This is a genomic window from Streptomyces sp. NPDC043854, assembly GCF_056436005.1.
The window spans coordinates 1-105,523 of the sequence record NZ_JBWKDK010000017.1; the positions used below are offsets into that span (position 1 = coordinate 1).

138 protein-coding genes, 1 tRNA gene and 1 pseudogene are annotated in these 105,523 nt (G+C 70.8%); 32 read left to right on the plus strand and 108 right to left on the minus strand.

All coding sequences use genetic code 11. The annotated features are described in order from the left end of the window. Positions 1 to 200 precede the first annotated feature (200 nt). The 4 genes from AC068A_RS17185 to AC068A_RS17200 form a co-directional block, all read right to left on the minus strand. Positions 201 to 377, minus strand: coding sequence for an HGGxSTG domain-containing protein (locus AC068A_RS17185; RefSeq protein WP_478585680.1), 177 nt, complete (start codon positions 375 to 377; stop codon positions 201 to 203). Between the two features lie 316 nt (positions 378 to 693). After that, a complete protein-coding gene (locus AC068A_RS17190) occupies positions 694 to 1,440 on the minus strand; it encodes an HNH endonuclease (RefSeq protein WP_478585682.1) in 747 nt (248 codons plus the stop codon). A gap of 311 nt (positions 1,441 to 1,751) precedes the next feature. Continuing rightward, positions 1,752 to 1,973: an AAA family ATPase gene (locus AC068A_RS17195; RefSeq protein ID WP_478585684.1), complete on the minus strand. Its 222-nt coding sequence runs from the start codon at positions 1,971 to 1,973 to the stop codon at positions 1,752 to 1,754. Beyond that, on the minus strand, positions 1,970 to 2,278 hold the full coding sequence (locus tag AC068A_RS17200) for a transposase (protein WP_351541371.1): 309 nt from the start codon (positions 2,276 to 2,278) through the stop codon (positions 1,970 to 1,972). The genes AC068A_RS17195 and AC068A_RS17200 overlap by 4 nt, the downstream gene beginning before the upstream one ends. 556 nt (positions 2,279 to 2,834) lie before the next feature. Between AC068A_RS17200 and AC068A_RS17205 the strand changes: the two genes are divergently transcribed. Next, complete coding sequence (locus AC068A_RS17205; protein ID WP_478585686.1) at positions 2,835 to 3,752, plus strand: nuclease-related domain-containing protein; 918 nt, start codon at positions 2,835 to 2,837, stop codon at positions 3,750 to 3,752. Here AC068A_RS17205 and AC068A_RS17210 read toward each other — a convergent pair. Continuing rightward, entirely contained in the window at positions 3,710 to 3,994 is a 285-nt protein-coding gene (locus AC068A_RS17210) for an NUDIX hydrolase (protein WP_478585971.1), read from the minus strand. The two genes, AC068A_RS17205 and AC068A_RS17210, sit on opposite strands and share 43 nt — an antisense overlap. 434 nt (positions 3,995 to 4,428) lie before the next feature. Continuing rightward, the gene (locus AC068A_RS17215) at positions 4,429 to 5,724 is read right to left on the minus strand and encodes a tyrosine-type recombinase/integrase (RefSeq protein ID WP_478585688.1); all 1,296 of its coding nucleotides are present in this window, start codon (positions 5,722 to 5,724) and stop codon (positions 4,429 to 4,431) included. 504 nt (positions 5,725 to 6,228) lie between these two features. Here AC068A_RS17215 and AC068A_RS17220 point away from each other — a divergent pair. The 3 genes from AC068A_RS17220 (at position 6,229) to AC068A_RS17230 (ending at position 7,584) form a co-directional block, all read left to right on the plus strand. Beyond that, positions 6,229 to 6,633 carry a helix-turn-helix domain-containing protein gene (locus AC068A_RS17220; RefSeq protein WP_478585690.1) on the plus strand — a complete coding sequence of 135 codons (405 nt, stop codon included), beginning with the start codon at positions 6,229 to 6,231 and terminating at the stop codon, positions 6,631 to 6,633. Positions 6,634 to 6,751: 118 nt separating this feature from the next. Continuing rightward, a complete protein-coding gene (locus AC068A_RS17225) occupies positions 6,752 to 7,240 on the plus strand; it encodes a hypothetical protein (protein WP_478585692.1) in 489 nt (162 codons plus the stop codon). 104 nt (positions 7,241 to 7,344) lie between these two features. Further along, entirely contained in the window at positions 7,345 to 7,584 is a 240-nt protein-coding gene (locus AC068A_RS17230) for a helix-turn-helix domain-containing protein (RefSeq protein WP_478585694.1), read from the plus strand. Between the two features lie 93 nt (positions 7,585 to 7,677). On the opposite strand, the gene AC068A_RS17235 is transcribed toward AC068A_RS17230, so the two are convergent. From AC068A_RS17235 to AC068A_RS17260, 6 genes are all read right to left on the minus strand, one after another. Further along, positions 7,678 to 8,010 carry a MazG-like family protein gene (locus tag AC068A_RS17235; protein WP_478585696.1) on the minus strand — a complete coding sequence of 111 codons (333 nt, stop codon included), beginning with the start codon at positions 8,008 to 8,010 and terminating at the stop codon, positions 7,678 to 7,680. 26 nt (positions 8,011 to 8,036) lie between these two features. Beyond that, positions 8,037 to 8,852, minus strand: coding sequence for an endonuclease/exonuclease/phosphatase (locus AC068A_RS17240; protein ID WP_478585698.1), 816 nt, complete (start codon positions 8,850 to 8,852; stop codon positions 8,037 to 8,039). Continuing rightward, entirely contained in the window at positions 8,849 to 9,463 is a 615-nt protein-coding gene (gene tmk / locus AC068A_RS17245) for a dTMP kinase (RefSeq protein WP_478585699.1), read from the minus strand. Before tmk ends, AC068A_RS17240 begins: the two co-directional genes overlap by 4 nt. After that, positions 9,460 to 10,578, minus strand: a complete 1,119-nt coding sequence (locus AC068A_RS17250) for a radical SAM/SPASM domain-containing protein (RefSeq protein ID WP_478585701.1) — start codon at positions 10,576 to 10,578, stop codon at positions 9,460 to 9,462. The genes tmk and AC068A_RS17250 overlap by 4 nt, the downstream gene beginning before the upstream one ends. A gap of 626 nt (positions 10,579 to 11,204) precedes the next feature. Continuing rightward, on the minus strand, positions 11,205 to 11,414 hold the full coding sequence (locus tag AC068A_RS17255; RefSeq protein WP_478585702.1) for a hypothetical protein: 210 nt from the start codon (positions 11,412 to 11,414) through the stop codon (positions 11,205 to 11,207). After that, positions 11,411 to 11,638 carry a hypothetical protein gene (locus AC068A_RS17260; protein WP_478585703.1) on the minus strand — a complete coding sequence of 76 codons (228 nt, stop codon included), beginning with the start codon at positions 11,636 to 11,638 and terminating at the stop codon, positions 11,411 to 11,413. Before AC068A_RS17260 ends, AC068A_RS17255 begins: the two co-directional genes overlap by 4 nt. A 163-nt stretch (positions 11,639 to 11,801) precedes the next feature. Here AC068A_RS17260 and AC068A_RS17265 point away from each other — a divergent pair, with 163 nt between their 5' ends. Then, positions 11,802 to 13,010, plus strand: a complete 1,209-nt coding sequence (locus AC068A_RS17265; protein WP_478585704.1) for a helix-turn-helix domain-containing protein — start codon at positions 11,802 to 11,804, stop codon at positions 13,008 to 13,010. Beyond that, positions 12,976 to 13,419 carry an N-acetyltransferase family protein gene (locus AC068A_RS17270; protein ID WP_478585706.1) on the plus strand — a complete coding sequence of 148 codons (444 nt, stop codon included), beginning with the start codon at positions 12,976 to 12,978 and terminating at the stop codon, positions 13,417 to 13,419. The genes AC068A_RS17265 and AC068A_RS17270 overlap by 35 nt, the downstream gene beginning before the upstream one ends. Before the next feature lie 61 nt (positions 13,420 to 13,480). On the opposite strand, the gene AC068A_RS17275 is transcribed toward AC068A_RS17270, so the two are convergent. From AC068A_RS17275 to AC068A_RS17460, 38 genes are all read right to left on the minus strand, one after another. Next, on the minus strand, positions 13,481 to 13,678 hold the full coding sequence (locus AC068A_RS17275) for a hypothetical protein (protein WP_478585973.1): 198 nt from the start codon (positions 13,676 to 13,678) through the stop codon (positions 13,481 to 13,483). Between the two features lie 56 nt (positions 13,679 to 13,734). Next, entirely contained in the window at positions 13,735 to 13,956 is a 222-nt protein-coding gene (locus AC068A_RS17280) for a hypothetical protein (RefSeq protein ID WP_478585707.1), read from the minus strand. Positions 13,957 to 13,970: 14 nt separating this feature from the next. Then, positions 13,971 to 14,939: a hypothetical protein gene (locus AC068A_RS17285; RefSeq protein WP_478585709.1), complete on the minus strand. Its 969-nt coding sequence runs from the start codon at positions 14,937 to 14,939 to the stop codon at positions 13,971 to 13,973. Positions 14,940 to 15,001: 62 nt separating this feature from the next. Continuing rightward, entirely contained in the window at positions 15,002 to 15,232 is a 231-nt protein-coding gene (locus AC068A_RS17290; RefSeq protein ID WP_478585711.1) for a hypothetical protein, read from the minus strand. After that, the gene (locus AC068A_RS17295) at positions 15,229 to 15,744 is read right to left on the minus strand and encodes a hypothetical protein (protein ID WP_478585713.1); all 516 of its coding nucleotides are present in this window, start codon (positions 15,742 to 15,744) and stop codon (positions 15,229 to 15,231) included. The genes AC068A_RS17290 and AC068A_RS17295 overlap by 4 nt, the downstream gene beginning before the upstream one ends. Continuing rightward, positions 15,744 to 16,211 carry a hypothetical protein gene (locus AC068A_RS17300; protein ID WP_478585715.1) on the minus strand — a complete coding sequence of 156 codons (468 nt, stop codon included), beginning with the start codon at positions 16,209 to 16,211 and terminating at the stop codon, positions 15,744 to 15,746. The genes AC068A_RS17295 and AC068A_RS17300 overlap by 1 nt, the downstream gene beginning before the upstream one ends. Positions 16,212 to 16,220: 9 nt before the next feature. Further along, complete coding sequence (locus AC068A_RS17305; protein ID WP_478585717.1) at positions 16,221 to 18,512, minus strand: carbohydrate binding domain-containing protein; 2,292 nt, start codon at positions 18,510 to 18,512, stop codon at positions 16,221 to 16,223. A gap of 20 nt (positions 18,513 to 18,532) precedes the next feature. Beyond that, a complete protein-coding gene (locus AC068A_RS17310; protein ID WP_478585718.1) occupies positions 18,533 to 20,962 on the minus strand; it encodes a hypothetical protein in 2,430 nt (809 codons plus the stop codon). 132 nt (positions 20,963 to 21,094) lie between these two features. Continuing rightward, on the minus strand, positions 21,095 to 21,520 hold the full coding sequence (locus tag AC068A_RS17315; protein WP_478585720.1) for a hypothetical protein: 426 nt from the start codon (positions 21,518 to 21,520) through the stop codon (positions 21,095 to 21,097). A 10-nt stretch (positions 21,521 to 21,530) separates the two neighbouring features. Continuing rightward, on the minus strand, positions 21,531 to 22,034 hold the full coding sequence (locus tag AC068A_RS17320) for a hypothetical protein (protein ID WP_478585722.1): 504 nt from the start codon (positions 22,032 to 22,034) through the stop codon (positions 21,531 to 21,533). 2 nt (positions 22,035 to 22,036) lie between these two features. Further along, positions 22,037 to 23,023 (minus strand): phage tail tube protein, encoded by a 987-nt coding sequence (locus AC068A_RS17325; RefSeq protein WP_478585724.1) that lies wholly within the window; start codon positions 23,021 to 23,023, stop codon positions 22,037 to 22,039. Next, positions 23,023 to 23,232 carry a hypothetical protein gene (locus AC068A_RS17330; protein ID WP_478585726.1) on the minus strand — a complete coding sequence of 70 codons (210 nt, stop codon included), beginning with the start codon at positions 23,230 to 23,232 and terminating at the stop codon, positions 23,023 to 23,025. The genes AC068A_RS17325 and AC068A_RS17330 overlap by 1 nt, the downstream gene beginning before the upstream one ends. A 12-nt stretch (positions 23,233 to 23,244) precedes the next feature. Then, positions 23,245 to 23,709, minus strand: a complete 465-nt coding sequence (locus AC068A_RS17335) for a hypothetical protein (RefSeq protein ID WP_478585728.1) — start codon at positions 23,707 to 23,709, stop codon at positions 23,245 to 23,247. Further along, positions 23,709 to 24,548, minus strand: a complete 840-nt coding sequence (locus tag AC068A_RS17340) for a hypothetical protein (RefSeq protein WP_478585730.1) — start codon at positions 24,546 to 24,548, stop codon at positions 23,709 to 23,711. The genes AC068A_RS17335 and AC068A_RS17340 overlap by 1 nt, the downstream gene beginning before the upstream one ends. 10 nt (positions 24,549 to 24,558) lie before the next feature. Then, complete coding sequence (locus AC068A_RS17345; protein ID WP_478585732.1) at positions 24,559 to 24,849, minus strand: hypothetical protein; 291 nt, start codon at positions 24,847 to 24,849, stop codon at positions 24,559 to 24,561. 10 nt (positions 24,850 to 24,859) lie between these two features. Continuing rightward, a complete protein-coding gene (locus AC068A_RS17350; protein ID WP_478585733.1) occupies positions 24,860 to 25,270 on the minus strand; it encodes a hypothetical protein in 411 nt (136 codons plus the stop codon). 57 nt (positions 25,271 to 25,327) lie between these two features. Further along, positions 25,328 to 26,803, minus strand: coding sequence for a phage major capsid protein (locus AC068A_RS17355; RefSeq protein WP_478585735.1), 1,476 nt, complete (start codon positions 26,801 to 26,803; stop codon positions 25,328 to 25,330). Continuing rightward, positions 26,803 to 27,801, minus strand: coding sequence for an HK97 family phage prohead protease (locus AC068A_RS17360; RefSeq protein WP_478585736.1), 999 nt, complete (start codon positions 27,799 to 27,801; stop codon positions 26,803 to 26,805). The genes AC068A_RS17355 and AC068A_RS17360 overlap by 1 nt, the downstream gene beginning before the upstream one ends. Then, complete coding sequence (locus tag AC068A_RS17365) at positions 27,801 to 29,171, minus strand: phage portal protein (protein WP_478585738.1); 1,371 nt, start codon at positions 29,169 to 29,171, stop codon at positions 27,801 to 27,803. The genes AC068A_RS17360 and AC068A_RS17365 overlap by 1 nt, the downstream gene beginning before the upstream one ends. After that, a complete protein-coding gene (locus tag AC068A_RS17370) occupies positions 29,168 to 29,365 on the minus strand; it encodes a hypothetical protein (RefSeq protein WP_478585740.1) in 198 nt (65 codons plus the stop codon). The genes AC068A_RS17365 and AC068A_RS17370 overlap by 4 nt, the downstream gene beginning before the upstream one ends. Next, a complete protein-coding gene (locus tag AC068A_RS17375) occupies positions 29,347 to 30,855 on the minus strand; it encodes a terminase (protein WP_478585742.1) in 1,509 nt (502 codons plus the stop codon). The genes AC068A_RS17370 and AC068A_RS17375 overlap by 19 nt, the downstream gene beginning before the upstream one ends. Next, positions 30,806 to 31,066 (minus strand): hypothetical protein, encoded by a 261-nt coding sequence (locus tag AC068A_RS17380; protein WP_478585744.1) that lies wholly within the window; start codon positions 31,064 to 31,066, stop codon positions 30,806 to 30,808. The genes AC068A_RS17375 and AC068A_RS17380 overlap by 50 nt, the downstream gene beginning before the upstream one ends. A gap of 34 nt (positions 31,067 to 31,100) precedes the next feature. After that, the gene (locus AC068A_RS17385; protein WP_478585746.1) at positions 31,101 to 31,277 is read right to left on the minus strand and encodes a hypothetical protein; all 177 of its coding nucleotides are present in this window, start codon (positions 31,275 to 31,277) and stop codon (positions 31,101 to 31,103) included. A gap of 69 nt (positions 31,278 to 31,346) precedes the next feature. After that, a complete protein-coding gene (locus AC068A_RS17390; protein WP_478585748.1) occupies positions 31,347 to 31,787 on the minus strand; it encodes an ATP-binding protein in 441 nt (146 codons plus the stop codon). 23 nt (positions 31,788 to 31,810) lie between these two features. Beyond that, the gene (locus tag AC068A_RS17395) at positions 31,811 to 31,966 is read right to left on the minus strand and encodes a hypothetical protein (protein ID WP_478585750.1); all 156 of its coding nucleotides are present in this window, start codon (positions 31,964 to 31,966) and stop codon (positions 31,811 to 31,813) included. A 2-nt stretch (positions 31,967 to 31,968) separates the two neighbouring features. Then, positions 31,969 to 32,253 carry an HNH endonuclease gene (locus tag AC068A_RS17400; protein ID WP_478585752.1) on the minus strand — a complete coding sequence of 95 codons (285 nt, stop codon included), beginning with the start codon at positions 32,251 to 32,253 and terminating at the stop codon, positions 31,969 to 31,971. Between the two features lie 15 nt (positions 32,254 to 32,268). Beyond that, entirely contained in the window at positions 32,269 to 32,865 is a 597-nt protein-coding gene (locus AC068A_RS17405; RefSeq protein ID WP_478585754.1) for a DUF4352 domain-containing protein, read from the minus strand. 83 nt (positions 32,866 to 32,948) lie between these two features. Further along, complete coding sequence (locus tag AC068A_RS17410; RefSeq protein ID WP_478585755.1) at positions 32,949 to 33,251, minus strand: hypothetical protein; 303 nt, start codon at positions 33,249 to 33,251, stop codon at positions 32,949 to 32,951. Further along, a complete protein-coding gene (locus AC068A_RS17415; protein WP_478585757.1) occupies positions 33,245 to 34,063 on the minus strand; it encodes a hypothetical protein in 819 nt (272 codons plus the stop codon). Before AC068A_RS17415 ends, AC068A_RS17410 begins: the two co-directional genes overlap by 7 nt. Before the next feature lie 28 nt (positions 34,064 to 34,091). Further along, positions 34,092 to 34,484, minus strand: a complete 393-nt coding sequence (locus AC068A_RS17420) for a DUF6221 family protein (RefSeq protein ID WP_478585759.1) — start codon at positions 34,482 to 34,484, stop codon at positions 34,092 to 34,094. A 25-nt stretch (positions 34,485 to 34,509) separates the two neighbouring features. Further along, a complete protein-coding gene (locus AC068A_RS17425; protein ID WP_478585761.1) occupies positions 34,510 to 34,899 on the minus strand; it encodes a hypothetical protein in 390 nt (129 codons plus the stop codon). A 102-nt stretch (positions 34,900 to 35,001) separates the two neighbouring features. Beyond that, on the minus strand, positions 35,002 to 35,430 hold the full coding sequence (locus AC068A_RS17430; protein WP_478585763.1) for a DUF732 domain-containing protein: 429 nt from the start codon (positions 35,428 to 35,430) through the stop codon (positions 35,002 to 35,004). 297 nt (positions 35,431 to 35,727) lie between these two features. Continuing rightward, positions 35,728 to 35,931 (minus strand): hypothetical protein, encoded by a 204-nt coding sequence (locus tag AC068A_RS17435; RefSeq protein WP_478585765.1) that lies wholly within the window; start codon positions 35,929 to 35,931, stop codon positions 35,728 to 35,730. Positions 35,932 to 35,939: 8 nt separating this feature from the next. After that, a complete protein-coding gene (locus AC068A_RS17440) occupies positions 35,940 to 36,725 on the minus strand; it encodes a hypothetical protein (protein WP_478585767.1) in 786 nt (261 codons plus the stop codon). Further along, positions 36,722 to 37,042 carry a hypothetical protein gene (locus AC068A_RS17445; RefSeq protein ID WP_478585769.1) on the minus strand — a complete coding sequence of 107 codons (321 nt, stop codon included), beginning with the start codon at positions 37,040 to 37,042 and terminating at the stop codon, positions 36,722 to 36,724. The genes AC068A_RS17440 and AC068A_RS17445 overlap by 4 nt, the downstream gene beginning before the upstream one ends. A 9-nt stretch (positions 37,043 to 37,051) precedes the next feature. Continuing rightward, positions 37,052 to 37,204, minus strand: coding sequence for a hypothetical protein (locus tag AC068A_RS17450; RefSeq protein WP_478585771.1), 153 nt, complete (start codon positions 37,202 to 37,204; stop codon positions 37,052 to 37,054). Continuing rightward, the gene (locus tag AC068A_RS17455) at positions 37,204 to 37,575 is read right to left on the minus strand and encodes a hypothetical protein (protein WP_478585773.1); all 372 of its coding nucleotides are present in this window, start codon (positions 37,573 to 37,575) and stop codon (positions 37,204 to 37,206) included. The genes AC068A_RS17450 and AC068A_RS17455 overlap by 1 nt, the downstream gene beginning before the upstream one ends. Continuing rightward, positions 37,575 to 37,898 carry a hypothetical protein gene (locus tag AC068A_RS17460; RefSeq protein ID WP_478585774.1) on the minus strand — a complete coding sequence of 108 codons (324 nt, stop codon included), beginning with the start codon at positions 37,896 to 37,898 and terminating at the stop codon, positions 37,575 to 37,577. The genes AC068A_RS17455 and AC068A_RS17460 overlap by 1 nt, the downstream gene beginning before the upstream one ends. Positions 37,899 to 38,005: 107 nt before the next feature. Here AC068A_RS17460 and AC068A_RS17465 point away from each other — a divergent pair, with 107 nt between their 5' ends. Together AC068A_RS17465 and AC068A_RS17470 are read left to right on the plus strand one after the other, a co-directional pair. Continuing rightward, the gene (locus AC068A_RS17465) at positions 38,006 to 38,368 is read left to right on the plus strand and encodes a helix-turn-helix domain-containing protein (protein ID WP_478585775.1); all 363 of its coding nucleotides are present in this window, start codon (positions 38,006 to 38,008) and stop codon (positions 38,366 to 38,368) included. Between the two features lie 87 nt (positions 38,369 to 38,455). Beyond that, on the plus strand, positions 38,456 to 38,701 hold the full coding sequence (locus AC068A_RS17470; RefSeq protein WP_478585777.1) for a hypothetical protein: 246 nt from the start codon (positions 38,456 to 38,458) through the stop codon (positions 38,699 to 38,701). 1 nt (position 38,702) lies between these two features. Here AC068A_RS17470 and AC068A_RS17475 read toward each other — a convergent pair whose 3' ends face one another. The 29 genes from AC068A_RS17475 to AC068A_RS17615 all read right to left on the minus strand — a co-directional run bounded on the left by AC068A_RS17475 (position 38,703) and on the right by AC068A_RS17615 (position 51,971). Continuing rightward, complete coding sequence (locus AC068A_RS17475; protein WP_478585779.1) at positions 38,703 to 39,407, minus strand: hypothetical protein; 705 nt, start codon at positions 39,405 to 39,407, stop codon at positions 38,703 to 38,705. Positions 39,408 to 39,498: 91 nt separating this feature from the next. Then, complete coding sequence (locus AC068A_RS17480) at positions 39,499 to 39,747, minus strand: hypothetical protein (RefSeq protein ID WP_478585781.1); 249 nt, start codon at positions 39,745 to 39,747, stop codon at positions 39,499 to 39,501. Positions 39,748 to 39,750: 3 nt separating this feature from the next. After that, positions 39,751 to 39,966, minus strand: a complete 216-nt coding sequence (locus AC068A_RS17485) for a hypothetical protein (protein ID WP_478585783.1) — start codon at positions 39,964 to 39,966, stop codon at positions 39,751 to 39,753. Continuing rightward, complete coding sequence (locus tag AC068A_RS17490; RefSeq protein ID WP_478585784.1) at positions 39,963 to 40,238, minus strand: hypothetical protein; 276 nt, start codon at positions 40,236 to 40,238, stop codon at positions 39,963 to 39,965. The genes AC068A_RS17485 and AC068A_RS17490 overlap by 4 nt, the downstream gene beginning before the upstream one ends. 91 nt (positions 40,239 to 40,329) lie before the next feature. Continuing rightward, positions 40,330 to 40,518: a hypothetical protein gene (locus tag AC068A_RS17495; protein ID WP_478585786.1), complete on the minus strand. Its 189-nt coding sequence runs from the start codon at positions 40,516 to 40,518 to the stop codon at positions 40,330 to 40,332. After that, complete coding sequence (locus AC068A_RS17500) at positions 40,515 to 40,694, minus strand: hypothetical protein (RefSeq protein WP_478585788.1); 180 nt, start codon at positions 40,692 to 40,694, stop codon at positions 40,515 to 40,517. Before AC068A_RS17500 ends, AC068A_RS17495 begins: the two co-directional genes overlap by 4 nt. Beyond that, a complete protein-coding gene (locus AC068A_RS17505) occupies positions 40,691 to 41,245 on the minus strand; it encodes a hypothetical protein (RefSeq protein ID WP_478585790.1) in 555 nt (184 codons plus the stop codon). The genes AC068A_RS17500 and AC068A_RS17505 overlap by 4 nt, the downstream gene beginning before the upstream one ends. Before the next feature lie 69 nt (positions 41,246 to 41,314). Next, positions 41,315 to 41,545, minus strand: coding sequence for a response regulator transcription factor (locus AC068A_RS17510; RefSeq protein WP_478585792.1), 231 nt, complete (start codon positions 41,543 to 41,545; stop codon positions 41,315 to 41,317). A gap of 52 nt (positions 41,546 to 41,597) precedes the next feature. Then, the gene (locus tag AC068A_RS17515) at positions 41,598 to 41,912 is read right to left on the minus strand and encodes a hypothetical protein (protein ID WP_478585794.1); all 315 of its coding nucleotides are present in this window, start codon (positions 41,910 to 41,912) and stop codon (positions 41,598 to 41,600) included. Between the two features lie 13 nt (positions 41,913 to 41,925). Further along, positions 41,926 to 42,591 (minus strand): zinc finger domain-containing protein, encoded by a 666-nt coding sequence (locus tag AC068A_RS17520; RefSeq protein WP_478585795.1) that lies wholly within the window; start codon positions 42,589 to 42,591, stop codon positions 41,926 to 41,928. Continuing rightward, entirely contained in the window at positions 42,591 to 43,571 is a 981-nt protein-coding gene (locus AC068A_RS17525) for a mucin-2 (protein ID WP_478585797.1), read from the minus strand. The genes AC068A_RS17520 and AC068A_RS17525 overlap by 1 nt, the downstream gene beginning before the upstream one ends. 96 nt (positions 43,572 to 43,667) lie before the next feature. Further along, positions 43,668 to 43,940, minus strand: a complete 273-nt coding sequence (locus AC068A_RS17530; RefSeq protein ID WP_478585799.1) for a hypothetical protein — start codon at positions 43,938 to 43,940, stop codon at positions 43,668 to 43,670. A 121-nt stretch (positions 43,941 to 44,061) separates the two neighbouring features. Further along, a complete protein-coding gene (locus AC068A_RS17535; protein ID WP_478585801.1) occupies positions 44,062 to 44,658 on the minus strand; it encodes a WhiB family transcriptional regulator in 597 nt (198 codons plus the stop codon). Continuing rightward, positions 44,655 to 45,089 (minus strand): hypothetical protein, encoded by a 435-nt coding sequence (locus tag AC068A_RS17540; protein ID WP_478585802.1) that lies wholly within the window; start codon positions 45,087 to 45,089, stop codon positions 44,655 to 44,657. Before AC068A_RS17540 ends, AC068A_RS17535 begins: the two co-directional genes overlap by 4 nt. Beyond that, positions 45,086 to 45,592, minus strand: a complete 507-nt coding sequence (locus tag AC068A_RS17545) for a RusA family crossover junction endodeoxyribonuclease (protein ID WP_478585804.1) — start codon at positions 45,590 to 45,592, stop codon at positions 45,086 to 45,088. The genes AC068A_RS17540 and AC068A_RS17545 overlap by 4 nt, the downstream gene beginning before the upstream one ends. Next, a complete protein-coding gene (locus AC068A_RS17550; RefSeq protein ID WP_478585806.1) occupies positions 45,589 to 45,804 on the minus strand; it encodes a hypothetical protein in 216 nt (71 codons plus the stop codon). Before AC068A_RS17550 ends, AC068A_RS17545 begins: the two co-directional genes overlap by 4 nt. After that, the gene (locus AC068A_RS17555) at positions 45,801 to 46,121 is read right to left on the minus strand and encodes a hypothetical protein (protein WP_478585808.1); all 321 of its coding nucleotides are present in this window, start codon (positions 46,119 to 46,121) and stop codon (positions 45,801 to 45,803) included. The genes AC068A_RS17550 and AC068A_RS17555 overlap by 4 nt, the downstream gene beginning before the upstream one ends. Then, positions 46,121 to 46,825 (minus strand): exonuclease domain-containing protein, encoded by a 705-nt coding sequence (locus AC068A_RS17560; protein WP_478585810.1) that lies wholly within the window; start codon positions 46,823 to 46,825, stop codon positions 46,121 to 46,123. Before AC068A_RS17560 ends, AC068A_RS17555 begins: the two co-directional genes overlap by 1 nt. Continuing rightward, positions 46,822 to 47,937, minus strand: coding sequence for a recombination directionality factor (locus tag AC068A_RS17565; protein WP_478585812.1), 1,116 nt, complete (start codon positions 47,935 to 47,937; stop codon positions 46,822 to 46,824). The genes AC068A_RS17560 and AC068A_RS17565 overlap by 4 nt, the downstream gene beginning before the upstream one ends. Continuing rightward, positions 47,937 to 48,818, minus strand: coding sequence for a hypothetical protein (locus tag AC068A_RS17570; RefSeq protein WP_478585813.1), 882 nt, complete (start codon positions 48,816 to 48,818; stop codon positions 47,937 to 47,939). Before AC068A_RS17570 ends, AC068A_RS17565 begins: the two co-directional genes overlap by 1 nt. Continuing rightward, a complete protein-coding gene (locus AC068A_RS17575; protein ID WP_478585815.1) occupies positions 48,818 to 49,072 on the minus strand; it encodes a hypothetical protein in 255 nt (84 codons plus the stop codon). The genes AC068A_RS17570 and AC068A_RS17575 overlap by 1 nt, the downstream gene beginning before the upstream one ends. After that, a complete protein-coding gene (locus AC068A_RS17580; RefSeq protein ID WP_478585816.1) occupies positions 49,069 to 49,296 on the minus strand; it encodes a hypothetical protein in 228 nt (75 codons plus the stop codon). Before AC068A_RS17580 ends, AC068A_RS17575 begins: the two co-directional genes overlap by 4 nt. Beyond that, entirely contained in the window at positions 49,293 to 49,706 is a 414-nt protein-coding gene (locus AC068A_RS17585; RefSeq protein WP_478585817.1) for a hypothetical protein, read from the minus strand. Before AC068A_RS17585 ends, AC068A_RS17580 begins: the two co-directional genes overlap by 4 nt. Next, positions 49,703 to 50,059, minus strand: a complete 357-nt coding sequence (locus AC068A_RS17590) for a hypothetical protein (protein ID WP_478585819.1) — start codon at positions 50,057 to 50,059, stop codon at positions 49,703 to 49,705. The genes AC068A_RS17585 and AC068A_RS17590 overlap by 4 nt, the downstream gene beginning before the upstream one ends. Then, a complete protein-coding gene (locus AC068A_RS17595) occupies positions 50,056 to 50,262 on the minus strand; it encodes a hypothetical protein (RefSeq protein ID WP_478585820.1) in 207 nt (68 codons plus the stop codon). Before AC068A_RS17595 ends, AC068A_RS17590 begins: the two co-directional genes overlap by 4 nt. Further along, positions 50,259 to 51,074 carry a hypothetical protein gene (locus AC068A_RS17600; RefSeq protein WP_478585822.1) on the minus strand — a complete coding sequence of 272 codons (816 nt, stop codon included), beginning with the start codon at positions 51,072 to 51,074 and terminating at the stop codon, positions 50,259 to 50,261. The genes AC068A_RS17595 and AC068A_RS17600 overlap by 4 nt, the downstream gene beginning before the upstream one ends. Next, positions 51,071 to 51,379 (minus strand): hypothetical protein, encoded by a 309-nt coding sequence (locus tag AC068A_RS17605; protein WP_478585823.1) that lies wholly within the window; start codon positions 51,377 to 51,379, stop codon positions 51,071 to 51,073. Before AC068A_RS17605 ends, AC068A_RS17600 begins: the two co-directional genes overlap by 4 nt. Positions 51,380 to 51,466: 87 nt before the next feature. Further along, entirely contained in the window at positions 51,467 to 51,685 is a 219-nt protein-coding gene (locus tag AC068A_RS17610; protein WP_478585825.1) for a hypothetical protein, read from the minus strand. Next, positions 51,669 to 51,971: an XRE family transcriptional regulator gene (locus AC068A_RS17615; protein WP_478585826.1), complete on the minus strand. Its 303-nt coding sequence runs from the start codon at positions 51,969 to 51,971 to the stop codon at positions 51,669 to 51,671. Before AC068A_RS17615 ends, AC068A_RS17610 begins: the two co-directional genes overlap by 17 nt. 247 nt (positions 51,972 to 52,218) lie before the next feature. Between AC068A_RS17615 and AC068A_RS17620 the strand changes: the two genes are divergently transcribed. After that, positions 52,219 to 52,584 carry a helix-turn-helix domain-containing protein gene (locus AC068A_RS17620; protein WP_478585828.1) on the plus strand — a complete coding sequence of 122 codons (366 nt, stop codon included), beginning with the start codon at positions 52,219 to 52,221 and terminating at the stop codon, positions 52,582 to 52,584. A gap of 163 nt (positions 52,585 to 52,747) precedes the next feature. On the opposite strand, the gene AC068A_RS17625 is transcribed toward AC068A_RS17620, so the two are convergent. Next, positions 52,748 to 52,819 (minus strand) — tRNA-Val (locus AC068A_RS17625). A 65-nt stretch (positions 52,820 to 52,884) separates the two neighbouring features. Here AC068A_RS17625 and AC068A_RS17630 point away from each other — a divergent pair. After that, positions 52,885 to 54,174 (plus strand): hypothetical protein, encoded by a 1,290-nt coding sequence (locus AC068A_RS17630; protein WP_478585829.1) that lies wholly within the window; start codon positions 52,885 to 52,887, stop codon positions 54,172 to 54,174. Positions 54,175 to 54,519: 345 nt separating this feature from the next. Beyond that, positions 54,520 to 55,077 carry a DUF4383 domain-containing protein gene (locus AC068A_RS17635; protein ID WP_478585975.1) on the plus strand — a complete coding sequence of 186 codons (558 nt, stop codon included), beginning with the start codon at positions 54,520 to 54,522 and terminating at the stop codon, positions 55,075 to 55,077. A 9-nt stretch (positions 55,078 to 55,086) separates the two neighbouring features. Here AC068A_RS17635 and AC068A_RS17640 read toward each other — a convergent pair whose 3' ends face one another. Further along, positions 55,087 to 56,229, minus strand: coding sequence for an ArsR/SmtB family transcription factor (locus AC068A_RS17640; protein WP_478585830.1), 1,143 nt, complete (start codon positions 56,227 to 56,229; stop codon positions 55,087 to 55,089). A 79-nt stretch (positions 56,230 to 56,308) separates the two neighbouring features. On the opposite strand from AC068A_RS17640, the gene AC068A_RS17645 reads away from it, so the two are divergent. Next, positions 56,309 to 57,292, plus strand: coding sequence for an aldo/keto reductase (locus AC068A_RS17645; protein ID WP_478585831.1), 984 nt, complete (start codon positions 56,309 to 56,311; stop codon positions 57,290 to 57,292). Positions 57,293 to 57,360: 68 nt separating this feature from the next. Beyond that, positions 57,361 to 57,564: an FmdB family zinc ribbon protein gene (locus tag AC068A_RS17650; protein WP_179172463.1), complete on the plus strand. Its 204-nt coding sequence runs from the start codon at positions 57,361 to 57,363 to the stop codon at positions 57,562 to 57,564. A gap of 107 nt (positions 57,565 to 57,671) precedes the next feature. On the opposite strand, the gene AC068A_RS17655 is transcribed toward AC068A_RS17650, so the two are convergent. The 4 genes from AC068A_RS17655 to AC068A_RS17670 are packed head-to-tail and all read right to left on the minus strand — an operon-like array spanning position 57,672 to position 63,073. After that, the gene (locus AC068A_RS17655; RefSeq protein WP_478585833.1) at positions 57,672 to 58,334 is read right to left on the minus strand and encodes an O-methyltransferase; all 663 of its coding nucleotides are present in this window, start codon (positions 58,332 to 58,334) and stop codon (positions 57,672 to 57,674) included. Further along, positions 58,331 to 59,161, minus strand: coding sequence for an HAD family hydrolase (locus AC068A_RS17660; RefSeq protein WP_478585834.1), 831 nt, complete (start codon positions 59,159 to 59,161; stop codon positions 58,331 to 58,333). The genes AC068A_RS17655 and AC068A_RS17660 overlap by 4 nt, the downstream gene beginning before the upstream one ends. Next, entirely contained in the window at positions 59,158 to 61,851 is a 2,694-nt protein-coding gene (locus tag AC068A_RS17665) for a phosphoribosyltransferase (RefSeq protein ID WP_478585835.1), read from the minus strand. Before AC068A_RS17665 ends, AC068A_RS17660 begins: the two co-directional genes overlap by 4 nt. A gap of 46 nt (positions 61,852 to 61,897) precedes the next feature. After that, complete coding sequence (locus AC068A_RS17670; RefSeq protein WP_478585837.1) at positions 61,898 to 63,073, minus strand: HpcH/HpaI aldolase/citrate lyase family protein; 1,176 nt, start codon at positions 63,071 to 63,073, stop codon at positions 61,898 to 61,900. A gap of 194 nt (positions 63,074 to 63,267) precedes the next feature. On the opposite strand from AC068A_RS17670, the gene AC068A_RS17675 reads away from it, so the two are divergent. Continuing rightward, entirely contained in the window at positions 63,268 to 64,062 is a 795-nt protein-coding gene (locus tag AC068A_RS17675; RefSeq protein WP_478585839.1) for a TerD family protein, read from the plus strand. Between the two features lie 19 nt (positions 64,063 to 64,081). Here the strand turns inward: AC068A_RS17675 and AC068A_RS17680 are convergent, their stop codons facing one another. The 6 genes from AC068A_RS17680 to AC068A_RS17705 form a co-directional block, all read right to left on the minus strand. Further along, positions 64,082 to 64,819, minus strand: a complete 738-nt coding sequence (locus tag AC068A_RS17680; RefSeq protein ID WP_478585841.1) for a TerD family protein — start codon at positions 64,817 to 64,819, stop codon at positions 64,082 to 64,084. A gap of 187 nt (positions 64,820 to 65,006) precedes the next feature. Further along, positions 65,007 to 66,119, minus strand: coding sequence for a DUF475 domain-containing protein (locus AC068A_RS17685; protein ID WP_478585843.1), 1,113 nt, complete (start codon positions 66,117 to 66,119; stop codon positions 65,007 to 65,009). Between the two features lie 25 nt (positions 66,120 to 66,144). After that, complete coding sequence (locus AC068A_RS17690) at positions 66,145 to 66,720, minus strand: TerD family protein (RefSeq protein WP_478585845.1); 576 nt, start codon at positions 66,718 to 66,720, stop codon at positions 66,145 to 66,147. 154 nt (positions 66,721 to 66,874) lie between these two features. Beyond that, entirely contained in the window at positions 66,875 to 67,450 is a 576-nt protein-coding gene (locus tag AC068A_RS17695) for a TerD family protein (RefSeq protein WP_478585847.1), read from the minus strand. Between the two features lie 167 nt (positions 67,451 to 67,617). Further along, positions 67,618 to 68,076 (minus strand): peroxiredoxin, encoded by a 459-nt coding sequence (locus AC068A_RS17700; protein WP_478585849.1) that lies wholly within the window; start codon positions 68,074 to 68,076, stop codon positions 67,618 to 67,620. Between the two features lie 153 nt (positions 68,077 to 68,229). Next, positions 68,230 to 68,658 carry a DUF3052 domain-containing protein gene (locus tag AC068A_RS17705; protein WP_478585851.1) on the minus strand — a complete coding sequence of 143 codons (429 nt, stop codon included), beginning with the start codon at positions 68,656 to 68,658 and terminating at the stop codon, positions 68,230 to 68,232. Positions 68,659 to 69,090: 432 nt separating this feature from the next. Here AC068A_RS17705 and aceE point away from each other — a divergent pair, with 432 nt between their 5' ends. After that, the gene (gene aceE, locus AC068A_RS17710; protein ID WP_478585853.1) at positions 69,091 to 71,823 is read left to right on the plus strand and encodes a pyruvate dehydrogenase (acetyl-transferring), homodimeric type; all 2,733 of its coding nucleotides are present in this window, start codon (positions 69,091 to 69,093) and stop codon (positions 71,821 to 71,823) included. A 135-nt stretch (positions 71,824 to 71,958) separates the two neighbouring features. Next, positions 71,959 to 72,783: an ion channel gene (locus AC068A_RS17715; RefSeq protein ID WP_478585855.1), complete on the plus strand. Its 825-nt coding sequence runs from the start codon at positions 71,959 to 71,961 to the stop codon at positions 72,781 to 72,783. On the opposite strand, the gene AC068A_RS17720 is transcribed toward AC068A_RS17715, so the two are convergent. Further along, positions 72,764 to 73,273, minus strand: a complete 510-nt coding sequence (locus AC068A_RS17720; protein ID WP_478585856.1) for a peptidase inhibitor family I36 protein — start codon at positions 73,271 to 73,273, stop codon at positions 72,764 to 72,766. The two genes, AC068A_RS17715 and AC068A_RS17720, sit on opposite strands and share 20 nt — an antisense overlap. Positions 73,274 to 73,492: 219 nt before the next feature. Then, complete coding sequence (locus AC068A_RS17725; protein WP_478585858.1) at positions 73,493 to 75,127, minus strand: MFS transporter; 1,635 nt, start codon at positions 75,125 to 75,127, stop codon at positions 73,493 to 73,495. A 197-nt stretch (positions 75,128 to 75,324) separates the two neighbouring features. Between AC068A_RS17725 and AC068A_RS17730 the strand changes: the two genes are divergently transcribed. From AC068A_RS17730 to AC068A_RS17740, 3 genes are all read left to right on the plus strand, one after another. Then, entirely contained in the window at positions 75,325 to 75,969 is a 645-nt protein-coding gene (locus AC068A_RS17730) for a TetR/AcrR family transcriptional regulator (RefSeq protein WP_478585860.1), read from the plus strand. Between the two features lie 272 nt (positions 75,970 to 76,241). Beyond that, positions 76,242 to 77,381 (plus strand): alpha/beta hydrolase, encoded by a 1,140-nt coding sequence (locus tag AC068A_RS17735; protein ID WP_478585977.1) that lies wholly within the window; start codon positions 76,242 to 76,244, stop codon positions 77,379 to 77,381. Positions 77,382 to 77,456: 75 nt separating this feature from the next. Further along, complete coding sequence (locus tag AC068A_RS17740) at positions 77,457 to 78,311, plus strand: DUF4429 domain-containing protein (protein WP_478585861.1); 855 nt, start codon at positions 77,457 to 77,459, stop codon at positions 78,309 to 78,311. Positions 78,312 to 78,345: 34 nt separating this feature from the next. Here AC068A_RS17740 and AC068A_RS17745 read toward each other — a convergent pair whose 3' ends face one another. Both AC068A_RS17745 and AC068A_RS17750 read right to left on the minus strand, forming a co-directional pair. Further along, positions 78,346 to 79,365 (minus strand): aldo/keto reductase, encoded by a 1,020-nt coding sequence (locus tag AC068A_RS17745; RefSeq protein ID WP_478585862.1) that lies wholly within the window; start codon positions 79,363 to 79,365, stop codon positions 78,346 to 78,348. After that, positions 79,362 to 79,748 carry a MerR family transcriptional regulator gene (locus AC068A_RS17750; protein WP_478585863.1) on the minus strand — a complete coding sequence of 129 codons (387 nt, stop codon included), beginning with the start codon at positions 79,746 to 79,748 and terminating at the stop codon, positions 79,362 to 79,364. Before AC068A_RS17750 ends, AC068A_RS17745 begins: the two co-directional genes overlap by 4 nt. 52 nt (positions 79,749 to 79,800) lie before the next feature. Between AC068A_RS17750 and AC068A_RS17755 the strand changes: the two genes are divergently transcribed. After that, entirely contained in the window at positions 79,801 to 80,646 is an 846-nt protein-coding gene (locus tag AC068A_RS17755) for a serine hydrolase domain-containing protein (protein ID WP_478585865.1), read from the plus strand. Between the two features lies 1 nt (position 80,647). On the opposite strand, the gene AC068A_RS17760 is transcribed toward AC068A_RS17755, so the two are convergent. Next, the gene (locus tag AC068A_RS17760; protein ID WP_478585867.1) at positions 80,648 to 81,301 is read right to left on the minus strand and encodes a pirin family protein; all 654 of its coding nucleotides are present in this window, start codon (positions 81,299 to 81,301) and stop codon (positions 80,648 to 80,650) included. Between the two features lie 69 nt (positions 81,302 to 81,370). Here AC068A_RS17760 and AC068A_RS17765 point away from each other — a divergent pair, with 69 nt between their 5' ends. The 5 genes from AC068A_RS17765 (at position 81,371) to fabF (ending at position 86,257) form a co-directional block, all read left to right on the plus strand. Then, a complete protein-coding gene (locus AC068A_RS17765) occupies positions 81,371 to 82,576 on the plus strand; it encodes a PucR family transcriptional regulator (protein ID WP_403560192.1) in 1,206 nt (401 codons plus the stop codon). Between the two features lie 89 nt (positions 82,577 to 82,665). Continuing rightward, a complete protein-coding gene (locus tag AC068A_RS17770; protein WP_478585869.1) occupies positions 82,666 to 83,583 on the plus strand; it encodes an ACP S-malonyltransferase in 918 nt (305 codons plus the stop codon). Between the two features lie 19 nt (positions 83,584 to 83,602). Further along, complete coding sequence (locus AC068A_RS17775; RefSeq protein WP_478585871.1) at positions 83,603 to 84,607, plus strand: beta-ketoacyl-ACP synthase 3; 1,005 nt, start codon at positions 83,603 to 83,605, stop codon at positions 84,605 to 84,607. A 56-nt stretch (positions 84,608 to 84,663) separates the two neighbouring features. Continuing rightward, a complete protein-coding gene (locus tag AC068A_RS17780; protein ID WP_361083696.1) occupies positions 84,664 to 84,912 on the plus strand; it encodes an acyl carrier protein in 249 nt (82 codons plus the stop codon). Between the two features lie 79 nt (positions 84,913 to 84,991). Then, the gene (gene fabF, locus AC068A_RS17785; RefSeq protein WP_478585873.1) at positions 84,992 to 86,257 is read left to right on the plus strand and encodes a beta-ketoacyl-ACP synthase II; all 1,266 of its coding nucleotides are present in this window, start codon (positions 84,992 to 84,994) and stop codon (positions 86,255 to 86,257) included. A gap of 118 nt (positions 86,258 to 86,375) precedes the next feature. On the opposite strand, the gene AC068A_RS17790 is transcribed toward fabF, so the two are convergent. Further along, complete coding sequence (locus AC068A_RS17790) at positions 86,376 to 86,870, minus strand: DUF3145 domain-containing protein (protein WP_478585875.1); 495 nt, start codon at positions 86,868 to 86,870, stop codon at positions 86,376 to 86,378. Between the two features lie 251 nt (positions 86,871 to 87,121). On the opposite strand from AC068A_RS17790, the gene AC068A_RS17795 reads away from it, so the two are divergent. Both AC068A_RS17795 and AC068A_RS17800 read left to right on the plus strand, forming a co-directional pair. After that, entirely contained in the window at positions 87,122 to 88,021 is a 900-nt protein-coding gene (locus AC068A_RS17795) for an SGNH/GDSL hydrolase family protein (RefSeq protein ID WP_478585877.1), read from the plus strand. 77 nt (positions 88,022 to 88,098) lie between these two features. Continuing rightward, positions 88,099 to 88,812: a carbon-nitrogen hydrolase family protein gene (locus AC068A_RS17800; RefSeq protein ID WP_478585879.1), complete on the plus strand. Its 714-nt coding sequence runs from the start codon at positions 88,099 to 88,101 to the stop codon at positions 88,810 to 88,812. 75 nt (positions 88,813 to 88,887) lie between these two features. Here AC068A_RS17800 and AC068A_RS17805 read toward each other — a convergent pair whose 3' ends face one another. From AC068A_RS17805 to AC068A_RS17815, 3 genes are all read right to left on the minus strand, one after another. Beyond that, positions 88,888 to 90,480, minus strand: coding sequence for a DUF2142 domain-containing protein (locus AC068A_RS17805; RefSeq protein ID WP_478585881.1), 1,593 nt, complete (start codon positions 90,478 to 90,480; stop codon positions 88,888 to 88,890). A gap of 13 nt (positions 90,481 to 90,493) precedes the next feature. Beyond that, positions 90,494 to 92,215: a hypothetical protein gene (locus tag AC068A_RS17810; protein ID WP_478585883.1), complete on the minus strand. Its 1,722-nt coding sequence runs from the start codon at positions 92,213 to 92,215 to the stop codon at positions 90,494 to 90,496. Between the two features lie 252 nt (positions 92,216 to 92,467). Next, the gene (locus AC068A_RS17815) at positions 92,468 to 93,106 is read right to left on the minus strand and encodes a DUF1707 and DUF4190 domain-containing protein (RefSeq protein WP_478585885.1); all 639 of its coding nucleotides are present in this window, start codon (positions 93,104 to 93,106) and stop codon (positions 92,468 to 92,470) included. A 124-nt stretch (positions 93,107 to 93,230) separates the two neighbouring features. On the opposite strand from AC068A_RS17815, the gene AC068A_RS17820 reads away from it, so the two are divergent. Continuing rightward, positions 93,231 to 93,956: a hotdog fold domain-containing protein gene (locus AC068A_RS17820; protein WP_478585887.1), complete on the plus strand. Its 726-nt coding sequence runs from the start codon at positions 93,231 to 93,233 to the stop codon at positions 93,954 to 93,956. Here AC068A_RS17820 and AC068A_RS17825 read toward each other — a convergent pair. Continuing rightward, complete coding sequence (locus tag AC068A_RS17825) at positions 93,953 to 94,312, minus strand: winged helix-turn-helix transcriptional regulator (RefSeq protein ID WP_478585889.1); 360 nt, start codon at positions 94,310 to 94,312, stop codon at positions 93,953 to 93,955. The genes AC068A_RS17820 and AC068A_RS17825 overlap by 4 nt on opposite strands. Before the next feature lie 96 nt (positions 94,313 to 94,408). Between AC068A_RS17825 and AC068A_RS17830 the strand changes: the two genes are divergently transcribed. Continuing rightward, positions 94,409 to 95,299, plus strand: a complete 891-nt coding sequence (locus AC068A_RS17830) for an NAD(P)-dependent oxidoreductase (RefSeq protein WP_478585891.1) — start codon at positions 94,409 to 94,411, stop codon at positions 95,297 to 95,299. Between the two features lie 308 nt (positions 95,300 to 95,607). Here the strand turns inward: AC068A_RS17830 and AC068A_RS17835 are convergent. From AC068A_RS17835 to AC068A_RS17845, 3 genes and pseudogenes are all read right to left on the minus strand, one after another. Continuing rightward, a pseudogene (locus tag AC068A_RS17835) lies at positions 95,608 to 96,379 on the minus strand (EI24 domain-containing protein); the annotation flags it as partial. 69 nt (positions 96,380 to 96,448) lie between these two features. Continuing rightward, positions 96,449 to 96,871 (minus strand): organic hydroperoxide resistance protein, encoded by a 423-nt coding sequence (locus AC068A_RS17840; RefSeq protein WP_478585893.1) that lies wholly within the window; start codon positions 96,869 to 96,871, stop codon positions 96,449 to 96,451. Positions 96,872 to 96,936: 65 nt separating this feature from the next. After that, positions 96,937 to 98,010, minus strand: coding sequence for an NADP-dependent oxidoreductase (locus tag AC068A_RS17845; protein ID WP_478585895.1), 1,074 nt, complete (start codon positions 98,008 to 98,010; stop codon positions 96,937 to 96,939). Positions 98,011 to 98,343: 333 nt separating this feature from the next. Here AC068A_RS17845 and AC068A_RS17850 point away from each other — a divergent pair, with 333 nt between their 5' ends. The 3 genes from AC068A_RS17850 to AC068A_RS17860 are packed head-to-tail and all read left to right on the plus strand — an operon-like array spanning position 98,344 to position 99,878. Further along, on the plus strand, positions 98,344 to 98,550 hold the full coding sequence (locus AC068A_RS17850) for a hypothetical protein (protein ID WP_478585897.1): 207 nt from the start codon (positions 98,344 to 98,346) through the stop codon (positions 98,548 to 98,550). Then, complete coding sequence (locus AC068A_RS17855) at positions 98,534 to 99,058, plus strand: DUF6879 family protein (RefSeq protein ID WP_478585899.1); 525 nt, start codon at positions 98,534 to 98,536, stop codon at positions 99,056 to 99,058. Before AC068A_RS17850 ends, AC068A_RS17855 begins: the two co-directional genes overlap by 17 nt. Continuing rightward, a complete protein-coding gene (locus AC068A_RS17860; RefSeq protein ID WP_478585900.1) occupies positions 99,042 to 99,878 on the plus strand; it encodes a helix-turn-helix domain-containing protein in 837 nt (278 codons plus the stop codon). The genes AC068A_RS17855 and AC068A_RS17860 overlap by 17 nt, the downstream gene beginning before the upstream one ends. Before the next feature lie 1,529 nt (positions 99,879 to 101,407). On the opposite strand, the gene AC068A_RS17865 is transcribed toward AC068A_RS17860, so the two are convergent. The 4 genes from AC068A_RS17865 to AC068A_RS17880 all read right to left on the minus strand — a co-directional run bounded on the left by AC068A_RS17865 (position 101,408) and on the right by AC068A_RS17880 (position 105,510). Next, positions 101,408 to 102,760 (minus strand): DUF3987 domain-containing protein, encoded by a 1,353-nt coding sequence (locus AC068A_RS17865; RefSeq protein ID WP_478585902.1) that lies wholly within the window; start codon positions 102,758 to 102,760, stop codon positions 101,408 to 101,410. A gap of 88 nt (positions 102,761 to 102,848) precedes the next feature. Continuing rightward, the gene (locus AC068A_RS17870) at positions 102,849 to 103,583 is read right to left on the minus strand and encodes an Lsr2 family DNA-binding protein (RefSeq protein WP_478585904.1); all 735 of its coding nucleotides are present in this window, start codon (positions 103,581 to 103,583) and stop codon (positions 102,849 to 102,851) included. Between the two features lie 565 nt (positions 103,584 to 104,148). Beyond that, positions 104,149 to 104,487, minus strand: a complete 339-nt coding sequence (locus AC068A_RS17875; protein ID WP_478585906.1) for a hypothetical protein — start codon at positions 104,485 to 104,487, stop codon at positions 104,149 to 104,151. Positions 104,488 to 104,598: 111 nt separating this feature from the next. Next, positions 104,599 to 105,510 carry a phage major capsid protein gene (locus AC068A_RS17880; RefSeq protein ID WP_478585908.1) on the minus strand — a complete coding sequence of 304 codons (912 nt, stop codon included), beginning with the start codon at positions 105,508 to 105,510 and terminating at the stop codon, positions 104,599 to 104,601. Between the last annotated feature and the right edge of the window lie 13 nt (positions 105,511 to 105,523).

Genomic DNA, 105,523 nt, shown 5'->3' on the forward strand with positions numbered 1-105,523 from the left:
ACTCCAGCGGCATGAAGTACGGCCAGCTGGCGCGGTGCGTTCAGCCGTAGGGCATGGCACCAGCCCTCCCATAGCAGTTACGGGACAGCCCTTAGACCTCAGTTGGCAGGCCGGCCAGTGCTCCGACGACTGCCAGCAACCACCACAGTGCACCCCCGTTGATGTCACCTGTGGATGTCAGACGTGGAGAGCTGACCAGCTCACTTCTTCTTCCGCAGCTTCCGCATCTTCGCTTCGGCGTCCTTCTTCTTCCGCTGCGCCACTCCGTAGCTGGACCAGCTCCCCTGATGCAACTGACACCGAGAGCTGTTCATGATCGCGGGCTTGCTACAAGGCCGCCCCTTGGCCGTCTGCGCCCCGCACCTGGGTTGAGTCACCTGTCACCTGCTCCCTACCTCGCTGTCACCAGACCCCGGGATGCTCTCTCACAAGCCAGCCACCAGGAAGGCGCAACCCAAGCGGACGGAAGCACGGCCGGCACACGGCTCCGGAGGCTGTACGTGCTACACGAGTACCAGCAGGCCACGGCCTCACATGTGGTTCCTCCAGCTTCATCCGTCCACGAGTGGGTCGCGATTCTTCACGGGCGAAGAGTGGCAGACCGCTTCGTAGGAACGGCAGGGGAAACCATTCCTGTCGGTCTGGTCACAGCTGCACGTTAGAATTACCTAGCGTAGATAGGGACTCCGCATTTCAGCGCGCCACAGGCAGCTGGGATCTGAAGGACTCGGCAGCAAATTTACGCCATGCCGCTCGATGCGCTGCTCTCATAGAAGAAAAGCGCTCCTCGGCCCTTCCCTCGCGAAATGCAAACCAACCCGATATACCATACTCATCTTCTCGGACCTCACGAATGAGCTTCCCAAGAGACTTAGCATCCGCCTTCGCTTCAAGCAAAGCATCCACCGCCTCGTAATACCGGGCGACTACACGCCGACGCCCTTCGACAACAGCCTCGTGATTGATGCAGGAAAACACATCTACGGTAGCCTCACCTTTCGGGTCGAAATCATCCTCCAGGAATCGAGCCGAAAGGTACCCATTCGCAGTGTCCAGGATTAGATAGGCCCACGGGTCTTCCTGCGTCGGGTCTATGAGCAGCGGGCGCCCTTGCGCATCAACCGGGAACCTCGCCGACTTCCTCCGGTTGCACTCTGGGCAGATCATGATGAAATTCTTCCAGGTGAGAGCTAGGCTGAAGTCCACTGCAATAGGGGTGAAGTGGTCAACATCCGCAGACCTAGAATCACAACAATAAGCGCAGCGTTGACGGAGCCCGTTCATCGCCGTCAGCGCATCGACAACAGTGCGACTCTTGACCGACTTTCGATATCGATCCCATTCCTTGCGGGCAGATTCTTTATCGAGTAGCTTCTTTCGTCGAATCGCAAGTTCACGGCGCGCTTGAATGTCGATCTGTACGCGATGAATCCGCCTCATGCCCAGCCATCACTCCGACTCGGCAAAGAGGGAGAGCTGCTCCAGCTCATTCGACTCTTGCAGGGTAATCTTTCCCGCAATCTGCTTTGCCCGCAGCCTGGAGTGTCTAAGATTGGCGGCTACGGCCTTCGGTGATCGCGTGTGGCTCATCCCAAAAGCCGGAGTGAGAAGGATCTGATCTGGCTTACCTGCAACGATCCGCATGAAATCGGACTCTTCAAGCTGGAACGGCGGGCCGTCCCCCGGCTGAGGCATATGGTAAATGCGGCCGCGATCAGCAGCTTGACATACAAGCGGGCTGTGAGTGGTGACTATGATATGAACTGCACGAGTGGGAAATGCCTCTTGAGCCAGAATCCGATCTCGCGTTGCCATGCAGGATGGAGATGTGAGTCAACTTCGTCGATGATCACAACGCCAGGTCGATCGATGTAAATCGTGCCGTCCTCGGAACGTTTGGTTAGCTCAGCTGTACCGTAGACATCCACCATGTGGCGAAACAGGTGCGGGTGCGCGTCGACGAGCGCGGTCACCTGGGCCGGGTCGGGTCGAGCTGGGCCGCGAAAAAAGCCGAGGCCGTCCGAAGGACCTCGTTCGCCCGCTTGAGCTGGGCATTCTCCTTCCGCAGGGCGGCAAGCTCCTCCCGCTCGGCGGTGGTGAGCATGTCACCGCGTTCGCCGGCGTCTGCCTCGGCCTGACGGATCCAGTTGCGCAGGGCCTCGTGGTGCACACCGAGCTCCTCGGCCATGCGGCGGATCACGGGCTTCGGCTCGGCGGTCCGGTACATCCGCACCGCACGCTCACGCAACTCCAGCGGATACTTTCTCGGCGCAGGCATCGTCTGGGCTCCTCTCATGAAACCCATCTGACCCTCTGTCACCCATCCCCGCATCTCGGGGGAACCTCACCTTCACCATGAACCGGCCCGCACCCGCAGTGCTGGCCCCCGTCATCCCGGAGCCTGAGCGCCCCCGCCGGAGGCATTGCTTTGACGTTCGCCTGGGCTCGTCCGCCAGCCCGCGTGTCGGTGGGGGTCTGGGTGGGTCGGGCGCGGCCTGACTGTTGGGCCTCGGGCTGATGAGTGGCCGTTGGGTGGCTGGGGCTCGCGCTCGGCCTGGCGCTCGGGGCGGAGCGCGGGGGGAACCGAGGAGTTGAGGGGCTCAGTCGCCGTGGGTGAGTTCCCCCCATCGGACCCGCGCCGTCCAGGCGCGCGGCCGGCGGCCGGGGTGGAGCGGGGCGCAGACAGGAGCGCAGGCCCGGGCGACGGGCGCGCTCGCCGCGCCGAGCGCGGCGGGTGCCTTGATGAAGTAGAGAAAGTCTTACCGCAAGGCCCTCTTGCCGCGCCCATGGCTGGCTGGTCCCATGTGGTTGGGGACAGTGCACTCGGGGGGCCCATGAGCGATCTCACTGTGAGCCGGTGGAAGCGGCATGGCAAGGATCGGCTGTACGTGAACCTGCCGGATGGCACCGCGGTCGCGTGGGCGGACATGGCTACGAAGACCATCACGATCAAGGTTCTGCAGTATCGGGATGAAGCGGTGGCCCTGTTGCGAGCCCACCTCGGGGACTCGGCGACTGTTCGGACAGCGTCGTCGGGCTCGGCGCCGTCTCGGAGTGCTGGCTCGGCGGAGCCGCGGCGTTCCGATCAGGTTGTCAGCCCGCAACGCGGCCGACCGCTGAAGCTGCCACAACTGACCGTGGCCGATGATCTTGCTCAGAACCGCCCGGGCGCGGTGCTTATTCAGACCATCGCCGCACGCGGCCCGTCGCTCCTCCAGCGGACTTGGTCCAAGGTGCTGAGGCGTTCGTCGGAGTGGGACTCCTGGTACGCCGGCCTTGAAGGTGAGCGCCGTGTTGGTCGGGAGTTACAGCGACTGACCACCCTCGGGTGGAAGGTTCTGCACGGTGTGGACAAGAGCAGCGGCGGCGACATCGACCACTTGCTGATCGGTCCCGGCGGGGTTTTCACCGTCAACACCAAGAATCATCCCGGCGCTTCCATCTGGGTCGGCGACGAGATGGCAAAAGTCAATGGCGGCCCGCCGGTTCCGTACGCGGCCTCCAGTAAGGCTGAGGCGGCATACGTCCGAGGGGTGCTGGAGCGGCACTGCGGGTTTGCCGTGCCAGTGGAACCGGTGCTCGTCTTCGCCGGAGCGGTCTCCATTCGTCGAGCCACCACACAACACACCGTGCGGATATATCTGGAACGGGAAGTCGCAGCGCTCGGCCCGCTTTCGGGCAGGCTCACGCAGCAGCAGGTGGAACAGGTCTACGCGGTAGCCCGCCATCGGCGTGCCTGGCTGCGGTCTTGACCATTCGCGTCAGGCGGCCTTCTCCTGCGGCCGTTCGCCGTACTCCAGGTGGACCCGGTGCGCTCGTTGATCGCTTCTGGCGGCAGGAATGCGTAGCTCTTCAGTCGGCTGCCTGCAGCTTGAGCCGGGCCAAGGCCTCTGGGGCGAGTTGTCCATCGTCGAAGAGGTACAGGACCTTGTCGCCTTTCGCCGGCGCTGGGAGCCCAGTCCACGACCAGCAAGCGACCGAGCGGCGGCGTGATGCCAAGCTCCTCCCCGACCTCTCGCCTGGCAGCGCTGAGCGGGGACTCCCCCGGTCTCGACGTAGCCGCCTGGGATGTCCCAGTACTGCTTGTAGGTCGGCTCCACCATGAGGATGCGGTCCCAGCGGGAGGCGATCAAGCACATGGATCGGCTGCTCAGGAGGCGACCCCGGTCGTAGTTGACCTTGGACGTTGATGTCAGATGTGGATGTCAAAGGCCCCCAACCATGATCGGTTGGGGGCCTTTTGACTGGTGGGCGCGGACGGTTTCGAACCGCCGACATCTGCTTTGTAAGAACCCGTAAATTCGAAGCTCATGTTCCCGAGGGCTTCCGAGGCTTTCCGAGAGTTGAATTCACGCCCCGGAAGGGCGCTCTCCGAGAGTTTCCGAGGGATTCCGAGCGGGGTTTGTGGCATCGATGTGGCATCTTCCCTCACGACACCGCCCGCAGACGCCGGCCGGTGACCAGCGCAGACCGCACCTCCTCGACCAGCTCGGGCCCGGCGTGCTGGTACAGCCACGTGACCCGGCCGCCACGCTCGTGCCCCATGATGACCTGGACGTCCTTCTCCGGGACGCCAGCGTCTTTCAGGCGTGTGGCGAAGGTGTGCCGGAGGTCGTGCACGCGCGGCCAGTACTCGTTGCGGCCGGTCTCCGGGTTCTTGACGATGCGGGCCAGCCCGGCCGCCTTGATGGCGGGGAGCCAGTGGCGCCTGAAGTTCGGCCGCGTCAGCACCGCGTCCAGGTCTACCGCGGCCCCGTCCTTGCCCTTCCTCGTCCGCCCTGCCAGCGGCCCCCGGAAGATCAGCTCCTCCGGGTGCATGCCGTCCTCGATTGAAGACTCGGTGGTCGCGGGCCGATGCTTCTCCATCATCGTCTTGACGGCCTCGACGGCGGCCGGGGTCAAGGGCACCGTCCGGAAGCCCGCTCGCGACTTCGGCGCCATCTTGCGCCGGATCTTGCCCTTGTCGTCGATGAGAACTTCCTTCACCTTCACCGTGCAACGCTGAAGGTCGACATTGCAGGCCCTGAGGCCGGTGTACTCGCCCCACCGCATCCCGGTCTCTTGGGCGAACACCATGAGGGGATGGTAGTACGCCGCGAGGTGCTGGCGGATCAGTTCGCACTGCGCGGCCGTGGGTGGGATCAAGTCGTCCGGGTGCTTGGCAGGTGCCGGCGCGACCTCAATGTCCAGGCAGGGATTCATGCTGATCCGACGGTCGCGGAGCGCGGCCACCATCATGTGGCGGAGCAGCTCCAGCACCTTCTTCTGCGTGGCGTGGCCCTTGACCTCGTTGGTGATCCAGTCCTGAACTTGGATCCATGTGATCGAGTTCAGCTTGCGCTGGCCCCACTTAGGTTGGACGTGAACCGTCCAGGCGCTTAGCTTGCGGTTCTTCGTGGTGATCGACTTGACCTTCACCGTCGGCCACCAGATCGCGTACCAGTCATCCACGGTGATCGCACCCCGCTTCGGGTCCTGGTAGGTGCCCTCGCGGATCTGCGTGCGCACCTTGTCCAGGTGGGCGATGGCCTCGCGCTGGGTGGGGAAGACGGGGCCGCACTGGCTTCCGTCGGGGTCCCGGTAGCGAGCTTGCCAGGATCCCGTGCAGTCTCGGCGCGCCTTGCGCTTGCCGTACTTCTCCGGGGGGTACTTCTCCAGGCACAGCTTGCAGCCGCACCCTTTCTCGCGAAGCTGCCGGGGGTTATTGGCGGCTCTACGCGCCACAGCCGACCTCCTGATTTCTACGGGCACATGCACTGCGGGCCGGAATGAGCACCGGCTCCCCGCAGAAACAGAATGCTCCGAAATGCGGCTGCGGCGTGGCGAGTTCGGTGAGAACGGCACGAACGGCGACGAGCACATTCTCCTGCGGCATCTCAGCCGGGAGCCGAATGATCCTGCTGGCCGAGTCGTAGGGTCTGAGCGGGTGATCGGCTGTGAACTGCACACGAATGCACATGGGCACCCCCTGAGGCGTCGTCCTGGGTCCCAGCCGCGGGGAGTGCCGTGGTCGGCGTACGCCGGTGGTCCAGTGCTCCGCCGCTCTGCGGGAGTCGTGGCCGCACGTGCATGGGTGCGGTGGGGCGCGGAACGCGGCCGTGACCTGCGAAAAGTATGGCGTGTCGTGAAGTCGATGTCCATGTCATGTGCCAATTTGGCGCACGGGGTGTGCCAAAAGAGGGGGCGTGCTAGATACTGGCCTGGACCACGACCGAGGAGGAGCTGCCCATGCCCGACCAGCACCAGCAGCCACGCACCCAGCTGTCCGACCTCGTGCGACAGGCCCGTAGGAAGCGCCGCCTCTCACAGCGGGCGATAGAGGAGCTGACCGCCGACCCAACCACGGGCGCGCCTGTGATCTCCCGGGGGTGGCTCGGGAGGCTCGAACGCAACCAGTCTCCCGCGCTGCCCGAGGAGCCGGAGCTACGCGCACTGGCGAGAGTTCTGGAGGTGCCCTATCAGGAGGTCACGGCGGCGGCCGGCGCGCAGTTCTGGGACCACCGCACAGTTTGGAGTCCGGACGGGACGGTTCGTGCGCACCTCAGGGCGGACGAGCAGTTGGACCCGGTCGTCGCCGAGCATCTCAATGCGGTCATGGAGAGGCTGGCGGCTCTGCGGTCTGACGCTCCGTGAGAAAGATTTCGGCCACAGAACGTAGCCTGTTTTCAGCCATCTGTGCATGATGGGGCCCCGGATGCCGATCGGCCGACCGACCGGCGCCGGGCCACTCATCATGCAAGGGGGCCTGATCATGCGCGACATCCAGCCCATCCGTTACCGAGTCACACAGTCTCGATATCTCCTGGTCGACTCCCTCCCCGGAGGTCGCCTCGTATGGATCGACGAGGAGCCGGGTAGGGCCGACGTTCACATCCTCCGTGGCGGCGCTACCGAGGCGTTCGTCGATTTCATGACCACCGAGCACGCTTATCTTCTCGGGGGCGGCGGGGCGTCCTGGTCGCAGTACTGGACGCCCGGTGAAGAGCGGGCCGAGGGCCCGATCCAGAATCTAGGTTTCGCGCGGGCCTGGTGGGAAATCGACGAAAGCCCCGCCGCTGTCGGGAGGTTGGCGGTTGCGGTGGACCTCGACGGGGCGTTCGTGTGGTTGATCCGCAAGGGTCACGTGCAGCCACCCGTGGTGACCCAGTTCAATCGTTACCTGCGGCGGCTCGTCGGTGACGGGCTCTGGCGGCAAGACTGGGACGACAGCACCCCTGTCGACGCTCCCATTGCGGAATAACGGCCGAGCACGGCAGCGAAACCCGAACGTCAGCGGGCACGCCTGCCGCAAAATGTAGGGTGCACCCTACATACATCCGTGGGTGATCGGGCCAGCGTGGGCGAGTGCCTCGCTCGACCCCGCTACCCGATCACCTGCTGGCCCGCCGGCGGCGCATCGGCGCCCAGATCCGAGCGGCCCGCCTGGACCGGCATCTGACGCAGGAACAGGTCGCGTTACGCGCCGAGATGGACCGGGCCAGCTACGTCCGGATCGAGCAGGGCCAGGCCTCTCCCCTCCTCGACTCCCTCATCCTGATCGCCGACGCGATCGGAGTCCCCCTCGCCGAGCTCGTACGCGAGTAGCCCCGGCCGGAAGGGGACCGGCCGGAACGTAGTCCGACCGGGGCTGGTGGTGTCCCCCTCGCGGGGCCGCAGGGCGGATAGGGCCGGCCGGTCTTAGCCGCTCACCTGCGGCGGGGTGATCCGCTGCACGAGGTGCTGGAGGCGGGTGTCGAAGTCCTTCGAGGCGTCAGGACTGATCGTGTCCAGCGCGACGAACGCGGTGACGATGACGTCGCACAGCTCCTTGCGGACGTCGTCCCACGTGTGGCTCGCCCCCTTCCTCGGGTTCGCGCCGAGGGCGCCGTGCAGGGCCTCGGCGACCTCCCCGTACTCCTCGCCGATCTTGAGTACGCGTAGGAGCCGAGGGTCCGCGCCCGGGACCTCTTCGGCCTCCTCGTCCAGCCACTTACGGATGTGGGAGATTCCGTCCCAGGTGGTCGCGTCCATCGTGGGGTGCTCCTTCTCGTGCAAGGTCAGAAGAGGGCCGGTTCGGCAGGGGCTGCCTCGAGCGGGTCGGTGACCGGCAGCACGCCGAGCGGCGTGAGGCTGAGGCGTACCGTCAGCGCCGAGTGATCGGTGAGGCGGCTCTCCATGGTGCGCGGCTCGTGCAGATAGGTGCATGCCCTCAGCTGCTCGGCCGCGCGCGGCGAGACGTGCGCGTGGTCGTATCGGTAGCCGTCACCGGTCCGGCCCACCCACGAGTAGTCCAGCATCCCGGGGTGGAGCCTGCGGAATGCATCCACGTACCCGGCGGCGTCGAACCAGCTGTAGAACGCGTACTCGAAGGCGGCGAAGAAGCGGTACCTCGGGACGTGCGTCGGCTCCAGGACGTTGAAGTCCCCCAGGATGATGCGCGCCGACCCGGGTCCCGTCGGCAGCTTGAGGCAACACTCCTCGAGGAACCGGCGCTTCCTCTCCGTCTTCGCCTCCGTGGCGTCCCGGGACGGCACGTACAGGCCGATGATGTCGAGAGGGCCCTTCTTGGTGGCGACGGTCACGCCCACCGCGCGGTGGGGTAGGTAGGTGACCCCAGTCGCCAGGGGCTGGGTCTCCAGTCGGCTGACGATCATCACGCCGCGCTCGCCCCGGCCGGGCCGGGGGAAGATCACGCGGTACCCGGCCGCGGTGAACCGCGTCTCCAGGAGGTCGCACCCGGCGCTGTCGGCGGTCTCCGTGAGGACGAGCACCGGCTCCGGCCGGGTTGCGAGGTAGGAGAGCTGACGCTCCGCCCGTTCCCGGCCGGGGTTGTTGAGGTTGAACGTCAGCACGCCCATGCTCGGGCTGGTCATGAACTCCCCTTCATCCAGGGTTCCCTGATCACGGCGACGATGGCGGCGGCGATCCCCTCCGCGCTGACGGTGGACGCGTCGAGCGTGAGGACCCGGACGCCGACGGCACTGAGGAACCTACCGGCCTCACGGAACAGCGCGCACTCTCGATCACTGCTGCCCGGCTCTCGCTCGTACCGGCTGTGCGCGCCCCGCTCCTTCAGGCGCCTCTCGATGACGTCCGCGCGGGCGTTGATGATGACTGCGAGGTCCGGCATGTCGGCGTGCCGGTTCAGGTCCCAGACGACGTCACGGCTGACGCCGTCGAGGACCTGGAGCACGAGCGAGGAGGCGATGTACCGGTCACACACGACTGTCTCGCCCCGTGCGAGCGCCGGCCGGACTTCCTCCTCGATGTGCATGTACCGGTCGGCGGCGATCAGGCACGCCATTGCCATCCCGCGGTACAGCTCGGTCCCGGAGCGTGCGAGCTGCCCGAGGGAGGTGTCGCTCGGTTCCCGAGTCTGGTGCATGGGGATGCCGGCCTCGCGCAGTTGTTCGGAGACCAGGGCGGTGACGGTCGACTTTCCGACGCCGCCGGGGCCGTCGAGCGTGACGAACAGGCCTGTCATGAGACACCCACTACGGGCAGGACGCGGGTCTGCCGCGGCACGACGGGGCACTGCTCGGTGTCGACGGCCCCGATGCGTTGCCCGGCGGAGATGACGGCTGCGGGGCAGCCCTTCCCGCACGACGCCGACATGGAGCAGGCTCCGCACGTCGGGTTCGCGCCGAGGTCCCACCGGTCGCTGAACTTGCCGTACTTGTCGAGGCGGTCCGCGATGTCGTTGTCCTGCCAGACGTTGCCGACGAGGAAGTCGGTGTCGGGGTGCTGGCTGACCTTCGTCCGGGCGGCGAACACCAGGTACGGGCAGATGGCGACGCCGCCGTCGGTGAAGACGTAGATGATGTTTCCGGCTTCGCACGGGGACAGCGGCTTGGCTTCGTCGTTGGGGAACCGGATGTTCACCAGCTCCATGCCGTCGGCCTCGAACGGGGCGGTCATGGCGGCGATGTGCCGCATGTGGTCCTCGGGCGAGCGGAGCTTCTGTTGAGACTTCTTCGACGCGCCGCGGCCCATCGGCCCGAGGGGGTTCATCAGCACGTACTTGGCGCCCTGCTCCTTGGCGAACTCCACCAGCTGCCGGTACTCTTCGTCCTCCGCGAGGCTGTTCGGCGTGCACAGTAGGCCCTGGAGGATGCCGGCCGTCGCGAACCGTCGGACGGTCTCGACGGTGACCTCGAACGAGCCGGGCAGGCCGCGGAAGACGCTGTGCGACTCCTCGGCGAACCCGTCCAGGCTCACGTTCATGTGGGCGTCCATGGCGGCCAGGGCGCGGATCTGCTCGTCCGTGACGAGGCTCGCGTTCGTGCACACGCCCACCGACATGCCGGCGTCGCGGAAGGCCCGGCAGACCTCGATCACGTCGGGGTGCATGAACGGCTCGCCGCCGGTGATCGTGATGCGCGTGACGCGGGCCTCCGCGAGCTGTGGGATCAGCTGAGACCTGATGGCGTCCAGCGGCATGTACTCGCCGCGCTTGGTGGCGTTGACAAAGCAGTGCGAGCACAGCATGTTGCAGGGCTCACAAATCTGCACGAGAGCTTTCCGGTAGGGGTGGTCGACCGTCGTCCGGAAGTAACAGGACGCTGCCTGTTCCCCGGTGATGATCGCGCGTCCGCTCACGGAGTCCTCCAGAGAGATGAGTGGAAAGAGGTTCGCGCTCGAGCCCGGTGCAGGGCAGGGGGCCAAAGGCGAGGTGGTCAGCTGGGCCGGATGGCGCAGCCGAAGTAGGCGTGCAGAACCTGGCGCGCAAGGTGGCTGCGGCAGCCGCAAGCGCAGGCAGAACCGCGAGTAGCTCGAGCGGATCGACCTCCTGGTCTGGCCACTGCCAGCACGCCGAGGGATCGTGCCGCACTGCCGTCGATACGCCGCACGGGTAGCAGTGGGCCGCTGTGGCGCCGCAGTACCCCGGCTCCAGCGGGGCGGCCCCGTGGCAGACGAGGCACTCCAGGTACGTCCGGATGCACTGCCCGCCGGGGTGCGCCGGCGACTCCTCGACATCCAGCTGCACCCGGGTCAGGTCGACCGCGTCGCCCCGCATACAGGCAAGATCGGCGTGGGGACCGGTCACCGGGTGTCCCACCACGGCGTGACGGCCACGGGGTCCCGCGGCCCGGCACGGCGGCACCCGTTCTCGTGCAGCACGGCACCGCCCTCGGGGCCGCCGAGCGGCAACGGCTCCGCTCCGCAGCTTGGGCATCCGGCCGGCTGAGCGGTGCGCCCGGTGGCCGGGTAGGTGGCCGGTCTTGTCACTCCGAGCCTCCCGGTCCGCAGGCCCACACGTCGGCGTCGAGTAGGTACCCGCCGTCATGGCCCGTGACGACGCCGCGGTAGACCCGGCCCGCCGCGAGGGGCCTGCCGCACGCGACACACGCGTAGCCGCGGGCCTGCTCGATGGTGAGGTCGTGGAAGGAACCGGGGAGCGGCGCCTCAGCGCAGGCCCCGGTCTGAGCTGTCACGGCGCCAGCCGCATCTGCGCGGCGGGGATGACGAACTCGCGAGCATCCGCACCGCGGATGTAGGCAGCGTCGTAGTGGTGGCCAAGTCGGTTCCCCTCGACGCAAACGTCCATCAGGGTTCCGCTCCTGCCACTGAGCAAGTCCTGCACGCCCAGCCCAAGCCAGGCATGCGGTACCGAGGTCCCCACGCGCTCCGGGGAGTCGGGGGTCTCGCGGACTTCCATGGCGGTGCTCCCTACCGTCTACAGCGAAAGGGCTCCCCGATGGGGGTCACCCGTGTGAGGCTTGCGGTAGTAGCCTTCCGCTCACGGATGGCCAGGCACAGGCGTGCCGCGTCCGCTCCCGTCCGCAGCCTTGCGGACACCGCGGACAGCGGGAGGTGCCTCTGTGAGTGAGTCGTTCGGCGATGCCTTACGTCGTCTGCGCGCAAGCCGCTCAGTGCGTGATGTGGCGAGCCTCGCCAAATGCGGCAAGAGCTACGTCAGCGACCTGGAGAACGGGCGACGTCAGCCGACGTCGGCGATCGCCGCTGCCCTCGACGAGGCCCTCGGCGCTGGCGGCGAGCTGATCGCCCTTGCAGAGGTACGCCCCGGCCAGTCGTTGCTGGAGCAGGCTGATGCCCTGCAACAAGGTCTTCACGAGACGTTGGTCGCCGGACCGATGACGGACGCCTCCTTAGAGGACTGGGAGTACACGGTCGCCCGACACGGGCGCGCGACCCGGTACCGAGCGGAGCGCGAGCTGCTTCCGGTGCTGCTCGCGGACTTCACAGACCTGCGAGTGGTTCTCACGCATCGGCAGGCTCCGGCGGCACGGCGGCGGCTCACGATCGCGGCAGCGCAGATGTCTGGGTTGATGGCTCTCACCCTGCTGAAGTTGGGCGACCCACGCTCTCGGACGTGGTGGCGCACTGGCCGGGCCGCCGCCGGTGCGGCGGAGGACAGGGCGACTATGTCGTGGATGTACGCGCAGGAGGCGTATCAGCTGTACTACGGCGGCGATGTCGAGGGCGCTGTCGAACTGGCGGTGCGGGCCCAGCAACTGGCCGGCGGTCTGCCATGCGTTGGCCCTGCGCTGGCAGCGCCGCTGGAGGCTCGGGCCCTGGCCTTACTCCAGGACCGGGGCGGCGCACAGGACGCCCTCGGACGCGCGGAGGTGGCGTTGGAACGGATGCCAGCCGAGGCGCGCATAGCGTCCGCCTTCGGCTACTCCGAGTCTCAGCTGCGGTTCCACGCCGGAAACGCGTGGACGCATCTCGGGGAGACAGGCCGGGCGGCGGAACAGCAGGCGCGCGCACTGGAGCTGTACCCGGCCCGGGACCACACGGACCGGGCGTTGATCGCTCTCGACCAGGCCATATGCGCGGCAGCCGACGGCGACCCCGCAGGTGCCGCGACGCTCGCAGCATCCACCATCGTGGATCTCCCCGTCGAGCACCGGTCCGCGCTGATCATCTACCGGGCGCGGGAGGTCGCGGCTAGGGTGCCCGAGGCGCAGTTGGTGCCGGAGGTGCGGGTGCTGCGCGAGGTCCTGGCGCTGCCCGCGGGCGAGAGGAGCAGCAGTGCTGATCGAGCAGGCGACGGAAGCGGACGTTGAGGCGATCTCCGAGATGCTCGGAGAGATCGAGGCGTTCTACGGCGGAGAGCACGTGCCTGGCGACCCGGCCCAGATTCGGATCGCGCTGTTCGGCGACCGGCCGGCGGCCACTGTGCTGCTCGCTCGCGATGGCGAGCAGGTGCTGGGGCTCGCGAGCTATACGTTTCTGTGGCCAGCCGCGGGCGCGGACACCAGCCTCTACCTCAAGGAGTTGTACGTTCGAGAATCTGCTCGGCGACGGGGCGTGGCTGGCGCGCTGATGCGTGAACTGCGGGCAGCGGCTGACGAGGCCGGGTGCTTGCGCGTGGAGTGGACGGCGGACCGGGATAACCCGGCCGCGCTGGCGTTCTACGACGCGCTCGGCGCGGTTCCGCGGGACGGGAAGATTTTCTACCGGATGGAGAGCTAGCCCGGACGCACGAAGACGCCCCCTCCCGCGGCCCGCAGGCCGGAGAGGGGGCGAGGTGTGTCTACCGAGCGACGAGCTGATACAGGGCGAGGCCGAGGCCGGCTAGGCCGGTCACTGCTGCGATGGACGGCAGCGGCCAGCGTCCGCGCTCCAGCGCGTCGAGCCGCGTCTCATGGTCCGCGAGCTGCCGGTCTGACTGATCGGAACGCTGCACGAGGAGCGCGAGGCTCCCGTCGACGCGGGCAAAGCCGGTCTCCATGGTGCCACGCAGCCGTTCCAGTTCCAGAGCCACAGACGCTCGCTCCTCCGGGGGCGTCACTCCCCGTCCGTGTCTGTCTGCAGCCAGCCCGGAAGGAGCTGCTGCACCCCCGGCAGGGCCATGACCCGGGCGAAGCCACCGGCCACAGCCAGGGTGCCGGCCACCCACGGCAGGGCCTCCGGGATCCCGGACGCGGCGACGATCGCGGGCAGGGTGACGGCCAGGCCAAGGCTGGTCTGCAGCACGGTGCGGGCGGTGCGCTTGCTGCTGTCCTTCATAGTGGTGGCGCCTTTCAGCTGGTCGGGTCAGGGGTGCCGGTGACGTCGACAGTGACGCGGACCACCGCGTCGGCGATGGCCTGCCGGACCGCGGCGACGACCGTGGCGGTGTCGACGTCGTCGTGCTGGCCGAGCAGCCCGGCGAGGGTCTGCACGGTCGCGGTGAGCCCCGCGATCTGAGCCTTCACCGCGGCGACCTCGCCGTAGATCACGTCGTGGCGGCGGTCGGCCCAGGCGAGGATGTCACCGGCCGACGTCTTCCGGCCGCTCGGGGTCTCCAGCTGGTAGGACCAGAGTTCGGCAGGGGTGGGCATGTCGTCTTCCTCCGTAGGGTTGGGCTGGCCGGACACGAGGTGCTTGGCGTACTCGATGACGAGGTCCATGCGGGTCGCCCCGGGGTCGCCGTGGTCGTTGCCGTCGGGTACGTGCATGTGGCCGCAGTGCCCGCGGAAGCTGTTCCACTCGTCGAGGGACATGCGGGCGCGGCTGTTGCCGTAGCTCTCCGGGTAGGGCAGCCACGGGCGGGGCGTCGACACGAGCGGTACACCGTGCTCGGTGTTCAACCAGGCGATGTACCTGGCGTACTCGCGCAGCAGCCAGTCGGGGGCGTCGGGCCAGTAGACGTAGTCGACGCCCGCGCGGCGGGTGCCCCAGCTCGTGCGGCGTGCCGGGTCGCAGGAGCCGACGAGCTCGACCTGGTGGCAGTTGTTGCGGTTGGTGCGGACCGCGGTGTTCGGGTTGTCGACGAGGGCGCGGGCGGACATGTCCGCGGGGAAGTGCGCGTACACCTTGATCCGCTTGTTCGGGATGTCCGGCAGGATCGTCACGTTGGGGGCAGATGCGCCGCCGTCGTAGTCGGGCAGCGACGTGCCCTCGGTGGTGTGGGTGACGACGCAGTTGATCTCCTGCATCAGCCCGGGGTATCGGGAGTCGTAGCGGTAGGCGGTCGAGGCGCCGGGGTAATACTGCGCGCCGGTGGACAACGGGGCCTCCAGGGCGTGGAAAAGCCCCGGGCCAGACGGCGCGGGGCGGGTGAGGTGGGGTGTCAGCTGGCAGCGGCCATGGGGTCGCCGATCGGTTCCGGGGTGCAGGTGCACTCGTTGCTCTGCTCACCGGCGGTGCACTCGGCCTGGTGCAGCAGGGTCGTCGCGTCCGTGCCGAGCGCGTGATCGGCGCACGCGTACACCGGCACAGTGTCGGTGGGGCCGCCCTCGCTGGGGCGGGCACGGCGCTGCCACTGCACGACGGGCGGGGCGCCGCAGGCGCAGGCGATCATGCGTGGATCCAGTCGACGTACATCATCGACGCTCCTTCGTTGACGTAGGCGGTGGACAGGGTGCCACCTGAGTTCTGGCCCCCGGCGATCTCGATGTAGTCGTTCACGGCGAGCTGCAGGATGTGGGTCGCCTCCGGGATGCCCATCAGCGTGCCGGCGCCGTAGAGCGACGCCCCGCCCTGGATGTAGTTCGCGTTCACATGAACGCGGGCGCCGCGGCTCCCGGTGCCGTTCGCGGCGAACGCGACACGGCCGGTGACCCGGTACCAGCCCGCGAGCTGGCAGGTGTAGCGGGAGGTGTTCACGCTGGTGGAGTGACCGTTGTAGGTGTCGGCCACCTCGGTGTCGAAGTTCAGCACCTGCCACGTGCCCGTCGCCACGTTCTGCGTGACGGTCTGCTTGAGGACCGCCAGCGGCGGGTTCAGCAGGAACGAGCACTGATCGCGGATCTCCTGATTGCACAGGGCCGCGGTGACGACCTCGCCGACGACCCACGTGCGGGGAGTGGCCATCAGCTCCTCCTCTCCGGTCCGTCAGCGGGCGGGCGCTGCTCGCCGTGGGGCTTGCCCGGCGGGTCCGGCCGGCGCGGCCGGTCCCATGAGTCGTCGTCTGCGTGCCACCAGTTCCGCTCGTGCGGCGCCTGGTCGAGGACCTGTGCCTCGGCCGCCGCCGGGTCGTCGGGGAACACGATGCGCGCCCAGCCATAGCCGCATTCGGGGCAGGCGAACCGCGCATCGTCCGGGGTGACCACCTGGGCGGAGCCGCACCGGCAGTCGGCCACCCACCGGCCGTGGTTGATCCGGGCGTAGATCCGCTCGCCCACGAGCATGCCCACCGGTGGGGCGACCCGGCGTTGCATCTGCTGCTCGTACCAGCGCCACACCCGCTCAGCGGGCGGGACTAGATTCCAGGCGTCCGGGCGCTGGCCTGGCCGCGGCGTGTAGAACGTCTCGGCCCGCCGCACGGGAATCTCTCGCACTGGATCTCCTCAGTAGCCGAGCCGGGTTGTGCTGCCGAGGACGCTGTACGTGCTGCTGTCGAGCACCCACACCGCGTCCGTCTGCGCCCGGGATGTGTGGAACTGGATGGTGTGGGTGTTCAGGCCGATCTCGTCGACGTAGCCCTCGATGAGCAGGGGCATCGTCGAGGCGGGTGCCGTGGTCGGCATGTTGTTGATCTCCAGGACCGAGGACACGTCCGCGTCGAGGAGCGCCCGGTATGTGGCCAGGGGCAGCGACTCGGCACGGACCGGGATCTCGCGGATCTCCGGCTCCGGGTTCGCGTACCGGGAGACCGTCCAGTACACGGTGTCGAGTACCTCGGCGTCGGTCATCCGCAGGATCGTGGCGTCCTTCGGATAGGGGCCGAACGCGGTCACCGATTCGCCGGCCACGACGCGCTGCGTCGCGCCACCCGGCCGCATCGCCTTGTACTGGTTGATGATCTTCTGGTCGTCGGACGGCAGGGACACACCGTCCGTCTCCAGGTTGGCGTAGTCCAGGCTGGCGACCGCGGTCGCGTTCTGCCGGACGGTCCGGCTCTGAAAGAGGATCGCGTGCCCGTCGCGGTGGGAGAGCAACTTGCCGTTCTCCGTGGTCTCGACGGTGCGCATCATCTCCAGGGCGCTCGCCCCACCGGCCCCCTGGGAAGCGACCGGAGAGAAGTCTCCGACAGGGTCGACCGCCGCTACCCCGGCGTAGCCGGCGAGCCGCAGCACGCGTTCGTCGGCGCCCTCCCCGGAGAAGCCTGTCGCGCCGGCGGCGTAGTGGGTGGCGAGTAGCGCGGGCGAGGTGACCGAGGTGTAGATGACGGCATGCGCGACGGCGCCGTCCCACAGATGGTCGGACCCGTAGCCGCCGATGGAGACGTAGCGCAGCGCCAGCTGGCTCAGCACGGTCACGGGAAGTGCGCTGCCGCCGTCGATGTACACGGCCTGGGTGAACTCGTCGTACACCATGTGGTGCCACGCCCCGTCCGCCAGGTTCGTGGCGTTGACCACCGTAACGAGTCGGGTGCCGTAGAAGTTGGTGTGCTCGATGACCAGGTAGCCCGAACTGTTGAGGCCGAAGACGATCTCGTAGCGGAAGTCGAGGGACCGGGCCGCCATGAAGTACCTGTTCGCGACGCTGGTCTGAAACCAGGCTTCGAACGTGATGCTGTACAGGCTGGTCTGCTCTTCCGCGTACAGCCCCATGTAGGCGTCCAGGCGGATGCCGTCCGAGGTCGACGCCGGCGAGAGACGGACCACGCTCTGCCCGGTGGCCGCCGGCCCGGCCGTCTCACCGAATGCGACGCTGCCGCCCGTGCCGACCTGGGCTTGGACGAGTGTGCCCGCCCCGGTGCCGGCGATGTCCCCGGCAGTCGTCGACGTCGACGGCTCGTTCAGCGGGAAGTACACCATCGGGTTGACGAGCTTGATCTCCTCCATGAGGAGCGGCTCAAGCGCGGGCAGCTTGGACAGCGGCTTGAAGAAGTCGCTCGCGGTCAGCCGCGTCTTCCCCTCCATCCCCGTCCAACCGGCATCCCACTGGTTGACCAGGCCGTAGAACCGCCAGTGGTACTCGGCGCCGGCGGAGTCGAACGACGTCGCCGAGGAGCCCGCTTCGAGCTGCACGTCGTCCAGCCACACGGTGTCCCCGGACGCCGGGGACGTCACGGTCGTGGTGAGCTGCATGGTGTGGCTGGTCGACGTCGCCGTGAACGTCCGTGTGATCTGCTGCCACGTGTTGGTGACCGAGGACGCGGTGCCCGCGGCCCCGTTGTCGATACGCCAGCACACGGACGGATCCCCGGTGGGTACCCACACCCAGCCAGACAGCGTGTACGTCGTGCCGATGTCCAGGCCGTACACGGTCTGCTCCATCACGCCGCCGGTGCCCGTGGTGTTCCACTGGATCCGCAGGGACCGGACGCCGGAGTGCGCCCTGGTGTTGTCGGTGTAGAAGTCCGTGACGAGTTCAGTGGCCTTGTCGAACCAGACCCCGAGGTCCCCGTCGACCTCGAACGCAGGCGTGTTGATCAGGTTCTTTCCGGAGGTGGTGACCATACCCACCTGGATGGGGCAGTTCGGCCGCACATAGGGGTAGTACGGGGAGGCCGACAGGCCGGCGGTGAACCGGCCGTCGACGTTGTCGAGGACCGCGCTCAGCGTGGCCGGCTGCGTCTGGGTCAGCTCATCCGAGGCGCCCCGCGTGATACGGACCCCGGAGGGCAGGTGCACCCACTGGCTGATGTCGGTCCACGTGACCGAGGTGGCCATCGGCGCAAAACCGAACGCCACCCGGACTACCGCCTTCGCCGTCACGACATCAGCACCCCCTCCGCCAGGCCATACGTGCGCTGCAGCTCGAGCAGCATCCGACGCAACTGCTGCGCGACCGCGAGCGGATCGAGCGCGCCCTGCACAGTGATCTGCGGGGCGAACATCACGCCGCCCCCGCCGCCGCGCGGCACCGCACCGATGGCCGCGGTAGGCGCGGCCGCCGCCACTGGCAGCCGGCGGCCGGAGTTCAGAGCATCCATGAACGGTACGCCAAGCCGGGCAACCGCTGCCGCCCGGACGACGTACTCGCCGTCCGACAGCCACGCCGGGATGCTGTCCGAGGTGCTGGTGCCCCGACCGCGGACGATGCCGCCTCCAGCGCGGGTCAGCACGCCGTTGATGATCCGCGAGCGGTTCAGACTGGAGTCGATGAGGTTCCTGGAGCTGATCGTGACGGTGATGTGCCTCGGGATCGCGGCGAGCTCGGACCGTGCACGAGCGGCCTTGGACTCCAGGTCCGCGATGTGCGCCAGCAGCTGCGACCGCTTCGACGGCGGCACCGAAGCCAACTGGCCCTTCGCCACCGTGATCTGCTGCTCCCAGTTCGCGATGTTCATCCTGAGCCGGTTCTCAGCCAGCCGCGGCGCCACCTGCTGCGAGAAGGAGCGTGTCCGCTGCTCCGCCGCGTTGAGGCCGCCGATGAACTGATCCTTGAACTGGCTGAACTGGCCGGCCGCGGTGCGGAGCTTTTCGCCGATGCCCGGGATCCAGCCGAACGCGGTGGCCGCCCCGACCACCAACACATTGAGGGATTCGAGCGCGCCGGTGGCCATCATCCGGAACATGCCGACCACGCCAGGCAGCGACTGAATCGCCAGCTCGCCCAACGTGAGCAGCGCGTTTCCAAACAGCCTCGCGTACTCCATGATCCCGAGCTTGTTCCGTTCGACTGCCTCGTGGAGCCGTTGGAACGGGCCGCGCACGCTCTCGATGCTGGTGCCCGCAGGCAGGAACGAGTCGAGCAGTGCTCGGCCCGCGGCCTTGGCCGCGGCGCCGAACGGCGCCAGGAGCAGCCACACGGACTGGATCCCGTGCGCGACGTCCCGGAACACAGGGCCCAGGACCCGGGCCGCCAGACCGAGACCGTCCAGCGCGACCTTGAGGACGTTGCCCGTCAGGATCATGGACTCGCCGAGGGCAGGGCCGAACGTGCGGGCCACCTCGCCCGAGAACCGGCCGAGCGCCGACAGGGTGGTGCTGAGCATGGTGAAGAGCCCAGACAGGAACCGGCCTGAACCCTCGACGCCGACCTGCAGTCCCTGGAACATGCCGGGGAGCCCCTTGCCCAGCAGGTCACGCAGGCCCCCGGACAGGGCGCGCAGGGTCGGCTCGCTGGCCGCGCCGAAGCTGAGGAAGCCGCGGGCCAGTCCGCCGAGTCCACTGGTGAGGTCCCGAACGAAAACGTTGCCGAGCGCCAGGACGCGGGTGAAGTCTTTCTGGAAGCCAGCGTCCTTCATGAGCCGACCGGCCCCGGCCGCCGCGTCCCCGAACCCCTTGCCCATCATGGTCATGGCGTCGCCGAGGATCTTGACCAGCGGCCCGGACTCCCGCAGCGCTGCGGTGAACCCCGGCAGCATCGCTTTCTGAATTGCCGGGCCGAGGTCGGAAAACGACTTCTTCGTTGCAACGAGCTCTTTGGTGAAAGCGCGCGCCTCAGGGCTCAGCCCCTTGAGCGCTTCGGCGTACTCCTTCTTCCCCTTGCCCGCAGCCTCGACAGCCTCGGCGACACCCGAGAACCCGAGCTTCATGGTGCCCGCGGCCAGCCCGACACCAGCGATCATCGGCACCACGGCGCCCAGCGCGGGCAGCAGGGACAGCGCGGCGATCGCCGCGACGGCCCCCATTGCTCCGCCCAGCCCGCCGCCGGCGCTGCCGAGCTGCGCGCCCGCGGTACCGGCCGACGAGCCCAGCCGGGTCAGCGCCGACCGGGCCCCGTCCGCACCGTCCCCAAGGCCCAGGAGCCGGGAGCCGCTGCGGTCCGACGCATCGCCGGTCGCCTGGACCTGCACCGCGGTCCCGGCTGCCTCGCGTGCCAGCAGGTCCGCGGCCTGCGCCGCGGTGACGAACCGGCCGCGCAGGTCCCGGATCCGGCCCCTGCTGTCGCGAGTGAACTGCTCGATCTGCGTGTTCGCGTCGTGTGCCGCGTCGCCCAGCTCGCGTACGGCCGGCGCGGCGTCGCTCGCCTCGCCGCCCATGTCGGCCGCGGCCTGACCCGCATCGCCAAGGTTGCGGCCGAGCTCCTGCAGCCCACCGCTGGCGTTGCGGGTGAAGGCCCTCAACTCGCCGCCGGACTCGTCCACCGCCCGGTTCAGGCGATTGTGGAAACGCTCGGCGGACTCCCAGATGCGGCGGAAGACAGGCGACAGGTTGTCGTCGCCGTCGAGGATGAACGACATCCGCTCAGCCACCGGACGCCCCCCTTGCTACGTCCGCCTGGTGGCGGTCGATCCAGTCGCACAGCACTTCGAACTCGTCGACCGTCAGGTCATCGACGTCGCGGGGCCCGAGGTGCAGCAGATAGGCGAAGAGGCCGATGTACTTCAGCCGTCGTTCGGCGAGGCCTCCGCCGTCTCTTTTGGGGGCGCAGCCGCCGCGGCCAGCGCGTCATCGACGAGGCCTGGATCGGCTGCGTAGAACCGCAACTCGGCGATGGCCGGCGCCCGCCGCTCCTCCGGGAGTTGCTGGATGTCCTCGGCGACCGCGGCGACCTCCCGCGCGTCGAACCGGCTGTACAGCTCGTCCACCATGGGGTCGAAGTCGGCCCAGCGCAGGGACGGCTGGTTCCTCTTGAGGAGCACCCACACGATCCCGCGGAGCGCGGTCGGGTCGTCGTCCCGCAGCCCGAGCTTGACGTCGGCCCACTTCATATCGGTGGTCCGCTCGATGATCTGCGCCTCCGACGTACGGACCGAGCGGGCGTCGAAGTGCTGCTCCTCGCCGTCGGTGGGCCGGTACACGATGATCAAGGCTTCTCCTCTATTCGAGCCGCTGGCGGACGTCGCGGAGGATCCGCTCGACCTCGCGCTCCATGCGCGGCTGGTGCCTGCGGACTGTCTGCTCCCACCACAGCGGGGTTGTCGTCTGGGTGGCCCACCTGCGGCGGTTGCCGAAGACGGGGTGGCGGATGCGGCCGCTGTTGAGCACGGTGGGCATGTTGCGCAGGTCCGGGGGCAGCCGCCCGCGGTCGATCCACACCCGGGCCCCGGGATTGGACCCGGCACGTACCGAGATGCGGATCGCTGCGGCGATCGTGGCGCGCAGCGGCCGGGTGGTGGGTGACGGGCCGCTGCGGCCGGCGCCGCCCTGGCTGCGGATCGGCAGACTGCGCACGGTGCGCTGGAGGTCGTCGCGCAGGGGCTCCGCGGCGCGCCGGATCCGCCGGTGCATGGACGCCCGGACCGGGGCGCCGGCCGTCGCATGCAACCGGCGGGACAGCTCCAGCAGCGCCCCAGTGCCCAGGATCCGAATGTCCCGGGTCACGGCTACACCGCGGTGTCAGTGGAGATGTAGCTGATCGTCGGCTGGTTCGTGCCGTCGTACAGCGCGGTGAAGGAGTAGGTCGGCTTGACGACCTCGAACCCGTCGATCGACGGCGGCGCGTCATCGATCTTGATCGCGGGCAGGGTGATCCGGAACGTCTCGTAGTACGTCGACGCGATCAGCGGGCCGACCCACTCCAGGACCAGGGACGTCGCCGCATCCGAGGTGTGCAGGTCATCGAGGGTGGTGGACACGTAGTCCATCTCGATGCTGCCGGTGATCTTGACAAGGTCGTTGGCGATCGGTTCCTTCTTCAGCCCCGACTGGCCAGCGTAGAAGCGGTCCGTGGCCATCGGCCGCTCCACCTTGACGGACACCTTGCGGACCCCGTCGTGCGCTGTCTCCGACGCGAACGTGCCGGTCTTGACCGTGAGCTGGCCGAAGTGGAACGGTGACCTGCTCGGGTAGCTGGCGGTGGCCAGCGTCTGCGTCTCGTCACACGTCTTGCCGTCGATCTCCCACGAGGCCATCAGCATGTCGCCGACCTCGCACGAGAACTCTGCGCCCGTGACCTTGCAGCCGACGAACGACTTGTCCGTCACGGTGCCGGTGGTCAGCGGCACGCCCTTCTGGATCGTCAGGCTCTTGCCGAAGCTGTCGGCGAGGGTGTGGGTCTGCAGGTAGGCGGCGGTGCCGCCCTGCTGTACCGGGGTGACGGTGGTGCCCATCAGGGCCTGGAGCAGCAGCCCCATGCCGGTGTTGGTGACCTCCATGTCGATCGACCCGGTCGCCTCGACCATGGTCAGGACCCGCCGGTTGGACAGCGGCAGCAGCCGGCCCGCGGCGATGCCCGCACTCTGAGCAGTGGTCTTCTTCAAGACCAAGCTCTCCTTGGTGATCTCCAGGAACCTGGTCGGTGCCACGTACGTGCCGTAGGTGGACTCGGCGACGATGCCGAGCTGGCCGCCGAGGCCGGAGCCGATAGCCATCAGTCGTCACTCCCCTTCGGGGACTTGGCCGCCGCCTTCCTCGGCGCGGACTCCTTCGGTTCCTCGACGCCCTCCCAGTTGGGGGGCTGGCAGACGTAGCCGTCGTACCTGTGGTCGGGCACCTCGACGACCTCGTCGGGCTGCACAGTGCGGCCGCCGAGCTCGGGCACGGCGACCGGCACGTCGCCGACGTAACGGACCTTGGCCATGGGCCTGTCTCCTTAGATGCGGGCCCGGCAGCGGACCGTGAATGCGACGCCCGCCAGGACGCCGTCCGACTGGAGCTGGTAGAGGTCCCCAGCGACCAAGTGCGCCCACAGCACGGCGCCGCCCAGGGTGGGCGCCTCCGGGGCGGCGTCGGTCGCGCGGAGCGCGTTCTCGACTTCGGCCAGGAGCTCGAATGCCCGCGCTCTGCGGGCAGCCATGTCGGTGCCGCCGGCGCGGGACTCGGCGTAGCACCCGATGTCGATGTCCTCGTCCCGGGTCCGAGCGCCAACCGACGCAAACATCTGGGTCAGGCCGACCGCGACGTCGGCGCCGGGCTGGTGGCCGATGAACAGCCAGTCCCCTCCTGACAGGTTGTTCGTCGGCGGCCCGTCCACGACGTGCACGCCGTGCAGGCCCGGTGCCGCGCGGAGTACGTCCAGCAGCCCGGCGACCGCGCCCGGTACGGCAGAGGTAGCCATCACGCCACCCCCGGCGGCAGCCGGTGCGGTTCCAGCAGCTGCAGCGCCCGGTTCGGGATGGCGTACCCGAAGCCAGCGACCGGCTCGGTGACCGAGAAGTCCTCACCGCCGCCGAGCCCGGCCAACGCCCGCGACGCGCCGTACTTGGTGCGCCACAGGTGCTGGAGGATGATCCGGGCCGCCGACGTCAGGTTCGACGGGATCAGGGTCCGGCCTGCGACGTAGGTGATCCGCAGCACGGGCCCGTACAGCAGCCCGCCGTCGAGACGCCGCAGGACCCCGTTGGAGTCGACGTGCAGATCGGCGCCAGCGTACGTCTCGCCGCCGGCGAGGACGCCCGCGGCGGACGTCACGGACAGCACCGGGGTCCGGCGCAGCGCAACCGCGTCCGTGCCCCACGACGAGACGGTGTGGTCCTCGACAACGGTCCGGCGGGCGCACGGCCCACACAGCCCCTCGACGAGCTCGGTCACGGACTCCAGCCAGGGGCGGATCTCCTCGTCGTGGCTGGTGTCGTCGGCCGCGAGCGACAGGTGTCGGCGGGCGTCGGCCATGGACAGGATGAGCGGCGGCTCGGCGGCCCGCACGTCGAAGACGTCGGTGTACGCCGCGGCCGGGGTGGTGAACACCCAGCGGACCGCGTGGCGGCCGGCGTGGACGGTGGTGTACTCGACGGTGTACTCACCCGTGCTGCTGGGCGGGTTCGTGACCGCTGGGGACGTGGTGGTCCCGTCGGGCAGGGTGATGGTGAGGGTGACGCTGGCCGCGTTGGTGAGCGTGCCGCCGGCGTCGCGGCAGTCGGCGCTCAGACGGACCGCGTCGCTGAGATCGAACGGCACCGCTGTTCCCCTACTTGGTCCGGCGCCCCGGCTTGGCCGCGGCGGTCGTCGCAGCGCCGCCGGGCTCCAGCGCGGCCGGCTCCGTCGGCGGGGTGAGCGTCCGCAGCTCCCCGGGCCCGGCGCTGGCTGTCTCGGCCTGCCGCGCCCGGCGGGCGGCAACGTGCGCGGTGACGTCCTCGAACAGGTGGCCGTGCGTCCTGAGGACGGGGTCCTGCTCGTCGACGAGCTGCCCGCCGGCGTAGACCCGCGGCGAGCCGTCCACCCACACGCTGAACGGCGTGGTGCAGCGCTTCACTGCCATGGTGGGGCTCCTAGCTGTGGGAGATCGGACGGCGGCGGGGGAAGGCGCGCACGATTGTCGCGCCGAACACGCCGCCGGTCGTGGCACCAGAGGTGACGACGGACGCGCGCAGGTATCGCTTCGACCCGATGTAGCCCAGCTCGTAGAGCACGTCGTCGTCGGACGAGGTCAGGGTGGGCGCCGAGCCTTGCAGGTCGGCCGCGGCCACGGCGGACCACGCCGAGTTGTCATCGGACTCCTGCAGAGTGACCGCGTGAGATCCGTCGGTCATCGTCCCGGTGTGGACGATGAGCATCGCCGACCGGCAGTTGTCCTTGTTCTCGTTGAGGTCCACGGTGGTCCCGTTGACCGTGCCATTGGTACGGGCCGCGACGGAGAGCGTCACCTTCGCCCGCGCCAGGCCGTACAGCGAGTTCCGCATGAGCGGATCCCCTTTCCGGGAGAGGGCCCCCGCCGTGGTGACGGGGGCCGGGCGGGGTCAGGTGACGTTGAGCATCCGGAACGCGCCGTCGTTCACGCTGTCGGCGCCGACGCGGTAGTAGGCGTACCAGCCGCGCTGGCCGGTCGGGCGCCGGTTGGAGCCGACCAGGTGCGGGATGAACTCCACGGTCATGCCGACCCGGTCGGCGATGACGTAGTTCGACCAGTCGCCGTACACGGCGAGGTAGTTCTCCGCAGCCGCGGTGACGGAGCCGTCCATGTCCTCGGCCTCCAGGGCCGGACGGCCCAGAAGCATCGCGGGCACGTCAGCTCCGATGCGCTCCCACATCTGCGCGCCGCCGCCGGTGTCGAACTGGCGGATCAGGTTGTAGATCGCCCGGTTGGCCATCCAGGACCCGTTCGCCCGGTACCGGGCCGGCAGCGCGTTGTCGATCTTGTAGATGTCCGCCGCGGCGAACGTATCCGTGGTCGTCGAGGTAACGATGCTGGACGTGCCCGTCAGCGCGGTGACGATGCCGGTCGGCTGGTTCGACCCGGTGCCGGTGGTGAACGCGGCGGACTCCAGAACGTCTCGGCCGAAGGCCAGCAGCTTGGCCACCTCCTGGGTGGCGTTGGCCTCGTCCTCCAAGGCCTCGATGGAGATGGGCACGAAGCCGCTGGCCTTGTGGATCGGCACGGTGGGCTGCGCGAACGTGGGGGTGTCGTCGGACACCTCGGTGCCTTCGGTGTCCCAGCTCCAGGACACTGCGCCGCTGCTCACTCCGTTCCAGACGTCGCCGGTGGCGACGACCTGCCGGGCGACTTCGCGGACCTGGTTCCGGCTGCCGTTCGCGGTGATGATGACGGTCGGGTCGAGCTGGAACGGCACCAGGTAGCCGCCGGCGCTGTCGGTCAGCGACATGGCGCGTTCCAGGGCTCGCTGCTCTTCCTGAGAGATCAGGTGCCCGCGGCCGCGCGCGACCTTCGACCAGGCCCGCAGGTACTCCGGGCTGGACGTCGCCAGGCACAGCCGGGCGATTCGAGAGTCGCCGTCGTCGAACTGCTCGATGATGCTCGTGCCGGCGGACCGAACGCGGTCGTTGGCGCCGGACATCTTCTCGATGGCGGACAGTGCGCGGGCCCGCAGCTCGTGCGCGACCTCTTCCTTGGACCGGGAGAAGGTCCGCACCTCGGAGAGGTCCCACGGGTTGCGGAAGCGGCGGTCCTCGACGGAGTCGGGGTTGAGGATCGGGTCGGAGTCGTAGCCGTCGGAGCCGTACGACGTCCCGGCCGCCGGGCGGACGCCCGCCGCGGACGGCCGGCGCTCGCTGACCGTCGAGGCGGCCCGGACCTTCTCCAGCGCGGCCATGCGTTCCAGCTGCCGGCGGTGCTGGTCGACCTCGCCGAACTCGCGGGTCAGCTCGTCGAACTGCTGCTCGTCCTCGGCCGTGAGCTCCGGCTTGGCGCCGAGCCGCTCAAGCTCGGCTTCGATGTCCTTCAGGCGGATCTTCGCCTGCGGGTGGGACAGTTCCATCAGCTTGCGTCCTTCTCGTCGATGAGCGCCAGCGTCTGGCGCATGCGGTCCCGGGCCTCGGTGATGTACGCCCGGAGGCGCTCACTGGCCGGGGAGGGGGACGGGTGCCCATCGGCGGGCGGCGCGTCGGTTGTGCTGGGGGCAGGCGGGTGCCCGGTGGCGGGCGGCGCGCCTTGGATCTGGCGGAGGGAGTCGCGGACGGCGGCCGCCATCCGGTCCGGGTCGATCTCGCCGCTGAGGTCGACGACCAAGTGTTCGCCGCGCTGCGGCTGACCTGGCCGGCCGAAGAGCAGCGAGGCGGCCACTTCGCGGCGCAGTTCGGGGTCCTCGGGCACCGTGGGCGCTGCGGCGTCCCGGGCGAGCGAGCGGCGGATCGCGCGGGCGGCCTGCCCGTCGTGGGCGAGCTCGTCGGCCATGCCGCGGGCCCGCACGGACACCTCGGTCCCGGCGTAGGCCGGGAACACCACGGGCCCGAGCTCTCGGCACCGGACCTCGATGATCTCCCGCTGGAGGGGGCCGCGGTCGCCGGGCATCCACAGCAGCTCGCCGACCTCCTCGGGCCGGACGACCTTGCCGGCCGCGTCGCGCCACTCCTCCCGGATTACCTCGAACCTGAAGGACATCCCCGACACCGTGCCGTCGGCGATCGCGTCCCGGATGGGCTGCATCAGCCAGTTGTCGGAGATGCGGCCCTCGACGTAGAGGCCGTGGTCGTCCTCGCGGAGCTGGGTGATCGTCCCGATCGGGATGGACCCGATCAGCGGGTGATGCCCGTGGTCGAACTGCATGACCGGGGTCGACTCCCGGATCGTCTTGCGGAACGCGCCCCGGCGGATCGTCTCGGTGAACGAGCCCTCCCAGGAGTCGATTTCGGTTGACTCGCCGAACACCGCGGCGTAGCCGGCCAGGGCGCGGCCGTCGGACTCCCCGTCGGGTGCCTCGGCGCGGAACGGCGCGGACCGGGTCAGGTCGCGCGCGATGGCGTGCACGGTGCCCATCACGGGCCCTCCTCATCAGTCGGGGGCGCTGGCGCGGTCGTCGGCAGGGTCGAGCCCGGGGGCTGCAGCTGGACGGAGAACAGGCCGGTGTGGACCAGCAGCGAGAGGTCCTCGGCCTCGACGGCCCGTACGACCGACTCCGGGGTGAAGCCGGCATCGGTCAGGGCGCGGATGGTCTGGGCGTGCCGGAACTGGATGTCGGCAGCGTCCTTGCGGTCCTCTCGGAGGAACGGCACGTCGCGGGGGTCGTACCAGAGCCGCACCACGCCGCTGTCGCCAGCGCCGGCCGGGCGTACCAGGTGCGCGAAGCTGCCGGCGACGTTGCCCCACAGCGGGTGCATCGTGCCGTCGGCGAACCGGCGGCGCGCCTGCGAGTAGTTCGAGTAGGTGGCGGCGGCGAGGCCCTCGGACAGGCCGACGATGACCGGCGGTACGCCGGCAGCGGCGGCGATGCGGGTCTCCCCGGCGCCCTGGATCCGCGAGAAGTCCATCTGCGAAAACGACGACCCGACGACGGTAACGTCGGCCCCGCCGCCCAGATACAGGGTCTTGTAGGCGTTCCGGGCGCCCTTGTGGCCGGCGTCCATCTTCGCGACGAACTTCTCGAACGCCTCGGCGCCGATCTCCCGCGGCATCGTCACGACCATGTTCGGCGTGGCCGCGTTCTCGAAGAACTTCTGCTTGTGGGCCGACATCAGCCCGTCGCTGGTCGTCTCCCGCAGGACTGGCGTCATCCACGACATGCCCCGGTACGTCGCCAAGGGGTCCGGCTTCGGGGCGAAATGGGCGACCTCGTCCACGAGGAACGGGACCGGCTCGGCGCCGGACACTGGGCCGCCCTCGGTGTAGAGGTAGCCGAGGCGGCGCCAACCGAGGTGGCCGCCGCGGCTGTGGCGGGGCTCCAGGATGATCTGCACCCAGTCGGGGCGCATCCGGACCAGCTCGTCGCCGTCCCGGGCCCAGTAGCTGTTCCCGGCGAGGTCGGCGTCCAGAATGACCCTCGCCAGCAGGTCTTGGGTCGTCCCGCCCGGCCATGGCTGCTCCAGCAGCCGCAGGTCGGTGCTCCCGAACATCTCCGACGGCCTGCCGTTGTGGAGGCGCTGCCAGGCGAACCGGGCACTGCTGAACACGTCCTTGCGGACGTCCATGCAGGCCGACAGCACGCCGTTGTGGGCGGCGCGGACCGCGTACCCCTGGAAGTCGCGCGGCGGCGGCTCACTGGCCTGCCCCGGCATCGTCTGCTGCACGCCGGACGGGTAGTACGCGGCCCCGCCGAACGTGAACGAGTTGACGTAGTCCTCCAGGGAAGTGATGTGCCGTTCCTCGGCCGCGGCTCGGCGCCCCCGGGACGCCCGCCACAGGGTCGTCATCCGCCACCCCTCCCTTCACGTCCCGGCGGGTCCACGTCGGCCACCAGCAGGCAGTACGCGGCCAGCAGCACCCCGGCGACGACCAGGCCGACGGCGAGGCCGAGACCGAGCCCGGCCCCGGCGGCGACCAGGGCCCCGCCCAGCGCGGTGCCGGCGCGCGCCCGGCCAGCGCGGCTCACAGAAAGGCGACCCACGGCTCCGGCTCCTCCTCTGGTGTGTCGTCCCGGGTCCGCAGGCCCCACGCGGCGAGCGTCACCGCGACCAGCGGGCTGATGTCGACGGACACCCCACGGCGGGCCCAGGCCCAGGCCTCGCCGAGCTCGCGTTTCCGGGCGCCGGCCAGGGCCGCGGCGAGCGGCGCCTGGTCGAGGTGGACAAGGGTCTGCTCGGTGACCGCGTCGTAGAACTGGCCGCAGGCCTGCGCCACTTCCCGGACCCTCGGCACCGTCACGGTGAGTCCCGCCCGCTCCAGGTCTGCGATCAGCGCGCCCGCGGGCCCGCCTCCGTCGACGACCCACGCGCACGGATTCCAGCGCTCTTGCAGGTCAAGGGCACGTTCAACGATCCAGCCGACACCGGGCCGGTGGTCGACGACCTCGACGTGCACCGCGCTGCCCGAGACCCCGGCGACACCGATTGCAGCATGTGACCGCTCGGGGGTCATGTCGATGGCGAACGCCACGGGGTCGGACGGCTTGCTCTCACCGTCTGTGAGCGCCCGCCACGCGTCCTGGCCGATCACGGACCAGGTGTCGGCTCGGTCGGAGGGGTAGTCGCCGACCCCGAGCCGCTCCCGCGCGAACACCGTCGGCGACATGCTCAGCCGCTCGCGCTGGACGTGCTCGGCTGTGATGCGGATGCCGAGCGCCGGGTTCGCCCTGGCCCAGGCGGCCGGGTCAGCGTCGTCGTCGTGCTCGGCGCACCCGGTGGGGCATTCGGCGAGGTGGGGGTCGATGGACCACTCGAAATAGGCCAGGGCAGGGTCAGGTTCGCCCTCCAGGGCCCGCAGGGCGCGCTCTCGGAGCCTGCCGAGCTGCACCGACGGCCCTCCGATGCCCGAGGAGCCCAGGTACCAGATTTGCGGGTTGGGCCGGGCGGACATGGTCGGCATGAGCGCGCCCATCGCCTCGTCGCCGAGGTGCATGGCCTCGTCGAGGACGTTGCAGTCCCCGGAGAAGCCGCGCCCGGAGCCGCCGGACCGGGCGAGGAAGCGGAGCCGCTGGCCCGAGAGCAGCTCGATCGACTCCTCGCCAGTGGTCCGGCGTACCCGCGCCACCCGCTTCCGCAGGTAGTCCGAGTTCGTCACCAGCGCGGTGACCCGGCGGAACGCCTCGATGGCCGTTTTGAACTCGTGGGCCGAGTGCAGGATGAGCTGCTCGCCGAGGAGGAACAGACCGGCCAGTTCGCGGGCTTCGATGATCGCACCCTTGCCGTTCTGGCGCGGAACGTTCACCGCGACCTCGAACGCCGACCACCGGCCGTCGGCGCGCTCGCCGAGCCCGAGGTCGAGAACGTGCTGTTGCCACGGGTCGAGCTGCAGCCCGGCGAGGGCTGCGAGCTCGACGGCCTCCTGCCCCGAGGAGGAGAGGAACGGCGGCGCGACGTGGAGCCGAGGCTGCTGGGAGCCGCGCGGATCAGGCGCCGCGGCGTGCGGCGCGTCGAGCAGCGAGGTCATCGAGCTCATCCCCCTCCGCCTTGCCGGGCGCGACTATGCGGAGCTTGTCGAGGGTGGCCCGCAGCTCGCGGCCGACGACCGCGGCACTGGTGGCGGCGTCGGTGCCGTCGAGGTGCTGGGCGAGGGTGATGGCGAGGGCGCACAGCCCGGGGGCAAGGTGCGCGACGCCGAGCGCGAGGATCTCGTCGCGGGTGGCCTGCTCGTTCTCGATCTTGACCACCCCCGTGACAGCCAGTGACAGTTACGGAGAGTCGCTAAATCAGAAACGTCATCATTCCCGAAATAGGATCTTGAAAATCGGCCGCGCAAAAAACCGGGCGACAAGGGCGGTTTGGGTCGCCCACCGCGCCGATTTTCTCGGCGGGTACGAGCCCCCCACCCCTGGCCGGGCCGGCCTGGCCATCGCGATGCGTGATGGTGTTCTCGATCAAAGTTCGAGTTTGTGTGACGGACTGATCAGGGCAGGTCGGGGTGCACGGGGCGTGGGGGTGGGACTACCGTCACCAGGGGCGGGATGCCTGCACGCCGGTGGCCTCGCCTACCACGGCGCGGCGCCGGCTGTACCACCGGGTGGCTACCTGCTCCATGCCTGGGTGCCGCATGTCGCGGACGCGCTGCATGACGACGTCCCGGCCCGGGTCCACGACAATGATCTTTGCGCCGAGTCGCGTGTACCGGGCGGTGGCCTTGGCGCTGGGCATGGTGTGGATGAGATAGACGTCGACCTTGTCGCGGTGCTGGACCGCCTCGTCGATGGCTGCGAAGCGAGCCCGGTGTGCAACCTTGAGGAGCGTCTCGTCGTGGTCCCAGGCCAGGGCGCCGGGTCCGGCGAGCGCGAGCGCGATGCGGTCCAGGTCGATGACGATGTCCCCGCGCTGGGCGCGCGCCGTGATCCAGCTGCTCTTGCCGGCGGCCGGGGGCCCGGTCACGACATACAGCACGGTGTGTCACCACCCCCGTTTGATCAGGCCTGCCGCTCTCGCTCCATCAGCAGGTTGGCCAGAGACATCCACGAGGTGGCCAGCTCATCGAGGCGTTCCATGAGCTGCAGGTTCGTCTCCATTTCGGCCTGCTGCAGCAGCCTGGCCGCGTTGTCCAGCGCTGCTTCGACGGTTGCCATGTTCACCATCTCCTTGACGTGCCGGGCGTACGGACGGTGAGCCTGTTCCCGCGGGCGCTGTTGCACCGGCGGTGCGCGCTGCGGGCGTTGGCCGGGTCGAGCAGCTCGCCCCCCTTCGAGAGGGGGACGAGGTGGTCGAGGGTGAACGCGGCCGGGTGGCGGCCGGCGTCGGGCCCGGTGATGTCGTAGGCGATGTCGTGGCCGCAGATCCAGCACGGGAGGTGCAGGGCGCGCTGGCGAGCACACAACGCTCGGTAGCGGCGGCCGTTGCGGGGGTTCTGGGCCACGTCCCTCCTCGTGCTCTACTCGGCGGGGACCGCCGCCCATTCGCGGGGCGTGTCGATTCCGTCGGGGGCGTAGGCGACAGTTGCCGGACGGGGGTTGCTGGGCACGGCGAAGACGATGTTGCCCTTGACGCACTTGCCGGCCGTCAGATGGGTCTCGACGGGGTAGGCCGGCTTGGGGAAGTCGCCGTACGTGGTGCTGGACGCGGGGACGCGTGCGCCGTCGGCGTAGGTCAGGGTCCAGGGCAGCGTCGAGGCGAGGAAGGAGCCCTTCTCGCTGCACGTCTTGACGTCGAGCGCGGCCCACACATAGCCGGGGGTCCCGGATTCGTCGGAGGCCGAGCCCACGGAGCGGACGTTGTGCCGGTAGCCGAGGACGGTGACGTTGCCGATGACCTGCTCGGCGTTCAGGGTTCCCTCGAACGTCCATGTGTGGCCGATGGCGAACACCGGGTCGCGGGTGGGTGACGGCGATGCGGTGGAGGCACTCGCGGCGGGCCGGGGCGTCGTGGTAGCCGGCGCGGCGGCCTTCTCGGAGGTGCTGGTGCTGCTGTTGCAGGCGGTGACGGTGCAGAGCAGCAGGACGGCGGCGAGGCCGGTGGTGCGGGTGTGCATGGGTCCCCCCGTGATGTAGGGCGTGAGGGGGCATCATCCGTTGCTGTGGGTGGCGTTCGGGCGGTAGTGATCGATCTGTGACGTCAAGTGACGGTGAGGGTTCCGGCGCGGCGCACGATCAGCTCGGCATTGGGCGGGTCGATCTTGATCCAGACGTGCCAGTCGCCGCGGGTGAGCGTGGTCGCGCCGCCGGAGGGGCCGACGAGGATGCGGGCGGTGCTGCTGCCGTCCCACTGCCCGGTGAGCCACTGGCCCGTGGCTGGGTTGGCCCGGTTCGCCGCGGGGAGGAAAGCGAACTGCGGCGCGGTGCCAGTGAGGTCGACGCCGGCGGGTGAGGTCGTCACGGTGACGCTGATGTATTCCAGGCTGCTGGCGGGGATCACCACGGTGCTCCGACCTCCCAACCGCGTGCGGGCGCCGCAACGGTCCAGCGTGTGGCCGGGGTGCCGATGGTGAGCGTGATGTCCGGGTCGAAGAGGGTGACGGTCGGCGCGTACACGGTTGTGGTGGACGCGAGGAGCGCGGGGTCGATGGTCTGCTCGCCGGGGGCGATGGCGAGCGTCCAGGCGGAGCCGAGCGCAGACTGGTCGGCTGTCGACACGCGGGATCCGATCGTCCCGGACACGGTGGCGTCGCTGTCGCCCCATGCGCCGGAACAGGCCCCGTTCAGGGCAGTGGTGAAGGCCTGCCCGCGCCGGGTGTGGCCCGCGGGCGCGGTCCAGGCCGCGGTTTGGGGGATGGCCGAGCCTCGGGAGTCCCAAACGACGCCGATTTCGCGGCTGGATGCCTGCACGCTGCCCAGGGACGGGGTGGTCTTGGTCGTGGCGGTCGTCGACGTGTTGGTCGCGGAGGCGATCGGGTTGGAGGCCAGGGCGCCCCGGACGCGGCCGAGGAGCAGCACTTGGCGGATGCTGCCGGTGCTCGGGGTGACGGTGACGGTCGCGCCGAGGTCGCCGGCTTCGGCGATGCGCCACCACAGCTGGGACATGTGACCGGCTTGCATGGCGGTGCCGAGGCTGGTCCAGGCGCTGGCTCCGCCGCTGATGGCGAACGTGCGGCTGCCGGACGGCATGACGCAGGCGACGAGGAGGAGGTCGCCGACGAGGACGCTGCCGTCGTTGGGGATGGTGGCTGAGGCGCTGCTGCTGGTGGAGAGGGTGACGGTGTCGGCGAGGTGGGTGAGCTGACCTACTGCCATGGCCTACCTCCTGGGGGCGAACCGCCGCTCAAGGGCGCCACTCGTCGCGGTAGTCCGAGTGGCTGGCATAGGGCAGGGCGAGACACCGCACAACAATCGCGAGCTCGCGTACGAGGTACTTGGTGAGGACCCCGCCCATGTGGTTGGCGAGCAGGGCGGCTTGATTCTCGTACTGGCACACGACCTGCCGCTTGGCGCCGACCTCGGTAATGACGCGGGCAGGGTCATGGGCGGCAATGTGTTCGGCCGTGGCTCGCAGCTGGCGGTTGCTGAGGGCGAAGACGTCGGCAACCGTGATGTCGTCCACGGCCAGAACCTCGTCACACTCCGGGTCCACCCGCCAGGGCCCAGGGCTGGCCACGAGAGCGGTCTGCTCGTCCTCGTCGAGGCGCGCGCGGAGGAACTGCACGAGGTCGTCCATGCCGTTCATCCTCTCTGCCTCGGCGTCACAGGGCGAAGATGCCGCTGGCGTTCCACTGGGCGACGATGTTCCCGCCGTTGGGGGTGACGCTGACACCGTCGATGTACGCGATCAGCGAGGCTGTCGCGTCGGAGCCGGTGTGCTTGTAGAGGATGACGGCCTCGACGCTGTCGCTGGTGGCCACGGTGAACGTGGCGTCCGCGGCGTCGAACACGCCGCCCGTGATGGTCTTGGATGCGAGGGCCGGGGACACGGCCACGCGGGCGCCTGCGGCGACGTCGTCGAGGAAGTCGTGCGCCGCGCTGTAGGTGTAGTCGGCGGTGTCGACGAGGACGGCGCGGATGTCGGCGCTGCTGAGGTTGATCCCACCGCCGAGGAGGAGCTGCTTGAAGCTGGGGTAGAGCGCGCTGGCCACGAGCGGCCTCCTTGTCGTGGCGGTGGCGGCGGTGGCCGCCCGGGGCCCTCGTCCCGGGCGGCTGCTCCCGCGCCCACCCGCCGTGGGTGGTCTGTGGGTTGATCAGTAGGTGGGGCAGAGGTTGGCCTGCACCGCGGCGAGGATGCCCGCGCTCTTGGTAGTGCCGAACCCGTTGGGGTGGTTGGGCCCGATGAACCTCTGCTCGACTTGGGCGACGCGCTTGGTGACGTCCTTTTCGTTCTTCAGGGCGGCGCACTGGTCGCGGCCGCGGGACACGGCCTTGTCGTCCTTACCGTTGACGATCTCAGGGTCGATGGCGTTGAGCGCGGCAAGGTATGCGGCGCGCTGGGCAGGGCCCGGGCTGGGCGGGATGCCTGCGGCCGAGCTTGCGGCTTCGGGGGCTGCGCTCTGCGATGTGGCAGGCGCCGGGGCGGCGGCCGATGGCTTGTCGGCGGGCGCGGGGTCGCTGCTGCATGCGGTGAGGGTGAGGAGGCTGGCCGCTGCAAGCAGGGTGATCATGTGTGTGCGCATCGGGCCATGCTCGCGGCGGTCGGGCGGCTGGGGGCGCTCTGTGACTGACCTGTGACGCGCGAAAGCCCCGCATGACGGCGGGGCTTCGGGTTCCGGGCATGCCGGATCTGCCGCCCATGATGGGGCACGCGCGCGGGTTTTACAACCAGGTGCAAAAGGGGAGCCCTGCCGTGCGGGGGGACGTACGGCGGGGCTCCGGACGGACCGGCGCTGGTGACAGGAGGCGCCGGTACCCCTCCAGGTGGTGTCACCGTACGCCCGTAGTGGCCGGAACAACACCCCCTGGCGTGGCCTGATTCAGAGCTCGTCAGGGTGCATCTCGAACATCAGGACCGAGGGGTTGGGGCCTGCTTGCAGGTACTTGGCGGCGTACGTGTACGCCTCGCGGTAGATGCTCTGGCGGGTGGCGCCCGGCCGGGGGTCGACGGTGCCCTCCATCGTCATGACGCGGACGCCGGTGGGGGCCTGGTGCTGAAGGGTGATGATCCAGTGGAGTCGCATGGTGCTCCTTAAGGGGTCTTGGTGACGGCGTGGTGCCGGGTCTGGGCCGGGTCGTGGATGACCGTGAGGGCCCCTCCCGCATCTCGCTCGATGCGTAGCTCCGGGCCTGTAGCTGTAGCTGTAGTTGTCTCCGTAGGTGGCTCTTGACCTGCGACGACTACAGCTATGGCCGGGGCGGGGGAGGGGGGCGGGGAATGGTCGGGGAGGTCCTCGACGCGGACCCCGGTGGACACCCCACGGCTGGGCTGGCGGACGCTCCCAGTCACCGGGATCCCGGCGGCCGCGCAGGCGGCCCGGACGCGGGCGGTGTCCCAGCCCTCGCCGAGGTGGGCGGCGAGGGCGGCGAGGTGGGCGCCGTGTCCGCCAGCGGCCAGGTGCCGGACCGCGTCGGGGATCGGGCTGCCGTCGGCACCGTCGGGGACCGGTTCGGGGCGCTCCGAAGCGTCCTTGACGGCTGGCTCCTCGGCCGGGCGCTTCTTCTCCCCAGCCAGCATCAGCGCGGCCACGATCCACGTACCGGTACCAGCCGCAATGGCGTAGGTGGTGTAGGGGGACTGGGCGACGACGTAGCCGACCGCGCCGCACCCAAGCACCCGCTTAAGGGGGGCCCGCTTGTCGAGGACGCAGGTCTCCCCCGGTTCCTCGCCCTGCTCCCCGGCCGGGGCATCCTCGGTGCCCTCGGCCTGCACGGCCTTGTACCTGGGCCGGGTGACCCAGGCCGTGATCCGCTGGTAGAGGATGGCGGACCCGTCGTAGAGGGGCCCGCCGATCCCCTGGACGGCGCGAAGCCTCACCGGCCGAACCCGGTCTGCGTGATGCTGTTCCCGATGCCGTTGCCGGCCTGCTGGACGCTGGTCATGACGCTGGCGACGATGCCCCCTCCGGCGCCGGCGAGGAGCGTGACGGCGAGCGCGGTGTGGATGATCGCGCGCTTCTCGGCGTCCTTGTAGATGTCGCTCTTCCACCGGACGACGATCATCGTGGACAGGATGATGCCGACGATGAGCGCGCCGAGGGCGCCGCTGGGGACGTCCATGGCGGGCGTGACCTGTGGGGCGGCGATGGCGTGGCGGGCCGCGGTGTCGATGGCGGCGTGCACGTGGCTGGGCATGAGGGCCTCTCAGGTGAGGATCTTTGCGATGGTGGTGAGGGACGCGGCGTAGATCGCCCAGACGGCGAGCCGCTCGCGGAGGTGCGGGGCGAGGGTGGCGCCGATGGAGCGGAGCACGAGGTACGTGAGCAGGCCCCAGCCGGCGCAGTAGGCGAGGTCCATCAGCCGCTGGTGGCGCCGGGGTAGTAGTCGGCGAATGCGCCAGCCTGCGCCGCCAGCTCGTCGGCGGCGGCGCGCAGCTCGGCCCACCAGCGCCGGGCCGTCTCGTCGTCGACGAGGGTGTACGCCGGGCGGGCGGCGGCGACGGCCTGAACTGCGGCGCTTGCCTGGCGCACGGCGTCGTCGGCCTGCGCCACGCGGCGCGCGCGGCGCTGCGCCGCGGTGTCCGGCTGTGCTTTCAAGCGGCGCAGGTCGCGGAGCACGGTGTCCTTGCCGACGCCGAGCTGCTCCGCGATCTGGCGGGAGGATGCGCCACCCAGCGACAGGCGGCGCACCATGGCGCGCCGCTCGTCGACCTCGGCGGGGGTGGCCATCAGCGGATCTCCAGGCGGAGCCGGACGGCGTACTCGGCGCAGGTCTCGCCGTCGCGGGTCTCGGGCATGGCGGCGAGGAGGGCCGCGTGCAGGGCCTCGCGGCGGTCGCCGTCGACGCGGCCGAAGCGGCTGGTGCGCTTGAGGTGCGTCCAGGCCTGCGCGTTGGCGACGTAGTCGCGGTCGTAGGCGGTGAAGACGGCGTGGGGGTTTTCGTGGCTGATCCACTGTGCAATGCGCTGCATGAGGGTGTTGAGGGTGGCCGGGTCGGCGTCGGCCTGGTGGAGGGCTGCGTCCTGCTGGGTGGTGTGGGTACGCTCGGCCATGGCTTGCTCCTGGTGATGTCAGGGGTGGGCTGGCCCCGGTCATGTGGCGTTGCGAGCGCCGACCGGGGCCGTTCTGCATGGTGCTGCGTGGTGCTTGCTTCGACTGTATGGGCGCCCATACGCTGAAGGCAAGCGGCATGCCCGAAGAGACTGAGGACGGGATGGCCGAGGACTCGATCCCCGAGGAGGTGCAGCGAGTGTTCGCAGCCCTGGACGGCGTTGCGGAGATGGGCGACCCCATTGCCAGAGCGCGCGCGATCAGCGCCGTGCTGAAGGACCAGGCGGAGAGGAGCAAGCGGTTCTATGAACTGCGCCGCCAGGTGGTGCTCGACCTGCGCGCCGAGGGGGTGTCCTACCGGAAGATCGCTGCCGAGCTTGGGGTGTCGCTTGGCACAGTGCAGGACATCGAACGCGGGTCCGGCCGGTGGGCTTCCCGGACGAAGAAGGGCGCACCGCCGGCCGCCGAGTAGCCGCGCGCGCCGGAGCCCCCACCCGGAAGGGCGGGGGCTCAGTGCTGCCCGGATGCGCCGGGACGCGGTCCGGGCCAGGCTGGTGGGGTGCCGGATCGTGCGCGGATCGTCGTCCACCCGGTCGCCCCGACGGGCGGCCGCCGGGTTGTCGCGCACGTCCACGGGGAGGACTCGATCCTCGGCACCGCGTATCGACGGGCGGACGTCGTGGAGTTCCTGCGCCGGGTGGGTGTGGCGGACCCAGAGGACATGGTCGCCGCGGGGGATCCGCTGGTCGAGTGGCGGGGTGGCGGCCCCGAAGTGTGGGCCCCGGAGCCGCCAACCGGCGGCTGACCTATGCCGCCGCGGGCAGCGCCCATGCCCGCTCGCAGGTCTCGCACCGCGCGGTCGGGTCCTGCCCGGCGCCCGCGGTGACGACGATCCGGCCCCGGCAGGTCGGGCACGGCCGGTCGACGGCGTACTGCCGGGCGAGGAGGTCGAGGGCGCTGGCGATGCGGTCGGCGCAGCCGGCGGCGACTTGCTCGACTCGGTACAGCTGCGCGGCGGTGAGCGGCCGGAAGGGCCCGCTCTGGCCGGTGACTCGGGCGTGGAGCCAGCCGGCCGCGTACTCGGCTGTGCGCAGCCCGGTGTACCGCCACCGGCGGGGGTCGCCCTGGTCCTCGTCGGCGGCCGCGTCCCGGCGGGCGCGGTCGGCCGGTGTCCAGCCGCGTGCGGCCCAGTTGGCGGGCGCGTGCGACAGGGCGGGTCGGGTGATGACGGGTGCGAGGGTGTCGGCGAGGTGGATGAGGGTGGTCTCGACGAGGCGGGCGGCGTCGAGGGCGCGGATGCTGAGCGGGGCCGCGGAGGCGCCGATCTGGTCGGGGGACCGCTCGAGGTGGCGGAGGCCGGGGACCTCGACGCGGTCGGCGTCCTCCAGGCGGCGGAGGTGTTCGGTGATGCCGACGCCGTACCAGGCGGCGCGGGGGAGGTCGAGGGCGTCATCGAGGTGGGGCCAGAGTGCGCCGATGCGGATGAGGTGGTATGCGGCGGTGGTGGTCACGTGCTGCTCCTGGGGCGTGGGCGGTACGGTGATCGCACCAGTGGGGCGCGCCCGGTCTTGGCGGACGGTAGGGCGCGCCCCTTGCGCGTGTTCAGGCGGGCTGCCAGGTGACGGTGCCCTCTTCGACGTAGCCGCGGGCCCGGCTCGTGCCAGTCGGCTGGCACGTCTCGTCGTCGTAGTCGGCGAGGTAGTTGGTCCAGAAGGTCACTCGGGCGCGGGCGGCTCCGATGGAGCCGTAGGGGCCCTCGTGTTTGGTGTTCTCGGTGCCGTCGCGGTTGGTGATGGTGATGACGGCGCGGAACACGGTGGCGTCGGCGGCCATGCCGATCGAGCGGGCCATGGGTCAGGACTCCTGGGGTTCGAGGGCGGCGCGGATCCAGGCTCGGAGGTCGCCCTCGGGGAGCTGCTCCACGGCCTGTGCGAGGAGACCGAAGGCGTATCCCCAGTTGGTCGCGAGGACACTTGCTCGGCTGCGGAGTGCGTCGAGCTCGGCGTACAGCTGGTCGAGGGCGTCGTCGGTGATCGTGTCGACGGTGTGCCGAACGGGCTGCTCGGTCACTGGCTGCTCCCGGCGGGCTGGGTGACGCGAATTCGGGGGCGGGTGCCGGCCTTGCGCTCGGGGGTGACGGTGTAGCCGCAGGCGCGGAGAAGGTCGGTGTACTGGTCGAGGTGGGTCTGCTCGTCGGGGCCGTCGTGCCAGATGCGGATGGTGCGGGGGCTGGCTTGCTGGCAGCGGAAGCCGGGGGCCCAGAGGGGGCCGGTGGTGGCGTTGTTGTGTCGGCGTGTTGTGAGGTGTCGGGCGATGGTGGCGGCGGCGAGGGTCTTGGTCATCGCTGGTCCTTCCAGATGCGGTAGAGCGCGACGGCGCTGCCGAGGATGCCGAGGGCGAGCCAGATAGCGGCGAGGACGGTGAGGGCGGTGGTCACGTGTTGCGCCTGTCAGTGCGATCTGTGCGGACCCGGCGCGGGCGCTGTGCGGCCGCGTGGCGGGCTTTCCGGGCCCGCCGGCCGTGGCGGGTCTGCCGTTCGCCGTGGCGGATGCAGGCGGCGAGGAGGAGGGCGAGGGCGGCCGACGTGGCGAGGACGCTGGCCGCGATGAGCACGTAGGTCACGGCTCGTCCAACGAGGCGGCCTCGTCGTCGGCGAGCTGCTTGAGCCGGGTGTGGGCGGCCCAGTCCTCGTCGGTGAACCCGTCCTCGGAGACCATGCGGTCGAAGGCCAGGTCGAGTGCGAAGGCGAGGAGCTGGCGTTCGGCGGTGGTGAGTTCGGCGGCGGGCTGCTGGCTCATGCTCCGGCCTCCACGGCCGCAACGGAGTCGCGGTTGTAGCAAGGGGCCCCGTCGGTGAGGTGGACCGCGTCCTCGTCGGCCGGGTAGCCGCAGCTGCACGGAGAAGTCCGGGTCTGTCCGCCCTGCTGTCGGGCGATCTCGCGGAGCCCGGCGATGACCTCCTCCAGCTGGTCGAGCGGCAGGACGACGTCGGCGTGGCCGGTCTCGCTGCCGCCGACGACGAAGCGGATCGCGGGCCGGCCGTCGGGCGTGGTGTCGGGCAGGGCGGCGTAGTCCTGGTTGGCGACGCCGGTGATGACGAAGCCGGACTTCGGGAACAGGACGAGGTGGCTGACGTCGGCGTCAAAGTCCTCGTACGTGGTCGTCTCCAGGACGAGGCGCCGCCGGACGGGGGATCCGTCCGGCCACGTGGGGTGGTGCTCGTCGCGGTAGGCTCGCGCATCGACAGCGTCCCGCCAGTCCGTGAACGGCAGGCCGGACGACCAATCGTCGGCGAGCGGTTCGTACATCTCGACGTGCCAGCGGGTGCGGGGCGGGTGGGCGTGGTGCATGGGGTTCTCCCGGGGGTGAGGGCTGGGCCGGCCGTCCCGCAGCGCGCGGGACGACCAGGCAGGCGGGGATCAGGCGGCGGCCGTGGCGAGGTCGGCGGCGGTGAGGTAGCCGCGGTGCAGGCAGATCACGACGGCGTGAGTGCGGCTGCGTGCGCCGAGCCGCTTCAGGATTCGGCGCAGGTGCGTGCGCACGGTGTCGGTGGCGAGGTAGAGCGCGGTGGCGATCTCGCCGTTGGTGCGGCCAGCGGCGACGAGGCGGAGGATCTCGGCCTCGCGGGGGCTGATCGTGGTGGTGGTCATGGGGCTGCTCTCTGTGCGCGTGAGGGACGGGGAACCGAGTGCCAGCCGCCGGTCAGTTCTGGTTGGCGATGAGGTGCCAGGCGAACGCCTGGTCGGTGGGGAGGTGGAGGGCGGCGAGCGCGGTGCGCAGCTGCTCGCCCCAGAGGCGGTACTGCTTCTCGTCGCGCGGGATGTCGACGGTCTTGGGGTCGCCGAGTTCGGCGTCGTAGAAGCCGGTGGCGAGGTAGTGGCGGCCGCGGTCGTAGGGTCCGGCGGTGAAGTGGCCGACGTCGCTGCCGAGTGCGCCGAGGGCGCGGTCGAGGGTGTCGGTGTCTTGGGCGGGAATTTCGAGGCCGTAGGCGAGGTAGGCGGTGGTCCAGATGGCCATGGGGCGGGCTCCTTCAGGCGGCGTTGGTGTGGGCGTGGGCGGCGTCGATGCGGCTGGGGTGTGGGGTGCGGTGTCCGCGGTGGCCGACTTCGGGGTCGTGGCCGGGGGTGTGGGTGCGGGTGCGGCAGTGCTGGCCGGTGGGGGCGTTGCACCAGGGGCAGGGGACGGTGAGGGGGTCGGGGCGGCCTTCGCGGACGAGGCGCTCACGCTCGGCGGCGACGGGCCGGTACGCGGCGAGCGCCTGCCGGGCGTGCTCGGGGATGTACCGGCCCACCGCCTTGAGGCGGGCCTGCACCTCGTCGGGGACGGCGGCGAGTTCACGGAGGCCGACCGGCGGGGTGTGCCCGTGGGCGACGGCCTGGCGGCGGGCGGCGAGCTGGGTGCGGTAGGCCTCCTCGTCGTCGGGGTCGACGTTCGGGGGTTCGGGGTCGGCGTCGCGCTGCATGCGATCGCGGACGAGCGCCTGCCAGCGGGTCGCGATGTCGGCCGGGAGGATCGGCCACTTCGACTCGGCGTAGTGCCGCTGTGCGGCGGCAACGGCGTAGTCGTAGGGAACGTCGGCGAGGATGCCGGCCCACATCAGGATCTGGGCGCGGCGCTCGATGGGGTCTTCGCGGCGAACGCGGGGGTCGGCGAGGGCGATCTGGGCGATCAGCTCGGGGATCTGCTCGGGTTCCATCAGGCGCCTCCGGTCTTCTTCTGGCGGAGCTCTTCGGCGATGGCCGCCATGTCGTCGAGGTACTCGGACGTCTTGCTCGGTCCGCCGACGGCACGAAGGGGGGGCCGGCCGTCGGGGGCAGGTTCGGGGGTGGGGGTGGAGTGCCAGCTGTCGTAGAAGAACCGCGACGAGATGACGGGGGTCCGGGCGGACTGCCAGCCGCTGCGTGCGAGCTCGACCATGAGCGGGATGCCAAGCCGCTTGATGTCGTTGTGGACGCGGAGCAGGTCGTCACCCTTGAACTTCCAGGGGACGTGCATGCCGGCCTGGCCGATGGCTGCCATGAGGGGCTGGAGCCAGGGGGGTGCTCCCGCTGCTGCTGCCTGGCCTGTGCCGAGGACGGCGGGCAGGCGGCCGCTGGCGTGCGGGGGGTAGGGGGGTGGTTCCTCCGTAGGAGGAACCTGGCTAGGCATGGCTGTGGCTAGGAGGGGTGTTACACCGTCGAGACCCGTACGGTGTGACAGGGGGTCCTGACCTGCGGCGGAGCCAGAAAATTGGGGTTCGTTTCCGCCGCGATTCCTCGCCGTTTCGTCTTCGATTCGCGCGTGATTCGCACTCGATTCGTCGTCGTTCCGAGTTCGCTTTTCCTTCTCCCGGTGCTTCGCGGTGCGCTCGGCGGCGTTCTTCCGGGCCGCCTCGACCTGCGCGCGGGTGCTGTTCCGGCCGCCCTCGAAGAAGTCGTGGACGAGGTAGTCGCCGGGGCCGGGCTGCGGGCAGCGGGAGCAGGTGTGCCCGGCCTCGTGCCAGAGGCCCGCCGCGACGAGCTTGCGGGCCTGCGGGGCGGTGCCGTACGCCTTGGCGATGGCGCCGGGCACGTGGCCTTCGGTGAGGTGTTGGGCGGAGTAGGCCCCGCAACGCAGCCAGAGACCGAGTGCGGCGTTCCCGGCGGCCATGAACTTGGGGTGGCTGTGGGACGCGTCATCGATCTTGAACCAGGGCATCGGGGTGGTCTCCGTTCGGTGGAGCTGGGGCGGTGGTTGGTGCCCGCCCGCGGCGTCGAACCGCGGGCGCCGGCCGGGATCCGGGCGGGCTGCCGGTCAGGTTTCGTCGAGGTACTCGTCGATGAATTCCTGCTCCTCGGTGGCCTCCTTGTCGTGGCAGGGCACGCAGAGGCGGCGGGGCATGTGGTCGATTCGGGCCTGGCACCAGAGGTCGCCGTTCTCCTCGAACCACGCGAGGTGCGTGGCGGCTTCGACGAGGTCGACGCGGCCGATGTCGTTGATGCAGTCGTGGATCGGCTTGTAGACGAAGACGGGCCGGGGCTGCTTGCAGCGGCCGCAGCGGCCTTCCCTCGGCTTCGGGGCGGTCATGGCCGAGCTCCGATCTGGATGGGTCGGGGGCGGGGTGCGTGGGTGGTGCAGCGCCAGCCGCACGGGTAGAGGCGGGCCGGTCCGTCGTGCTCGCCGGTGGGGACGTCGCACGGGCGGCTGGTCATGCCGCAGCCCGGGTGCCGTGGTCGCGCTGCCAGCGGATGAGGTTGTCGGCGAGGTGCTCCGGGGCCACGCAGTGCCCGCGGCCGCACGTGGCCCGCACGGACCCCTCGGGCCGGCGTCGGTACCCGATCTCGTACGCGAGCTGCGCCGCGGTGAAGACGCGGCCCCGTACGGTGATCGACGTCGACTTGATCGTCCACCGGACGTGGCCGTCGGCCTCCTGCTCGGTGCGCCTGGCGTAGGCGTCAAAGTACGGATCGATGCGACGGGACATCCAGGCCGACCACTCCGCCCGGACGGCCTTCTCCAAGTCGGTGGGCTCGCGCCGGATGATGCGCCGCCGCTGCGTCTCGTCGAGGCCACCCCACACGCCCCAGTCACACGGTTGGGTGAGCGCTGCGAGCGCACAGGCCATACGGACAGGACAGCCGGAGCAGAACTCCTTGGCGTCCTCGATCTGCTGCGTCGCCTTGGCACCGCCGCTCCCGACCGGGAAGAACGCCTCCGGGTCGACTCCCCTACACAGTGCACGGTCTGACCAGTGCGCCGGCCGCCCGGACGTGGCGGGTGCACGCCGGGTGTAGACGGCGGTCACCGGGCACCGCCGAACAGAACGCGGAAGGTGGCGGCGGTGCGGGCGCGGCCGGGGCGGTCGTCGATGTGGGCGGGCGCCACGCACCGCGACAGGCCACAGTCCGGCAGCGCGTTGCCTACTGCCTCACGACCGGTCCGGATCGTGAACGCGACGCGGTAGGCCGAATGCTGGCGCTGGAGATGGCGGACGACCGGCGTCCCGTGCTGATCGATGGTTCCGGTCCAGCGCAGGTGCCCGCCCTCCAGCGGCTCGGTGCGTGAGTGGAACGCGGCCTCGACGCTGGGGGCCGCCTTGCCGGACAGGCAGGTCGGCAGGGCCAGGGCGGCTCGGGCGGCCGCTACGCGCATGGGACTGGTGTGGAGCTGGCGGCCGATCGCCCGGTCCGACAGCCCGGCGCGGAGCAACTCGGCGACGTCGGCGCGAACCTTCATCGGGCCACCCCCTCGGCCAGGCACCAGACGCGGATGACGGCGCCAGGCTCGTCGAGGGCGTAGAGGCCCTCGGCAGGGTGGACCTTGCGAGCCACGACCTCGACGATCCGGGAATCGTCGGCGATGGCCCCCGCGGTGGTGAGCGCGTCGAGCGTGGACCGCAACAGCTTGTCGATGTCGCCGGAGTCCCGGGTCGTCGGCCACGTGCGCCGGGTCCTGGGGGCGCTGGCCGGCTTGCGGACGGTGAACACGACCTCGACCGAGAGCGGTCCGTCCAGGGGTGCCCGCCCGCCGAGGGCGAACCCGGCCGCCGCCTCGGCGACGGCGGCACGCCACGGCTTGACCCGCTTCGACTGCTCGACCATGCGGCCATGGCCGACGTGCCGCTTACTGCCCTGGGGGGCGGGGCGGATGCCGCGGACGGTGACGGTCAGGTCGGGCGGGGTGGTGCCCGCGGCCGGGCGGGTGGTCAGCCCGGCCGCGGGGGTCTGCGTGATGGTCACCGGCCAGCCTCCTTGCGGGCTGCCACCCGGGCGCGCTGGTATGCGGCCTCGGCCTCGCGGCACGGGTGGCACAGCGTCTCCTTGCGGTACCGGTGCTGCTTGGCACCCCGAAGGGTGCCGTGGGCGATGGGCTTGCGCTGGCTGCCGCCGCGCGGCCGCTTCAGGCCGATGGCCTTGATGAGGTCGTCCAGCTCGGTGTCGGTGAGGCTCATGCGGTCACCCCCTGGCGGGCGTCGTACAGCTCGTTGGTGAGGGAGACGTTCGCGGTCTGAAGGGCGACGAGCCGCTCCTCCTGCTGCGCGCGGGCGTCCTCGGAGGCGCGGAGCATCCGGGCGAGGACGGCCTCCCCGGCGGTCAGGTCTCGGCCGGCGAGCTCCGTGTGGCGGGTCCGGAGCCCGGCGAGGGCGGCGACTGCGGCGTCCCGCTCGGCGGCTGTGTCGGTGAGCTCCCGCTCCAGGCGGAGGATGTCGGTGCGCTGGTCGGCGGTCTGTTGCTGAAGGGCGCGGTAGCGGCGTCCGGATACGGGCATCACTGGTCTCCGTCCTGCTGGTGGGGAATGAGGGGCCAAGCGCCGGGAACGACCGCGGTCGGGTCCTTGCGGCGCAGGTAGTCCTGGAGGCTGGCGGCCTGCTCCGCGGCCCAACCGGCCTGCACGGCGTGCAGCTCGGGCAGCGAGTGCGCGGCGAGCTTCGGGAAGCGGGTGCCGAGCCGCCACGCGACCCGGCATGCGGCGATCGCATCGGCGTCCGCCGAGTGGGCGTCGCCGATCGGCACCTCGTAGTGGGCGCACAGGTCGACGAGCTTGCGGGAGCCCCGTCGGTACCGGTCGACGGCCTTGTCGAGGACGTAGGGGTCGATGACCGGGAAGCCGCTCGGGAGTGGCGAGAGGCCGTGCCGGCGGGCCTCGCGGTCGAGCATCGTCAGGTCGAACCGCGCGTTCATCGCGACGACCGGGATCCCGGCGGCGATGACCTGCCCGAGGGCGGCGAGGACATCGGCGACGACCTCGGCGGCGGCCTTGCCCTCGGTGCGGGCCCGCTCGGTGGTGATGCCGTGAACCTCGCTGGCCTGCTCGGGGATGTCGATGCCGGGGTCGGCGAGCCACGTCGCGGAGGCGGTGGGCTGGTTGCCGCCGCACTGGACGACGCAGGCGGTGACGATGCGGTCGGTCTCGACGTCGACGCCGGTGGTCTCCAGGTCGAAGCCGCACAGGCGGCCGAGGTGCCAGCTCATGAGCGCACCGCCTTCACCGCGGTGAGGAACTCCCGCAGGCGGGCCGCGTTCGCCGTGGAGGGGTGCAGACCGCTGTTCTGCTCGGCGAACTGCGCCTCGACCTGCTCGGTCGTCAGGCCGCGCGTGCCGGCGGCCGCGATGATCTGGAACCAGAGGTCATCGACGTCGTCGGCCTCGACGAACTCCGCCTCGTAGGCGCCCTCGCTGTCGGGGCCCGGCGGCGGAGCCGGGGCCGGGGTGGGGGTGGGGGTCGGCTTCGTCGCGGCGGCGAGGCCGTCGGCGATCCCCTTCAGGGTGGCGCTCAGCTCCGGGGAATCGTGCCCCGCCTGCCTGGCCCGGGTGTACACGGCGAGTACCTCGTCCGGTGTCCGGCACGCCCGGCCCTCGGCCACGTAGTCCGGCCGTGCCGTGAGCGCCGCCCGCTGCGGGCCCGCCGCCACCTGGCCGCCCGCGGCCGGGATCTGCCCGGACATCAGCGCGGCAGGGGTGATCTCGACGTCCAGGGTCGGCACCATGAACCGGGCCGGGCCCTCGTCGCGTTGGACGAGCTTCTCCTCCATGCCGAGCCAGCCCGGCACGTACCCGCCCGCCTGCGCCAGCAGCTCGGCGGCCGGGGGCAGGGTGACGGCCGCGTAGAACCCCTTCGAGATCAGCAGCCACTGGCCCAGGGCGGGCACGTCGCGGAGCATCACGTTCACGCGGGTCGTGATCGAGCACTGCCGGTCGTCCGGGTCGCACATGCACGGCCGGTCCCGCTTGTGCTCGGTGACCCCGTCGCAGCGGCGCTGGCACTTCGACCCGGCGTACAACTCGTACCACTGGGACACCGCGTTGTTCGGCGGAATCAGGACCGGGAGTCGGCTGGCCTGCGAGTACACCTCGAACTCGGACGGGCCGCCGTTGGCCGGTGTCCAGGGCTTGACCTCGCCGCCGTACAGCTTGGCGACCTCGGCGAGGATCTCCCGCGAGGGGGAGGTGAACCGGAACTGGTTCAGCTTGGCCGGGCGGACGGACGGCTTGCCGTTCTTGTCGGTGCGGCCAGTCGGCACCACGTGACCGATCCGGATCTCGCCGAGCTGCCGCATCCGGCGCTGAAGATCGATGATGGGCATCAGGCAGCCCTCTCGTCGTCGGTGGGAAGGGTGAGGGCGGGCTGGATGACCTTCTTCGACAGGCCCGTCGCCCACTCGGCGGCCTGTTGGATGGTGAGGAACGCCCGGTACACGTCGTCGCCGCAGAACACCGGGACCAGCCGGTATCCCTCCGGCCGCAGGTGCAGCACCATGCCGGTCGAGTACGTCGGCGGCATCGGCACCCGGGAGCCGTCGCGCAGCCACGCCACCCGGGCGTTGCGGTACGCGGCCATCTGGAGCGCGGCCTCGGGGTAGACGCCCTTCACGTCGAGCTCGCCGCCGGTCTTGGTGTCGCCCATGAACAGCTGCGACGCGGGCAGCTCGAAGTGGCGGGCCAGGAGCGGCGAGCGGAGGAGGTAGTCGAGGGTTCCGGCGTAGCCGGCCTCGGCCGAGCCGACGACCATCTCGGAGGCCTCGAACTCGACGCGCCACTCGGCGACGAACCGCTCGAAGTGCTCCAGGAACGGGACGAGCTCGGGGTTTTCCAGCACCTCAGCCGGTATGGGCTGGCCGAGGATCTTCGACTCGATGACGCGGTGGACGGCCGAGCCGACGTCCTTACGCTCGTCCTTCTTCCGCAGGTGAGCGCGCTTGAGCCATTTCGTGATCTCGGCCCGCTGCTCCGGCAGCCGGGAAGCGGCGACGAGCTGCGGGAGGTGAGCCATGGCGGTCTCGGCGGTGATGTTGCCGGCCCAGATGGTCAGGGCGTCACCCTTGGCGCAGCCCTGTTCGAGGATGGTGGTGACGCGGCGGTACTTCTGTCCGGTGACCGGGTCGCGGTACCAGCCCTGGGAGGGCCTGGGGATGCGGTCCGGGCCGGCGGCCGGGGCAGAAGCCCCGGCCAGCACGGTCTCGGTCATCAGTCGTCGTCCTCCGTGCGCTTCGGCTTCACGCCAGCGGCGGAGTACCAGGCGCGCCACTCCGCACCGGTCATGCCGGGCTCGGAGCCGTCCACGGGGGCCTGCATGGCTGTCGCGGCAGCCAGGGCGAGCGTGGCGTGCACCTGCGCCGCGTCCCACCGGGCGCGCGCGGTCTGCGGAGCACCGTCGTGCTCGTATTCGTCGGCGACGGCGAGCAGGTTCTCGGCCTCGCGGTAGTGCTCGGGCCCGGTCATGCCGCGCTCCTCTCGGTGTCGGTGTTGGGCAGGTAAGCGCGGCGTCCGTCGGCGTCGACTGCCACCAGGACCCCGCGGCGGGACATCCCCCGCAGGTCCTTCCGGGCCGTGTTCCGGCCCGACGTCGGCCACGGCGACCCGGCGAGGAGCCGCTCCGCGTCGTGCGTGGTGACCGAGCCCGGCTCGCGCTGTATGGCCGCGAGCAGCCACTCCCGGCGCGTCACTGGGCATCCCGCGTCTTGAGGTACTCCGCGAACTCCCAGGCCTGACGGCGGGAGCCGAACGACTTCTGGCGCGTGCGGCCACCCTCCCGCCACCGAACCCTGTAGGCCGGCCCGTCGGACTCGACGCGGAGGGCCGTACGCGTGACCGGCTGTTCCTCCGAGGCTCGGTCGGCGTTGAGCAGCGCGACGAGGTAGGCGGCCAGGGCCTCCGACTCCAGGTCGATGACCGGGTCCGGGCAGCAGTCGTGCACCTGAGCCCGTTCGTGGCGGTCCTCGTGGCAGACGGGCGCGACCGTCGCGAGCCTGGTGCCGTCCTCGGCCCAGCAGGTGCGCCACTCGGGCGCGGAGCAGCCAGTCCAGCGCCTCAGCAGGTCGCGGGCGGCGGCGCGGGCGTCGTCGAGGGTGCTCATGCCGCACGCTCCCCACGCGGACCCGGCACGTGCCGGTCGATGGCCCGCAGCAACTTGCTCGCGAGCCGGAAAGCGGCCTGCCCGTACAGCGGCACCCGCGATGACGCGCGCTCGGCGAGCTGCCGCTCCAACTCCTCCCGGTCGAGGGGTTCGGTGCTGCCCGCGGGTCGGGCGACCGGGTTGGCGACCTCGAGCAGCAGGTCCCACAGGTTCGTGGACTCCGGGTCGAGGAGGGCGTCGATCACGTCCGAGACGACGTGCGCTGTCAGGGCGGACAGGTCGAGGACGGCCCCGGCGGGGATCCGCTCGACACGGACGGGGATGGGCCCGGTAACGGGCGGCTGCTCGGTCATCGGGTTGCCCCCTTCGTGTGGATGCGGTCGGACGGGCGGAGCGAGCAGCGCCGACACCGGGTGTGCGGCGTGCTGGTCCAGGACGGGACGACGCGGACGGGGTCGGCGTGGTGAGGGGTCTCCTGCTCGGCGTCGCAGCCGGGGCAGGAGTCCTGCATGAGCACGTAGTCGTGAGCGCAGAGCACCCGGATGCGGTCGTTCACTGGCCCTCGCTCTCGTGGCAGCGCTTGCAGACGCGGGCGTCCTCGCCGACCTTCAGGGGGATGGCCTCGCGGCCGAGCGGGAAGTAGACGCCGCAGCGGGCGCGGGAGTCCGACGGGCCACCGCCGATGCTGCTCCCGCGCAAGTGCAGGACACCGGTTGACGAGCGGAGGTAGCGGTCAGGGGAGTTGGGAGTCACGCGGTACTTCGGGAGGTCGCGGCCGAGCCGGTACGTGTGGGGCTCCGGGCCCTCGTGCGGGTCGTCGCGGCGGGCGTGGGTGGCCTGGCACCGGTCCGAGCAGAAGTCGGTGATGTTCTCGTCGTCCAGGCCCTCACCACAAACGAGGCACTCGGCGTCAGGCAGCGGCGCGGGCCGCGTGGCCTCCAGCTCGGCAACCCGCTTCCGCAGCCGGGCCAGCTCGGCGGCCTCGGCCGGCGCCCGCATCGACTCCCACAGGCCGATCACCGCGGGCGTCCCGATGTGGAAGGCGGCAGTGTCCCAGCTCCCAGCGAAGTAGTTGCCGCTGCTCACGCAACTCTCCGGCCAGTCCGAGCAGTGGCACAGGTCGTCGTGGTAGTGGTCGTTCAGGGCCCGGTTGCCGGCGTCGGCCAACGCGTCGATCTGCTCCTCGGAGAGATCAGCGGGCTGCGCGTTCATCAGCAGCCGCAACCGTTCCAGCTCGGCGGCCGTCTCGGGGGACTGAAGCAGCTGCGCGCACTCCAGGGCGTACGCGAGGCTCGCCGGGATGGTCTTGCCCTGCTGCATCGCGGCGTGGATCACGCCCGCCGCGGCGTTCACGCGGACGGTGTTCATGCCGCCACCGCCATCACGCCGTGGCCCGACAGCTCGACCACGACACCCGCGTGCACCGTCGACGCCGACAGCCACGACAGCGACGCGCCGCGGACGAGCTCGACGCACTCCTCCGGGATCATCAGCGCCGACCGCCACGCCTCGAAGGCGTCCGGCTGGGACAGCTGCACGGACAGGGCGCCGACCGCGCTGATCGTGAAGTACGGGGCGGGAAGTGCCGGGAACATCTGGGTGAGGGAGAGCAGAGCGGCCGCAGCGGCGGCCTGGTCCCCGGCGAACGGCGCGGGGGTAGTCTGGTGGATCACGGTGTACCTCTCTGTCTGTGGTGAGGTGTGCCGAGGGGTCGCATGCGGACCGGCCAGGGTCCCGGCGGCCCCGTCGTTCTTCAGGGGTCAGGCGGCGGCCGGCTGCTGCGCAGCCATCCAGGCGCGGACCTTCTTGAGGTCGAACCGGCGCTGTCGGCCGGCGAACGGCTCGACGGGCATCCCCTGCTTGATCCACTGGAGGACCTGCCAGTCGGAGACGCGGTAGTACGTCTCCAGCTGCGGCATGGTCAGGAGCGGGTCGAGGCCGGCGGGGAGCGTGGTGGCGCGTTCAGCCTTCGTCGGCATGAGCACTTGACCTTTCTACTGTCGAAGTCAAAGGTGGGAGCATGCTGAAAAGCCTGTGGATTGGGACGTCGAGCCCTTCGGCGATCAGCCACGCCGTGCGCACCTCGCACCGTTGGCGCGCGGTCCGCCCCCTGCCGGCGATCCGCCCGACGGCCGCCACACTCACCCCGCGACCGCTCGGGTCGACCTTGCGGGTCAGTTCGGCGAGCTTGCCGAGGGTGAGGCCCCGCCGCTCCATCTCGTCGCGGATTGGCTGGCCGTCGCCCTTGCGGAGCACTTTCGGCATGGGAGTCCCGGTGCTTTCGGTGAGGCTGCGCCCCTCTGGGTGAGGTGCTGTGACATTTTTACAGTCACAGTCGAAGCGATGTCAACGGGTTCCTCCGAGAACCTCCGAGGGGACGGACAGCCCAAGGCGCACCCGGCGCTCGCAGGGAGCGCAACGCGCCGCAAGTGCACGCCTTCACGCTGCGGCCCTTTCGGCCACGCTTCTACTTTTGCTTGCGAAAAGTAGAAGGCAAGGGCACCCTTGCCATGTGACAGACGAGGAACCCACCCCCCTTGAAGAGGACTTCGCGCAGCTCTTGGCGCGCCTCAAGGGCGACTACGGCGTAAGCGACAGCGAGATCGCGCGCCGCATCGACGCCTCCCCGTCCACCGTTCACACGTGGGTGCACCGCAAGCGCGCCCCGCGCCCCGACGCGATCCGCGCCCTCGCCGCGGCGTTCCCGAGGTTCTCCGAGGCAGAGTTGTTCGCGGCTGCCGGCCGCCGCGCCCCCGGGCCACTGAGCCCGGCCGCCGAGGAGCGACTCCTGGAGCTGTTCCGCGGCCTGACGCCGGAGCAGCAAGAGATCAAGGAGATCGAGCTGCGGGCGCTGAACGAGGCGAACCGCCGGGGGTAGTTGGCGGCCGCCCCCCTGCGCGCCCACCCTCGCTGTAGACCCCGTGCACACCCCTCCCTGCGGGGATGTGGCATCTATGTGGCATCCGGCACGAGGAAGGGCCCCCCGTTCGAATACGACGGAGGGCCCTGAAACCCGGTCTGACCTGCTACGGAGACCTACGTGGGCGCGGACGGTTTCGAACCGCCGACATCTGCTTTGTAAGAGCAGCGCTCTACCCCTGAGCTACGCACCCGTGGACGAGGGGACAGCCTACATGGCAGGCACGCCCCCCACGCAAACCCGTTCCCGTGGGAGAGAATGGACCGGGCATGGCGGAGGCGGGCGCGGTACGGGAGAGGGATTGTGACGACGGCATCCCGGCGGTGGTTCGGTGGGCGGGACGACAGTCGGCGGGCGGATGCTCAGGCGGCCAAGGATGCCGCCGCCGCCGCGTTCTACGAGCTGGACACGGCGCAGCGGGATCTGCGGATCTCGATCGAGACGATTGCCGCGGCGGACGGTTCGCCGGCGGCACGGCAGGCGGGCGAGGCGTTCGCCGCGCTGGGGCAGCGGATCGACCAGGCCAGCCACGTGTACATCGAGGCGGTCGACGCGCATGACCTGGACCGGCCCGAGCTGGACGGGGCCGTGGCGGCGCGGGCGCGGGACCAGCTGACGCGGGCGCGCGAGGAGCTCGTACGGGCCAAGGGGGAGCTGGATCGTTTCGCTCAGGGCATCCAGCCGCTGCTGGACCGGGCCGAGACGCAGCTCGCGCAGGTGGCGCCGGCCCGGGAGCGGGCGAAGGCCGCGCTGCTGGCGGCGAGCACGGCGCTGGACGGGGTCCGCGGAACGGGGATGCGGGCCGATGACCTGGCGGCGCGGCTGGCGGCGCTCGGGCCGGAGCTGACCTTGCTGAACCAGGGCGTCGCCCAGCACGGGGTGCGGGACACCCTGCAGCGCGCCGACCGGATACTGCGCGACGCCGAGGCGATACGGGCCGAGCTCGCGCGACTGCCCGAGCGTGCCGCGGAGATCGACCGGCGGCTGGTGAGCCTGCGGACCCGGGCGCAGGCGCTGCGCAACCGGGCGGACCGGGTGGATCCGGTGCTCAGCGAGCTGCGCCGGCGGTTCAGCGCGGCCTGCTGGCAGGATCTCCAGCACGTGCCGGAGCAGGCGGTACGGGATGTCGCGCGGGCGGAGGAGCAGCTGCGGGAGGCCGCCCGGGCGCGGGAGGAGCAGCGCTGGGCGGACGTGACGGCGCTGATCGAGGCGGTGCGGGCGGGCCTGGACTCCACCGACGAGGCGGTGTCGGCCGCGCAGGACCGGCTGACCCGGCTGGAGGCGGTGGCGCGGGACCCGCAGGAGGAGGTGCAGCGGACCCGGTTCGTGATCCGGGACGCGCAGCGGTTGGCGATGGAGGGCCGCAGCGTGCCCGACCCCCGGCACGCGGGGCCGCTGGACGAGTCGGTAGCCCGGGTGGACCGGGCCGTGGCCTCGCTGGAGGGGCGCCACCCCGACTACTGGCACTTCCTCCGGGAGATGGAGGAGGTCCGGGCGGCGGTGGGCCGGGTGGTGGCGGACCTGCGGGGCCGGCGCGCCACCGGCTGAGCCGAGCCGAGTCGAGCCGAGCCGAGTCGAGCCGAGCCGGGTCGAGCCGGGCCGGGCCGAGCCGGGCCGAGCTGCGGCCGGAGTTGTCCGGGGGTGGGCATCGGCGGATGCTGGGAGGGGTAGAGGTACGGAGCAGAGGAGGGCGGTATGGCTGCCCACGCTTCCCGCGCGGCTCGTTTTTCTCGGTCGGCTCGTGCGTCTCGGACTGCTTCCGCGCCTCGTGAGGGCTATGCACCGCACGCGACCTACGGGTGTCACGAGGCCCATGAGAATTACGCGCCCTACGTGCCCCATGAGCCCTACGGGCCGCAGGTGCCGCAGGAATCCCACAGGCTGCGGCGCCGCATGCGCCGCATGATGCATCCCGTCGAGGCGCAGCTCGACGAACACCTGCCCGTCGACCACAAGCTCAGCGTGGTCTACCGGGTCGGTGCCGGCCTGACGGGGGTCCTGCTCGTCGTCTTCGGGATCCTCGGGCTGATGAACCGGATCGGGTTCTTCGACACCGGCGGCGACCGGGTCCTCACCCTCAACACCAACGGCGCGCTGAGCGTCCTGTCGATCTGTGTCGGCCTCCTGCTCTTCATCGGGATGGTGATCGGCGGGAACTTCGCGTCGACGCTCAACATCGTGCTGGGGCTGGCCTTCATCGCGAGCGGGTTCGTCAACCTCGCCCTGCTGGACACCGGACTGAACTTCCTCGCCTTCGAGATCCAGAACGTGCTGTTCAGCTTCGTCGTCGGCGTGATGCTCATGTGGTTCGGCATGTACGGGCGGGTGGGCAGCGCGTTGCCGCACGACAACCCGTACTGGCGGGCCCGCCACCCCGAGCAGGCGGCCCGCGAGGACCGGGCCCGGGTCCAGGGCCGGGCACGGTCGTCGGCGCCCGCCGCAGGGCACTGATCCCTGTCCCTACCCCTGCCGGCCGCCCGGCGAGGCCGCGGCCAGCAGGGCTTCGGCGGCCGCGGTGCGGGCGTAGAGCACGGTACGGCCCGCCCGGTGGGCGCTGGCCAGGCCCGCGTCGCGCAGTGCGGTCAGGCACTGGGAGACCCGGGCCGGGGAGAGGCCCGTGCGGTCGGCCAGCTCGGTGGTGGAGGCGGGGCTGTCCAGCTCCGCCAGGAGCGTGCTGCGCGAGCGCCCGAGTACGGCGGTGAGGGCCGCGGAGGCGGTGCGCGGCCGCGTCTCCCACAGGGAGCCGGCGCCGCGCGCGGGATAGACGAGCTGGGGCGGGTCCGGCGGCGCCACCCGCGTGGAGAGGCCGGTCGGCTTGAACGCCGAGGGGATGAGCAGCAGCCCCGGGCCCGCCGCCGCCCGGCTGAGCGCCCGCTGCGGGGACTGCGGGCGGGCGAGGCGCAGGGCGTCGCCGTCCCAGTCGGCCTGCGGGTCCAGGTCGGTGAGGAGGCGGGCGGCGCCGTGTTCGGCGGCCTGCCGGGCCCGGTGCAGGACGTCGGCGTCGAGCACGGCGCGCATCCGTGCCCAGTAGGGGGCGAGGGCCAGCTCCCAGAAGGCTTCGGCCTCCTCCGCGACCCGGGCCAGCCGGCCGCGCGGGTCCGCGTGCAGCGCCCGCAGCCGCGGGCCGAGCCGCCCCTGGTGGTGCCCGAGGTGTTCGAGGTTCCGGCGCACCCGCTCCGCCGGGGTGGCCGTGACCGCGGCGAGTTCCCGGCCCAGTGCGGGGGCCGGTCCGGGCGGCGCCGGGGTGAGGAAGTCGGGGACGTAGCCGGAGGCGGCCGGGATCAGCTCGGCGAGCCAGCCCCGGTCCAGCCCGGCGGCCGCCACCCGCGGCAGCACCTGCGCGAGCCACGGCCCGTGCACGGGGTGCCCGGCCGCCGGCCCGGTGGCCACCCGCCCCGCCGCTCCCGCTCCCGCTCCCGCTGCCGTCGCCGTCGCCGGAGTCGGCGTCCGCGCCCGAGTCGGCGTTGTCCGTACGCCGTCCACCGCGCCCGAGGACCGGGCCAGCAGCCGGAAAGCGGTCATGAGCTGCCACATCGGCGAGACGGCGAACCGCATGCGCGCCAGATCGTCCGCCGAGAACGGCAGCACCGTCGGCCGGCCCATGGCAGTCCCCCCGGGGGCCCGGATTCAGCTGGAGCCGAATCATTGGCCGCCCACCCTACCCTCCGGTGATCATTCCGGCATGACCCCACAGACGATCACCGCAGCGGCATCCGGCACCTGGAACCTCGGCGACCTCCGCGTCAACCGGATCGGCTTCGGCGCGATGCGGATCACCCAGGACGGCGCCGCCTTCGACCCCGCCGCAGCCCCCGCCGACCGCGACCGTGCGATCGGCGTACTGCGCCGCGCGGTCGAGCTCGGCGTGAACCACATCGACACGGCCGCCTTCTACTTCTCGCGCCTGCGCTCCGCCAACGAGCTGATCAACCGTGCGCTCGCGCCCTACCCGGACGACCTCGTCATCGCCACCAAGGTCGGACCGGGCCGCGACCCGTCCGGCGCCTGGATGCCCCACGCCACCCCCGGCCGGCTGCGCGGCCAGGTCGAGCAGAACCTGCGCGAGCTCGGCCGCGACCACCTCGACGTGGTCAACCTGCGCATCGTCGGCACCGACTCGATCGCCGAACGCTTCGGCGCACTCGCCGAACTGCGCGAGGCCGGGCTCATCCGCCACCTCGGCCTGTCCAACGTCCGGCCCCACCACCTCGCCGAGGCACAGGCCATCGCCCCGGTGGTGTGCGTGCAGAACGCGTACGGTCTCGGCTTCGACCGGGAACAGAGGGCCGAACAGCGCGAGCTCATACGGCTCTGCGGGCAGCAGGGCGTCGCGTACGTCCCGTTCTACGCGGTGGCCGGCACGCGGCGCGAGGCCGGGCTCCGCCCCGCCGGCACCGAGTCCGACAACCAGGCCGACGCCGACACCACTGCCGAGGCCGTCTCCGCCCTCGCCCAGGCCCGCGGAGTGAGCCCGGCGCAGGTGCGGCTGGCATGGACGCTGCACCTCGGCAAGCACGTCCTGGCCATTCCGGGCACCGGCAATCCGGACCACCTGGCCGACAACATCGCCGCGGGCGCCCTGCGCCTGTCCGAGGACGAGCTGCGGCTCCTGGACCCCGACGGCCAGGACGGCCGCACCGCAGCCCGGGCGGACACGGCCCGGTAGCGGGGGCGCGGCTTCCCCGGTGGCCGGCGGGGCCTCCTCGGTGCGGGGCCGCTCGGTAGCCTTGGCGCATGCCTCGATACGAATTCCGCTGCCGGACCTGCGACGACACCTTTGAGGTCAGCCGTCCCATGGCCGAGTCGTCCGCCCCCGCCGACTGCCCCGCCGGGCACTCCGACACCGTGAAGCTGCTCTCCGCCGTCGCCGTCGGCGGGACCAGCAGCGCCCCCGCCCCGTCCGGCGGAGGCTGCTGCGGTGGCGGAGGCTGCTGCTAGTACGCCCGTCACCCCGGGCGGCGGGCGGCGGGCGGCGGGCGGCCGGCGACCGGAGGCGCCCCGTGGCGCCCGGCCGACGGGCGCCGACCGACGGGCGGCGGCCGGCGTCAGCGCTTGCGCGACAGGGTGAGCCCGTCCGAGATCGCCAGCAGCACGGACTCCATCCGCGGATCCTCCGCCACGTGGTCGTTGTAGGCGCGGACGCCGGCCGCCGACCCGCTCGTCGCCGTCTCGTCCACGACCATGCCGTGGAACAGCGTGTTGTCGGTGACGATCAGCCCGCCCGGCCGCATCCGCGGGACGAGCTCCTCCCAGTACGCGATCTGGTTCTCCTTGTCCGCGTCGACATACGCCATGTCGATGTGCGGCTCGGCCGGCATGGCGCGCAGCGTGTCCAGCGCCGGGGCGATGCGCAGGTCGATGCGGTCGGCGACGCCGGCCGCCTCCCAGGCCTGCCGCCCGTACGCGGTCCACTCGTCCGAGATGTCGCAGGCGATCAGGACGCCGTCCGCGGGCATCGCCTGGGCCATGGAGAGGGTGGAGAAGCCGGTGAAGGTGCCGATCTCCACGATGTGGCGGGCGCCGGTCAGCCGGACCAGGAAGGCCAGCAGCGGGCCCTGTTCCTCCGCGGACTGCATGCCGGCGACATCGGGGAACTTGGCGTACGTGGTGTCCACCAGCCCCCGCTGGATCTCGTCCAGCGGAGGGTTGTGGTCGAGCATGTAGCGGTAGAGCTCGTCAGTGATCTTCGTCGTATTGCCCTTGGTCATGCGCCAAGTGTGCCCACTTCACGGGCAGTCCGGGAGAATGCCCGCACGATCTCCTCGCCCGCCGCGACGCCCTTCTCCGTCAGGGCCGTGACCGACGGCGCGTGCCAGCCCGCGTCGGCCAGTTCGCCGTGCCCGGGCCGCCAGGCCGCGTCCGCCGAGAGCAGCAGGTCGGCGTCCAGCAGGGAGTCCCCGGCCGCCAGCGTCGTGGACGCGCCCGTGCGCCGGGCCACCTCGCGCATCGCGGCGCTCTTCGTCAGCGGCCGCGGGACCGCGTAGACCTTGCGGCCCTGGAGGGAGATCGTCCAGCCGCGGGCCTCGGCCCAGGCGGTCAGCACCTTGATCCATTCCTCCGGCACCCGGTCGCGCTCGACGACCAGGTACGCGAACAGGTCCTCCGCGACCCGCGCCTTGCGCAGCCATGCCGGGTCGGCGACCGCCAGCAGGTGCTGGTGCACCTCCTCCAGCGGGGCGCACTCCTCGGCCAGCCGGGCGGCCACCTGCCGGCGCCAGTCCCGGTCCGGCACCCCGTCCACCAGCAGCTGCCCGCCGTTGGCGCAGATCGCGTACGGGGCCGGGCGGCCGGGGAAGCGGATGCGCTGGTACTGCTTGCGCGTCCGGGTCGTGGTCGGGACGAAGAACACCGAGGGGTCGGCGGTCAGTTCGGCCAGCAGGGCCGCCGCGGTTTCCGTCATGTACGACAGCGGCTTGCTCTCGTGCACCTCCACGCACAGCAGCCGGGGGGCGTCCGCGTCGGGCACGGTCAGGCCGAGGGCGGCCGCCGAGTAGATGAGCGTACGGTCGAGATCGCTGGCTACCAGGACAGTCACTTGGAGGCCACAGCCTTTCCGTCGGCGCCGGTCGCGCCGCGCGTGTATCGGGGGTGGATGAGTCCCACGCAGGTGTAGGGCAGCCCGTCGACCTCTTCCACCGGTACTCCGCGCTGCTCGGCGAGGAGCCGTACGTGGTCCAGGTCGGGGCCGGCGCCGCGCCCGGCCAGGACCTTCCAGGGCACGCGGCGCAGCAGCACCCGGGTGGTCTCGCCGACGCCGGGCTTGACCAGGTTGACGTCGTGGATGCCGTACTCCTCGCTGATCCGCTCCACTGCGGCCCAGCCCTCCCAGGTCGGGGTCCGGTCGGCCGCGAGCAGCTCCTTGGCCTCGGCGTCGACGGCGTCGGCCACCTCGCCGAAGCGGGCGGCGACAGTGTCGACGAAGTCGGCGGAGACGTCGGCCCCGGCGAGCTCGCGGTAGAACTTCGCGCCGTGGAAGTCGGCGGGCCCGACCAGGTCGGACCTGAGCACCGTACGCGATATCAGGCCCGAGACGGTGGAGTTGAGGCAGGCGGAGGGGATCAGGAAGTCCTCGCGGGTGCCGTACGTGGGCACGCACGAGCCGGGGTCGGCCAGGACGACGATGTCCGGGTTGAACTCCGGGCCGCCCTCCTGCTCGCGGTGGGCGCGCAGGGCGGCGGACAGCTCGCGGGTGATGGCGCCCTTGCCGGTCCAGCCGTCGACGAAGACGACGTCGGCGGGGTCGTGGTGGGCGGCCAGCCAGCGCAGCGCGTTGGCGTCGATGCCGCGGCCGCGCACGATGGAGACGGCGTAGTGCGGCAGGTCCAGGCCGTGCCGGGCCTTCGCCCAGCGGCGCATCAGCACGCCGACGGGGGTGCCGGCGCGGGCCAGGGAGACCAGGACCGGCGAGGGGGTGCGCTCGGCGAGGACGATCTCGGTGACCGTGCCGACGGCCCGCGCGATGCGGGCGGCGGAGGCGTCCAGCGCGCTCCGGTAGAGCTCCTGGTACTGGTCGGACGGCTGGTACTCGACGGGGAGCGACTCCGCGTAGTGCGCGCCGCCCGCCTGGATGGCCTCCTCGCGTTCCTCGGTCGGGGCCTCCAGGGCCACGCCGGAGAGGTCCTGGAGCAGCCAGCCGACGTCCTCGGCGGCGTACGAGGAGAAGGCCGGGCCGCGCAGCGGCTCGGGCAGGCGCGGCTGCGTCGGGTCCGGCTGCGCCGCGGCCGGGTGCGCCGGGCCGGGCTGGAGCAGGGTCGGCTCGGGCATGGTCGGCTCCTGCCGGTCGGGAGAGGCGTCGGGGGTGCGCGCGGGCACGTACGAGGGGACGACGGCGAGCAGGACCTGCCCGGCGTGCGGGGCCAGGCGGGCGAGGAGCCCGTCGGGGGCGTGCAGCGCGTCGGTGTCCCCGTGGCCGTCGACCACGGCGAGGACGGTGTCGAAGCCGGCCCCGGCCACGTTGTAGGCGTACCGGTCCCCCGGCCCGTCGGCGGGGGCGTCGTGGGCGGGGAAGACGAGCCGGGTGCGGATCGCGTAGCCGGGGTCGTCGACGGCGAGGACGGGCGAGCGGGTGGTGGTGGAGAAGCGGACCTCGCGGGCCGCCCCGGACTCCTCCAGGGCGAGCGCGAGACGCAGCGGCGCGTACATCAGCTCCTCGTTGCCGAGGACGAGGACCCGGCCGGGGGCGGCGCCCAGCGCGTCGGCGAGCTGCCCGGCCAGCGCGGGCAGCGCGGCCTCCAGGCGGTCGCGGTGCGCAGGGGTGAAGCCGTGGCGCCCGCCGTCGGGCACCCCGGCCGGCCAGTCCAACTCCACCCGCCGGACCGGGGCGTGACGCGGCCCGGGCACGGAGGCGCAGGCGGAGGCAGCGGCGGGGCCGGAAGCCGGCACGGAGCCGGAGACCGGGCCGGAGCCGGGCGCCGGGCCGGAGCCGGAGCCCGCGGCCCCGGCCCCCTCCCCGGTCCCGATCCCGTCCCGGGCCTCCCGTTCGTACTGCTCGACCAGGGCCTGCCCCTTGGCCAGGACCCCCTCGGGCAGGTGCACGCTCCCCGAGGCCAGCGCGAGGAGGTCGACCCGTGCGCCGATCTCGGCTGCGAAGGCGCTGAGCCGCTCGCGGTCGGCCGGGGAGCGCATGTCGACGAGGGCGACGACCACGTAGTGCGTGCGGGGGTGGCGGGCGTGCACGTCGCGGATGGTGTTCAGGACCGTGTTGCCGGTGGAGAACTCGTCGTCGACGAGGACCAGCGGCCCGCCGCCGGCCAGCAGCTTCGGGTCCTCGGGCAGCAGCAGGTGGGAGGTGGCGTGCGAGTGGCTCTCCTCGAAGCCGCCGGCGGGTGCCACGCCCGGCACCGGGCGGCGCGTGGAGTGCAGGTAGGGGGCGGCGCCCAGGCCGTCGGCCACGCAGTGGCCGAGGCCCGTCGCGGTCTCGGCGTAGCCGAGGACCACCGCGGCGGCCGGGTCCTCCCCGGCGGCGTCGAGCAGGGCCCGGACCCGCTCGCCGAGCCCGTACCCGGCGGCGTGGACGGCGCGCGGGGACTGCGGGACGTGCTTGCCGAGCACCTGCGAGACCAGCAGGTGGGCCCGCTTGGGGTTGCGCCGCAGGGCGAGGCCGAGGAGCTCCTCCAACCCCGGCCTGCGGGAGCCGTCCGCTCCTTCCAGGCGTACGCCCAGCCGGTCCGCGACCCAGGTTCCCGACCACACCGCGTCGATCTTCTTGCCCTTCTCCGTCGTCATACGAGTCACACCGGTCATATCGCAGCCAGGTCCGTGCCCTGCCCGCTCACACCTGGAGCCCTGCCGTGAGCAGGTCGACGAAGCCGACCTGCTCCTTCGCCACCCCGAACACCTCGGCGCGCAGCATGGTGCGCTCCGCCCAGGCCCGGTGGGGCTTCACCTCGTTCATCTTGTTCGTGTACGCGGAGCGCATGACGCCGCCGCCGTCGCGGTCGGGGCGCAGGATGTCCTGGGCGTCGCTGAACTCCTCGTGGGAGACCACCGACAGCGCGTGCACGGGCGTGACGTGGGCCGGGTGGATGCAGGTCTTGCCGAGGAGCCCGTTGGCCCGGTCGAGTTCGATCTCGCGCAGCAGCCCGTCCAGGTCGTGCTCGATCAGGGCGGTGCGCAGCTCCTCGACGCCCTCCTCCAGGAAGGGGCTGCGCCGCAGCTGCGGCTTGAACAGGCGCTGCTGGCGGCGGAAGTACTCCCAGACCGGGCCGGTCACGGTGAAGCCGGTGCCGTCGGCGCGGCTGAGCACGTTGACCACGTCGGCGATCACCCCGGCGACGATCTGGACGTCGTACGCGGTCATGTCGGGGGTGCGGCGCAGGCCGTACGCGGAGCAGAAGTCGGTGACGCCGAGCCGCAGGGCGAGCACGCGCTCGCGGTACCGGCTGACCGTGTGGGAGATCCCGGCGAGGGCCTCGGCGCGGGTTTCGAGGTGCAGCAGGTCGGGGGTTTCCAGGACGGGCATCGCGTAGAGCCGGGGGAGCCCGCTGAGGGCCTCCGCCTCGGCCACGGCGTCGAGGAAGGCGGGGCCGCGGCTCACGGTGAACTTGGGAAGGACGAATCCGGCCATTCTGTGGACGGAGCCGCCGAGGCGGCGCGTGAGGTCGGGTATCTGCTCGGGGGTGCGGACGCGGATGAAGAGGAGGGGGAGCTCCGGGTCGCCCGCGCCCTGCTCGTCGAGGTCGGCGAACTGCCGGACGAGGTTCTCCTCGGCGTCGTGCACGTCGCCGTCGCTGATGGAGTCCTCCAGGCAGAGGACCATGGAGACGACCCCGCGGCCGGCCTGCTTGCGGATGTCGCCGGCGAGGTTCGGCCGGGTGGCCGGGCTGTAGAGGGTGGCTCCGAGGGCGGCGGCGAGCAGGCGTGCGGGGGAGGCGGCGGTGAATTCGGCCGGCTCCATGTGGAAGAGTTCCTGGCGGACCGCGGGCGATATGTGCCCAAAGTGACGCATGTGCTTCCCCCGTACTGCCTCGGCGGCCCAACTGGCGTGGCCGGTAATAGTACGTACGAACGTGAGTCAAGAGTTCCTCAAGCACATGAAGTTCAGGTAACCCTTATGCACCATGCCCACGGTCGGCGGCCGGGGCAAGGCCCTGCGGGGGGCCGCGTTGTTCCGCGCCGCCCCGGGAGGGCAGGATGACGGGCATGACGCACGCGATGCAGAAGGGCTCGAACATCCCGGTGACCACGGTGGCGGTCCGGGCGGTGCTGCGCTGGACCGGCGGTCCCGAGGTACCGGACGTGGACGCCTCGGCGCTGCTGGTGGGCCCGGACGGACGGGTGCGCTCGGACGAGGACTTCGTCTTCTACAACCAGCCCCGCCACCCCTCCGGTTCCGTCTGGCGGCTCGGCAAGAAGCAGGTCGGCGAGTCCGTCACCGACGCCGTGCAGGCGGACCTGCGGACGGTGCCCCCGGTGGTGGACCGGATCCTGGTGGTCGCCTCCGCCGAGGACGTGCCGTTCCAGCGGGTCCGGGACCTGCGGATCCTGCTGTACGACGCCACTGCGACCGGCGGCGCCGAACCGCTGGCCTACTTCGACGTACGGCCGGAGACCGGCGCCGAGACGGCCCTGATCTGCGGGGAGCTGTACCGGCGGGGCGACGCGTGGAAGTTCCGCGCGCTCGGCGAGGGCTACTCCGACGGGCTGGTGGGGCTGGCGACCGACCACGGCATCTCGGTGGACGAGAACGCCTCCGACGGCCCCGCCGAGGGCGCCTCCGCGGGCGCCGGCGCGGCCGGGCCCACCTCCGAGCAGACGGCCGCGATGCGGCCGCCGACGCCGCCTCCGCACCCGCCCGCGCCGCAGACGCAGGCCCCGCCGGCCGAGCAGCCGGCGTACGGGTACCCGCAGCCGGTGTCCCCGGCGCCGGTGCCGGCCCCGGGCGGCGACCCGTCGTTCCGGCTGCCGGTGCAGGGCCCGCAGTTCGTCCGGCGCTGACGCCGCCGGGTGGGGGCGGTCAGGCCTTGGTGCTCTTGTAGCCCCGCCCCCACTGCAGGCCCCACCCGTACAGCCGGTCCAGCTCGGCCTGGAACCCGTACACGAACTTCACCTCGCGGCGCACGATCAGCTCGCCCTTGACGTGCTCCAGGGAGACCACGGCGCAGGAGCGGGCCTCCGGGTGCCGCTCCTCCAGCGGGATCTCGATCCGCGGCCCGGTGATCGGGTACAGGGTGACCAGGGCGTGCGTCCGGTCGAAGGCCGGGGTCTGGTCGTAGATGTAGACGAACACCAGCAGCCGCTTGATCTCGTCCGCGTGGTCGAGGTTGATGAAGACCGTCTCGCCGGAGGGCGCGCCGAACCGGTCGTCGCCGCTGAGTTTCACGTACGGCGGGCTGTTGATGTCGCCCAGCAGGTTGCCCAGCGGCTGTACGACGCCCCGGGTGCCGTCGGCCAGCTCGTACAGGCAGCCGATGTCGAGGTCGACGTTGACCATGCCCTGGGTGTGCCCCTGCACCACGTCCGGCTTGAACAGCTTGAACGGGTGCCGCAGCAGCTGGCCGCTCTGGCCGCTGCGGCCGCCGATGTCGGAGCTGCGCATCCGCCAGGACAGGTTGACGCGCAGATTGCCGTGGACGGCACCCTGCTTGGTCAGCGACACCGTCGGTTGCCGCTTGGTGAGCTCGATCGCCGAAGAGGCGTTGCCCGAGTCGAACTGAAGGGCACGGCTGCCCCTGATGCCGTCGAAGAATCCCATCCCCTGTCCCCCCTGACTGCCGGGATCCCCTGATCCCCCTGTGGTCCCCGCGCGGGCCGCCGCACGGGCGCGGCTACGCGGACGGGGCGGCCCCCCGGGTCCGTGGACCCAGCAGGCCGCCCCGCCATGGAGCGTTCCGCAATACCGCCGCGGTCATGCCTCGCTGGAGGTCATGCCCCGGTGGAGGTCATGCCCCGGCGGAGGCTTCCTCCAGCTCCATCCGCTTGTTGCGGCGCACGGAGGACCAGAAGGAGGCGGCGATCAGGACGACGCCGATGAGGCCGGTGATGATCTCGCTGATCTCGTGCTCGATGGTGACGAGCAGGATGACCGCGAGGGCGCCGATCGCGTAGTGCGCGCCGTGCTCCAGGTAGACGTAGTCGTCCAGGGTGCCCTGGCGGACCAGGTAGACCGTGAGCGACCGGACGTACATGGCGCCGATGCCGAGGCCGAGCGCCATCCAGAAGATGTGGTTGGTGATGGCGAAGGCGCCGATGACGCCGTCGAAGGAGAAGGAGGCGTCGAGGACCTCCAGGTAGAGGAACAGGAAGAAGGCGGCCTTGCCGGCCAGGCCGACCGCGGAGACCTGCTTGCCCTCTGCCTTGGCCTTCTCCTCCTCCTCGTGCTCGCGCTCCTCTTCCTCCTCCAGCTTGTCCTCGAAGTAGGAGGAGAGGCCGCCGACGATCAGGTAGGTGATCAGACCGGCGACGCCGGCCAGCAGGACCGTTGCGGACTTGTCCGCGTGGCCGGTGCTGGTGTGGGCGTTCGTCGCGAAGGTCATCGCGGCGACCAGCAGGGCGATCAGGGCGATGCACACCGAGAGCATGTCGACCTTGCCGAGCTTGGCCAGCGGCCGCTCCAGCCAGGCGAGCCACTTGTGCTCGCGCTCCTCGAAGACGAAGTCGAGGAAGATCATCAGCAGGAACATGCCGCCGAACGCCGCGATCGCCGGGTGGGCGTCGGTGACCAGCGCCTCGTACTGCTCGGGGTGGTCCAGGGCCAGCTCGATGGCCTCGATCGGGCCCACCTTGGCGCTGATCGCGACAATGGCCACGGGGAACACCAGCCGCATGCCGAAGACCGCGATCAGGATGCCGACCGTGAGGAAGATCTTCTGCCAGAAGGCATTCATCTTCTTCAGGATTCCGGCGTTGACGACCGCGTTGTCGAAGGACAGCGAGATTTCGAGGATCGACAGGATCAGCACGATCCCGAACGCCTCCCACCCCCACTGCCAAGCGGCGAAGGCAAGGCCGAGCGCCGTGATGGCGAACGACCAGCCGAAGGTTTTCAGAACCACTGGCACCCCATGTTCTCGTACGGCTTTACGAAACGTTGACCCCGAAGTCTAGAGCGATGCCCCTCAGGCCCGACGCGTACCCCTGGCCCACCGCCCTGAACTTCCATTCGCCTCCGTACCGGTAGACCTCGCCGAAGATCATCGCGGTTTCGGTCGAGGCGTCCTCCGAGAGGTCGTAGCGGGCCAGCTCCTGGCCGTCCGACTCGTTCACGACCCGGATGAAGGCGTTGGTGACATGCCCGAACGTCTGCCGGCGGGCGTCCGCGTCGTGGATCGAGACCGGGAAGACGATCTTGTCGACCTCGGCCGGGACCTTGCCCAGGTCCACGATGATCGACTCGTCGTCGCCGTCACCCTCGCCGGTGAGGTTGTCACCCGTGTGTTCGACGGAGCCCTCGGGGCTCTTGAGGTTGTTGTAGAAGACGAAGTACCGGTCCCCCAGGACCCGGCCGTCGCGGCACATCAGCGCGCTGGCGTCGAGGTCGAAGTCGGCCCCTGTCGTCGAACGCGCGTCCCAGCCCAGACCGACCAGGACCCGGGTGAGGTTCGGTGCGGCCTTGGACAGGGAGACGTTGCCCCCCTTGGCGAGTGTGACGCCCATGTTGAAGTCCTCCCCGGACGACGTGGTGGTCAGGGCCCGCCCGTGCGCGGGACGGGCCGGCGGTGCGGTGGTGCGGTGGTGCGGTGGTGCAACCGCGTCCGGCGCCGTACACGGGGTGTGTGCACGGCGCCGGACGGGTGAACAGCAGGCGGGATCAGACGTTGACGCCGAAGTCCCGCGCGATGCCGGCCAGGCCGGAGGCGTAACCCTGGCCGATGGCGCGGAACTTCCACTCCGCACCGTTGCGGTAGAGCTCGCCGAAGACCATGGCGGTCTCGGTCGAGGCGTCCTCGGAGAGGTCGTAGCGGGCGAGCTCGGTGTTGTCCGCCTGGTTCACGACGCGGATGTACGCGTTGCGGACCTGGCCGAAGCTCTGCTGGCGGCTGTCGGCCTCGTAGATCGAGACCGGGAAGACGATCTTGGCGACGTCGGCCGGGACGCCGGCCAGGTTCACCTTGATCACCTCGTCGTCGCCCTCGCCCTCACCGGTGAGGTTGTCACCGGTGTGCTCGACCGAGCCGTCCGGGCTCTTCAGGTTGTTGAAGAACACGAAGTTCGAGTCGTTGGTGACCTTGCCCAGGTCGTTGGTCAGGAGCGCGCTGGCGTCGAGGTCGAAGTCGACACCGGTGGTGGTGCGAGCGTCCCAGCCCAGGCCGACGAGCACGGCCGTCAGATTCGGCGCGGCCTTGGTCAGCGAGACGTTGCCGCCCTTGCTGAGGCTGACTCCCACGGGTCCTCCAATGAATTCATGTCCGGGGCGGTGCCCCTGTCGTGCGATGGGGGCCCTCCCAGCGAGGGCTGGGGGAGCTACCGGATCAACGTGTTGATCCTAGTGACGGGTTCCCGCCGCCACGCGGATTCTGCCCGCGCAACCGCCCGGCGGAACGGGAACGCGGCTCACAGGCTGTCGAGCGCCTTGATGTACTCGTTCAGGTCACGCGCGTCGGGCAGCCCGTTGACGACGGTCCAGCGCACGGTGCCGTCCTTGTCGATGATGAAGGTGCCGCGGACCGCGCAGCCCTTCTCCTCGTCGAAGACGCCGTACGCGCGGGAGGTCTCGCCGTGCGGCCAGAAGTCGGACAGCAGCGGGTAGTCGAAGCCCTCCTTCTCGGCGAAGACGCGCAGGGTCGGCACGGAGTCGTTGGAGACAGCGAGGAGCTGGACGTCGTCGTTCTGGAAGCGGGGCAGCTGGTCGCGCAGCTCGCACAGCTCGCCCGTGCACACACCGGTGAAGGCGAACGGGTAGAACAGCAGCACCACGGCCTTCTCGCCGCGGAAGTCGGAGAGCCGGACGGTGGCGCCGTGGTTGTCCTTGAGCTCGAAGTCCGGGGCCTTGCTGCCGATCTCGATGGCCATCTGTCGCATCCCTTCGTTCCCGCATCCCTGCGTTCGGCTGTTCGGGTGAGAGGCCAGCCTATGGGGCAGGGACCTGCAGACGCACACACCCCGCCGACGGGGTCGGCGGGGTGTGTCTCCGCTTGGCTGCGGCGCTCGGCTGCGGCGCGTCGCTCAGCGCTTGGACTTGGCGGCCTTGGGGGTCACCAGCTTGCTGGCGGCCCACTCCTTGCCGACGCTGACGGGCCTGGTCTGCGACAGGCCGGCGGTCTCGGCGGCCTCGCTGATGTCACTGGCCTCGACGTAGCCGGGACGGCCCGTCTTCGGGGTCAGCAGCAGGATCAGCGCCGCCTCCTCGACCAGCTCGGTGGCGTCGACGAGGGCGTCGGTGAGGTCGCCGTCCTCGTTGCGGAACCACAGCAGCACCGCGTCGGCCACGTCGTCGTAGTCCTCGTCGACGAGGTCGTTGCCGATCAGTTCCTCGATCTCATCGCGGAACTCCTGATCGACGTCGTCGTCGTAGCCGATCTCCTGGACCACCTGTTCGGACTGGAAACCCAGCCGGGCGGCCAGGCTCTCCGCGTGGTCCGCGGTCGCGCTCACGGGGTGCCTCCTGCTCATGTTCGGTGAATGTCTTCGGCCGCGCGCGTACGCGCAGCATTGGGCGTAGTCCACACGGGCGCGGCGGATCGCGCAAGTACCCGGCCGCCGGGACCGCCGAAACGGTGACGATTGCGGCCGTCTCGCCGCAACTTTCAGCCTTCCCGTGCGGTCCTGTGGTGATTCATCCCACACCATTGCAGCCGATACGGCATCGACTGGGAACTTCTTACCTGTTTGAGGGACCGAACATCCTTGCGGGCCGGGTGATCGCCCCGGCCCGGGGTTGCGGTCCGGCACAGCGGTCGCCCGCGAGATCGCGAATCGCCCGACTCCAGGGATTACCCAGTGGTAAAGATGACGATTCCGACCGAGCGTAAGACCATGGGAGGCGGCGCACCCGAGGCACGACTCCCCTGACAGCGAAGGAACAGCGTGGCTTCCGCATCCGATCGCAACCCGATCATCATTGGCGGCCTGCCGAGCCAGGTCCCGGACTTCGATCCGGAGGAGACGCGGGAGTGGCTCGACTCCCTCGACGCCGCCGTGGACGAGCGCGGCCGTGAGCGGGCCCGCTATCTGATGCTGCGCCTGATCGAGCGGGCCCGCGAGCGGCGCGTGGCCGTGCCCGAGATGCGCAGCTCGGACTACGTCAACACGATCGCGACCAAGGACGAGCCGTTCTTCCCCGGCAACGAGGAGATCGAGCGCAAGATCCTCAACGCCACCCGGTGGAACGCGGCCGTCATGGTCTCCCGGGCCCAGCGCCCGGGCATCGGCGTCGGCGGCCACATCGCCACCTTCGCCTCCTCGGCCTCCCTCTACGACGTGGGCTTCAACCACTTCTTCCGGGGCAAGGACGAGGGTGACGGCGGCGACCAGATCTTCTTCCAGGGGCACGCCTCCCCCGGCGTGTACGCCCGCGCGTACCTGCTGGACCGGCTCTCCGAGCAGCAGCTCGACGCGTTCCGCCAGGAGAAGTCGAAGGCCCCGTACGGCCTGTCCAGCTACCCGCACCCGCGGCTGATGCCGGGCTTCTGGGAGTTCCCGACGGTCTCGATGGGCCTGGGCCCGATCGGCGCCATCTACCAGGCCCGGATGAACCGGTACATGGAGGCGCGCGGGATCGCGGACACCTCCAAGTCACACGTTTGGGCGTACCTCGGCGACGGCGAGATGGACGAGCCGGAGTCGCTGGGCCAGCTGTCGCTGGCGGCCCGCGAGGGCCTGGACAACCTCACCTTCGTCGTCAACTGCAACCTCCAGCGCCTCGACGGCCCGGTGCGCGGCAACGGCAAGGTCATCCAGGAACTGGAGTCGATCTTCCGCGGGGCCGGCTGGAACGTCATCAAGCTGATCTGGGACCGCTCCTGGGACCCGCTGCTGGCGCAGGACCGCGACGGCATCCTCGTCAACAAGATGAACTCGACGCCGGACGGCCAGTTCCAGACGTACGCCACCGAGACGGGCGCGTACATCCGGGACCACTTCTTCGGCGACGACCAGCGGCTGCGCGCGATGGTCGCGGACATGACCGACGACCAGATCCTGCACCTGGGGCGCGGCGGCCACGACCACAAGAAGATCTACGCGGCGTACGCGGCGGCCCGCGCCCACAAGGGCCAGCCGACGGTGATCCTGGCCAAGACGATCAAGGGCTGGACGCTCGGGCCGAACTTCGAGGGCCGCAACGCCACGCACCAGATGAAGAAGCTGACGGTCGACGACCTCAAGCGCTTCCGCGACCGCCTGCACCTCCCGATCACCGACGCGCAGCTGGAGCACGGCGCCCCGCCGTACTACCACCCGGGCCGCAACTCGCCCGAGATCCAGTACATGCACGACCGGCGCAAGGCACTGGGCGGCTACGTGCCGACCCGCGTGGTGCGCGCCAAGCCGCTCCAGCTGCCCGACGACAAGGCCTACGCGGCGGTCAAGAAGGGTTCGGGCCAGCAGTCGATCGCCACCACGATGGCGTTCGTCCGGCTGCTGAAGGACCTGATGCGGGACAAGGAGATCGGCCGGCGGTTCGTGCTGATCGCGCCGGACGAGTACCGCACCTTCGGCATGGACTCGTTCTTCCCGAGCGCCAAAATCTACAACCCGCTGGGGCAGCAGTACGAGGCCGTCGACCGCGACCTGCTGCTGGCGTACAAGGAGTCCCCGACCGGCCAGATGCTGCACGACGGCATCTCGGAGGCGGGCTGCACGGCCTCGCTGATCGCCGCCGGCTCGGCGTACGCGACGCACGGCGAGCCGCTGATCCCGGTCTACGTCTTCTACTCGATGTTCGGTTTCCAGCGCACGGGTGACCAGTTCTGGCAGATGGCCGACCAGCTGGCGCGCGGTTTCGTGCTCGGTGCGACCGCGGGGCGGACCACCCTGACGGGTGAGGGCCTCCAGCACGCGGACGGCCACTCGCAGCTGCTGGCGTCGACGAACCCGGGCTGCATCGCGTACGACCCGGCCTACGGCTACGAGATCGCGCACATCGTCAAGGACGGCCTGCGGCGCATGTACGGCCCCGAGGCCGAGGACGTCTTCTACTACCTGACCGTCTACAACGAGCCGATCCAGCACCCGGCCGAGCCGGCCGACGTCGACGTGGACGGCATCCTCAAGGGCATCCACCGGGTGGCCGCGGGCACGTCCGGCTCCATCCCGGCGCAGATCCTGGCCTCCGGCGTGGCGGTGCCGTGGGCCCTGGAGGCGCAGCGGATCCTGGCCGGGGAGTGGAACGTCAAGGCGGACGTCTGGTCGGCGACCTCCTGGAACGAGCTGCGCCGCGAGGCCGTGGAGGTGGAGGAGCACAACCTGCTCCACCCGGAGGAGGAGCAGCGCGTCCCGTACGTGACGCGGAAGCTGTCGGCCGGCGAGGGGCCGTTCGTCGCGGTCTCGGACTGGATGCGGGCGGTCCCGGACCAGATCGCGCGGTGGGTGCCGGGCGCGTACACCTCGCTGGGTGCGGACGGGTTCGGCTTCGCGGACACGCGCGGTGCGGCGCGTCGGTTCTTCCACATCGACGCCCAGTCGGTGGTGCTGGCAGTGCTGACCGAGCTCGCCAAGGCGGGCCGGATCGACCGGTCGGCGCTGAAGCAGGCCGTGGACCGCTACCGGCTGCTGGAGGTGGCGGCGGCCGACCCGGGCACGGCGGGCGGCGACGCGTAGCGGCGGGCCCCGAGGGTCTTGCGGCGGCGGTCGGCGGGCCGGGGTGCCGGTGTGCGCCCCGGCCCGCCGCCGTGCGACGGCCGCAGCACCGCAGCACCGGCCTGTGAGCTTTACGCGTTCCTTACGATGCTCCGTATGAAGGAATCGTCCCGCCAGCTGCGGTGGGAGCAGCGGACCCAGACCCCGCTGCTCGTCCTCGCCGTGGCGTTCGCCGTCGCCTATGCCGTGCCGATCGTGGCCCCCGACGCGGACGCCCGGGTGCACCGTGCGTGCGCGGTCACCGAATGGGCGGTGTGGGCTGCGTTCGCCGCCGACTACCTGGTGCGGCTGGGCCTGTCGGCTTCCAAGAAGGCCTTCGTCCGCTCCCACTGGCTGGACCTGATCGCGGTGGTGCTGCCGATGATCCAGCCACTGCGGCTGCTGCGGCTGGTGTCCACCCTGCTGCTGGTGGGCCGGCGCGCCCGGATGGCCCCGCAGATCCGGCTCACCACGTACGTGGCGGGCTCGGTGGTCGGGCTGATGATGTTCGGCTCCCTGGCGGTGCTGAGCGTGGAGCGGGACGCGCCCAACGGCAACATCCGGAACCTGGGCGACGCCGTGTGGTGGAGCTTCACCACGATGACCACCGTGGGGTACGGCGACCACTCCCCCACCACCGGGCTCGGCCGGGTGCTCGCGGTGGGGCTGATGCTGGCCGGGATCGCCCTGCTCGGTGTGGTCACCGCGAACATCGCGGCCTGGTTCATCGCCCGCTTCGAGTTCGACGACCAGGCCGAGCGGGAGCAGACCGCGGCCATCGCCGAGCTGGCAGCAGAGGTACGGGCCCTGAGAGCCGAGGTCGCCCGGCTGGGCGGGACCGCGCCGGGGCCGGCAGCCCGGGTTTCCGGCCCGGCCACCGAGGCAGCCCCGGTGTCCGCGGCGGCCCCGGTGGCGGGGTCCGCTAGCTTTCCCACACCTTGAAGGCGCGCACCAGGTAGGGCGACTCGGGGAGCTGGACTCCGTCGCCGGGGTAGGTCTGGAACTCGCCCGTCTCGGCGCACTCGGCCGACTGGTAGGTGGTCACCGGCCGCCCGGTGCGGTTGACGAGGGACTGGGCGCTGGTCCCGGCGGGCAGCGCGGTGCAGCTGTTGACGTCCAGGCCGCTCAGCTCGTGGGTGTGCCGCTGGCCCTTGAACTCGGGCCGCGCCCACAGGCACAGCTGCCCGGTCGCGCAGGGCACCGCCTTCCTCGGCGGCGGGCCCGCGGCGGGCCCGCCGGGTGCGGCGGGTGCGGCGTGCGCGGTGCCGGACCCGCCGGGCAGGAGGGCGGCCAGCACCAGGGCGGCCGCGGCCAGGGCCGCGTGGACGCGTCCGGAGGCGGCGCGCGCCGTGGCCGTACGAGCCGTACGGGCCGTGGTGCAGGCGCGGGCGGCGCGGGCGGGCGTGGCACCTGCGGGGGAACTCGTACGCATGATGGGTCAACTCCTTGTGGACGTGCCGCCCCGGACCGGTTCCGAAGCAGCTCGGCCACCACGCTGACCTGCGCGGACGGGCGGGCGGAAGGGGGTGCGGGCGGGTCCACCCGGATAGGCGACAGCCCCGCCGGAACCGTCCGGCGGGGCTGTGGAGCACAGCGGGTTGACGCCCGAGCGGCCCGAGCGGCCGCCGGGGCGGCGGCGGGGGCTCCGGGCTCAGACGTGGGCCGCGCCCGCCCCCGCCCCCGCGTTCTCACCGCGCTTGGTGAAGCAGGCCACGACCGCGGCGAGGACCGCGACGACGCCGGCCACGGTGAACGCGGCGCTCATGCCGGACACGAAGGTGTCGTGCGCCACCGTGGTGATGGCGTCGGCGACGGGCGGCGGCGCGTCCTGCGGGACCGGTGCGATGCCGACCTGGACCCCCCTCTCGACGAGGGCCTGCTGCTCCGGGGCGAGCGGCGGCAGCTCCGCGGCCCGCCAGTTGTCCCCGAACGAGCCACTGACCGTACGGGCCATGACCGCGCCGAGGACGGCGGTGCCGAGGCTGCCGCCGACCTGCATGGCGGCCTGCTGGAGCCCGCCGGCCACACCGGAGAGCTCCAGCGGGGCGTTGCCGACGATGACCTCGGTGGCGCCGACCATGACGGGGGCGAGGCCCACGCCGAGGAGGCAGAACCACAGCGACATCTCGAGGGTGCCGGTGCCGGGGGTGAGCCGGGACAGCCCGAAGCAGGCGCCGGCGGTGGCGACCATGCCGGCGACGAGCGGGATGCGCGGGCCGACCGCGGTGATGGCGGCGCCGGCCAGCGGCGAGCCGACGATCATCATGCCGGTCAGCGGCAGCAGGTGCAGGCCGCTGTCGACGGGGCTCATGCCGTGCACGTTCTGAAGGTAGAAGGTGACGAAGAACAGGCCGCCCATGAAGGCGAACGCCATCAGCACCATCAGCACGGTGCCCGCGGACAGCGGCAGCGAGCGGAACATCCCCAGCGGGATCAGCGGCTCGTCGGCCCTGCTCTCCCAGACGGCGAAGAGCACGAAGCAGACCACGGACCCGCCGAGGAACAGCAGGGTCAGGCTGTCGCCCCAGCCCCATTCCGAAGCCTTGATCAGCGCCCAGATCAGGGAGAACATCGCGACCGACAGCAGCACGATGCCGGGGATGTCGAAGGAGCGCGGGGCATTCTCGGCGCGGTGGTCGAGCAGGATGACCAGGCCGAAGGCCAGGGCGATGATGCCCACGGGCACGTTGACGAAGAAGACGGACTGCCAGCTGACGTGCTCGACGAGCAGGCCGCCGACGATGGGTCCGCCGGCGGTCGAGGCGCCGATGACCATGCCCCAGATCCCGATGGCCATGTTGAGCTTCTCGGCGGGGAAGGTGGCGCGCAGCAGGCCGAGCGCGGCGGGCATCAGCAGGGCGCCGAACAGGCCCTGGGCCACGCGGAAGCCGATGAGGAACTCGACGCCGGAGGACAGGCCGATCGCGGCGGAGGCGCCGGCGAAGCCGATGATGCCGAGGAGGAAGGTCTGGCGGTGGCCGAAGCGGTCGCCGAGCTTGCCGGCGGTGATGAGGGAGACGGCGAGCGCCAGCAGGTAGCCGTTGGTTATCCACTGGACGTCGGAGAGCGAGGCGCCGAGGTCCTTCTGGATCTCGGGATTGGCGACGGCGACGATCGTGCCGTCCAGGGTGACCATCATGACGCCGATGGCAACGGCGAAGAGGGTTAACCACGGATGGCCGCGCAGCCCCGAGCGGGCCGGAGCTCCGCCCGGCTCCTTGACGGGTATCCGGCCGTCGACGGGCGCCCCGCCGTCGTGGCCGTCGACGGTGATCTGATGAGTCATGCGAACAGGCTAGTGACAGCGACTGACACTTCACAAACGGCTTAACGAGGCAGTGGCTGTCAGGTCCGTCACAGGTACTCTGACCGCTCACTCTGCGTCAGATCGGATGCACGGCCCGCGCGTTGGACTCCCTCGAGCCCCGCGCTCGGACCAGCCGGGACCCAGCCCGAACCACCCTTGAGAGGACTCCCGCGGTGATGACCGACGAGCGGCCGGCGCCGGCGCCCGGACTGCGCGAGCGCAAGAAGCAGCGCACCCGGGACGCGCTGCTGCGCGCCGCCCTCCTCCTCTTCGTCTCGCAGGGGTACGAGCAGACCACCGTCGACGAGATCACCGACGCCGTGGACGTCTCCCAGCGCACCTTCTTCCGCTATTTCGCCAACAAGGAGGAGGTAGCCTTCGCCGCCCAGGACCTGGCCGAATCGCACCTCCTCGCCGCGCTGCGGGCCCGTCCGGCCGCCGAGGGGCCCCTCACGGCTCTGCGCGGCGCCGCGCGCGACGCCTGGGACACCCTCGGCGAGGCCCTGTCCGAGGTGGTTCCGCTCGACCTCTACATGCGCACCTACCAGCTCATCGAGTCGACCCCGGCGCTGCTCGCCGTCCACCTGCGCCGCTGCACCGAGCTGGAGGAGCACCTGGCCCGGCTGATCGCGGAGCGTGAGGGCCTCGACGTGGACGCCGACCCGCGCCCCCGGGTGGCCGTCGCCGCGTTCTCCGGTGTGATGCGGGTCACCGGACGGCTGTGGGGGCAGCGCGGGGACGCCAGCGTCGCCGTGCTGCGGGACATGACCGACGCGTACCTCGACCAGATCGGCCCGGCGCTCGCCGCGGACTGGCGCTGACACCGGGTCAGCGCGAGCGGGGGTCGCCGTGATCCCGGCTGTTGTGATCCTGGTCACCGTGAACCCGGTCACCGTGAGCCCCGTCACCGTGAGCCCCGTCACCGTGTCCCGGCTCACCCGTGGTCCCCATCACCCTGTGCCTCGGGGCCGGTTCCGGATCTCATACGCTGGTCCCAGTGAACCTGCCCGGCCCCGCCCACCCCACCGCCGTCGGCGCCGATCCGCGCCCTGCCGTCCTGCGCACCCTGCTCGCGCTGGCGGTCGTCTTCATCATGCTGGCGACCACCGGCTGGACCACCGTGCACCGGCCCGATGCCGGGACCTCGCTGCGGGCCGCCGCCCTCGCCGCCTGGTCCTCGGCCCGCATCGACGGCCGGCCGGTGCCGGCCGCCGACGCCCCCGTCCGCACGGTGGCCCGGTTCTTCGCCGGCATCGACCCCGGCCAGCGGGCCCGGCTCGCCGACGCCCACCCCTTCGTCGTCGGCAACCTCGACGGGGCGCCCGCCGCCCTGCGCTACCGCGCCAACCTGCGCGCCCTCGGACTGGCCGAGAAGGCCGAGCAGGCCCGCAGCCGCGACGTCAGCCTGACCCCGGCCGACCGCGACACGGCCGGCCGGCGCGCCCACCGCTTCGCCTCCCTCGCCGAACCCGGCCGGCAGATCCTCGCCTTCAACCCCACCGGCGGCGGCCGCGTCGCCGAGGTCTTCGGCGACCTCGACCGGGCCGAGCGGGTCTCGGTGATCGTCCCCGGCGTGGACACCGACGTCCTCACCTTCGAGCGCACGCAGCGCCGGCTGACCGCCCCGGTCGGCATGGCCCAGTCCCTGTACGCGGCCGAGCGCGCCGCGGCTCCGGGCAGCCGGACCGCGGTGGTCGCCTGGGCCGACTACACCGCCCCGTCCGGGGTGGGCATGGACGCGGCCACCGGCCGGATGGCCCTGGACGGCGCGGTACGGCTGGAGGCCCTCACGGCGTCGCTGCCGGGGGACGCGAGCGTGGCGCTGTTCTGCCACAGCTACGGATCGGTGGTGTGCGGGGTCGCCGCGCACGCACTGCCCGACCGGGTGACGGACGTCGTCGTGGCGGGCAGCCCGGGAATGCGCGCGGGCTCGGTGGCCGAACTGGACACCTCCGCGCGGGTGTGGGCCACCCGGGACTCCGGGGACTGGATCGCGGACGTGCCGCACCTGGAGGTCGGCGGTCTGGGGCACGGCGCGGACCCGGTGTCGCCGGAGTTCGGCGCGCGGCTGCTGTCGTCGGCCGGGGCCAAGCGGCACACCGGCTATTTCGAGCCGGGCACGGGCTCCTTGGACAACTTCGCCAAAATCGGAACCGGCACCTTCGACTCCGTTGTCTGTGCGACCGGGGACGATGCCTGCCGCCGCGGAATTTCCGGGGCAGACGCGGACTGACACGCGTAGAGCCCCGGAAATCGGGCTCTGCTCCGAGGGGGACGCACAGGGGCGTGTCCCTTTACCATGTGCCGCATGGGTGACGTACTGGCCGGAAATCATGCCGCCTGGGAGTTCGACTCGGACTCGGTGCTCATCCGCTTCACACGGGGGATGCGAACGCCAAGGCTTTGGAATGCCCTCGGGGCGCGGCGGATCCCCTTCGAGGCGCTGTCCGCGGTGGACCTCACCGCCCGCCCGTCCACGGGCAGACGGGACGCGGTGGTGCTGGAGGCCGTTCCGAGACCGGGCTCGGATCCGCTGGTGGAGGCCGCCGCAGGACAGCTGCGCGCGGTCTGCGACCCGTACCGCCTGGTGGTGCCGGGTGACCGGGCCGCGCAGGCCCGGGAGTTCGCCGACCGGCTGCGCGAGCGGCTGGGTCCCGAGGCGGACGAGCCGGCCGAGCGCTTCCTGGTGCCGGTGGCGGAGCCGCCGCTCCAGCTGAAGGCGTACGACGCGCGCGTGGGCTTCGACGGCTCGGCCGTCAGCTTCCAGTGGTCGCGTACGGGCGCCACCGGCACCAAGTGGAAGGCGGGCGACCAGCGTTACCCGCTGTCGGAGCTGGCCGGAATCGAATGGCGTTCGCCGGAGGGGCCGGGCGGTCATCTGCGGCTCATACGCCGCGACGACACCGAGGCCGACCCGCGGCCGGACCACGACCTCGCCACCGCCGTGTTCGGCACCGGGTACGGGGCCGTGCACGAGTCGCTGCCGTTCGCCGCGGCCGTGCTCGCCGCTCTGCGCGTGCGCACCCCGGTCGCCTCGGTCCCGCCGCCGCGCACGGACGAGCGCCTGCACCACCTGAGCGAGCTGCACAGCGCGGGCCTGCTGACGGACGCGGAGTACTCCGCGCTGCGGGATCGTTTCTCCGACGGCCTCCCCGGGACGTAGCGCACACCCCTTGGCGCCCGCCCCCTGGCAGCGCCTACCCCTCGCGGGCCGCCGAGGTGAAGGCCATGTCCGGGTAGCGGTCCCCCGCGACCTGCCCGGCGATCGGCTCCAGCAGGGCCAGCTCCGGCTCCGTCAGCGTGATCCGGGTCGCGGCGGTGTTCTCCGCGAGCCGCTCCGGCTTGCGGGTGCCCGGGATCGGGACCACCGTCAGCCCGTGCACCTGCGCCCGCTGCTGCACCCAGGCCAGCGCGATCTGCGCCGGGGTGGCCCCGTGGGCCCGCGCGACCTGCCGCACCGGCTCCAGCAGCGCGGCGTTGGCCTTGGCGTTGTCGCCGGTGAACCGCGGCTGGAAGAGGCGGAAGTCGCCCTCGGACAGCTCCGCCGCATCCGAATACGCGCCGGTCAGGAAGCCGCGGCCGAGCGGGGAGTACGGCACGAAGGCCACGCCCAGCTCCGCGGCCGCGGCCACCGCGCTGCGCTCCACGTCACGGCTGAACAGGGACCACTCCGACTGGAGGGCCGCGATCGGGTGCACCGCGTACGCCTCCCGCAGCTCCGCCCCGGTCACCTCGCTGAGCCCCAGGTGGCGCACCTTGCCCTCCTGCACCAGCTCCGCCATGGCGCCCACCGACTCGGCGAACGGCACCGACGGGTCGTGGCGGTGCATGTAGTACAGGTCGATCACCTCGGTCCCGAGCCGCCGGAGGCTGTCCTCCACCGCCCTGCGGAGGTACGCCCGGTCGTTGCGTACGCCCCGGTGGTGGGGGTCGTCGGTGCGCTCGATGCCGAACTTGGTGGCAAGGGTGATCTCCTCGCGGTGCGCGGCGGCGAACGGCGCGATGAACTCCTCGTTCCGGCCCCGCCCGTAGATGTCCGCGGTGTCGAAGAGGGTGACCCCGGCATCCAGCGCCGCCCGGAGCGTCGCGCGCGCCGCCGCCTCGTCCGTCTCCCCGTAGAACTCGCTCATGCCCATGCAGCCGAGGCCCTGGATGCCGACCCGCGGGCCGCCCTTGCCGAGTTCGACCTGCTCGATTGTTGTGGTGTTCTGCGTCACTGGCGTGCAGCCTTCCCCGTATAAAGATCGATCTTGAAGTCCAGTACGGCGAGCGCGTCGGTCAGTTCCGTGATCCGCGCCCGCACCTCGTGCCGGGTCCGCTCCAGCAGCTCGCGCCGCCGGTCGACGGTGTGCTCGCCCTCGCGGACCAGTTCGGCGTAGGTGACCATGTCGGCCACCGACATCCCGGTGGCACGCAGCTTGCCCACGAAGGACAGCCACCTCAGGTCGGCGTCGCTGAAGCGCCGCTGCCCCGAGTGGGACCGGTCCACGTGCGGCATCAGGCCGATCCGCTCGTACCAGCGCAGGGTGTGCTGGCTCAGGCCGGTCAGGGTCTCGACCTCGCTGATCGTGTACCGCGTCTGCGTCCCTGTCAGGCTCATGGCGACCACGCTAGAACCCTTGAGTGCACTCCAAGCAAGTAGGCTCGGCGGCATGGACAGCATGGACACCCCGTACGGCCTGGAGGCCATCGAGAACTGGCCGGTACCGACCGCGGCGGCGGCCGTCGTACGCGCCGACGGGAGCCTCGCGGCCTCCCACGGGCCCGTCGACCACCGGTTCGCCCTGGCCTCGGTGACCAAGCCGCTCGCGGCGTACGCCGCCCTCGTCGCGTACGAGGAGGGGGCGATCGAGCTGGACGAGCCCGCGGGCCCGGAGGGTTCGACGGTCCGTCACCTGCTCGCGCACACCAGCGGCCTGGCCTTCGACGAGCACCGCGTCATGGCCCCGCCCGGAACCCGTCGGCTGTACTCGAACGCCGGCTTCGAGGTGCTCGGCGACCACATCACCAAGGCCACCGGCATCCCCTTCGCCGAGTACGTGCACCAGGCCGTGTTCGAGCCGCTCGGCATGGCCTCGACCACCCTGGAGGGCTCCCCCGCCAAGGACGGCGTCTCCACCGTGTCCGACCTCGTCCGCTTCGCCGCCGAGCTCCAGGCCCCCCGCCTGCTCGACGTGCGCACCGTCGCCGAGGCCACCACCGTCGTCCACCCCGGCCTGAAGGGCGTGCTCCCCGGGTACGGGCACCAGTCCCCCAACGACTTCGGGCTCGGCCTGGAGATCCGCGGCACCAAGAGCCCCCACTGGACGGGCGCCTCCTCCTCGCCGCGCACCTTCGGCCACTTCGGCCAGGCCGGCACCTTCCTGTGGGTGGACCCGGAGCTGCGGGCCGCGTGCGTCGTGCTCACGGACCGCCCCTTCGGCCCGTGGGCCGTGGAGGCCTGGCCCCCGTTCACGGACGGCGTGGTGGCGGCGCGCGGCCTCGAGATCCGCCGCTGAGCTACGGGAGCTCCCAGATCAGCAGCTCCCCCGGGGACCCCGCCACGGCCTGAAGGCCCTCCTCGCCGGTGATCCGGGCCGAGTCCCCGGGCCCGAGCTCCACCCCGTCCAGCCGCAGGTCGCCGTGCACCACGTGCAGGTAGACCCGCTCGGCGGCGGGGACGGAGACGTGCTCCCCGGCGCCCGGCCGCCGCACGTGCAGGACGGCCCCGGCCGCGGGGACCCGGTACGGGGTGTCGTCGCCGAGGCCGCGGACGAGCCGGTACGCGGGCTCCCCGCCGGGGGCCAGCGGCGCGAGCCAGGTCTGCACGAAGCGCAGCGGCTCGGCGCCGTCGTTGCGTTCGATGTGCCGGGCACCGGATCCGGCGCCGAAGTGCTGCACGTCGCCGGGGCGGACCACGGCCTCCTCGCCGGTGCTGCCCTTGTGCGTCAGCTCACCCTCGACGACCCAGGTGACGATCTCGGTGTGGCTGTGCGGGTGCTCGTCGAACCCGGCGCCCGGGGCGAGGGCCTCCTCGTTGCAGGCCAGGACCGGGCCGAAGCGCAGGTTGTCCGGGTCGTAGAAGCCGCCGAAGGAGAAGGCGTGCCGGGTGGTGATCCCCGCTGCGGGGTCCCCTCCCCGGTACCGGTCGGCACCGCGGCGTACATCAATCATGGGCCCACGGTAGACCTTGCGTGTGAGGGCGCACTCCGCGCCGCCGTCCCGATAAGGCAGTCTTGTCCCGTGCCCCAACCCGAACGTGAGCATTCCCCCGCGCATCCCGCTGCCGCCCATCCGCATGCCGCGACGCTGCGCCGACTGGAGAAGTCCTCCGGCCGGCTCGCCGCCAACGCGATCGCGCGCATGGACGAGACCCTGCCGTGGTACCGGGCGATGCCCCCGGAGAACCGGTCCTGGATCGGCCTGGTCGCCCAGGCCGGCATCGCCGCGTTCACCGAGTGGTTCCGGCACCCGGAGACCCCGCAGGCGATCTCCACCGACGTGTTCGGGACGGCTCCGCGCGAGCTGACCCGGGCGATCACGCTGCGCCAGACCGTCGAGATGGTCCGCACCACGATCGAGGTCATGGAGGCCGCGATCGAGGAGGTGGCGGCCCCGGGCGACGAGTCGATCCTGCGCGAGGCACTGCTGGTGTACGCCCGGGAGATCGCCTTCGCGACGGCCCAGGTGTACGCGCAGGCCGCCGAGGCGCGCGGGGCGTGGGACGCCCGGCTGGAGTCCCTGGTGGTGAACGCGGTGCTGTCCGGGGAAGCCGACGAGGGCGCGCTGTCCCGGGCCGCGGCCCTCGGCTGGAACTCGCCGGAGCACGTGTGCGTGGTGCTCGGCACCGCGCCGGAGGGCGACAGCGAGCTGACGGTCGAGGCGATCCGGCGGGCGGCCCGGCACCACAAGCTCCAAGTGCTCACCGGTGTGCTCGGCGACCGCCTGGTGGTGATCGCGGGCGGCAGCGACAACCCGCTCCAGGTGGCGAAGTCGCTGATCGGGCCGTTCGCGGCGGGTCCGGTGGTCGCCGGCCCGGTGGTCGCGGACCTGCTGAACGCGACGAAGTCCGCGCAGGCGGCGGCGGCCGGCCTGAAGGCCTGCTCGGCCTGGCAGGACGCCCCGCGGCCGGTGCTCGCGGACGATCTCCTGCCGGAGCGCGCGATCGCCTCGGATCCCTCTGCCCGGGAGCAGCTGGTGGAGGAGATCTACAGACCGCTGGAGGAGGCGGGGTCGGCGCTGCTGGAGACGCTGAGCGTGTACCTGGAGCAGGCGAGCAGTCTGGAGGGGGCGGCGCGGATGCTGTTCGTGCACCCGAACACGGTGCGCTACCGGCTCCGACGTGTGACCGACGTCACCGGTTGGTCGCCTTCCGATGTCCGCTCGGCGTTCACGCTGCGGATCGCCCTGATCCTCGGGCGTCTGGCTGACAACGATCAGCAGTCCTAGACTTTTGTCGGACTTCAACAATTACCCTGACGGTTCTTGGTCCCTGTCCCCACGGGCGGCTGGGACCCTCGACAAGAGAGAGTGTGAGGGTGCTCGTACTCGTCGCTCCCGGCCAAGGCGCACAGACGCCCGGCTTCCTGACCCCCTGGCTCGAACTGCCCGGCGCCGCTGACCGCGTCGCCGCGTGGTCGGAGGCCATCGGGCTCGACCTTGCCCACTACGGCACGAAGGCGGATGCGGACGAGATCCGCGACACGGCCGTGGCCCAGCCGCTGCTGGTCGCCGCGGGCCTGCTGGCCGCCTCGGAGCTGGGCTCCCGTACGGCCTTCGGTGCCGTCGCGGGCCACAGTGTCGGCGAGATCACCGCCGCCGCGTACGCAGGTGTGCTCTCGGACGCCGACGCGCTGTCGCTCGTACGGACCCGGGGTCTGGCGATGGCCGAGGCCGCCGCGGTCACCGAGACCGGCATGGCCGCGGTGCTGGGCGGCGAGCGCGACGTGGTCGTCGCGCACCTGGAGAAGCTGGGTCTGACCCCGGCCAACATCAACGGCGCGGGCCAGATCGTGGCCGCCGGCACCAAGGAGCAGGTCGACGCGCTGGTCGCCGACAAGCCCGAGGGCTCGATGAAGGTCGTTGCGCTGCAGGTCGCGGGCGCCTTCCACACGCACCACATGGCTCCCGCCGTCGTGACGCTGGACCGGGCCGCGCAGGCCCTCGCCCCTGCCGACCCGGAGCTGAAGTACGTCTCGAACAAGGACGGCCAGGTCGTCACCTCGGGCGCCGAGGTCGTCGCCCGACTGGTGGGCCAGGTCGCGAACCCGGTCCGCTGGGACCTGTGCATGGAGACGTTCGCCGAACTCGGCGTCACCGGGATCATCGAGCTCAGCCCGGGCGGCACCCTGACGGGTCTGGCCAAGCGTGCGCTCAAGGGCGTGCCGAACGTGGCCCTGAAGACCCCGGACGACCTCGCCAAGGCCGCGGCGCTCATCGCCGAGCACTCGGCCTGACAGAAGGAGCCCCCACAGCATGTCGAAGATCAAGCCTGCCCAGGGCTCCCCGTACGCCCGCATCATCGGCGTCGGCGGCTACCGTCCGGCCCGGGTGGTCCCCAACGACGTCATCCTGGAGAAGATCGACTCCTCCGACGAGTGGATCCGCTCCCGCTCGGGCATCTCGAGCCGGCACTGGGCCTCGCCCGAGGAGACGGTCGCCGCGATGTCGGTGGAGGCCTCCGGCAAGGCGCTGGCCGACGCCGGGATCTCCCCCGAGCAGATCGGCGCCGTGATCGTCTCGACGGTCTCGCACTTCCGGCAGACCCCGGCGGTCGCGACCGAGATCGCGCACCGGATCGGTGCCGTCAAGCCGGCCGCGTTCGACATCTCGGCGGGCTGCGCCGGCTTCGGCTACGGCCTGACCCTCGCCAAGGGCCTCGTCATCGAGGGCTCGGCGCAGTACGTGCTGGTCATCGGCGTGGAGCGGCTGTCGGACCTGACCGACCCGGAGGACCGCGCGACGGCCTTCCTGTTCGGTGACGGCGCCGGAGCCGTGGTCGTCGGCCCCTCGGACGTGCCGGCCATAGGCCCCACGGTGTGGGGTTCGGAGGGCGACAAGTCCGAGACGATCAAGCAGACCGTGCCGTGGGACGAGTACCTCGGCCGGGACGCCGGCGAGAAGTTCCCGGCCATCACGCAGGAGGGCCAGGCGGTGTTCCGCTGGGCCGTCTTCGAGATGGCCAAGGTGGCCCAGCAGGCGCTCGACGCCGCCGGGATCACCGCGGACGACCTGGACGTCTTCATCCCGCACCAGGCCAACATGCGGATCATCGACTCGATGGTGAAGACCCTCAAGCTGCCGGAGCACGTCACGGTCGCCCGTGACGTGGAGACCACCGGCAACACCTCGGCCGCCTCGATCCCGCTCGCAATGGAGCGGCTCCTGGCGACCGGAGCGGCGAAGAGCGGCGACACCGCGCTCGTCATCGGCTTCGGGGCGGGGCTCGTCTACGCCGCGACGGTCGTTACCCTCCCCTAGGGCCCGGAACCACTCCCGGCCTGTTTCACCGCAGTCAGCTACAGAAGGAGCGCCACATGGCCGCCACGCAGGAAGAGATCGTCGAGGGTCTGGCGGAGATCGTCAACGAGATCGCCGGTATCCCGGTCGAGGACGTCGAGGTCGACAAGTCGTTCACCGACGACCTGGACGTCGACTCCCTCTCCATGGTCGAGGTCGTCGTCGCCGCCGAAGAGCGCTTCGACGTCAAGATCCCGGACGAGGACGTCAAGGGCCTCCGGACCGTCGGTGACGCTGCCGACTACATCCTGAAGCACCAGGCCTGAGCCTGACGAGCGTTTGTCGCCACCCGGCGGTGGCGCCGTGACAATTCAGCACCCCCTGAGACGTGGAGAAAGAATTCCTGTGAGCCCGACCAATCGCACCGTGGTCGTCACCGGTATCGGCGCAACCACTCCGCTGGGTGGCGACAGCGCTTCGACCTGGGAAGGTCTGCTCGCCGGCCGTTCCGGCGTCAAGCCCCTGGAGGGCGAGCGCTTCGCCGAACTCCCGGTCCGTATTGCCGCCCCGGTCGCCGTCGACCCGAGCGAGGTCCTCCCGAAGCCGCTGGCGCGCAAGCTGGACCGCTCGGCCCAGTTCGCCGTCATCGCGGCCCGCGAGGCCTGGGCCGACGCCGGCTACAAGGCCCCGGCGGGCGAGGACGAGTCCGTCGCGCCGGAGCGCCTGGGCACCGTGATCGCCTCCGGTATCGGCGGTGTCACCACCCTGCTCGACCAGTACGACGTGCTGAAGGAAAAGGGTGTGCGCCGGGTCTCCCCGCACACCGTCCCCATGCTCATGCCGAACGGCCCGTCGGCCAACGTCGGCCTGGAGGTCAACGCCCAGGCGGGCGTGCACACCCCGGTCAGCGCCTGCGCCTCCGGCGCCGAGGCCATCGGCTACGCCGTCGAGATGATCCGCACCGGCCGCGCCGACGTGGTCGTCGCGGGCGGCACCGAGGCGGCCATCCACCCGCTGCCGATCGCCGCGTTCGCCAACATGATGGCGATGTCCAAGAACAACGAGAACCCTCAGCAGGCCTCCCGCCCGTACGACAAGGACCGTGACGGCTTCGTCCTCGGCGAGGGCGCGGGCGTCGTGGTGCTGGAGTCCGCGGAGCACGCCGCCGCGCGCGGCGCCCGCGTCTACTGCGAGGTGCTGGGACAGGGCCTGTCCGCGGACAGCCACCACATCGCGCAGCCGGAGCCGACCGGCCGCGGTGTCGCCGCCGCCGTGCAGAACCTGCTCGACAACACCGGCCTGAACCCGGCCGAGCTGGTCCACGTCAACGCGCACGCCACGTCGACCCCGCAGGGCGACACGGCCGAGCTGAAGGCCCTGCGCAAGGTCCTGGGCGACGACCTCGACCACATCGCGATCTCCGCGACCAAGTCGATGACCGGCCACCTGCTGGGCGGCGCCGGCGGCATCGAGACCGTCGCGACCGTGCTGGCGGTCTACCACCGGACGGCCCCGCCGACCATCAACGTCGACGAGCTGGACGAGGACATCACCGCGGACATCGTGCGCGGCGAGCCGCGCAAGCTGCCCGCCGAGGGCCCGATCGCCGCGATCAACAACTCGTTCGGCTTCGGCGGCCACAACGTCACGCTGGCGTTCCGCAGCATCTGAGCCCGAGGGGACGCCGTCCGCCGCTCCGCGCCGCGGACGCAGCACCCCGTACGCATGAGGCCCACCCGGGATCCCCGGGTGGGCCTCATGCCGTGCCCCGTGCCCCGCCCAACGCCGGCTACACCACCTGGTGGAGCCAGCGCACGGGCGCGCCCTCGCCGGCGTAGCGGAAGGGCTCCAGTTCGTCGTCCCAGGGCTTGCCGAGCAGCCGGGCGATCTCCGCTTCCAGGTCGGTCTCGCCGCGTGCGGAGCGGGCGAGGGCGGCGCGCAGCCGGTCCTCGGGGATCAGGATGTCACCGTGCAGGCCGGTGACGGCGTGGAAGATGCCGAGGTCGGGTGTGGAGCTGTAGCGCTCGCCCTCGGCGGTGGCGCAGGGTTCCGCGGTCACCTCGAAGCGCAGCAGGTGCCAGCCGCGCAGCGCGGAGGCGAGCTTCGACGCGGCGCCCTCCTCGCCCTGCCAGGAGAACTCGGCTCTCCAGGTGCCCGGAGAAGCGGGCTGCCGGATCCAGTCGAGGTTCACCCGCACCCCGAGCACGCCCGCAACAGCCCATTCCACGTGCGGGCAGAGCGCGCGCGGTGCGGAATGCACGTACAGGACTCCACGTGTCGTCACCGGGACCTCCAGTGTGGGACGAGGTCGGGAATAAACTCAAGAAAACGGACAGTATGTGACGTGATGCAATGTAACGGAAACAATCCGACATTGCGCTGCGGGGTCTGCGGCCGAAACGCCACGGGGAAAAAGCTACCGTGCAGCAGGGGTCATGGTGTGTCGTACGGTCGGTCCGAGGCCGCCAAACACAGAGCTTTCACTCAGCAGGACGCCCCCGTGAGGACGCGGGGCGACAAGGAGGGGACCACCCGATGCGCACCACCGCTCCCGGACGCCGCACGCGGCGCACACTCGCGGGCGCGGGTGCGGCGGCCATGGCCCTGCTGGCCGGGACGCTGACCGGGTGTCAGGCACCGGCCGCGCCGGAGCAGGGGGAGCGGGGCGCGCAGGCCGGGCCGCGCTGGAACACCGCGCCCGCGTCGGTCGCGGCCGTCGGGGACTCCATCACCCGCGGTTTCGACGCCTGTTCGGTGCTGGCCGACTGCCCGGAGGTCTCCTGGTCGACCGGGAGCGACCCCGGGGTCCGTTCGCTCGCCGCGCGGCTGCTCGGCGACGCGCAGGTGGCGGCGCGCAGTTGGAACCACGCGGTCACCGGCTCGCGGATGGCGGACCTGGAAGGACAGCTCGCCTCGGCCGCCGAGCACAAGCCCGGCCTGGTCACGGTCATGGTGGGCTCGAACGACGCGTGCCGCCCGTCGGCTTCGGCGATGACCCCGGTGGCGGAGTTCCGGGCGGGCTTCGAGAAGGCCCTCGGCGCGCTGCGGGCTGCCTCGCCCGCCTCCCAGGTGTACGTCTCGAGCGTGCCGGACCTGCAGCGGCTGTGGCAGCAGGGCAAGGACAGCCCGATGGTGCGTCAGGTGTGGAAGCTGGGCATCTGCCAGTCGATGCTCGCGGATCCGCTGTCGTCCGCGGCGTCGGCGACGGCCCGGCGGGAGCAGGTGCGGGCGCGGGTCGTCGAGTACAACGAGGTGCTCCGCGAGGTCTGCGCGAAGGACGCGCTGTGCCGCTACGACGGCGGCGCGGTGTTCCAGTACCCCTTCGCCGCCGAGCAGTTGAGCCACTGGGACTGGTTCCACCCCGGCAGGGACGGGCAGGCACGCCTCGCCGAGCTGGCGCACCGCCAGGTGACCGCCGCCGAGCCGCCGCGCTGACGGCCCTCCCCGTCTGCGGCCCGGTTGCGAGGGCGCTTTCCGGCCACCCGTCGGCCGCGGTCCGGCATCCTGGGCGCATGAAGATCGCCGCAGCGCAGCTGACCTGCATACCCGCCGACGTCCCCGGCAACACCGCACGGGCCGCCGCCCTCGCCGCCCGGGCCCGGGACACGGGCGCCGGGCTCGTGGTGTTCCCCGAGTTCACGCTCACCGGCTACGAGTTGGCCGCCCTCGCCGCCGACCCGGGCCTGTGGATCGCCGACCCGGACGATCCCCGGCTCGACCCGCTCCGGTCCGCCGGCACCGCCGTCGCCGTCAACGTCGCGCTGCGCACCGGCGGCCCGCGGCCCGCCATCGCGACGCTGGTCTACGGGGCGGACGGCGGGCACGTCACGACGTATGCCAAGCAGCACCTGTACCGGCAGGAACAGGCCGTCTGCGCGGCGGGCGACCGCGACGGGCACTTCGAGCTCGGCGGGATCCGCTTCTCGCTGGGCATCTGCTTCGACAACCACTTCCCCGAGCTCGCCGGACGCGCGGCGGCGGCCGGCTGCCGCGTCCACCTCGCCTCCTCCCTGTACGGGACGGGCGGCGGGATCGAGGAGCGGGCGACCGTCCACCCCGGGCTGGCGAAGGAACACGGCCTGTACGTGGTCCTCGCCAACCACGTCGGCCCGGCCGGCCCGTGGACCGGCTGCGGGCGGTCCGCGATCTGGGCCCCGGGCGGCGCCCTGCTCGCCGAGGCGGACGACCGTACGGCGACGGTGGTGACGGCCGAGATCACCGCCTGACGGCGCCCGCGGCGGGCGGCGCGCCGGTCAGGCGGGCAGACGGGCAGGGTTCACGCGGGCAGACCGTCGGCCGGTTCAGCCGGCCGCCGGCACCCTCGGGCGGTGCTGCCACGGCTCGGCGGCATCGTCCGGCTGCGGACGGTCTTCCGGCGCGGCGGCAGCCCGGTCCCGGGCCAGCGCGGGCAGCACCAGCGCGAACACCGCGGCGGTGTACACCGCGGTCCACAGCACCCAGCCGCCGGGCGGCGCCCAGTGCGCCGCGAACGGCACCCAGGGGCCGGAGGTGCCGACCGCGAAGCGCCGCAGCGTCCAGAAGAACGCGGCCGCGTCGGCGAGCGCCAGCCCGGTCACCGCGAAGCCGGTCAGCCTGCGCCAGGGGAAGCCCTCCTCGGGCGACCGGCTCGCACCGGTCATCACGGCCATCAGCGGCAGGCCCACGGCGAAGGGCAGCAGGTAGCGGCCCTGCCACACCATGCCGAGCTTCTCCGCCTGGAGCGTCTGCGCCACCACCGGCACCACCACGATCGCCACGAGCATGCCGAGCAGCGCCACCACGTCGCGGCCCCGCCCGTACACCAGCCCCAGCGCCGTCAGCACCGCGAGCACGCCCAGCCACACCAGCCAGGTGAAGGCCGGCGCCGGGGTGTCCAGCCAGCCGAAGTAGCCGAGCATCTGGTGGACGTACGTCTCGGTGTTGCCGAAGGTCTGCCGCGCGGCCTCCTTCATGGTGAGCGTCTTGGGCGTGTTGATCACCGAGTTGTCCGGGTGGGCTCCCGCCCACAGCAGCGCACCGGCCGTGGCCGCGCCGAGCAGCGCCGTCCACAGCCACAGGGCCTTGCGGCGCAGCACCTGGCCCAGGACGCCCCGCTGCTGGAGGAACAGGGCGAAGAAGACCGCGCCGGCGAACCAGATCAGGCCGAGCGGACGGATGTTGATCAGCACCAGGCCGCCGATGCCGACCCGGGCGAGCCGCCGGTTCAGCAGCCGTGCGTCGGGGGACATGAGGACGGACAGCAGGGCCGTCCACACCAGGATTCCGGCGGCGATCTCGCCGCCGCTCGGGTTGACCATGCCCCCCATGTACAGGGCCATGGGTGTGGCCGCGGCGAACACGCCGAGCAGCACCACCGAGCGGCGCCGCCACTCCGCGGCCGTGACCACCGCGCTGGCCAGCAGGGCGGAGCAGAGCGCCGCCGAGGCCAGCCGCATCAGGTACAGCCCGTGCGGCCCCTTCACCAGCAGGCTCGGCCAGCCCGTCACCAGGTAGTAGGCCGGGTGGTAGCGGCCGGCCGCGGTGGTGACCTGGACGGTCTTCTCGGAGTGCCCGATGGCTGGTGCGCAGGACGCGGGCGTGCCCTCCTTCCAGGCGTAGCACTCGTGCTGCTTCGGGAGCTGCCCGTACCACTGCGGAAGCCGCACCCCGGTCTCGGCGAACTTCCCCTCGATGCCCGCCACCATGTGCGGGACCATCACCTCGGGGCCGCCCAGCTGGCCCCGGGCGACGGCCGCGGCACGGATGAAGTGCGCGTGCTCGTCGGGGGAGCCGCCGAGCGGGGTGGCCACCGACCAGGAGGCCGACAGGGCGAAGAACAGCGCGAAGGCAATGGCCCAGAGCCGCTTGGGGGTCCGGGCCGCCCGGTCGGCCGCCCGCGTCAGTGCGGAGATCATCGGTTCCCTCTGGTCATCGGATGTAGCTCAGCCAGCCCTGGTCGCCGTCTTTGGAGCACTCGCCCTTGGGCGCGAACTTCGGGCAGGTCCCGTCCTGCATCCGGATGGTGTGCGACACCCACGGCAGGATCCGGTACGTGCCGTCCTGCGCGGGCATGTAGCGGTCGGACATCGACGAGGAGGCCGTACCGAGCAGCAGCAGGAGCGCGCACAGCGTCCCGATCACCGCGCCCTCCCGGCCGGGGAAGCCGGAGCCGGACGTGCTGCCGGCCGGGCCGCCGACCGCCTCCACGGCAGCAGGAGCGGAGGCGGAGGCAGAGGCGGAAGCGGGGCGCCGCTCCGCCAGTCGCAGCGACACCAGGTGGGCCACCAGCGCACACAGGATCAGCCCGCAGTAGAGCAGCTGGTTGTTGGTGCGGGTGTACAGCTGGACGGTCTGCGTCTCGTACATGTGCGAGGCGATGTACATGCGCATCACCCAGGCGCTGATGAACATCGCGGCGATGGTGACCACCAGCGGCTTGCGCAGGCCCAGCCAGATCGCCGCGCCCAGGCAGAGGAACGTCACCAGCGCGAACAGGCCGACCCCGCCGAACTCCCCGGGCGGCGGCCAGTCGCCCACCTTGCCCGGCATGTCGGTGCGCCACATCAGGTAGTAGGCCGGGTCGGTGAAGTTGTCGAAGCGGAAGTTGTAGTCCTTGGTGGTCTGCCCCTCGACCAGCATGACCACCAGGTAGCGTCCGGCCACCACCAGGAAGGCGCCCAGGGCGGCGCCCATGAACGCCGCGCCCTTGGCCGGCCCGGTCCGCCACGGGAAGTACAGCAGGGCGGCGAAGAACACACCGGCCGCGCTCCACAGGAACCAGCCCGAGTAGGCGAGGAAGAGCACGCCCAGGACGGCGCCGAACCCGGCGCCCTTTGCCAGCACCGGCCGCCAGCCCTCGGTTCCGCTGCGGCGCAGGGACACCACCATCGCCACCAGCACCGGCACCAGCAGCACCAGGACCGTCTGGCTGTACGGCTTGTAGGAGTCGATCAGCGCGAAGGCGGGGACGACGCCGAAGGCCAGCGCCCGGACGGGGCTCAGCAGCAGGCGCCAGGCCAGGTAGACCAGCGGCCCGAACGCGGCCGTGCCGAGGATCTGGAGGTCCTTGAACGCGTACGCGGTGTTGCCGCCGTGGAACCACTCGGCGTAGTAGCCGAGGGTGTAGAGGGGCAGCGGCGGGTAGACGGGCGAGCCGGAGGGCCGGCCGTTGGCAACGGCGTGGGCCCACTCGACGATGCGGCCGCTGTCGCCGTTGAGGCCGAACATCGGCCACGGCGTGCCCAGCAGGGCGATCACCGCGCCCGCGGCGACGAAACCGCTGGCCAGGCCGGCGATGCCGGCGGAGGCGAGCCGGGTGGCCAGGTCGAAGTGGCGGCCGCGGCGGAGCCGCATCGCGAGGACCACCGCGGCGACGAGCAGCAGCCCGAGCAGGGCGAACCGCAGCTGGAGCGCGGCGAGGCCGCTGACCTGGGCGATCCGGTTCAACGGGTCGAGCTTGAAGCTGCGCGCCAGCACCGGCAGGACCAGGGCTGCGCCGAAGGCCACGGCGGCTTCCAGCAGCAGGAGGCCGCCGCGGGTGCGCGGGCCGCGCCCCCGGCCGGGGTCCGTGGGTGCGGGGGCGTGCCCGGCGGCCGGTCCGCTCGGGGCGCCCGGACGCACGTCCGCAGCCCCCTCGGTGCTGACTGTCACTGACGGTGTCCCTACTGCTGGTCGGTACTCGGCCGGGCGGCCGGTCGTCGTGGCGCGGCAAGCCTCGGCCCGGCGTCCGCGCCCTGCGTCCGCGCCCGCCGGTCCGGTGCCCTGGGGCGGGCGGCGGGCCGGGGATGACGGTGCGGGAGGTTCCGGCCTTCAGTGCCAGGCGTACCGACTTTCGCTGCCGGGCATACTATCGGGCCGCCCGGGAGGGGCGGCGGGCCCGGAGGCGGCGTCTCCGCGGCCGGCTCAGCCGAGCGTGCCGAAGCCCGCCAGGACGAAGAGCAGCATCCAGCCGCCCATCGCCAGCCAGCCGAGCGCCAGGCCGAGCGTCGCCGGGGCCTCGCCCTCCTCTCCGCGGGCGCGGATCTGCGCCTTGGCGATGTGGCCGGTGATCACGGCGCCGGGGGCGGCCATACCGAGGGTCGGCAGGCACAGCACCCCCAGGATGAGTGACGCGATCGCCATCCCGTTGACCCGTCGCACCGGCACGGGCATCGGCATGGGCATCGGCATGGGGACGGGGACGGCGACGGGCATCGGTGCCGGGTGCCCGGCGAGGGCCGGTGCCGCCGGCCCGGCGGCACCGTAGGGGACGGCCATCGGCCCGGCCGGCAGATCGGCCACCAGCTGCGCGAGCTGGCCGTAGGTCTGCGCCTGTGAGGCCGCGTCGAAGCGCTGCCCGTACTCCTCGCGGGAGAGCCGGCCCTCGGCGTAGGCGGCCTTGAGGACGTCCACCGTGCGGTCGCGGTCGGTGTGCGAGGCGCGCATCGCGGACGGCGGGACCTGCGCGGGCGGCCAGGCCTGCCCCGGCTGCGCGGGCGAGACTCCGTACGGGGACGCGGGCGGGTGGACCGGGTACTGCTGCCCCCACGGCTGCTGAGCCATCCCGCCACCTCCGAAACCCTGCACGCGTCCGTGCACGCGTCCGTCCAAGAATGGAGGACGAACGCGCTGCGGCAAAGGTTGCCGCTCTGCCGCCGCCCCCGGCGCGTGTGATGAGGTATCGCTCATGACCGACTTCGAGACGATCACGGTTCCGGACCGCCTCTGCGGATACCCCGGAGTCGCCTTCGGCGGGTACGTCGCCGGGGTGCTGGCCGCGCACGCGGCCGCGAAGACCGTACGCGTGGACTTCCGCCGGCCCGTGCCCACCGACGTCCCGGTCCGGCTCGCCCCGACCGCCGCCGGCGGCGCCGAGCTGACCTACGGCACGGACCTGCTGGCCGCGGCCACCCCGGCCGAGACCGCCGTCGAGGCCCCGCCCGCCCCGTCCTGGGAACAGGCCTTGGCGGGTGCCGGCGCCTACCGGTCGGCCCCGCCGGACGGTTCGGTCGACTGCTTCGGCTGCGGCCTGGACCGCACCCCGGACACCGGCCTGCGCCTGCACTGCGGCCGGGTGCCCGGCACGGCCCTGGTCGCCGCCGCCTGGACCCCGGGGCGCGCGCTCGCGGACGCCGACGGGCTGATGCCGGCCGAGCTGGTGTGGGGCGCGCTGGACTGCCCGGGCAACGCGGCGGGCCGCCTCCTCGACGAGCGGCGGGCTGGCGCGGTCACGGCCGCCCTGACCGCGCGGCTGCTGCGGCCGGTCCCGGTCGGCCAGGGCCTGGTGTCGTACTCCTGGCTGCTCGGCAGCGAGGGCCGCAAGTACCGTGCGGGCACGGCCCTGGCCACGGCCGACGGCGAGCTGTGCGCGGTCGGCGAGGCCCTGTGGGTGGAGCCCCGCACCGACCGCTAGGCGGACGCCGCTCCGGCGGACGCCGCCTCATCCGGGAGGAGGTGCCTGCTGCCCCACTGCCCCAGGGGCTCCAGGGCCGTGTTGAGGGCGTGGCCCAGCGGGGTCAGGGAGTACTCCACGCGCGGCGGGACCTCGTCGTAGGCCTCGCGGTGCACCAGGCCGTCGGTCTCCAGCTCGCGCAGCTGGGCGGCGAGCACCTTCTCCGACACCCCCGGGACCAGCCGCCGCAGTTCGCCGAAGCGGCGCGGCCGCTGGTCCAGCTCCCACAGGAGCGACACCTTCCACTTGCCGTCGATCACGGACATCGCCGCGGCCACACCGCAGTGGTCCGCCCCGGGCCTCCGCGTCACCGCCATCCCGCACCCCTCCCGCCTGCTCGCTCACTTTGAAGTAACCACCCACTCCAAAGTACGTACTTGAGGACCTTTCGGCCCGGCACCAGTCTGAACGCCATGACCGACACGAACGTTGCACAGCGCTCCCTCACCCTGCTCGGCCTCGGCGACATGGGCACCGCCCTGGCCCGCACCTGGCTCGCCGCCGGCCACTCCCTGACCGTCTGGAACCGCACCGCCGCCAAGGCCGAGGCCCTCGCCGCCGAGGGCGCCTCCGTCGCCGCGAGCCCCGCCGAGGCGGTGGCCGCGAACGACCTCGTCGTCGTCTGCCTGCTGGACGACGCCAGCGTCGGCTCGGCCCTGGACGGCACCGACCTGGCCGGCAAGGACCTGGTCAACCTCACCACCGGCACCCCGGGCGAGGGCCGGGCCCGCGCGGCCTGGGCCGAGGCCCGCGGCGCCCGCTTCGTGGACGCCGGGATCATGGCCACCCCGGTGATGATCGGCGCGCCCGAAGCCGGCGGCTACGTCCTCTACAGCGGCTCCCGGGCGCTGTTCGACACCCACCGGGCCGTGCTGCAGGTCCCGGCCCCGGCCCGGTTCGTCGGCGAGGACCCGGGCCACGCCGCCCTGTACGACGTGGCGCTGCTCAGCGGGATGTACGGGATGTTCGCCGGCATCTCGCACGCCTTCGCCCTCGTCGAGGGCGAGGACATCGCCCCGAAGGACCTGGCCCCGCTGCTGTCGGAGTGGCTGGGCGCGATGGGCTTCTTCGTCGGCAACGCGGCCGAGCGGCTGACCTCGGGGGACTTCACCACCGGTGTGGTGTCGAACCTGGCCATGCAGGTGGCCGGAACCGGGACGCTGCTGCGCACCGCGCAGGAGCAGGGGGTCAGCACGGAGCTGATCAGCCCCTACTTCGACCTCATGCGGCGCCGCCTGGCCGCCGACGGGACCGCGCACGCCGGCGAGGACACGGCGGGCGCCATCACCCTGCTGCGGCGGTAGGCCGCCGGCGCGGCGGCCGCCGGGGCCGCCGGATCAGGAGGAGTACGGGTTCGGCGGCTGCCCGAAGCCCCCGGCCGGCCCCTGGGCGGAACCGGAACCGCCCGCCGGGTACTGGGGGGACTGCGGGTACTGCGGAGGCTGCGGGCACTGCGTGGGCCGCTGCGCCGGAGCCGCCGCCGGGTACGGGGTCTGCGGCTGGGCCTGGGCGGGGTACTGCGGCAGGTACGGGGCGCCCTGCGCCGGCTGCCCTCCCGGGTACTGGCCGTAGCCGAGGCCCTGTGCCTGGGCCGGGAGCTGGGCCTGGCCCGGGGTGTGCTCCTCCCCCTCGCCGGCCCGGTCCTCGTCCTCGCCCCGCAGGTGCCGGACCATGAGCGTCGCCCCGGCCACGGCGCCCGGCATGAGGAACACCGCCACCAGCGGCAGCAGGAAGGCCAGCACCAGCGGCACGCCGAACCCGAGCGCCATCGCCCGGCGCCCGCGCAGCAGCACGAGCCGGTCCTTCAGCTCCACCTCGCGCCGCTGGAGGGCGACGGCGGAGAGCTCCTCGGCGAGGAAGAAGCCGGACACGCAGAACCCGATGACCGGGATCACGGTCTGGCCGACCACGGGGATGAACCCGAGGGCGAACAGCAGGATCCCGTACAGCGCCACGCGGAGGAGCACCTTCAGGCTGTCCCGGGCGGAGATCCACAGCTCCCGCACCAGCGGCAGCCCGGACTCCGGCACATCGCCGCCCTCGCTGCGGTCGACCTGCTCCGACAGCGACTCGTAGAACGGCTGGCCGACGAGCAGGGTCACGGCGGTGAAGGTGATCACCGCGAGGAACAGTCCGAAGCCGAAGACCAGGGCGGTCAGGAAGCCCCGGAACAGCCCCTGCCAGGGCGAAGTCCAGTCGTCGGCGAACGGCGTCACCCAGGCCGTCAGGTCGTCGGCGCCGTAGCCGAGGGCGACGAACGCACCGGCGTACAGCACCAGTGACACCAGCCCCGGCAGCAGGCCGAAGCCCAGCCACCGCCCGTGACGGAACACCCATCTCTGTCCGGCCAGCAGGTAGCCGAATCCCCCCGCAAGATCACGCATGGGCCCCAGCTTACGGCGAAGGCCGCCCACCGGTTGAGTGGGCGGCCTTCGAACGCGAGCGCGGTCGGATCAGACGGCGAGCTCGACCGTGATGTTGCCGGCGGTGGCCTTGGAGTACGGGCAGACCTGGTGGGCCTTGTCGATAAGCTCCTTGGCCTTGGCCTCGTCCACGTTCGGGATCACGGCGGATATCTTCACGATCAGGCCGAAGCCCTCGTCGTTCTTGCCGATGCCGACCTCGGCGGTGACGGTGGACCCGGAGATGTCGGCGTTCTCGTTGCGGGCTACGACGCCGAGGGCGCCCTGGAAGCAGGCGCTGTAGCCGGCCGCGAAGAGCTGCTCCGGGTTGGTGCCGGCGCCGCTGCCGCCCAGCTCCTTCGGCGGGTTCACCACGACGTCGAGCTGACCGTCGCTGGTGGAGACGCGGCCGTCACGGCCGTTCTCCGCGGTGGCCACGGCGGTGTAGAGGACGTCGGACTGCTGGATGGACATGTAAGAGGATCCTCCTGGTGGTCGCCGCGACTCGCGCCCACGATCGCGACGGTTCAGGACCGAGCCTAACCGGTGAACGAAACGATCATCTTTCCGGTGTTCTCTCCGCGCAGCATGCCGAGGAAGGCCTCGACCGCGTTCTCCACGCCCTCGACCACCGTCTGGTCGGCCACCAGCTCGCCCGAGCGCAGCCAGCCGGAGACGTCCTGGACGAACTGCGGCTGGAGCGCGGCGTGGTCGCCGACCAGGATGCCCTGGAGGCGCAGCCGCTTGCCGATGACCAGGGCCAGGTTGCGCGGGCCGGGGGTCGGCTCGGTGGCGTTGTACTGGGCTATCGCCCCGCACAGGGTGGCGCGGCCGTGCACGTTCAGGGAGGAGATCGCGGCCTCCAGGTGGTCGCCGCCGACGTTGTCGAAGTAGACGTCGATGCCCTCGGGGGCGGCGTCCTTCAACTGCTCGGCCACCGGGCCGTTCTTGTAGTTGAAGGCGGCGGCGAAGCCGTACTTCTCCGTGAGGAGCGTCACCTTCTCGTCCGAGCCGGCCGACCCGATGACCCGGGACGCGCCCTTGATCTTCGCGAACTGGCCGACCAGGCTGCCGACCGCGCCCGCCGCGCCGGAGACGAAGACGGAGTCGCCCTCCTTGAAGGAGGCCACCGCGAAGAGGCCGGCGTAGGCGGTCAGGCCCGGCATGCCGAGCACGCCGAGGTAGGCGGAGAGCGGGGCGAGCGAGGCGTCGACCTTGGTGGCGTGCGCGGCGTCGACGTCCGCGTACTCGCGCCAGCCCAGGCCGTGCAGGACGTGGTCGCCGACCGCGAAGCCCTCGGCGGCAGAGGCGACGACCTCGCCGACCGCGCCGCCGTCCATCGGCCGGTCCAGCTGGAAGGGCGGGATGTAGGACTTCACGTCGTTCATCCGGCCTCGGATACCGGCCTTGTGACCAAGCTCTACGTCCAGGTCGAGCTGGGACATCCTGCCCCTCATGTAGGGGTCCACCGACATGTGGAGGTTGCGGACGAGGATGCGGCCAGGGGCCGGCTCAGACACGGGCACCTCGCGCAGGGCGAAGTCCTCCGGCTTCGGCTCACCCTGAGGGCGCGCGATGAGGTGCCACTCACGGCTAACGGTCGGCAGGGACATGAGACGCCTCCAAGATGCTTCAGGTGATGAAACAACCATGCACCTCGATATTTCAGGTTGTCAAACATCTCGGTAGCTCCTGGCACACCCCTCGCGTCCGCAGGGCCGCTGTCGCTCCCGCCCCCATGCTCCGGCCACCCTCGATCAGCGGTCGTCGCATGGCCAGCACCCGTGATCCGTCCGTCAGCATCCCGGCTTCCCTTGACGATCGACAGCCCACCGATTTATGCAATGACGCGCATAGTCGCGTTCCTGCATAGACGGCCCACCCGCCGCACTCGTACTGTCGTGGCGGCTGGCCCGCCGGGGGCCTGCGATAGGGGGTTCGTAGCCATGGCTCGTGAGGAACTGACCCGACTGACCGGCAACGGAAACGGCAACTGCAACAACGACGACTGTCCGAACGTCTACCGGACCGCGTCCGGCTCGTTCGTCGTCCAGGGCGACGTGTCCCACGCCTTCGCGGCCCCGGACGGGGAAGGGCTCGTGGAGATCCCCGAGAGCGTGCTGAGGGAGGCTTTCCGTGCTCTTGGATGGTGAGGGTTGGACCGCGAAGGTTCAGGGTTTCAAGCGCGAAGCGTGGCGGCTTGAAACGCTCCCTTGGTACAGGGTCCCGAGCGAAGACGGCGACATCCGCGACTTCCTGGCTGGACATCGGATCGACCCACAGAACTACTCCTCCGGCTATGCGGAGGGCCTGAGGAAGATCAAGGCAGAGGGGAAGTCCAAGGGTCGCGTTCACATCGTCACACGACCTCTCACGGACTACCTCCGCTTTGAGTTCATGTACTACGAGGCCCATTCTCTGGCCGGAGACGACATCCGCGTTCTCGACGTGACCGAACGACCCAACCCGCTCGAAGGGGTTCAGGACTTCTGGTTGTTCGACCAGGCGGAAGTAGTCCTCATGAACTATGACGCGGACGGGACTCAGATCAGCCGAGAACTCTACGAGGGTGATCCCGCGCCGTACGTGGAATATCAGCGCATCGCAATTGCGGAGTCGGTACCGTTCAGGGAGTACGTGATCGGTGGCCATCGAGCCTGACGAGCTGAACCAGTCGGGCCGTGAACTAGCGGCCATGCTCAAGCACCTCCGCAAGCAAGCCGGGCTCTCAGGAGTCCGGCTTGCCGCGCGTTGCAACATGTCACAATCCAAGATCAGTCGGATTGAGAGCAACAAGAGTCGTCCGTCATTGCTGGATGTTGAACAGCTCCTACGGGGTCTCGAAGCATCCCCCGCCATGGCGGCCGAAGTGATGGCTCTCGCCAGGATTGCTCAGACAGAATGGCAGGATGGCAGGACGCTCCGAAGGAAGGGGCTCGACAAGAAACAGCTACAACTGGCCGGCCTTGAGGCATCATCCACAACGTTCCGATACTTCCTGCTGTCGATGATTACGGGACTGCTGGCCACCCCTGAATACGTCCGCGCCAGCCTGGCCCAGGCGCCACCGGAGCAGCAAGCCAAAGCCGTTGCCATGAAGCTCGACCGACAAAGAGTTCTGTTCGATCGTTCTAAACAGTTCACGTTCATTCTGACCGAACAGGCCGTCAGGTATCCACTCATCCCGCCGGATGAGCTAGCGATACAGATTGACAGACTGGCGTCCCTCGCACGTCAGTCGAACATCCGGCTCGGCGTGATCCCAATGGGAGTTCATTTCACGTCTGGGGCGTTGAACACCTTCACGGTATATGACGAGACCCTAGCGACTGCTGAGCTCGACCTGGGCGCAATCGTGTTCCGCGATAGTCGCGATGTGCAGGACCTGATCCACCGGTTCACCCGCTATGAGACTCACGCACTCTTCGGGGAGCAAGCCAGGGAATATTTGACCGCCTGGGCCGAAGCCTGCCGCCAGTGATCTTTAGTCATCAACGCGAATAAAAAGCTGGAGCGGGTGCAAACTGCGGAATGATCGGTGCCTCACGGAACAACCCGGGAGGCATATCAATGGCGAGCATGGCGCCGACGGCGGGGCGGACGACTGACAGCCTCGGCCTTAGGACGGGGCGGGATGGCGCGGCAGCTCATCCTTTCCGCTGGCCGACCCCCGAGGACCGCGATCCGTTCCCCTTGTGGGCGGACATCCCTGACTGGGTGCCCCGGCGGGGTTACGCGTCCCCTTCCCCGGCCCTGCTGCGGGTGGTGCTGGTCAGGCTGAGGGAGTGGCTGTGAGCGCCCCGGAGACGTCCAGACAGCCCCTGTTGCGTTTCACCGCCGAAGAGCGCGCGGAGCTGGATGCGGGACTGGCTCGGATCTTAGCGGACCGGGAATCGCGGGAGTTGGCAGCGGCCATTGGGGCGGCCATTCCCGCCCTCGTGGAGGCGGCCGCCAAAGCGGCTGAGGAGAAGAGGCGGGCTGATGAAGCATAAGCGGCCGGAGTTGACGACGATTCCGGCAGATGCATTCTGGCCCAAGAACGGTGAGGTGGAAGCCCCCTCATACGGCTCGGAACAGCATCGTGGGGACATTGCACAAGCCGATGCGGATGCGGCCTGCTTCGAACCCATTGCGGTACCGGAAATGGTCAAATACAGGTTCCTCCCGCTCCTTGGACATGACTTTCCGTGGGAACAGGATGTGATCTGCACCCTCTGGGAGGGCCACAGTGGGGTCCACATGGGCACTTTCGGCCCTTCCGAGGACCACGAACATGGGCGCGGGTTTCTTTGGCTGTTCTGGGGCGGGCCCCAAGGCACCGTGGTAAGACACGTTGGCCTGTGTGGGCACACCTCGTGCGAACACCCCATGGACTTCTATTGCCTTGGCTGCCGGTTGCCGCGAGGACACGAGGGCAGGCACTCCGGAAAGGGCTAGCAGTGCCCAGGCTCACCGCCCAGGAAATGAAGGAAAACCGCGACTACATAGCGGCGCACGAGGACAAGCTGAGAAGGCGGCTGGCGAATGGGGCAACCTATTCACAACTCGCATCTGAGCTTGGAATCGGGGTCGGTGTGCTACGTCGCATGCTGGAAATCGTTCTCCCCGGAAGGAATGTGCGTGTCCACGCCCCTTGTTTCTGTCAGGACCGAGAAGCCCGTGAGGTGCGGAGCGTGGGCAGAGCTGTACCCCCATCAGGTGTGGGCAGTCCGGCGCGGAATCCCCGGAACACCACGCTATGAAGATTGGGTCAACAACTCCGCAACCTGCGGCCTGCGGTTCAATCACTCTGGGTGGCACGAAGCCGGAATGCGCCCGAACGATCAAAAGTATGGCGGCGGTGAGATCGGAATTCGCTGGAACACCTCGAACGGTCGCGTGAACGGCTGTCAGGTGGTTCTCCTCGAACCGCTCCCTGTGCGACGTTGACTATCCTGCCCACTTTGGGTAGTCGAAGCAACGAACGAAGCCCCGGCCACTGGCCGGGGCTTTCTGAGTTTGTTCGGGTGTTCAGAGCAGAGCGCGGAACGGGTTGGAATCGAGAATCGGTGCGGTCGGTCGCTTCACCGGGGCCGGTTGCTTGGTTTGCTTGGGGGTCGGGCGGTAGGCGTCCAGGCGGACGACCGTGGCCCGGTTCTGCTCACGCTCCGCGCTGGCCGGCTGGGGCACAGCGTCACCGGAACTGTCACCGGGGAGTGTGAAAACGGTGGCCGGTCGGCCCGACTTCCCCGACCGTTCCACGGTGACGACAATTCCGGGCAGTGCCTTGACCTCTTCGGCGGTCGCTCCCACGTAGGGCAGGACCTGGGACGAGGTGGCCCGACCACCGTGTAGCGCGATCCGGGCCCGGACCTTGTCCGCCAGGCTGAGCGGCTGTCGCTTCATCTTCGGAGTGTTGGCCCCCTTGGTGATCCGGACCGCATCCTGAACAGAGCGCCGGACCAGGGTGAAGGCAGCCGAAAGGATCTCTTCCGTGATGGTCTCGGAGCACTCGGACGCTGCCAGGCAGGCCGCTACCCGAAGGGTTTGCTCCGCCGTCCGTTCGATGAACACGGCCTGCCCCTCGGGCAGGGTCTCACCCAGGACTCGGGCATAGCGGCGCACGATCCGCCACAGCGGCCGTGCATCCTCGGAGAGGGTGATCACCCTGCGTCGGGCGGTGGCCCATCCGTAAGCGTCAGACAGTTCGGAACCATCCACCTTTGGCAGACTGATCCGGTCGTCATCCAGCATCGGAACGGAGCCAAGCAGGAAGGGCAGGATGCGGTTGTATGAGCCTCCGGCCGCCTCCGACTCCCCAACGTACTTGGCCCAGTCAGACGGCGTGATGTGCGAGTGGAGGACCATCGCAGGGTCGCGCACTTCCTGCGCTTCATCTTTGGTCGTGTTGCGGACCGTCGCACCATCCCAGGCCGCACGAAGCTTGGTGGTGAACGAGGGGTCGCGCTTGACCCGCTTCAAGACCTCCGTCCACTCCTCCTCCACCACCAGGGCCCGGACGTCACGCCCGTGCTCCGTCTCAGCGGTCGCTTCCTGTTGCTCCCACAGGTAATTGACCAGACTGGCCCCGGACGTGATCCCGGACGTGGTGTGCGTGGCGAGGAACCGCCCCAGGGAAGAGTCCAGGACGTGAAGCGCTGCCCGCAGGGCAGTCCCCTTACCCCTTCCCGTTCCGGCGCAGAGCGCTGACCAGACCAGCACGGGCCGGCTGCTGCCACGCGACGACACCTTGACCGTTCCCCCGATCGCGGCCGACCACATCGACAGAGCAGCCACGTACACCCCCAAGGGGTCCGCCTCCAGGAACGGGGCGATCCTTCGGACCGCGCGACCGATAGGACCGTACAGAACGGGGGTGCTCATGCTGCCTCTATCTCAGGGAGGGTTAGTTGGATGGCCACTGGCCGGGGCGGCCGGGCGCACTCGGCCCCCGGCACGCTGGGGGCGGCATTCAGGCCGCTACTGCTTTTCCCTGCACAGGCACCCGGTTGGCCAGCTCGTACGCGTGACGGACGTTCATCGGGACACGACCCTGAGCGGGAAGCTTCGGCCACCCGTTCTCGCGCGCCCATGCCCGGATCAGCCGGTTACGCTCCCGCGTGCTCATCCCCGAACGGTCCACCTTCACAGGCTGGGGAAGCGGGTCACCACCGACCAACTCACCTGCACAAACAGCCGCCTTGAACCGTCCGGGCGCACGGACGTCCATGCAGGGGATGCGACGCTCGAACGCGTCCCGCAGCTTCGTACCGTTGCGGTCCCCACCATCACCCAGGATCAGCAGGACCGTGCTGTCATCGGCACGGCCAACCACCTCGTAGCCCAGGTTCCGCACAGCCTCACGCGCGGTGTCCCAGTCGTAGCCCGGAACCTCCCCAGCGATCATCACGGACGGCGACGACTCAGGCTCCGTCGCTTCCTCGCTCACGTCCGGCACGTCGTCGCACTCCGACTCGACAGGCATCAGATCGGCCAACGTCACGGGGTCAGGGCCGTCCGCAACATCGTCCGGCGCCCCCAAGGCATCCACCAGGTACAACCCGAACGACTCGGCGTGAGACCCACACAGATCCCACGTACGCACTCCCAGAGTCAGCCTGTCCGTCGCCTCTTCCTCGCTCCCATCCTTCGCCAGATGGGCGTCACAAAGCGTCTTGAGAACGGGGACGAGAACCGTCTTACGCATGACGTGAGAATCCTTTGATTCGGGGCCGACAGGGCGAGTAGTCGATGGGCCGGAGCGTTGCTCTTACGGCTGCCGCACTCGGTAGGTGCGACGTGATCAACTCTGGCCATCCCGGATCACGGAACGATAACGGACAGATTTCTAACGCGTAACTCTAATTCACTGAATAGTGGGGGTAATGCATCTTAGTGAGTTTATGGGGACCGCCGGGGGCGGGTTCCCCTGGCCGCCTTTGCCAATCAAATTTTCGAGGAATGGAAACGGGGCCTGGAAGGGCCTCGGCCCTCACTCCAGACTCAGCCTCTCGTATAGCTTCTGATCTGATTCGTAATCGGCCAGAGAATCAGCCCGTACGGTGTCGCAATAGGTGCAGTGGCACGACACGTTTCCGCCAGCGGCACAGTGTGGGATGACGAACCCTTCGCACCCCGGGGCGTGGTCATGGGGGCTCGATCCTGGAGGGCAGAGGCGCTGACAGCCTTCCCAGGCCCATCGGGTCCGGTAGCCATAACGGTCCCTGCTGTGCTTTCCGGAGCCGCTGCTACGTGTTGCGAGGGCGGCGCGCTTACTCATCGGCGATCACCCACCCCAACGTCTTCATGCCCTTGGGTGTCAGGCCAAGAGATTCGGAAAGGTGACGGTATTCCATGTGCTGGGTGTTCGTAGCAGTACCGGCGAGGATGGCCGACCAGTAGACCACCAGAGCGGCTACAACATGCTCGGTCGAGTCGTCCCACAGGTATGCCTGGGATGTAGACCAGAGGTCATCCCAAAGGGCGCGTTCAGCATCGGTCCAGTCACGACCTGCGGGCATTTCTGGGGCCGGTAGCTCATGAGTAAGAGGTAGAACGATCTGATCTCGGAAACGGGAATGCGGGGAATTGGGGTTACGCATCTTGGGCATGGTGGAGCCTCCCGGGTCGCAGGGTGTGACGGCCGGCATCGCGACCGAATCGACAGAGCGTGACCAGAAGCGGGCCCCCGCCCATCGGCAGGGGCCCGAACTAATCCACGATCAGGCCGCGGTGACCCATTCCACGGTGGCCTTCACGATTCCCTTGGACGGCTTACTTTCGTCGAAAGTGTTATCCGCCTTCTTCGTGTCCAGGTCGGGGTATCGCACGATCTTGCCCCCGTACAGATGCAGCGTGTCAATGTAATCGGCGCGGTAGCGCTCACTTTGCCCCTCGCGGAAGCCGCTGAACTGGCTTGCATAGGTGGCGAAGTCCTTGTGCCCGGCCACGATGTCCACGCCCGGCGGCATGGCCGTGGTGGTCAGGATCGTGAAACCGGCCAGCTTGGCAACGACACCGTTCGCGGTCACGCCACCCTCGCCGTAAGCAGCAGCATTGGCAACGGACGGATGCTCGATGAGATGCCGCTTCACACGGGGCGAGACGACCACGTAACGGCCCGCAGGAATGTCGTTGTCATCCAGGGCCAGCATCATGTCCAGGATCGCGCTGTAGAGCGCCTGAGGGGCATTCGTGGCAGTCGCCTTCACGGTCGGCAGTCCCGTGGCGCCGTTGGCGATGACGCCGCCCATGAAGGTGTCAGCCTCACGGGCAAGGGACCGGATCATCTGCTGGTTAATCGGAGAATCCAGACCGCTCGCAAGCTGGATACGCTCTGCGTCCTCTACGAGCACCTGAAGGTACTTGGCCTCAGTGATGGGGAGCTTCTGATCCACGGTCTCCGGCCGCTGGGCCGTCATACCGTCCGGGAGCTTGTAATCACCGACCGAGGGCCGAAGAAGCGAGTTGATGTGAACAACGTCGCCCTTCTTGCGGATCTCTCCCTCGTACTTGTTGTTGGAAACGATTGGCGAAGCCCAGACCAGCAGCGGATCAAACTGCGTCAGTAGGTCTGCGTCCCAGATTTCGGGGACGAAGGTGTTACTGGACGCGTTCTGGTAGGCAAAGGTCATATAGGTACTCCTA

What these genes read in the sequence shown, in the direction of transcription:
- AC068A_RS17190 (WP_478585682.1), bottom strand. Translation starts at nt 1,440, where the DNA reads ATGAGGCGGATTCATCGCGTACAGATCGACATTCAAGCGCGCCGTGAA.
- AC068A_RS17200 (WP_351541371.1), bottom strand. Translation starts at nt 2,278, where the DNA reads ATGCCTGCGCCGAGAAAGTATCCGCTGGAGTTGCGTGAGCGTGCGGTG.
- AC068A_RS17205 (WP_478585686.1), top strand. Translation starts at nt 2,835, where the DNA reads ATGAGCGATCTCACTGTGAGCCGGTGGAAGCGGCATGGCAAGGATCGG.
- AC068A_RS17220 (WP_478585690.1), top strand. Translation starts at nt 6,229, where the DNA reads ATGCCCGACCAGCACCAGCAGCCACGCACCCAGCTGTCCGACCTCGTG.
- AC068A_RS17225 (WP_478585692.1), top strand. Translation starts at nt 6,752, where the DNA reads ATGCGCGACATCCAGCCCATCCGTTACCGAGTCACACAGTCTCGATAT.
- AC068A_RS17235 (WP_478585696.1), bottom strand. Translation starts at nt 8,010, where the DNA reads ATGGACGCGACCACCTGGGACGGAATCTCCCACATCCGTAAGTGGCTG.
- AC068A_RS17240 (WP_478585698.1), bottom strand. Translation starts at nt 8,852, where the DNA reads ATGACCAGCCCGAGCATGGGCGTGCTGACGTTCAACCTCAACAACCCC.
- tmk (WP_478585699.1), bottom strand. Translation starts at nt 9,463, where the DNA reads ATGACAGGCCTGTTCGTCACGCTCGACGGCCCCGGCGGCGTCGGAAAG.
- AC068A_RS17260 (WP_478585703.1), bottom strand. Translation starts at nt 11,638, where the DNA reads ATGGAAGTCCGCGAGACCCCCGACTCCCCGGAGCGCGTGGGGACCTCG.
- AC068A_RS17275 (WP_478585973.1), bottom strand. Translation starts at nt 13,678, where the DNA reads ATGGAGACCGGCTTTGCCCGCGTCGACGGGAGCCTCGCGCTCCTCGTG.
- AC068A_RS17280 (WP_478585707.1), bottom strand. Translation starts at nt 13,956, where the DNA reads ATGAAGGACAGCAGCAAGCGCACCGCCCGCACCGTGCTGCAGACCAGC.
- AC068A_RS17290 (WP_478585711.1), bottom strand. Translation starts at nt 15,232, where the DNA reads ATGATCGCCTGCGCCTGCGGCGCCCCGCCCGTCGTGCAGTGGCAGCGC.
- AC068A_RS17295 (WP_478585713.1), bottom strand. Translation starts at nt 15,744, where the DNA reads ATGGCCACTCCCCGCACGTGGGTCGTCGGCGAGGTCGTCACCGCGGCC.
- AC068A_RS17325 (WP_478585724.1), bottom strand. Translation starts at nt 23,023, where the DNA reads ATGGCTATCGGCTCCGGCCTCGGCGGCCAGCTCGGCATCGTCGCCGAG.
- AC068A_RS17330 (WP_478585726.1), bottom strand. Translation starts at nt 23,232, where the DNA reads ATGGCCAAGGTCCGTTACGTCGGCGACGTGCCGGTCGCCGTGCCCGAG.
- AC068A_RS17335 (WP_478585728.1), bottom strand. Translation starts at nt 23,709, where the DNA reads ATGGCTACCTCTGCCGTACCGGGCGCGGTCGCCGGGCTGCTGGACGTA.
- AC068A_RS17345 (WP_478585732.1), bottom strand. Translation starts at nt 24,849, where the DNA reads ATGGCAGTGAAGCGCTGCACCACGCCGTTCAGCGTGTGGGTGGACGGC.
- AC068A_RS17350 (WP_478585733.1), bottom strand. Translation starts at nt 25,270, where the DNA reads ATGCGGAACTCGCTGTACGGCCTGGCGCGGGCGAAGGTGACGCTCTCC.
- AC068A_RS17355 (WP_478585735.1), bottom strand. Translation starts at nt 26,803, where the DNA reads ATGGAACTGTCCCACCCGCAGGCGAAGATCCGCCTGAAGGACATCGAA.
- AC068A_RS17360 (WP_478585736.1), bottom strand. Translation starts at nt 27,801, where the DNA reads ATGGGCACCGTGCACGCCATCGCGCGCGACCTGACCCGGTCCGCGCCG.
- AC068A_RS17365 (WP_478585738.1), bottom strand. Translation starts at nt 29,171, where the DNA reads ATGACGACCCTGTGGCGGGCGTCCCGGGGGCGCCGAGCCGCGGCCGAG.
- AC068A_RS17375 (WP_478585742.1), bottom strand. Translation starts at nt 30,855, where the DNA reads ATGAGCTCGATGACCTCGCTGCTCGACGCGCCGCACGCCGCGGCGCCT.
- AC068A_RS17395 (WP_478585750.1), bottom strand. Translation starts at nt 31,966, where the DNA reads ATGGCAACCGTCGAAGCAGCGCTGGACAACGCGGCCAGGCTGCTGCAG.
- AC068A_RS17405 (WP_478585754.1), bottom strand. Translation starts at nt 32,865, where the DNA reads ATGCACACCCGCACCACCGGCCTCGCCGCCGTCCTGCTGCTCTGCACC.
- AC068A_RS17415 (WP_478585757.1), bottom strand. Translation starts at nt 34,063, where the DNA reads ATGGCAGTAGGTCAGCTCACCCACCTCGCCGACACCGTCACCCTCTCC.
- AC068A_RS17420 (WP_478585759.1), bottom strand. Translation starts at nt 34,484, where the DNA reads ATGGACGACCTCGTGCAGTTCCTCCGCGCGCGCCTCGACGAGGACGAG.
- AC068A_RS17430 (WP_478585763.1), bottom strand. Translation starts at nt 35,430, where the DNA reads ATGCGCACACACATGATCACCCTGCTTGCAGCGGCCAGCCTCCTCACC.
- AC068A_RS17435 (WP_478585765.1), bottom strand. Translation starts at nt 35,931, where the DNA reads ATGCGACTCCACTGGATCATCACCCTTCAGCACCAGGCCCCCACCGGC.
- AC068A_RS17445 (WP_478585769.1), bottom strand. Translation starts at nt 37,042, where the DNA reads ATGCCCAGCCACGTGCACGCCGCCATCGACACCGCGGCCCGCCACGCC.
- AC068A_RS17450 (WP_478585771.1), bottom strand. Translation starts at nt 37,204, where the DNA reads ATGGACCTCGCCTACTGCGCCGGCTGGGGCCTGCTCACGTACCTCGTG.
- AC068A_RS17455 (WP_478585773.1), bottom strand. Translation starts at nt 37,575, where the DNA reads ATGGCCACCCCCGCCGAGGTCGACGAGCGGCGCGCCATGGTGCGCCGC.
- AC068A_RS17460 (WP_478585774.1), bottom strand. Translation starts at nt 37,898, where the DNA reads ATGGCCGAGCGTACCCACACCACCCAGCAGGACGCAGCCCTCCACCAG.
- AC068A_RS17465 (WP_478585775.1), top strand. Translation starts at nt 38,006, where the DNA reads ATGGGCGCCCATACGCTGAAGGCAAGCGGCATGCCCGAAGAGACTGAG.
- AC068A_RS17480 (WP_478585781.1), bottom strand. Translation starts at nt 39,747, where the DNA reads ATGGCCCGCTCGATCGGCATGGCCGCCGACGCCACCGTGTTCCGCGCC.
- AC068A_RS17490 (WP_478585784.1), bottom strand. Translation starts at nt 40,238, where the DNA reads ATGACCAAGACCCTCGCCGCCGCCACCATCGCCCGACACCTCACAACA.
- AC068A_RS17500 (WP_478585788.1), bottom strand. Translation starts at nt 40,694, where the DNA reads ATGAGCCAGCAGCCCGCCGCCGAACTCACCACCGCCGAACGCCAGCTC.
- AC068A_RS17505 (WP_478585790.1), bottom strand. Translation starts at nt 41,245, where the DNA reads ATGCACCACGCCCACCCGCCCCGCACCCGCTGGCACGTCGAGATGTAC.
- AC068A_RS17510 (WP_478585792.1), bottom strand. Translation starts at nt 41,545, where the DNA reads ATGACCACCACCACGATCAGCCCCCGCGAGGCCGAGATCCTCCGCCTC.
- AC068A_RS17515 (WP_478585794.1), bottom strand. Translation starts at nt 41,912, where the DNA reads ATGGCCATCTGGACCACCGCCTACCTCGCCTACGGCCTCGAAATTCCC.
- AC068A_RS17520 (WP_478585795.1), bottom strand. Translation starts at nt 42,591, where the DNA reads ATGGAACCCGAGCAGATCCCCGAGCTGATCGCCCAGATCGCCCTCGCC.
- AC068A_RS17525 (WP_478585797.1), bottom strand. Translation starts at nt 43,571, where the DNA reads ATGCCCTGGTTCAAGATCGATGACGCGTCCCACAGCCACCCCAAGTTC.
- AC068A_RS17530 (WP_478585799.1), bottom strand. Translation starts at nt 43,940, where the DNA reads ATGACCGCCCCGAAGCCGAGGGAAGGCCGCTGCGGCCGCTGCAAGCAG.
- AC068A_RS17540 (WP_478585802.1), bottom strand. Translation starts at nt 45,089, where the DNA reads ATGAAGGTTCGCGCCGACGTCGCCGAGTTGCTCCGCGCCGGGCTGTCG.
- AC068A_RS17550 (WP_478585806.1), bottom strand. Translation starts at nt 45,804, where the DNA reads ATGAGCCTCACCGACACCGAGCTGGACGACCTCATCAAGGCCATCGGC.
- AC068A_RS17555 (WP_478585808.1), bottom strand. Translation starts at nt 46,121, where the DNA reads ATGCCCGTATCCGGACGCCGCTACCGCGCCCTTCAGCAACAGACCGCC.
- AC068A_RS17560 (WP_478585810.1), bottom strand. Translation starts at nt 46,825, where the DNA reads ATGAGCTGGCACCTCGGCCGCCTGTGCGGCTTCGACCTGGAGACCACC.
- AC068A_RS17565 (WP_478585812.1), bottom strand. Translation starts at nt 47,937, where the DNA reads ATGCCCATCATCGATCTTCAGCGCCGGATGCGGCAGCTCGGCGAGATC.
- AC068A_RS17570 (WP_478585813.1), bottom strand. Translation starts at nt 48,818, where the DNA reads ATGACCGAGACCGTGCTGGCCGGGGCTTCTGCCCCGGCCGCCGGCCCG.
- AC068A_RS17575 (WP_478585815.1), bottom strand. Translation starts at nt 49,072, where the DNA reads ATGACCGGGCCCGAGCACTACCGCGAGGCCGAGAACCTGCTCGCCGTC.
- AC068A_RS17585 (WP_478585817.1), bottom strand. Translation starts at nt 49,706, where the DNA reads ATGAGCACCCTCGACGACGCCCGCGCCGCCGCCCGCGACCTGCTGAGG.
- AC068A_RS17590 (WP_478585819.1), bottom strand. Translation starts at nt 50,059, where the DNA reads ATGACCGAGCAGCCGCCCGTTACCGGGCCCATCCCCGTCCGTGTCGAG.
- AC068A_RS17600 (WP_478585822.1), bottom strand. Translation starts at nt 51,074, where the DNA reads ATGAACACCGTCCGCGTGAACGCCGCGGCGGGCGTGATCCACGCCGCG.
- AC068A_RS17610 (WP_478585825.1), bottom strand. Translation starts at nt 51,685, where the DNA reads ATGCCGACGAAGGCTGAACGCGCCACCACGCTCCCCGCCGGCCTCGAC.
- AC068A_RS17615 (WP_478585826.1), bottom strand. Translation starts at nt 51,971, where the DNA reads ATGCCGAAAGTGCTCCGCAAGGGCGACGGCCAGCCAATCCGCGACGAG.
- AC068A_RS17630 (WP_478585829.1), top strand. Translation starts at nt 52,885, where the DNA reads ATGGACCGGGCATGGCGGAGGCGGGCGCGGTACGGGAGAGGGATTGTG.
- AC068A_RS17635 (WP_478585975.1), top strand. Translation starts at nt 54,520, where the DNA reads ATGCGCCGCATGATGCATCCCGTCGAGGCGCAGCTCGACGAACACCTG.
- AC068A_RS17640 (WP_478585830.1), bottom strand. Translation starts at nt 56,229, where the DNA reads ATGGGCCGGCCGACGGTGCTGCCGTTCTCGGCGGACGATCTGGCGCGC.
- AC068A_RS17645 (WP_478585831.1), top strand. Translation starts at nt 56,309, where the DNA reads ATGACCCCACAGACGATCACCGCAGCGGCATCCGGCACCTGGAACCTC.
- AC068A_RS17650 (WP_179172463.1), top strand. Translation starts at nt 57,361, where the DNA reads ATGCCTCGATACGAATTCCGCTGCCGGACCTGCGACGACACCTTTGAG.
- AC068A_RS17655 (WP_478585833.1), bottom strand. Translation starts at nt 58,334, where the DNA reads ATGACCAAGGGCAATACGACGAAGATCACTGACGAGCTCTACCGCTAC.
- AC068A_RS17665 (WP_478585835.1), bottom strand. Translation starts at nt 61,851, where the DNA reads ATGACGACGGAGAAGGGCAAGAAGATCGACGCGGTGTGGTCGGGAACC.
- AC068A_RS17670 (WP_478585837.1), bottom strand. Translation starts at nt 63,073, where the DNA reads ATGCGTCACTTTGGGCACATATCGCCCGCGGTCCGCCAGGAACTCTTC.
- AC068A_RS17675 (WP_478585839.1), top strand. Translation starts at nt 63,268, where the DNA reads ATGACGCACGCGATGCAGAAGGGCTCGAACATCCCGGTGACCACGGTG.
- AC068A_RS17680 (WP_478585841.1), bottom strand. Translation starts at nt 64,819, where the DNA reads ATGGGATTCTTCGACGGCATCAGGGGCAGCCGTGCCCTTCAGTTCGAC.
- AC068A_RS17690 (WP_478585845.1), bottom strand. Translation starts at nt 66,720, where the DNA reads ATGGGCGTCACACTCGCCAAGGGGGGCAACGTCTCCCTGTCCAAGGCC.
- AC068A_RS17700 (WP_478585849.1), bottom strand. Translation starts at nt 68,076, where the DNA reads ATGGCCATCGAGATCGGCAGCAAGGCCCCGGACTTCGAGCTCAAGGAC.
- AC068A_RS17715 (WP_478585855.1), top strand. Translation starts at nt 71,959, where the DNA reads ATGAAGGAATCGTCCCGCCAGCTGCGGTGGGAGCAGCGGACCCAGACC.
- AC068A_RS17720 (WP_478585856.1), bottom strand. Translation starts at nt 73,273, where the DNA reads ATGCGTACGAGTTCCCCCGCAGGTGCCACGCCCGCCCGCGCCGCCCGC.
- AC068A_RS17725 (WP_478585858.1), bottom strand. Translation starts at nt 75,127, where the DNA reads ATGACTCATCAGATCACCGTCGACGGCCACGACGGCGGGGCGCCCGTC.
- AC068A_RS17730 (WP_478585860.1), top strand. Translation starts at nt 75,325, where the DNA reads ATGACCGACGAGCGGCCGGCGCCGGCGCCCGGACTGCGCGAGCGCAAG.
- AC068A_RS17735 (WP_478585977.1), top strand. Translation starts at nt 76,242, where the DNA reads ATGCTGGCGACCACCGGCTGGACCACCGTGCACCGGCCCGATGCCGGG.
- AC068A_RS17740 (WP_478585861.1), top strand. Translation starts at nt 77,457, where the DNA reads ATGGGTGACGTACTGGCCGGAAATCATGCCGCCTGGGAGTTCGACTCG.
- AC068A_RS17750 (WP_478585863.1), bottom strand. Translation starts at nt 79,748, where the DNA reads ATGAGCCTGACAGGGACGCAGACGCGGTACACGATCAGCGAGGTCGAG.
- AC068A_RS17755 (WP_478585865.1), top strand. Translation starts at nt 79,801, where the DNA reads ATGGACAGCATGGACACCCCGTACGGCCTGGAGGCCATCGAGAACTGG.
- AC068A_RS17760 (WP_478585867.1), bottom strand. Translation starts at nt 81,301, where the DNA reads ATGATTGATGTACGCCGCGGTGCCGACCGGTACCGGGGAGGGGACCCC.
- AC068A_RS17775 (WP_478585871.1), top strand. Translation starts at nt 83,603, where the DNA reads ATGTCGAAGATCAAGCCTGCCCAGGGCTCCCCGTACGCCCGCATCATC.
- AC068A_RS17780 (WP_361083696.1), top strand. Translation starts at nt 84,664, where the DNA reads ATGGCCGCCACGCAGGAAGAGATCGTCGAGGGTCTGGCGGAGATCGTC.
- AC068A_RS17795 (WP_478585877.1), top strand. Translation starts at nt 87,122, where the DNA reads ATGCGCACCACCGCTCCCGGACGCCGCACGCGGCGCACACTCGCGGGC.
- AC068A_RS17800 (WP_478585879.1), top strand. Translation starts at nt 88,099, where the DNA reads ATGAAGATCGCCGCAGCGCAGCTGACCTGCATACCCGCCGACGTCCCC.
- AC068A_RS17805 (WP_478585881.1), bottom strand. Translation starts at nt 90,480, where the DNA reads ATGATCTCCGCACTGACGCGGGCGGCCGACCGGGCGGCCCGGACCCCC.
- AC068A_RS17815 (WP_478585885.1), bottom strand. Translation starts at nt 93,106, where the DNA reads ATGGCTCAGCAGCCGTGGGGGCAGCAGTACCCGGTCCACCCGCCCGCG.
- AC068A_RS17820 (WP_478585887.1), top strand. Translation starts at nt 93,231, where the DNA reads ATGACCGACTTCGAGACGATCACGGTTCCGGACCGCCTCTGCGGATAC.
- AC068A_RS17825 (WP_478585889.1), bottom strand. Translation starts at nt 94,312, where the DNA reads ATGGCGGTGACGCGGAGGCCCGGGGCGGACCACTGCGGTGTGGCCGCG.
- AC068A_RS17830 (WP_478585891.1), top strand. Translation starts at nt 94,409, where the DNA reads ATGACCGACACGAACGTTGCACAGCGCTCCCTCACCCTGCTCGGCCTC.
- AC068A_RS17840 (WP_478585893.1), bottom strand. Translation starts at nt 96,871, where the DNA reads ATGTCCATCCAGCAGTCCGACGTCCTCTACACCGCCGTGGCCACCGCG.
- AC068A_RS17845 (WP_478585895.1), bottom strand. Translation starts at nt 98,010, where the DNA reads ATGTCCCTGCCGACCGTTAGCCGTGAGTGGCACCTCATCGCGCGCCCT.
- AC068A_RS17850 (WP_478585897.1), top strand. Translation starts at nt 98,344, where the DNA reads ATGGCTCGTGAGGAACTGACCCGACTGACCGGCAACGGAAACGGCAAC.
- AC068A_RS17865 (WP_478585902.1), bottom strand. Translation starts at nt 102,760, where the DNA reads ATGAGCACCCCCGTTCTGTACGGTCCTATCGGTCGCGCGGTCCGAAGG.
- AC068A_RS17870 (WP_478585904.1), bottom strand. Translation starts at nt 103,583, where the DNA reads ATGCGTAAGACGGTTCTCGTCCCCGTTCTCAAGACGCTTTGTGACGCC.
- AC068A_RS17875 (WP_478585906.1), bottom strand. Translation starts at nt 104,487, where the DNA reads ATGCCCAAGATGCGTAACCCCAATTCCCCGCATTCCCGTTTCCGAGAT.
- AC068A_RS17880 (WP_478585908.1), bottom strand. Translation starts at nt 105,510, where the DNA reads ATGACCTTTGCCTACCAGAACGCGTCCAGTAACACCTTCGTCCCCGAA.